This is a genomic window from Alteromonas sp. ABH4_457, assembly GCF_056160625.1.
Genome location: NZ_JBSWXN010000004.1, coordinates 154,691 through 266,818, shown reverse-complemented (window position 1 = coordinate 266,818; position 112,128 = coordinate 154,691). Strand labels below are relative to the sequence as shown.

The 112,128-nt window shown below is 44.7% G+C and carries 123 protein-coding genes and 16 tRNA genes (2 of these 139 only partly in view); 90 read left to right on the top strand and 49 right to left on the bottom strand.

What is annotated here, in order from left to right; all coding sequences use genetic code 11:
• Nucleotides 1-975, top strand: the 3' portion of a protein-coding gene (locus ACXAGR_RS11225; protein ID WP_474850227.1) for a DUF2201 family putative metallopeptidase. It extends 591 nt beyond the left edge of the window; 975 of the gene's 1,566 nt are visible here — the last part of the coding sequence; the start codon falls outside the window, past its left edge; its stop codon occupies nucleotides 973-975.
• A gap of 114 nt (nucleotides 976-1,089) precedes the next feature.
• Here the strand turns inward: ACXAGR_RS11225 and ACXAGR_RS11220 are convergent, their stop codons facing one another.
• Complete coding sequence (locus tag ACXAGR_RS11220; RefSeq protein ID WP_474850225.1) at nucleotides 1,090-1,782, bottom strand: hypothetical protein; 693 nt, start codon at nucleotides 1,780-1,782, stop codon at nucleotides 1,090-1,092.
• Nucleotides 1,783-2,322: 540 nt separating this feature from the next.
• Between ACXAGR_RS11220 and ACXAGR_RS11215 the strand changes: the two genes are divergently transcribed.
• The 3 genes from ACXAGR_RS11215 to ACXAGR_RS11205 all read left to right on the top strand — a co-directional run bounded on the left by ACXAGR_RS11215 (nucleotide 2,323) and on the right by ACXAGR_RS11205 (nucleotide 6,335).
• A complete protein-coding gene (locus ACXAGR_RS11215) occupies nucleotides 2,323-3,285 on the top strand; it encodes a hypothetical protein (RefSeq protein ID WP_474850223.1) in 963 nt (320 codons plus the stop codon).
• Between the two features lie 56 nt (nucleotides 3,286-3,341).
• Nucleotides 3,342-5,042, top strand: coding sequence for a hypothetical protein (locus tag ACXAGR_RS11210; RefSeq protein ID WP_474850221.1), 1,701 nt, complete (start codon nucleotides 3,342-3,344; stop codon nucleotides 5,040-5,042).
• Nucleotides 5,043-5,108: 66 nt separating this feature from the next.
• Nucleotides 5,109-6,335 (top strand): hypothetical protein, encoded by a 1,227-nt coding sequence (locus tag ACXAGR_RS11205; RefSeq protein ID WP_474850219.1) that lies wholly within the window; start codon nucleotides 5,109-5,111, stop codon nucleotides 6,333-6,335.
• Nucleotides 6,336-6,384: 49 nt separating this feature from the next.
• Here the strand turns inward: ACXAGR_RS11205 and ACXAGR_RS11200 are convergent, their stop codons facing one another.
• Entirely contained in the window at nucleotides 6,385-6,657 is a 273-nt protein-coding gene (locus ACXAGR_RS11200; RefSeq protein WP_474850835.1) for a glutaredoxin, read from the bottom strand.
• 103 nt (nucleotides 6,658-6,760) lie between these two features.
• Here ACXAGR_RS11200 and ACXAGR_RS11195 point away from each other — a divergent pair, with 103 nt between their 5' ends.
• From ACXAGR_RS11195 to ACXAGR_RS11180, 4 genes are all read left to right on the top strand, one after another.
• Nucleotides 6,761-7,246, top strand: a complete 486-nt coding sequence (locus ACXAGR_RS11195) for a dihydrofolate reductase (RefSeq protein ID WP_474850217.1) — start codon at nucleotides 6,761-6,763, stop codon at nucleotides 7,244-7,246.
• Between the two features lie 50 nt (nucleotides 7,247-7,296).
• Nucleotides 7,297-8,907, top strand: a complete 1,611-nt coding sequence (locus ACXAGR_RS11190; protein ID WP_474850215.1) for a hypothetical protein — start codon at nucleotides 7,297-7,299, stop codon at nucleotides 8,905-8,907.
• 101 nt (nucleotides 8,908-9,008) lie between these two features.
• Nucleotides 9,009-9,389 carry a hypothetical protein gene (locus ACXAGR_RS11185; RefSeq protein ID WP_474850213.1) on the top strand — a complete coding sequence of 127 codons (381 nt, stop codon included), beginning with the start codon at nucleotides 9,009-9,011 and terminating at the stop codon, nucleotides 9,387-9,389.
• A 149-nt stretch (nucleotides 9,390-9,538) separates the two neighbouring features.
• Nucleotides 9,539-9,883, top strand: a complete 345-nt coding sequence (locus tag ACXAGR_RS11180; RefSeq protein WP_474850212.1) for a hypothetical protein — start codon at nucleotides 9,539-9,541, stop codon at nucleotides 9,881-9,883.
• A gap of 58 nt (nucleotides 9,884-9,941) precedes the next feature.
• On the opposite strand, the gene ACXAGR_RS11175 is transcribed toward ACXAGR_RS11180, so the two are convergent.
• Entirely contained in the window at nucleotides 9,942-11,816 is a 1,875-nt protein-coding gene (locus ACXAGR_RS11175; protein ID WP_474850210.1) for a hypothetical protein, read from the bottom strand.
• 145 nt (nucleotides 11,817-11,961) lie between these two features.
• On the opposite strand from ACXAGR_RS11175, the gene ACXAGR_RS11170 reads away from it, so the two are divergent.
• The 3 genes from ACXAGR_RS11170 (at nucleotide 11,962) to ACXAGR_RS11160 (ending at nucleotide 14,530) form a co-directional block, all read left to right on the top strand.
• Nucleotides 11,962-12,909: a CNNM domain-containing protein gene (locus ACXAGR_RS11170; protein ID WP_474850208.1), complete on the top strand. Its 948-nt coding sequence runs from the start codon at nucleotides 11,962-11,964 to the stop codon at nucleotides 12,907-12,909.
• Nucleotides 12,910-12,956: 47 nt separating this feature from the next.
• Complete coding sequence (locus ACXAGR_RS11165) at nucleotides 12,957-13,298, top strand: hypothetical protein (RefSeq protein ID WP_474850206.1); 342 nt, start codon at nucleotides 12,957-12,959, stop codon at nucleotides 13,296-13,298.
• Between the two features lie 65 nt (nucleotides 13,299-13,363).
• The gene (locus ACXAGR_RS11160) at nucleotides 13,364-14,530 is read left to right on the top strand and encodes a hypothetical protein (protein ID WP_474850204.1); all 1,167 of its coding nucleotides are present in this window, start codon (nucleotides 13,364-13,366) and stop codon (nucleotides 14,528-14,530) included.
• A 35-nt stretch (nucleotides 14,531-14,565) separates the two neighbouring features.
• On the opposite strand, the gene ACXAGR_RS11155 is transcribed toward ACXAGR_RS11160, so the two are convergent.
• The 10 genes from ACXAGR_RS11155 to ACXAGR_RS11110 form a co-directional block, all read right to left on the bottom strand.
• A tRNA-Tyr gene (locus ACXAGR_RS11155) sits at nucleotides 14,566-14,650 on the bottom strand.
• 15 nt (nucleotides 14,651-14,665) lie between these two features.
• Nucleotides 14,666-14,741 (bottom strand) — tRNA-Met (locus ACXAGR_RS11150).
• A gap of 6 nt (nucleotides 14,742-14,747) precedes the next feature.
• A tRNA-Glu gene (locus tag ACXAGR_RS11145) sits at nucleotides 14,748-14,822 on the bottom strand.
• Between the two features lie 92 nt (nucleotides 14,823-14,914).
• Entirely contained in the window at nucleotides 14,915-16,576 is a 1,662-nt protein-coding gene (locus tag ACXAGR_RS11140; protein WP_474850202.1) for a nuclease/transposase family protein, read from the bottom strand.
• Nucleotides 16,577-16,607: 31 nt separating this feature from the next.
• Nucleotides 16,608-17,168, bottom strand: a complete 561-nt coding sequence (locus ACXAGR_RS11135; RefSeq protein ID WP_474850200.1) for an IS607 family transposase — start codon at nucleotides 17,166-17,168, stop codon at nucleotides 16,608-16,610.
• A gap of 130 nt (nucleotides 17,169-17,298) precedes the next feature.
• Nucleotides 17,299-17,386, bottom strand: a tRNA-Asn gene (locus tag ACXAGR_RS11130).
• Between the two features lie 6 nt (nucleotides 17,387-17,392).
• Nucleotides 17,393-17,468: transfer RNA gene (locus ACXAGR_RS11125), tRNA-Thr, on the bottom strand.
• A 15-nt stretch (nucleotides 17,469-17,483) separates the two neighbouring features.
• A tRNA-Arg gene (locus tag ACXAGR_RS11120) sits at nucleotides 17,484-17,562 on the bottom strand.
• A gap of 51 nt (nucleotides 17,563-17,613) precedes the next feature.
• Nucleotides 17,614-17,689: transfer RNA gene (locus ACXAGR_RS11115), tRNA-Ala, on the bottom strand.
• 85 nt (nucleotides 17,690-17,774) lie between these two features.
• A tRNA-Lys gene (locus ACXAGR_RS11110) sits at nucleotides 17,775-17,850 on the bottom strand.
• Nucleotides 17,851-18,097: 247 nt separating this feature from the next.
• Between ACXAGR_RS11110 and ACXAGR_RS11105 the strand changes: the two genes are divergently transcribed.
• Both ACXAGR_RS11105 and ACXAGR_RS11100 read left to right on the top strand, forming a co-directional pair.
• Nucleotides 18,098-19,651 carry a hypothetical protein gene (locus tag ACXAGR_RS11105; protein ID WP_474850198.1) on the top strand — a complete coding sequence of 518 codons (1,554 nt, stop codon included), beginning with the start codon at nucleotides 18,098-18,100 and terminating at the stop codon, nucleotides 19,649-19,651.
• Between the two features lie 4 nt (nucleotides 19,652-19,655).
• Nucleotides 19,656-20,648, top strand: a complete 993-nt coding sequence (locus tag ACXAGR_RS11100) for a DUF2989 domain-containing protein (protein ID WP_474850196.1) — start codon at nucleotides 19,656-19,658, stop codon at nucleotides 20,646-20,648.
• Nucleotides 20,649-20,652: 4 nt separating this feature from the next.
• On the opposite strand, the gene ACXAGR_RS11095 is transcribed toward ACXAGR_RS11100, so the two are convergent.
• Complete coding sequence (locus tag ACXAGR_RS11095) at nucleotides 20,653-21,081, bottom strand: hypothetical protein (RefSeq protein WP_474850194.1); 429 nt, start codon at nucleotides 21,079-21,081, stop codon at nucleotides 20,653-20,655.
• 201 nt (nucleotides 21,082-21,282) lie between these two features.
• On the opposite strand from ACXAGR_RS11095, the gene ssb reads away from it, so the two are divergent.
• From ssb to ACXAGR_RS11025, 14 genes are all read left to right on the top strand, one after another.
• Nucleotides 21,283-22,149, top strand: coding sequence for a single-stranded DNA-binding protein (gene ssb, locus ACXAGR_RS11090; protein WP_474850192.1), 867 nt, complete (start codon nucleotides 21,283-21,285; stop codon nucleotides 22,147-22,149).
• A 103-nt stretch (nucleotides 22,150-22,252) separates the two neighbouring features.
• Nucleotides 22,253-22,783 carry a disulfide bond formation protein B gene (locus ACXAGR_RS11085; RefSeq protein ID WP_474850190.1) on the top strand — a complete coding sequence of 177 codons (531 nt, stop codon included), beginning with the start codon at nucleotides 22,253-22,255 and terminating at the stop codon, nucleotides 22,781-22,783.
• Complete coding sequence (locus tag ACXAGR_RS11080; protein ID WP_474850188.1) at nucleotides 22,776-23,702, top strand: HDOD domain-containing protein; 927 nt, start codon at nucleotides 22,776-22,778, stop codon at nucleotides 23,700-23,702. The genes ACXAGR_RS11085 and ACXAGR_RS11080 overlap by 8 nt, the downstream gene beginning before the upstream one ends.
• A gap of 90 nt (nucleotides 23,703-23,792) precedes the next feature.
• Nucleotides 23,793-24,113 (top strand): HPF/RaiA family ribosome-associated protein, encoded by a 321-nt coding sequence (locus ACXAGR_RS11075; protein ID WP_474850186.1) that lies wholly within the window; start codon nucleotides 23,793-23,795, stop codon nucleotides 24,111-24,113.
• Nucleotides 24,114-24,172: 59 nt separating this feature from the next.
• On the top strand, nucleotides 24,173-25,420 hold the full coding sequence (locus tag ACXAGR_RS11070; protein WP_474850184.1) for a hypothetical protein: 1,248 nt from the start codon (nucleotides 24,173-24,175) through the stop codon (nucleotides 25,418-25,420).
• A 59-nt stretch (nucleotides 25,421-25,479) separates the two neighbouring features.
• Entirely contained in the window at nucleotides 25,480-25,794 is a 315-nt protein-coding gene (locus ACXAGR_RS11065) for a thioredoxin domain-containing protein (protein WP_474850182.1), read from the top strand.
• A gap of 111 nt (nucleotides 25,795-25,905) precedes the next feature.
• Complete coding sequence (locus tag ACXAGR_RS11060; RefSeq protein WP_474850180.1) at nucleotides 25,906-27,528, top strand: Calx-beta domain-containing protein; 1,623 nt, start codon at nucleotides 25,906-25,908, stop codon at nucleotides 27,526-27,528.
• A gap of 299 nt (nucleotides 27,529-27,827) precedes the next feature.
• Entirely contained in the window at nucleotides 27,828-28,610 is a 783-nt protein-coding gene (locus ACXAGR_RS11055; RefSeq protein ID WP_474850178.1) for a hypothetical protein, read from the top strand.
• 105 nt (nucleotides 28,611-28,715) lie between these two features.
• Nucleotides 28,716-30,143: a hypothetical protein gene (locus ACXAGR_RS11050; protein ID WP_474850176.1), complete on the top strand. Its 1,428-nt coding sequence runs from the start codon at nucleotides 28,716-28,718 to the stop codon at nucleotides 30,141-30,143.
• 63 nt (nucleotides 30,144-30,206) lie between these two features.
• The gene (locus tag ACXAGR_RS11045) at nucleotides 30,207-30,986 is read left to right on the top strand and encodes a hypothetical protein (RefSeq protein WP_474850174.1); all 780 of its coding nucleotides are present in this window, start codon (nucleotides 30,207-30,209) and stop codon (nucleotides 30,984-30,986) included.
• Nucleotides 30,987-30,997: 11 nt separating this feature from the next.
• Complete coding sequence (locus ACXAGR_RS11040; protein ID WP_474850172.1) at nucleotides 30,998-34,276, top strand: hypothetical protein; 3,279 nt, start codon at nucleotides 30,998-31,000, stop codon at nucleotides 34,274-34,276.
• A 64-nt stretch (nucleotides 34,277-34,340) separates the two neighbouring features.
• Nucleotides 34,341-34,901 carry a hypothetical protein gene (locus ACXAGR_RS11035; RefSeq protein WP_474850170.1) on the top strand — a complete coding sequence of 187 codons (561 nt, stop codon included), beginning with the start codon at nucleotides 34,341-34,343 and terminating at the stop codon, nucleotides 34,899-34,901.
• Between the two features lie 81 nt (nucleotides 34,902-34,982).
• Entirely contained in the window at nucleotides 34,983-35,600 is a 618-nt protein-coding gene (locus ACXAGR_RS11030; RefSeq protein WP_474850168.1) for a hypothetical protein, read from the top strand.
• A 36-nt stretch (nucleotides 35,601-35,636) separates the two neighbouring features.
• On the top strand, nucleotides 35,637-36,320 hold the full coding sequence (locus ACXAGR_RS11025) for a hypothetical protein (RefSeq protein WP_474850166.1): 684 nt from the start codon (nucleotides 35,637-35,639) through the stop codon (nucleotides 36,318-36,320).
• Here ACXAGR_RS11025 and ACXAGR_RS11020 read toward each other — a convergent pair whose 3' ends face one another.
• On the bottom strand, nucleotides 36,321-37,118 hold the full coding sequence (locus tag ACXAGR_RS11020) for a hypothetical protein (protein ID WP_474850164.1): 798 nt from the start codon (nucleotides 37,116-37,118) through the stop codon (nucleotides 36,321-36,323).
• 178 nt (nucleotides 37,119-37,296) lie between these two features.
• Here ACXAGR_RS11020 and nrdB point away from each other — a divergent pair, with 178 nt between their 5' ends.
• Nucleotides 37,297-38,421, top strand: coding sequence for a class Ia ribonucleoside-diphosphate reductase subunit beta (gene nrdB / locus ACXAGR_RS11015; protein WP_474850162.1), 1,125 nt, complete (start codon nucleotides 37,297-37,299; stop codon nucleotides 38,419-38,421).
• A 59-nt stretch (nucleotides 38,422-38,480) separates the two neighbouring features.
• On the opposite strand, the gene ACXAGR_RS11010 is transcribed toward nrdB, so the two are convergent.
• On the bottom strand, nucleotides 38,481-38,714 hold the full coding sequence (locus ACXAGR_RS11010) for a hypothetical protein (protein ID WP_474850160.1): 234 nt from the start codon (nucleotides 38,712-38,714) through the stop codon (nucleotides 38,481-38,483).
• A 118-nt stretch (nucleotides 38,715-38,832) separates the two neighbouring features.
• Between ACXAGR_RS11010 and ACXAGR_RS11005 the strand changes: the two genes are divergently transcribed.
• Both ACXAGR_RS11005 and ACXAGR_RS11000 read left to right on the top strand, forming a co-directional pair.
• Nucleotides 38,833-39,390 carry a hypothetical protein gene (locus ACXAGR_RS11005; RefSeq protein ID WP_474850158.1) on the top strand — a complete coding sequence of 186 codons (558 nt, stop codon included), beginning with the start codon at nucleotides 38,833-38,835 and terminating at the stop codon, nucleotides 39,388-39,390.
• Nucleotides 39,391-39,481: 91 nt separating this feature from the next.
• Nucleotides 39,482-40,258, top strand: coding sequence for a hypothetical protein (locus ACXAGR_RS11000; protein WP_474850156.1), 777 nt, complete (start codon nucleotides 39,482-39,484; stop codon nucleotides 40,256-40,258).
• Nucleotides 40,259-40,288: 30 nt separating this feature from the next.
• On the opposite strand, the gene ACXAGR_RS10995 is transcribed toward ACXAGR_RS11000, so the two are convergent.
• The 8 genes from ACXAGR_RS10995 to ACXAGR_RS10960 form a co-directional block, all read right to left on the bottom strand.
• Nucleotides 40,289-40,382: transfer RNA gene (locus ACXAGR_RS10995), tRNA-Ser, on the bottom strand.
• Nucleotides 40,383-40,387: 5 nt separating this feature from the next.
• A tRNA-Leu gene (locus ACXAGR_RS10990) sits at nucleotides 40,388-40,472 on the bottom strand.
• Nucleotides 40,473-40,477: 5 nt separating this feature from the next.
• A tRNA-Ser gene (locus ACXAGR_RS10985) sits at nucleotides 40,478-40,615 on the bottom strand.
• Between the two features lie 6 nt (nucleotides 40,616-40,621).
• Nucleotides 40,622-40,705, bottom strand: a tRNA-Leu gene (locus ACXAGR_RS10980).
• A 19-nt stretch (nucleotides 40,706-40,724) separates the two neighbouring features.
• A tRNA-His gene (locus ACXAGR_RS10975) sits at nucleotides 40,725-40,799 on the bottom strand.
• Nucleotides 40,800-40,810: 11 nt separating this feature from the next.
• Nucleotides 40,811-40,896 (bottom strand) — tRNA-Leu (locus tag ACXAGR_RS10970).
• Nucleotides 40,897-40,901: 5 nt separating this feature from the next.
• Nucleotides 40,902-40,993, bottom strand: a tRNA-Ser gene (locus ACXAGR_RS10965).
• A gap of 18 nt (nucleotides 40,994-41,011) precedes the next feature.
• Nucleotides 41,012-41,104 (bottom strand) — tRNA-Ser (locus tag ACXAGR_RS10960).
• A 599-nt stretch (nucleotides 41,105-41,703) separates the two neighbouring features.
• On the opposite strand from ACXAGR_RS10960, the gene ACXAGR_RS10955 reads away from it, so the two are divergent.
• From ACXAGR_RS10955 to ACXAGR_RS10945, 3 genes are all read left to right on the top strand, one after another.
• A complete protein-coding gene (locus ACXAGR_RS10955; RefSeq protein WP_474850154.1) occupies nucleotides 41,704-42,222 on the top strand; it encodes an HAD domain-containing protein in 519 nt (172 codons plus the stop codon).
• Nucleotides 42,223-42,254: 32 nt separating this feature from the next.
• Nucleotides 42,255-43,379, top strand: coding sequence for a hypothetical protein (locus ACXAGR_RS10950; RefSeq protein WP_474850152.1), 1,125 nt, complete (start codon nucleotides 42,255-42,257; stop codon nucleotides 43,377-43,379).
• Nucleotides 43,380-43,526: 147 nt separating this feature from the next.
• Nucleotides 43,527-43,850, top strand: a complete 324-nt coding sequence (locus ACXAGR_RS10945) for a hypothetical protein (RefSeq protein WP_474850150.1) — start codon at nucleotides 43,527-43,529, stop codon at nucleotides 43,848-43,850.
• Nucleotides 43,851-43,951: 101 nt separating this feature from the next.
• Here ACXAGR_RS10945 and ACXAGR_RS10940 read toward each other — a convergent pair whose 3' ends face one another.
• Both ACXAGR_RS10940 and ACXAGR_RS10935 read right to left on the bottom strand, forming a co-directional pair.
• Complete coding sequence (locus ACXAGR_RS10940) at nucleotides 43,952-44,455, bottom strand: hypothetical protein (protein WP_474850148.1); 504 nt, start codon at nucleotides 44,453-44,455, stop codon at nucleotides 43,952-43,954.
• Between the two features lie 127 nt (nucleotides 44,456-44,582).
• Nucleotides 44,583-45,200, bottom strand: a complete 618-nt coding sequence (locus ACXAGR_RS10935) for a hypothetical protein (protein ID WP_474850146.1) — start codon at nucleotides 45,198-45,200, stop codon at nucleotides 44,583-44,585.
• 112 nt (nucleotides 45,201-45,312) lie between these two features.
• Between ACXAGR_RS10935 and ACXAGR_RS10930 the strand changes: the two genes are divergently transcribed.
• From ACXAGR_RS10930 to ACXAGR_RS10920, 3 genes are all read left to right on the top strand, one after another.
• Nucleotides 45,313-45,894: a hypothetical protein gene (locus ACXAGR_RS10930; protein WP_474850144.1), complete on the top strand. Its 582-nt coding sequence runs from the start codon at nucleotides 45,313-45,315 to the stop codon at nucleotides 45,892-45,894.
• Between the two features lie 63 nt (nucleotides 45,895-45,957).
• Nucleotides 45,958-46,524: a hypothetical protein gene (locus tag ACXAGR_RS10925; RefSeq protein WP_474850142.1), complete on the top strand. Its 567-nt coding sequence runs from the start codon at nucleotides 45,958-45,960 to the stop codon at nucleotides 46,522-46,524.
• A gap of 8 nt (nucleotides 46,525-46,532) precedes the next feature.
• Nucleotides 46,533-47,171 carry a hypothetical protein gene (locus tag ACXAGR_RS10920; protein ID WP_474850140.1) on the top strand — a complete coding sequence of 213 codons (639 nt, stop codon included), beginning with the start codon at nucleotides 46,533-46,535 and terminating at the stop codon, nucleotides 47,169-47,171.
• Between the two features lie 6 nt (nucleotides 47,172-47,177).
• On the opposite strand, the gene ACXAGR_RS10915 is transcribed toward ACXAGR_RS10920, so the two are convergent.
• Entirely contained in the window at nucleotides 47,178-48,464 is a 1,287-nt protein-coding gene (locus tag ACXAGR_RS10915; protein WP_474850138.1) for a hypothetical protein, read from the bottom strand.
• Nucleotides 48,465-48,536: 72 nt separating this feature from the next.
• The gene (locus tag ACXAGR_RS10910; RefSeq protein WP_474850136.1) at nucleotides 48,537-49,229 is read right to left on the bottom strand and encodes a hypothetical protein; all 693 of its coding nucleotides are present in this window, start codon (nucleotides 49,227-49,229) and stop codon (nucleotides 48,537-48,539) included.
• A 134-nt stretch (nucleotides 49,230-49,363) separates the two neighbouring features.
• Here ACXAGR_RS10910 and ACXAGR_RS10905 point away from each other — a divergent pair, with 134 nt between their 5' ends.
• The 3 genes from ACXAGR_RS10905 to ACXAGR_RS10895 are packed head-to-tail and all read left to right on the top strand — an operon-like array spanning nucleotide 49,364 to nucleotide 50,290.
• Nucleotides 49,364-49,636 carry a hypothetical protein gene (locus tag ACXAGR_RS10905; protein WP_474850134.1) on the top strand — a complete coding sequence of 91 codons (273 nt, stop codon included), beginning with the start codon at nucleotides 49,364-49,366 and terminating at the stop codon, nucleotides 49,634-49,636.
• Between the two features lie 17 nt (nucleotides 49,637-49,653).
• A complete protein-coding gene (locus ACXAGR_RS10900) occupies nucleotides 49,654-50,094 on the top strand; it encodes a hypothetical protein (RefSeq protein WP_474850132.1) in 441 nt (146 codons plus the stop codon).
• Nucleotides 50,072-50,290 carry a hypothetical protein gene (locus ACXAGR_RS10895; RefSeq protein ID WP_474850131.1) on the top strand — a complete coding sequence of 73 codons (219 nt, stop codon included), beginning with the start codon at nucleotides 50,072-50,074 and terminating at the stop codon, nucleotides 50,288-50,290. Before ACXAGR_RS10900 ends, ACXAGR_RS10895 begins: the two co-directional genes overlap by 23 nt.
• On the opposite strand, the gene ACXAGR_RS10890 is transcribed toward ACXAGR_RS10895, so the two are convergent.
• Nucleotides 50,287-50,841, bottom strand: a complete 555-nt coding sequence (locus tag ACXAGR_RS10890) for an acyl-homoserine-lactone synthase (protein WP_474850129.1) — start codon at nucleotides 50,839-50,841, stop codon at nucleotides 50,287-50,289. The two genes, ACXAGR_RS10895 and ACXAGR_RS10890, sit on opposite strands and share 4 nt — an antisense overlap.
• A 443-nt stretch (nucleotides 50,842-51,284) precedes the next feature.
• Between ACXAGR_RS10890 and ACXAGR_RS10885 the strand changes: the two genes are divergently transcribed.
• From ACXAGR_RS10885 to ACXAGR_RS10865, 5 genes are read left to right on the top strand one after another with little or no spacing between them, the layout of a single operon-like run.
• Nucleotides 51,285-52,667, top strand: coding sequence for a hypothetical protein (locus ACXAGR_RS10885; protein WP_474850127.1), 1,383 nt, complete (start codon nucleotides 51,285-51,287; stop codon nucleotides 52,665-52,667).
• 44 nt (nucleotides 52,668-52,711) lie between these two features.
• Nucleotides 52,712-53,365, top strand: coding sequence for a dTMP kinase (gene tmk / locus ACXAGR_RS10880; RefSeq protein WP_474850125.1), 654 nt, complete (start codon nucleotides 52,712-52,714; stop codon nucleotides 53,363-53,365).
• Nucleotides 53,366-53,932, top strand: a complete 567-nt coding sequence (locus ACXAGR_RS10875; RefSeq protein ID WP_474850122.1) for a hypothetical protein — start codon at nucleotides 53,366-53,368, stop codon at nucleotides 53,930-53,932.
• Between the two features lie 11 nt (nucleotides 53,933-53,943).
• Complete coding sequence (locus ACXAGR_RS10870) at nucleotides 53,944-54,294, top strand: hypothetical protein (protein ID WP_474850120.1); 351 nt, start codon at nucleotides 53,944-53,946, stop codon at nucleotides 54,292-54,294.
• A gap of 4 nt (nucleotides 54,295-54,298) precedes the next feature.
• Nucleotides 54,299-54,580, top strand: a complete 282-nt coding sequence (locus ACXAGR_RS10865) for a hypothetical protein (protein WP_474850118.1) — start codon at nucleotides 54,299-54,301, stop codon at nucleotides 54,578-54,580.
• Between the two features lie 257 nt (nucleotides 54,581-54,837).
• On the opposite strand, the gene ACXAGR_RS10860 is transcribed toward ACXAGR_RS10865, so the two are convergent.
• Both ACXAGR_RS10860 and ACXAGR_RS10855 read right to left on the bottom strand, forming a co-directional pair.
• Nucleotides 54,838-55,146, bottom strand: a complete 309-nt coding sequence (locus ACXAGR_RS10860) for a hypothetical protein (RefSeq protein WP_474850116.1) — start codon at nucleotides 55,144-55,146, stop codon at nucleotides 54,838-54,840.
• A gap of 125 nt (nucleotides 55,147-55,271) precedes the next feature.
• Nucleotides 55,272-55,988 carry a hypothetical protein gene (locus tag ACXAGR_RS10855; RefSeq protein WP_474850114.1) on the bottom strand — a complete coding sequence of 239 codons (717 nt, stop codon included), beginning with the start codon at nucleotides 55,986-55,988 and terminating at the stop codon, nucleotides 55,272-55,274.
• A 293-nt stretch (nucleotides 55,989-56,281) separates the two neighbouring features.
• Here ACXAGR_RS10855 and ACXAGR_RS10850 point away from each other — a divergent pair, with 293 nt between their 5' ends.
• The gene (locus ACXAGR_RS10850; protein WP_474850112.1) at nucleotides 56,282-57,889 is read left to right on the top strand and encodes an AAA family ATPase; all 1,608 of its coding nucleotides are present in this window, start codon (nucleotides 56,282-56,284) and stop codon (nucleotides 57,887-57,889) included.
• Nucleotides 57,890-57,910: 21 nt separating this feature from the next.
• On the opposite strand, the gene ACXAGR_RS10845 is transcribed toward ACXAGR_RS10850, so the two are convergent.
• Nucleotides 57,911-58,078 (bottom strand): hypothetical protein, encoded by a 168-nt coding sequence (locus tag ACXAGR_RS10845; protein ID WP_474850110.1) that lies wholly within the window; start codon nucleotides 58,076-58,078, stop codon nucleotides 57,911-57,913.
• Between the two features lie 198 nt (nucleotides 58,079-58,276).
• On the opposite strand from ACXAGR_RS10845, the gene ACXAGR_RS10840 reads away from it, so the two are divergent.
• Complete coding sequence (locus ACXAGR_RS10840) at nucleotides 58,277-58,693, top strand: hypothetical protein (RefSeq protein WP_474850108.1); 417 nt, start codon at nucleotides 58,277-58,279, stop codon at nucleotides 58,691-58,693.
• A gap of 62 nt (nucleotides 58,694-58,755) precedes the next feature.
• Entirely contained in the window at nucleotides 58,756-59,532 is a 777-nt protein-coding gene (locus ACXAGR_RS10835; RefSeq protein ID WP_474850107.1) for a hypothetical protein, read from the top strand.
• 69 nt (nucleotides 59,533-59,601) lie between these two features.
• On the opposite strand, the gene ACXAGR_RS10830 is transcribed toward ACXAGR_RS10835, so the two are convergent.
• Both ACXAGR_RS10830 and ACXAGR_RS10825 read right to left on the bottom strand, forming a co-directional pair.
• Complete coding sequence (locus ACXAGR_RS10830; protein ID WP_474850105.1) at nucleotides 59,602-60,042, bottom strand: hypothetical protein; 441 nt, start codon at nucleotides 60,040-60,042, stop codon at nucleotides 59,602-59,604.
• A 91-nt stretch (nucleotides 60,043-60,133) separates the two neighbouring features.
• Nucleotides 60,134-60,826, bottom strand: a complete 693-nt coding sequence (locus ACXAGR_RS10825; protein ID WP_474850103.1) for a hypothetical protein — start codon at nucleotides 60,824-60,826, stop codon at nucleotides 60,134-60,136.
• Nucleotides 60,827-61,240: 414 nt separating this feature from the next.
• Between ACXAGR_RS10825 and ACXAGR_RS10820 the strand changes: the two genes are divergently transcribed.
• Nucleotides 61,241-61,507 carry a hypothetical protein gene (locus ACXAGR_RS10820; RefSeq protein ID WP_474850101.1) on the top strand — a complete coding sequence of 89 codons (267 nt, stop codon included), beginning with the start codon at nucleotides 61,241-61,243 and terminating at the stop codon, nucleotides 61,505-61,507.
• 22 nt (nucleotides 61,508-61,529) lie between these two features.
• Here ACXAGR_RS10820 and ACXAGR_RS10815 read toward each other — a convergent pair whose 3' ends face one another.
• The gene (locus ACXAGR_RS10815; RefSeq protein ID WP_474850099.1) at nucleotides 61,530-62,117 is read right to left on the bottom strand and encodes a hypothetical protein; all 588 of its coding nucleotides are present in this window, start codon (nucleotides 62,115-62,117) and stop codon (nucleotides 61,530-61,532) included.
• Nucleotides 62,118-62,122: 5 nt separating this feature from the next.
• Entirely contained in the window at nucleotides 62,123-63,886 is a 1,764-nt protein-coding gene (locus ACXAGR_RS10810; RefSeq protein WP_474850098.1) for a hypothetical protein, read from the bottom strand.
• Between the two features lie 125 nt (nucleotides 63,887-64,011).
• On the opposite strand from ACXAGR_RS10810, the gene ACXAGR_RS10805 reads away from it, so the two are divergent.
• Nucleotides 64,012-64,911: a hypothetical protein gene (locus tag ACXAGR_RS10805; RefSeq protein WP_474850096.1), complete on the top strand. Its 900-nt coding sequence runs from the start codon at nucleotides 64,012-64,014 to the stop codon at nucleotides 64,909-64,911.
• 101 nt (nucleotides 64,912-65,012) lie between these two features.
• On the opposite strand, the gene ACXAGR_RS10800 is transcribed toward ACXAGR_RS10805, so the two are convergent.
• Nucleotides 65,013-65,636: a hypothetical protein gene (locus ACXAGR_RS10800; protein ID WP_474850094.1), complete on the bottom strand. Its 624-nt coding sequence runs from the start codon at nucleotides 65,634-65,636 to the stop codon at nucleotides 65,013-65,015.
• A 204-nt stretch (nucleotides 65,637-65,840) separates the two neighbouring features.
• On the opposite strand from ACXAGR_RS10800, the gene ACXAGR_RS10795 reads away from it, so the two are divergent.
• The 8 genes from ACXAGR_RS10795 to ACXAGR_RS10760 all read left to right on the top strand — a co-directional run bounded on the left by ACXAGR_RS10795 (nucleotide 65,841) and on the right by ACXAGR_RS10760 (nucleotide 76,270).
• Complete coding sequence (locus ACXAGR_RS10795; RefSeq protein ID WP_474850092.1) at nucleotides 65,841-66,506, top strand: hypothetical protein; 666 nt, start codon at nucleotides 65,841-65,843, stop codon at nucleotides 66,504-66,506.
• A 17-nt stretch (nucleotides 66,507-66,523) separates the two neighbouring features.
• Nucleotides 66,524-66,862, top strand: a complete 339-nt coding sequence (locus ACXAGR_RS10790; RefSeq protein ID WP_474850090.1) for a hypothetical protein — start codon at nucleotides 66,524-66,526, stop codon at nucleotides 66,860-66,862.
• A gap of 3 nt (nucleotides 66,863-66,865) precedes the next feature.
• Nucleotides 66,866-68,542 (top strand): hypothetical protein, encoded by a 1,677-nt coding sequence (locus tag ACXAGR_RS10785; RefSeq protein ID WP_474850088.1) that lies wholly within the window; start codon nucleotides 66,866-66,868, stop codon nucleotides 68,540-68,542.
• 75 nt (nucleotides 68,543-68,617) lie between these two features.
• A complete protein-coding gene (locus ACXAGR_RS10780; protein WP_474850086.1) occupies nucleotides 68,618-70,333 on the top strand; it encodes a hypothetical protein in 1,716 nt (571 codons plus the stop codon).
• 64 nt (nucleotides 70,334-70,397) lie between these two features.
• Entirely contained in the window at nucleotides 70,398-72,110 is a 1,713-nt protein-coding gene (locus tag ACXAGR_RS10775; RefSeq protein WP_474850084.1) for a hypothetical protein, read from the top strand.
• A gap of 1 nt (nucleotide 72,111) precedes the next feature.
• Entirely contained in the window at nucleotides 72,112-73,803 is a 1,692-nt protein-coding gene (locus ACXAGR_RS10770) for a hypothetical protein (RefSeq protein ID WP_474850082.1), read from the top strand.
• Between the two features lie 56 nt (nucleotides 73,804-73,859).
• The gene (locus tag ACXAGR_RS10765) at nucleotides 73,860-75,281 is read left to right on the top strand and encodes a hypothetical protein (protein ID WP_474850080.1); all 1,422 of its coding nucleotides are present in this window, start codon (nucleotides 73,860-73,862) and stop codon (nucleotides 75,279-75,281) included.
• Between the two features lie 71 nt (nucleotides 75,282-75,352).
• Nucleotides 75,353-76,270: a hypothetical protein gene (locus ACXAGR_RS10760; RefSeq protein ID WP_474850079.1), complete on the top strand. Its 918-nt coding sequence runs from the start codon at nucleotides 75,353-75,355 to the stop codon at nucleotides 76,268-76,270.
• Nucleotides 76,271-76,501: 231 nt separating this feature from the next.
• Here the strand turns inward: ACXAGR_RS10760 and ACXAGR_RS10755 are convergent, their stop codons facing one another.
• A complete protein-coding gene (locus ACXAGR_RS10755; RefSeq protein WP_474850077.1) occupies nucleotides 76,502-77,314 on the bottom strand; it encodes a hypothetical protein in 813 nt (270 codons plus the stop codon).
• Nucleotides 77,315-77,482: 168 nt separating this feature from the next.
• Nucleotides 77,483-77,818: a hypothetical protein gene (locus tag ACXAGR_RS10750; protein ID WP_474850075.1), complete on the bottom strand. Its 336-nt coding sequence runs from the start codon at nucleotides 77,816-77,818 to the stop codon at nucleotides 77,483-77,485.
• Between the two features lie 452 nt (nucleotides 77,819-78,270).
• On the opposite strand from ACXAGR_RS10750, the gene ACXAGR_RS10745 reads away from it, so the two are divergent.
• The 6 genes from ACXAGR_RS10745 to ACXAGR_RS10720 all read left to right on the top strand — a co-directional run bounded on the left by ACXAGR_RS10745 (nucleotide 78,271) and on the right by ACXAGR_RS10720 (nucleotide 81,212).
• On the top strand, nucleotides 78,271-78,546 hold the full coding sequence (locus tag ACXAGR_RS10745; RefSeq protein WP_474850073.1) for a hypothetical protein: 276 nt from the start codon (nucleotides 78,271-78,273) through the stop codon (nucleotides 78,544-78,546).
• 66 nt (nucleotides 78,547-78,612) lie between these two features.
• Nucleotides 78,613-78,981 (top strand): hypothetical protein, encoded by a 369-nt coding sequence (locus ACXAGR_RS10740; protein ID WP_474850071.1) that lies wholly within the window; start codon nucleotides 78,613-78,615, stop codon nucleotides 78,979-78,981.
• Nucleotides 78,982-78,990: 9 nt separating this feature from the next.
• Nucleotides 78,991-79,452 (top strand): hypothetical protein, encoded by a 462-nt coding sequence (locus ACXAGR_RS10735; protein ID WP_474850069.1) that lies wholly within the window; start codon nucleotides 78,991-78,993, stop codon nucleotides 79,450-79,452.
• Nucleotides 79,453-79,520: 68 nt separating this feature from the next.
• Nucleotides 79,521-80,354, top strand: coding sequence for a thymidylate synthase (locus ACXAGR_RS10730; protein WP_474850067.1), 834 nt, complete (start codon nucleotides 79,521-79,523; stop codon nucleotides 80,352-80,354).
• Between the two features lie 101 nt (nucleotides 80,355-80,455).
• Complete coding sequence (locus ACXAGR_RS10725; protein ID WP_474850065.1) at nucleotides 80,456-80,710, top strand: hypothetical protein; 255 nt, start codon at nucleotides 80,456-80,458, stop codon at nucleotides 80,708-80,710.
• Nucleotide 80,711: 1 nt separating this feature from the next.
• Nucleotides 80,712-81,212: a hypothetical protein gene (locus tag ACXAGR_RS10720; protein ID WP_474850063.1), complete on the top strand. Its 501-nt coding sequence runs from the start codon at nucleotides 80,712-80,714 to the stop codon at nucleotides 81,210-81,212.
• On the opposite strand, the gene ACXAGR_RS10715 is transcribed toward ACXAGR_RS10720, so the two are convergent.
• Nucleotides 81,205-81,492 (bottom strand): DUF6471 domain-containing protein, encoded by a 288-nt coding sequence (locus ACXAGR_RS10715; RefSeq protein WP_474850061.1) that lies wholly within the window; start codon nucleotides 81,490-81,492, stop codon nucleotides 81,205-81,207. The two genes, ACXAGR_RS10720 and ACXAGR_RS10715, sit on opposite strands and share 8 nt — an antisense overlap.
• A 162-nt stretch (nucleotides 81,493-81,654) precedes the next feature.
• Between ACXAGR_RS10715 and ACXAGR_RS10710 the strand changes: the two genes are divergently transcribed.
• The 12 genes from ACXAGR_RS10710 to ACXAGR_RS10655 all read left to right on the top strand — a co-directional run bounded on the left by ACXAGR_RS10710 (nucleotide 81,655) and on the right by ACXAGR_RS10655 (nucleotide 91,129).
• On the top strand, nucleotides 81,655-82,053 hold the full coding sequence (locus ACXAGR_RS10710; protein WP_474850059.1) for a DUF2170 family protein: 399 nt from the start codon (nucleotides 81,655-81,657) through the stop codon (nucleotides 82,051-82,053).
• Between the two features lie 15 nt (nucleotides 82,054-82,068).
• Entirely contained in the window at nucleotides 82,069-82,743 is a 675-nt protein-coding gene (locus ACXAGR_RS10705; protein WP_474850057.1) for a PspA/IM30 family protein, read from the top strand.
• Nucleotides 82,744-82,763: 20 nt separating this feature from the next.
• Nucleotides 82,764-83,804 (top strand): ion channel, encoded by a 1,041-nt coding sequence (locus ACXAGR_RS10700; protein ID WP_474850055.1) that lies wholly within the window; start codon nucleotides 82,764-82,766, stop codon nucleotides 83,802-83,804.
• Nucleotides 83,805-83,807: 3 nt separating this feature from the next.
• Nucleotides 83,808-84,458 carry a YjfK family protein gene (locus ACXAGR_RS10695; protein ID WP_474850053.1) on the top strand — a complete coding sequence of 217 codons (651 nt, stop codon included), beginning with the start codon at nucleotides 83,808-83,810 and terminating at the stop codon, nucleotides 84,456-84,458.
• A 26-nt stretch (nucleotides 84,459-84,484) separates the two neighbouring features.
• Nucleotides 84,485-84,892: a DUF350 domain-containing protein gene (locus tag ACXAGR_RS10690; RefSeq protein ID WP_474850051.1), complete on the top strand. Its 408-nt coding sequence runs from the start codon at nucleotides 84,485-84,487 to the stop codon at nucleotides 84,890-84,892.
• 12 nt (nucleotides 84,893-84,904) lie between these two features.
• Complete coding sequence (locus ACXAGR_RS10685) at nucleotides 84,905-85,585, top strand: DUF1190 domain-containing protein (RefSeq protein WP_474850049.1); 681 nt, start codon at nucleotides 84,905-84,907, stop codon at nucleotides 85,583-85,585.
• A 3-nt stretch (nucleotides 85,586-85,588) separates the two neighbouring features.
• Complete coding sequence (locus ACXAGR_RS10680; RefSeq protein ID WP_474850047.1) at nucleotides 85,589-86,767, top strand: glutathionylspermidine synthase family protein; 1,179 nt, start codon at nucleotides 85,589-85,591, stop codon at nucleotides 86,765-86,767.
• Between the two features lie 82 nt (nucleotides 86,768-86,849).
• Nucleotides 86,850-87,725, top strand: coding sequence for a hypothetical protein (locus ACXAGR_RS10675; protein WP_474850045.1), 876 nt, complete (start codon nucleotides 86,850-86,852; stop codon nucleotides 87,723-87,725).
• Between the two features lie 92 nt (nucleotides 87,726-87,817).
• Nucleotides 87,818-88,492: a hypothetical protein gene (locus ACXAGR_RS10670; RefSeq protein ID WP_474850043.1), complete on the top strand. Its 675-nt coding sequence runs from the start codon at nucleotides 87,818-87,820 to the stop codon at nucleotides 88,490-88,492.
• Nucleotide 88,493: 1 nt separating this feature from the next.
• Nucleotides 88,494-89,192, top strand: a complete 699-nt coding sequence (locus ACXAGR_RS10665) for a hypothetical protein (protein ID WP_474850041.1) — start codon at nucleotides 88,494-88,496, stop codon at nucleotides 89,190-89,192.
• A gap of 258 nt (nucleotides 89,193-89,450) precedes the next feature.
• Nucleotides 89,451-90,596 (top strand): hypothetical protein, encoded by a 1,146-nt coding sequence (locus ACXAGR_RS10660; RefSeq protein ID WP_474850039.1) that lies wholly within the window; start codon nucleotides 89,451-89,453, stop codon nucleotides 90,594-90,596.
• 110 nt (nucleotides 90,597-90,706) lie between these two features.
• Nucleotides 90,707-91,129, top strand: a complete 423-nt coding sequence (locus tag ACXAGR_RS10655; protein ID WP_474850037.1) for a hypothetical protein — start codon at nucleotides 90,707-90,709, stop codon at nucleotides 91,127-91,129.
• An 868-nt stretch (nucleotides 91,130-91,997) separates the two neighbouring features.
• On the opposite strand, the gene ACXAGR_RS10650 is transcribed toward ACXAGR_RS10655, so the two are convergent.
• From ACXAGR_RS10650 to ACXAGR_RS10635, 4 genes are read right to left on the bottom strand one after another with little or no spacing between them, the layout of a single operon-like run.
• The gene (locus ACXAGR_RS10650) at nucleotides 91,998-92,831 is read right to left on the bottom strand and encodes a hypothetical protein (protein WP_474850035.1); all 834 of its coding nucleotides are present in this window, start codon (nucleotides 92,829-92,831) and stop codon (nucleotides 91,998-92,000) included.
• Nucleotides 92,832-92,840: 9 nt separating this feature from the next.
• Nucleotides 92,841-93,704: a hypothetical protein gene (locus ACXAGR_RS10645; RefSeq protein ID WP_474850033.1), complete on the bottom strand. Its 864-nt coding sequence runs from the start codon at nucleotides 93,702-93,704 to the stop codon at nucleotides 92,841-92,843.
• A 20-nt stretch (nucleotides 93,705-93,724) separates the two neighbouring features.
• Complete coding sequence (locus tag ACXAGR_RS10640) at nucleotides 93,725-94,537, bottom strand: hypothetical protein (RefSeq protein ID WP_474850031.1); 813 nt, start codon at nucleotides 94,535-94,537, stop codon at nucleotides 93,725-93,727.
• 9 nt (nucleotides 94,538-94,546) lie between these two features.
• Nucleotides 94,547-95,401, bottom strand: a complete 855-nt coding sequence (locus ACXAGR_RS10635) for a hypothetical protein (protein ID WP_474850029.1) — start codon at nucleotides 95,399-95,401, stop codon at nucleotides 94,547-94,549.
• A 201-nt stretch (nucleotides 95,402-95,602) separates the two neighbouring features.
• Between ACXAGR_RS10635 and ACXAGR_RS10630 the strand changes: the two genes are divergently transcribed.
• From ACXAGR_RS10630 to ACXAGR_RS10595, 8 genes are all read left to right on the top strand, one after another.
• Nucleotides 95,603-96,538 (top strand): hypothetical protein, encoded by a 936-nt coding sequence (locus ACXAGR_RS10630; RefSeq protein ID WP_474850027.1) that lies wholly within the window; start codon nucleotides 95,603-95,605, stop codon nucleotides 96,536-96,538.
• Between the two features lie 11 nt (nucleotides 96,539-96,549).
• Entirely contained in the window at nucleotides 96,550-97,524 is a 975-nt protein-coding gene (locus ACXAGR_RS10625) for a hypothetical protein (protein WP_474850025.1), read from the top strand.
• A gap of 84 nt (nucleotides 97,525-97,608) precedes the next feature.
• Nucleotides 97,609-97,947 carry a hypothetical protein gene (locus ACXAGR_RS10620; protein WP_474850023.1) on the top strand — a complete coding sequence of 113 codons (339 nt, stop codon included), beginning with the start codon at nucleotides 97,609-97,611 and terminating at the stop codon, nucleotides 97,945-97,947.
• Between the two features lie 80 nt (nucleotides 97,948-98,027).
• Entirely contained in the window at nucleotides 98,028-99,470 is a 1,443-nt protein-coding gene (locus ACXAGR_RS10615; protein ID WP_474850021.1) for an AcrVA2 family anti-CRISPR protein, read from the top strand.
• Nucleotides 99,471-99,704: 234 nt separating this feature from the next.
• Nucleotides 99,705-100,307: a hypothetical protein gene (locus ACXAGR_RS10610; RefSeq protein WP_474850019.1), complete on the top strand. Its 603-nt coding sequence runs from the start codon at nucleotides 99,705-99,707 to the stop codon at nucleotides 100,305-100,307.
• Between the two features lie 93 nt (nucleotides 100,308-100,400).
• Complete coding sequence (locus ACXAGR_RS10605; protein ID WP_474850017.1) at nucleotides 100,401-100,940, top strand: IS607 family transposase; 540 nt, start codon at nucleotides 100,401-100,403, stop codon at nucleotides 100,938-100,940.
• Nucleotides 100,822-102,090 carry a zinc ribbon domain-containing protein gene (locus ACXAGR_RS10600; protein ID WP_474850015.1) on the top strand — a complete coding sequence of 423 codons (1,269 nt, stop codon included), beginning with the start codon at nucleotides 100,822-100,824 and terminating at the stop codon, nucleotides 102,088-102,090. Before ACXAGR_RS10605 ends, ACXAGR_RS10600 begins: the two co-directional genes overlap by 119 nt.
• 72 nt (nucleotides 102,091-102,162) lie before the next feature.
• The gene (locus ACXAGR_RS10595; protein ID WP_474850013.1) at nucleotides 102,163-102,333 is read left to right on the top strand and encodes a hypothetical protein; all 171 of its coding nucleotides are present in this window, start codon (nucleotides 102,163-102,165) and stop codon (nucleotides 102,331-102,333) included.
• Nucleotides 102,334-102,441: 108 nt separating this feature from the next.
• Here the strand turns inward: ACXAGR_RS10595 and ACXAGR_RS10590 are convergent, their stop codons facing one another.
• The 4 genes from ACXAGR_RS10590 to ACXAGR_RS10575 form a co-directional block, all read right to left on the bottom strand.
• Nucleotides 102,442-103,119, bottom strand: coding sequence for a hypothetical protein (locus ACXAGR_RS10590; RefSeq protein ID WP_474850011.1), 678 nt, complete (start codon nucleotides 103,117-103,119; stop codon nucleotides 102,442-102,444).
• A gap of 8 nt (nucleotides 103,120-103,127) precedes the next feature.
• Nucleotides 103,128-103,484 carry a hypothetical protein gene (locus ACXAGR_RS10585; RefSeq protein WP_474850009.1) on the bottom strand — a complete coding sequence of 119 codons (357 nt, stop codon included), beginning with the start codon at nucleotides 103,482-103,484 and terminating at the stop codon, nucleotides 103,128-103,130.
• An 871-nt stretch (nucleotides 103,485-104,355) separates the two neighbouring features.
• On the bottom strand, nucleotides 104,356-104,928 hold the full coding sequence (locus ACXAGR_RS10580; protein ID WP_474850007.1) for a CBU_0592 family membrane protein: 573 nt from the start codon (nucleotides 104,926-104,928) through the stop codon (nucleotides 104,356-104,358).
• Nucleotides 104,929-105,242: 314 nt separating this feature from the next.
• On the bottom strand, nucleotides 105,243-106,109 hold the full coding sequence (locus ACXAGR_RS10575) for a hypothetical protein (protein ID WP_474850005.1): 867 nt from the start codon (nucleotides 106,107-106,109) through the stop codon (nucleotides 105,243-105,245).
• Nucleotides 106,110-106,313: 204 nt separating this feature from the next.
• On the opposite strand from ACXAGR_RS10575, the gene ACXAGR_RS10570 reads away from it, so the two are divergent.
• The 5 genes from ACXAGR_RS10570 (at nucleotide 106,314) to ACXAGR_RS10550 (ending at nucleotide 110,891) form a co-directional block, all read left to right on the top strand.
• Complete coding sequence (locus tag ACXAGR_RS10570) at nucleotides 106,314-106,604, top strand: hypothetical protein (RefSeq protein ID WP_474850003.1); 291 nt, start codon at nucleotides 106,314-106,316, stop codon at nucleotides 106,602-106,604.
• A gap of 203 nt (nucleotides 106,605-106,807) precedes the next feature.
• A complete protein-coding gene (locus ACXAGR_RS10565; protein ID WP_474850001.1) occupies nucleotides 106,808-107,302 on the top strand; it encodes a hypothetical protein in 495 nt (164 codons plus the stop codon).
• A 70-nt stretch (nucleotides 107,303-107,372) separates the two neighbouring features.
• Nucleotides 107,373-107,666: a hypothetical protein gene (locus ACXAGR_RS10560; protein WP_474849999.1), complete on the top strand. Its 294-nt coding sequence runs from the start codon at nucleotides 107,373-107,375 to the stop codon at nucleotides 107,664-107,666.
• Nucleotides 107,667-108,003: 337 nt separating this feature from the next.
• On the top strand, nucleotides 108,004-110,034 hold the full coding sequence (locus ACXAGR_RS10555) for a hypothetical protein (protein WP_474849997.1): 2,031 nt from the start codon (nucleotides 108,004-108,006) through the stop codon (nucleotides 110,032-110,034).
• A 371-nt stretch (nucleotides 110,035-110,405) separates the two neighbouring features.
• Nucleotides 110,406-110,891, top strand: coding sequence for an SsrA-binding protein (locus ACXAGR_RS10550; RefSeq protein WP_474849995.1), 486 nt, complete (start codon nucleotides 110,406-110,408; stop codon nucleotides 110,889-110,891).
• 422 nt (nucleotides 110,892-111,313) lie between these two features.
• On the opposite strand, the gene ACXAGR_RS10545 is transcribed toward ACXAGR_RS10550, so the two are convergent.
• Nucleotides 111,314-111,619 (bottom strand): hypothetical protein, encoded by a 306-nt coding sequence (locus ACXAGR_RS10545; protein WP_474849993.1) that lies wholly within the window; start codon nucleotides 111,617-111,619, stop codon nucleotides 111,314-111,316.
• 187 nt (nucleotides 111,620-111,806) lie between these two features.
• Between ACXAGR_RS10545 and ACXAGR_RS10540 the strand changes: the two genes are divergently transcribed.
• Together ACXAGR_RS10540 and ACXAGR_RS10535 are read left to right on the top strand one after the other, a co-directional pair.
• A complete protein-coding gene (locus tag ACXAGR_RS10540; protein ID WP_474849991.1) occupies nucleotides 111,807-112,094 on the top strand; it encodes a hypothetical protein in 288 nt (95 codons plus the stop codon).
• 3 nt (nucleotides 112,095-112,097) lie between these two features.
• Nucleotides 112,098-112,128: the start of a hypothetical protein gene (locus ACXAGR_RS10535; protein ID WP_474849989.1), read on the top strand. The gene runs 200 nt beyond the window's last position; the window shows 31 of its 231 coding nt (coding positions 1-31); the start codon lies at nucleotides 112,098-112,100; the stop codon falls past the right edge of the window.

Below are 112,128 nucleotides of genomic sequence, written 5' to 3'. Positions count from 1 at the left end.
GAGGGCGGCAACGCTTCTGAGGGCGGCAACGCTTCTGAGGGCGGCAACTCTTCTGAGGACGGCAACGCTTCTGAGGGCGGCAACTCTTCTGAGGGCGGCAACTCTTCTGAGGGTGGTAACTCTTCTCAAGGTGGTGACTCTTCTGAGGGTGGTGAATCATCTCAGAACGATGACTTTGAGCTTGAAGATGATGTTGATGAAGGGCTGGCGCGGGATATTGAAAAAGCGTACTACGGCGCATCCCGTGGAAGAGATATCAGCGACAGTGAGCTTGAAAAAATTAGAAAAGAAGCAGAGCAAAACTGGACAGACAACTTACAACGTGCCTATATCAGCCACAACCGTTCAGGCAAAGGCAGCCTGCCTGCATGGATGGTTACTGAAATCGAAGGGATCTTAAACCCTAAGCTGAGCTTTGATAAATTACTGAGACGTTTTTTTGGTGCATTTGGCTTTCCGGCTACCCCAAGCTTTAAGCGCCAGAATAAGCGGAATCTGTACACAGGCCGCAACTTCCTGAATCCTAAGATGATTGCGAATAAGCCTACTTTATACTTCCTGATTGACTCTTCAGGCAGTATGTGGGACAAGGAAGGTGTAAACATGGTCAGGGCCGCACTAGGTCAGATCCGTAAACTGGTACATAATTTCGGATACGGGGTTGAAATTGTCTGGGCTGACGCCGAGGTAAAGAAACACCTGACTATCGATGAGGTAATGGCTGCCGCTAAAGAAGGTCGCATTGAATCAATCGGTGGCGGCGGCTCTGACTTCTGTCCGGCTTTTGAGTACATCTGGAAGGATGCAAAAGTTAAAAACAACGGACAAGCCCCTATTATTTGTTTTACCGATGGGGCGATTGATGTACCGGATAAACCAGCCAGAATGCGTACTGAAACCGTGTGGATCACAATGCCCCATCAGAACGCACCAACAAAAGACTGGGGTGAGCATTTGGTTCTTGAGGATATTTAACAGAACTAAACCACTCACTTTGCAGAAAGTTGTATCAGTACCCACAAACTTAAAAGTCCAGCAAGTTCCTTGCTGGACTTTGATTCTTGCAAATCACATTAAGTAAATTACTTGCTATTTCGCCACATTTTTAGATTTAGAGATCTTCTTACGCTTACGACCTGCGGCTGCCAAACCTATCAGACCCATTGCAAGCAAACCTACGTTCGCAGGCTCTGAAACCTCTGACATTTTCGCAGGAGATAACGAGACGGGTTCGACATAATCAATAGCATAATCATTACCTGTGTCATACTCAATCACTCCCCCGTCCTCAAACGACAGAAATAAGAAGTCATCCAGCTGCTTAGATGTAAACAACAAAGACAAATTTTCAACATCCGTCATGTCGTAGATAAAGCCGTCATTGTAAGCTTTGTTCCACTTAAATGAGAGATCATATCCTGTCGCAGTTTTAGTCACCACATCATTAGGATCGTCTATAAGCAGAAAGTCATTCGACAGACTATCAGAATTCAAAGACACTGATGCATTACCAGATGTATTATCATTCTGCACTGAAGTGCCGTCAATAAGTACCACCAGAGACAATTCATCCATATATGATGTCAAAAACGCCACTACAGAGTTTTTCTGCTCATAGCCGGTGTTAGAGGAATAGATAACATCTCCTCCCCTGTCATAAAAATCGATCACACTCTCTTTCAGTTCCAATGCTTCGACCGACTGCCCATTACTCAGAACAAAGCCTGCATTTGCCTGACATGCAATCAGCAGAGAACACGCCAACATCCCAAACTTTTTCATATCAATAACCTTAAATTAAACTCAATTAGCCTTAAAATAGATAATTCTTATATGTGAATTATTTCACAATTCTCTGTTGTTAATTTATACTACATAAATATAATGTCAACCACTTTTGCATTGACTTCACAGCGACGACGTGTTATTATTCTCCCATGAAATTCTTCTCACGCACTAGCACTAAACACCTTTTCTTAGCCGCATGCCTGCTATCTTCATTTTGCACACTAGCCGGAGAGCAGTGCAAGGGTAACGGATGCATTAATTTCAGCAGATCGCCGGAAGGAAAGCTTCGTTTTTTTGTACGCAATAATACAAAACATCCTGAACTGGCCTGCACTGTCCGCTTTAACGGCAAACCCATCTACTTTGGCGTAACAGACCGAACTGAAGAGTTCCGACTTAAAGCTGGCTGGGACTGGCAACATGTCTCTTGGCGCTGCGTCCCTTCTGATAAAGCCACTGTAGGATATAAGGGGTGTAAAAAAAGAGACAGTCAGGCATGCTACTACAGAACTACTTACTGAGAGATACTGAGGCATGTCACTACAGAAGAACACTCCGGAGAATGAACCCTACGCAGCCTTTTGGGAAAACCTTAACACTAAGGGAATTTGGGGGTTTTCTGAAACAGATCTTGATGAGATGCTGCGAGAAATAGGAATAACACCAACAGAGGCCATTGCCTGTGAAGAACCCATATGGAGAGCATTAAGATCGGCAGCCACAGTGGCTGACAAAGGAATAGTGCCTTCAGTAATATTTAAACTTCACTACAGTAATCGCAGAGCATTCCTTGGCATCACCAGCAAAGAGCCGGATAATCTTACCAGCAACTGGCTATGGGGGGAGATAGCTCCTCTGCACCAAGGCGTCGAAGCACTCGAAGGGTGGAATATACAAGAGTTTACCGATAGCTTTTTATCCAATGAACTACTATCTATAATCCAGTCACTTGATGCAGAGCACCTGAACAGTGTGTTTTCACTACCGGAAGACGAACGCCGGACAGCTCTTACCTATACACTTTGGGCATTCATGACCTATGCGGAGTTTTTAACCCATCAAGATCCTAGTACCCGATTTATCAAGGACATTGTAGGTCACAACATATTTTCGCCTGACGAGATCCTTAACGCACTCGACTACATATTGCGCTGTGAAAAATATAGAAATTTCACCAACCTTTACGGTCATTATTACGATGCCGCAAGAATATACGACAGCCTCAATACCATTACCAGCAAAACACTGAATCGGGCTGCATCAGATTATGAAAAGCTGTCACGCAAGTCGGACAAAGAAACACTCCACTGGCTTTACCTCATCAACGTTGAAAAAAGTGACTTTATACAACATCTGAATACATCAAAAGGGAGATCAGACAAAGCATGTCTGTTAATCCTCAACCGACTCAATTTGACACCTTTTGAGATTCTGAGCACCGATGCCCACCAGCTCAACGGCCTTGGCAAAGCAAAGCTTATCGCACTAATAAATTGACTTTGAGGGCTGTCTGTGATAATATAAGCTCTCTCCAACAGTAGATGGCTAACTCTATGTCACAGGTCGAACTCATTACAAACTTCATCTCGAAAGCAATATCAGAAGGCGACGCTGAGGTTTGCAGTCACCTGTTAGATTTCGAACTAAAGAGCAATGATTACCCGCTTGATCTGGATGTCTATCGCACCCTCACTTGGGGAAAGAACTACTCAACACTGGCCCCTATCGTTAATGCCGCGTCCCGCCGCTTTAAAGTTGTCTATGAAAGCGTATGGCTTGCTGCATGCTGGAATCGAGATATCTCCCCGTTGACAACGAACTTTACAACAGAAGAGGCAAAATTAAAATCTCAACAACTATGGGGCAAACTTGATAAAAATAACATTCCGAAAGACGCGCTCGACGTTATTAACCGTATTCTCGAAAGTGGAAGCATGGAATGCTACAACCTCGCTATGCGGTACGGTATGCTCCAGCCGGTCTTTTCTGACACCTCACTCTTAGAAAGAGCCATACCTTACGGACTAGACAGTCGCGTTAACACTAAAAGAGCAATACCTACCGTTTCTCAGTTTTTAAAGGATATCCGCAAAAATAATCCTGACTTCTGTGCTTCCGGAGATAGCGGGGCTGAAGCGGCGGGACGCTTAAGCTTAATCTCAGAATCCCTGACAGAAGAAGCGGCTGGACTTGGTGTAATCAACCTCAAATCTACCCTTACGCACAACGCCAGTCTGGCATATATTGCAAAGGTAGCGGAATCCACAGGTATGAGCGTATACGAACTCTCTGCTGCAATACCCAACCCGCAGTACATGGACATGACGTCGCTAATGAGTGAGGCTTTTGCTGCTTATGTAAAAAAGATATCGGGTTATATGACGCTGGTTGAAATTTTATCTCAGATTTCATTGCCGATAACTTCTGGCAGCCGCATCGCAGAAGTAGAAGCAGAAATGATAAAAAGAGCTGGCAATTCAGATGACGCATCAGGCTTCTTTACAATGTTGCTGAACATTTCTCTTGAGCAACACTTTACCGACCCCGACTCAACACTGAGCTATCTTAAAAGCCTTGTACTCTCCTTGAGACAATCCCCTGCATATCCCTTCTACGTAGAAAATGTAAAAGGAATGCGAGACGCATTGCTCACAATGTTAACTGACTTCCACAGTTATCACAGTGCTTCAGAAGGACTCGGTATTCCACACGATAACGAAGCGCCTGAGTTTGCCTTATCAGTTTTAGAGGACTTGCTGTTTACAGAGTCAGGTAAATGGGTTGAACTCGCACAGCGCATTCTGCATGTGTCTTCTAGCAAGCATAATCTGAAAAACCGTATGCGAGTAGCACGGGTCGCATTTGAAAAATACCTTAAAGCAGAAAACCAAAAACCTTCAGGACGAAATCATTACTACCATCAGAAAGACGCTTCTCTTTCAAAACTCCTGAACACCCTGTTCAACAAATATTACGGAACAGATAAAAAGATAGGCATAGTAGATCAGATAATGACCCGCAATGAGGTCAAACAGAAAATGTCTGATCTGGGCTACCTGCTGGAAGACATTGTTTTCAACATCACAGAAGAAAGAGTGGTGGAATTTATCAATAAATCAAATCAGATAAAAGATCACGACAAGAAGCTTTCCATGATGGCTACCACACTGGACTTACAGCCCCTTGAATGGATGCATAAGACGGCCATTAATGACCAAGGGAGAGCTGCCCTAATGAGACTGATTACACAATAAAACTTTACATCGTCATTATTTTGTGTTATTATTTTCAAATCAAATAAAGAAATAAAGGCCAATCTGATGCAATCTCTAACCACTCTGATCAAGCTTGACAACAAAGACTCCAATGGATACAGCGCTGCCCCGCTGACTCGTGCGATCTTCAGCCGTCTTTGCAAAATCGCCTTCTATGATTTTGAGGGAGATAAATTCTCAAAGGACTTAGACAAGAGTGTGGCTGACTTTTCCCGCAATAATATCGAAAGCATCAAAAATGATATCGCGGAACTGTTTGCAGTATTCGACGGAGATAAGCTGAAAGCACTCTATACACTCACCCCATTTCTGCAAGAGGGTTATGCGCAATCGATAGGGATTGAAGATCTTATCATTAAGCTTCTCGATAATGAGTCAGGTGATCTTATCGACCCTTCACTTGCAGATATTGCAGCCCTTAATGATATATTCAAGGGTTCAAAGCCGTTGAGGGAAAGAGGTATTGCACTACTAGAGCGTCATTTTGCAAACCATCCGGAGAGACGCAATGTACGCAATCATGGCGAACAGTACAAAAGTCAGGCTACTCTTCTGAGTTGCATAATGAAGGGGTTAGATGTGGAAAAACATTTTGATGCTTTTTCTGAATTACTCCCTTATACGAACCTGCTTGATGGGCACGATGCCGCAGAAAACGAGTTAGATATCGCCAAAGGCTTCTTCACCAGCTTAAAAACAGCCCTCAAGGCAGCCGAATTGGGACTTATCGACCCCGAATTCAAAAACAGCAAGTACTCTGGAAGCAATACTGCTCTGGCAAATTGTATCAAAAGAATGCTAGACGGTGATAACGAACAGAGAGAAGCCTTTCAGAGCTTGATTACAGCTCCGGCCTGCAAGAATGCTCAGGAATTTGTACTCCGAGACTTCAGAAATCCTGAACTCGTTAAGGCGGAGATAGATACAGTACTGAAGGAATTATCCAGAAGCAGCTATAGCACTCAGCGATTCAAAATCGAAAAGCTTCAGGAAACACTCTGCTTCTTTGCCAAGCAATGTGACGTTGAGCAAATTTTTGCTCACAACAAAGACGATTTGCCAAAAGCGTTATTTGAACTTAGCAAAACACAGTATGGTTTGCTGTACGTGCAAGCCGTTCTGCCTCAATATTCAGCAGAAACGCTAATTCCACTTGCCAAAACGTTTCCGCAAGTAATTAATTTGACCGAATCGTATGAAGTTAACATCCATGAAGCCATGATTCTTGTTACTTCAGACAAGATACGCGGTCAATTACTTCAGCAGCTTTAAAGTGATGGAAGGCGGAGACAACCTTCGCCTTCTCCGGCCAGCCGTCAATTTAAAGATCGAAATCTTCAAATTCACTTTTTAAGTTTTCGCTTTGCTTCTCTCGGTATGCCACCAAGTCATCGTGTCCTCCCACATAGATTTCACCGATAAAGATTTGAGGAACAGTTTCTACCATGCAGCCTGTTCGCTCGAATATATCCGCGATGAAAACTTCTTTTGATACATCTTCACCCACCTTTATCAGCTGAATCTCGTAACCATCTACCTTCAGCATATCGAGCGCCTTTACGCACCAACCACACCCAGATACCTTTGAGTACATTGTGACTTTTTCCATCTTTCCGATCTCATTGTTGAATACATGGTGAATGATATTATAATAGGTCAACTATTTTATACCACTTAAAAAATAAAGGATTCTTCCAATGCTGGATATGATCGTCGCGCATGACAAAAACTTTGCAATAGGAAAAGGCAATACATTGCCATGGAAATGCCCTGCCGACATGGCGTTTTTTAGGAAAACCTCCAAAGTTTATACATACCTCATAATGGGTAGAAAGACCGTAGAGTCACTGCCCAACCAAACACTGCCCGACAGGCTGATATACACGCTTAGTCGCACCAACCCTGATTTTGACAAGACCGTAATCACTTCTATTGACGAAGCGGTTTTGCTGGCAGAAAAGCGACACTTTCTCGTAGCTGGTGGCGATTCTGTCTATCGCCTGATGTTACCATACTGCACCAACTTGTTTGTTACCGTGCTTGATATTGAGGTAAAGGGGGCTGACACCTTTTTCCCTGAAGAATACCTCAACACCTTCTCTCTTAAAGGCGTGATTGAGGAAGGAATTTCCAACGACATTCCTTATCGTATTCTACGCTACCAAAATCACGTACAAAAATAATACATGTGTTATAATGGAGACCGGTATTTTATTATTAAGGTCTTCATATTATGCGCCTGAAAGAGCAAATGGCCATTACCCATAATTTAACGGCTGATAACTTATTATTTGCTTCAGAGATGGGCGGGCTTGTATGCCCGTCCCTCGCTGTCATCAACACGATTCACGAGTATAAAAACTTCGGTGAAATTACGCTGCTGATGAACCCCAAAAAAGTGAATTTCCGCACCACCCCTGCTTATACCAGTGACACCTCAACCGCTCGCTACCCGACCTGCTACTACCAATGGAGCAGAGTAACGATGGAGCGCTTCAGTGAAAAGGTTCAATCTCTGACGGCGGATTTAAGCAACATCCACACACGGGCAGGTTATCTTGAAGATTCCGATCTAAAAAAAGGAGCCAAACACAATTCCCAGCGCTTTTATGATGATATCAGGGTAATGCTGACATTCTTTCGGGAGAGAGGCGACAATCCGCGTGTATATCGCAAGGAGCGCACGTCCGGTATCAGTATCCTTGATAACCTGAAAGATGGACGCCGCTACCTCAAGAAGCTTGCTCAGTTCGATATGCGGCAAGATCCTGATGGCAAGACGCTGGTGCCACTATTTCAGGAGGCTATGAGTCATTACTATAAAGATTTTGCCATGAAACGACTTAAGCTAAGTGAAAGCGATCTCGACAATCCTGAAAACGCAGCCTACCTGAAAGAAGAAATTGAGTACATGGAGACTCATTACACCAAAATGTACCTGCAAGAGGTGAATGGCGAAATAGCCCCTACCTTTACGGCGCTAAGGAAGGCTTCAGATTATGCATCCGGATGCAAAAAAGATCCCAAGCCTGTTGATACCATCAAAGTCAGCAAGAGCCTGCTAGGAAGGTTGAAAAAATCCCCCTCCCTAGACAGCGAATACAAAACATGGATAGACAAACAGATACAATCTGCCTTCCACACCCCCTATTTTTACGCTGAAGGTAAGAACAGTAGACGTAAAGCGGCCTATACCGCGCAAAACCTGTTAAAAGCCATGAAACATAAAGGCAACGGGGCTGAGAGCGGCCTTTTTCTGGGTGCAAATAGCGTCAGGGCGCACTGCGCGAAAAGCATGACAAGCTTACGACAGGTTTCAGAAAACATCAGCCGTCTCGTTCCTCGCGAAACCATGAAAGATATTGGCTCCAAGCTGAGCGATAAACTGTCAGACTTGCCTGACATTCTCGCGCCTTACTATTTGTATCAAACCAATTCAATGCATTATCGGGATGCTGTCTATGAAGAGATTGTAGATTACGCAAGACGATGCCGTAATGTGAATGCACTGGAGAGCTTCAAGGATATCGATAGCGATGCGCTTGAGGCGATAAACAGCCTCATGGACGCACTGGAGAATGCACCTTCCGAATATTTTGAAGTGAAGTTCAATAAGGTGGTGACACTGGACGACTTTGACGTCGCGATTGTTCCAAAGAACACCTGCAAGTCGGTACTTGATACTCTGCAAGCTCAGGGGGTTAAAATCAAAACCTACGATCCTGACAAAGAGCACTCCCGTAGCATTGCGATTAATACACAGGAAGCTCTGCTCTTCGGCGCTACAGGAAAGACTCTTTCGCTGAATCAGGATGTTCAGCCCGAATTGGAGCTGAGTATTTAGCGGCTAATTTCTTCACTTTAAAAGTAGCACTAGTAAGGCATATTAATACCGTTTATACTTCATCACGATTAATACGTGGTATATATAAACGGTATTTTAATATGAAAATTATGATGAACCATGGTGGTTACGCCTACACATCACCACACCTAGCTGGTGGCCGAGCTGCAATACGCACAACTGAACGAATATTTCCAAAAGCCTTACGGGCGATAAAACAAGACAACAACAAAGAACTAAAGCGGCTTGTTGACAAGTTGGAACTTGGCACCAAGGAACTGTCTGTACTTTTAAGCCATGCCTGCATGGGGAGGCATACATACGACATGGCAGCTATGCTACTTGAGGCTGGTGCAGATCCCACTGACTCTGACTGCCTCGCTCTGCGTTATGCACAGAGTCGCTATGATACAAAGTTGGAAACGCTACTACGACAATACAGTAGCAAACTAAGCATGCACACTATTTATGCTGTCGTTTGACATTGTGTCTATTTATTATTCACTTAAACGTAAATTATCAAAAATAACATTGAATAAACGAAGTATTATGATAGCTTTATCGTCACGGAAAGACTCTTAACCGGTAACACATTTATTTTTACGTTCAATTTTATAAGAGAGTTAAAACAATGAGCCAATCTATTATTTTCGCTAAAAAACTGTTCTCAAAAGACGCCGCGCCTAAGCTTGTTATGAGTCTGCAACGACTCGTTAAGCACATTCAGAATCAAGGCGAAAAGCACATCATAAAGGAGACTCCGCGAAGCTCAAAGATTGAGTACAAACTTCATGGTGTCACCGCTACAGTAATCACTCATTATGGTGAAAAAGAAATTCTAATCCCTGAGGCCGGACGTGCATTTTTCGATATGGGCGAACAGTCTTTCTATGATATTGATGCTGACAAGTTATTTTCACTTACGCGACAATTGGGCCTTGAAAAAGGCCAGCGGCAGACGAAACAAGCTGCATAGCTTTAAACAGAACAGAAAAAAGGGCATTTTTAAATGCCCTTTTTAATGCCTGATTAAACTAGATCACCATCTCCTGCTCGCGTTCTGGCTGCTTGTATTCAAGAACCCTTTCTGTGGCTGCACGGTAGACGTTAACGTGCTCCTGAAGATCTTTAGTCACATATTCCAGTCGCCGAGCCTTATCTTCCATTTCCTTTGCCTGCTCAGGCGTCCTTTGCGTTGACCCCCATTTCTGATAGTTTTCGAACTTCTTCGTCATTTCAGATATTTTAAGATCAGCATATTTAATAAGCGCCTGATGATCTGAGCCTGAGAAATTTGAGAACAATGGCTTTGGATGCTTCTCCAGCTTAGCCATTCTTCGCTCGTATTCTGCGCTCACGTCGCTTTTATGATCAGGCTCCACATCCTTAACGTAATCCTGCAAAAGTATGTCAGCGGCTATATCAAAGCCTAATTTTCCATTTTTAAAACGACCCCTGCCTAGCGTAGACTCGAAGACAGTTCCATCAACCACCAAGGTCTTTACATTGTCGTTAGGCGTAACTTCACTCCAACCATTGTACACAGACACCAGATAGTCTGCCGGATCGCGCTCCGTTACGCATAACCCCTCAATTACCTTTGCACGCGCCAGCATGGTATTGCTATGCGGGAACTTTTTAGCAAAAGCATCTTGTTTCTCAGGCGTAAACAACGTCTTAATATAGCCCATCGCCGGACTGGACTTCTGGTCGTGCGCAAGATAGCTTTCATGCATTGCGCTTAGCTCTTCAGAGACTACACTACCCATAATTGCTGTGTTTCTTGGGGCTGCATACTTACTTTCTTCATCCATTATCACTACGGGTTTTGACACTCCCAAGCCATCGCTTTTGAAACCTGACAGGTAAGTTGCGAGCTGTTGTGGTGTCATAGCATCCCGATCAGCTTTATCAACATATGCAAAACTGACTTTATCCATCATGCTTTTCAGTAATTCAGGCCCACTCTTGGCGAGTACGCCCGAGTAAAACATCTTATTCTCGGATGGTGGATTGATGCACCACACCTTAGCTCTGGTACTGCCCACATGGGTGCGGATCGGCCTTCCCTTCAGCCACTCGCCACGGTACTCCGCCTTCAATGCTTCATCGCCAGCCGGTGTGGTTAATGTCATCACAAATCCACGTCCTCCGTATCCGTTATCAACGGACACCTTAAATCCTTTTCCATGAACAAAGGTCAGGTTTTCGATAACGTCCCGCTTAAAGTTGCGATATTCTTCGCTCGTGAAGTCAAATGCATCACTTGCATAAACAGGATGGGTATCATACTCACTGGCCAAGGCATATTGGCGCTCAAGGTTTTTGTCCAGCTTTTCCAGCTCTGCGTATACTTTAGCCAGCACTTCCGGATCTTCTGCCTCAGAAGGCAGCCTGACCTCGATTGGCATTTCTGTCTCGTATTTATCATTCATCCCCTGCAACCGAATACTGATTCTTGCTGCCTCAGCATCCAATGCAGTTGTATCCAGTTTAGACACCCCAAGCGCAAAAGGCTCCATCGGGCGTGACTCTTTGACGTCAGGCTTCTCAATACCCTTTGCCTTTAAACGCGCTTTTAGCTGATAATCAAAAGCTGTTACATTTAGCACATCGCCGACATTCAGGGTCATATCCTCAAATGTCATATCAACTTCGTGATAGCCCTTTTCATCCAAGCGGTCGAATACGAAAAGTCTTGATTCAGCGACTGTTAACCCCTGAAGAAAAATTGCCTCATGCTTAACGTGCCTGATCTCGGTCTTGCCGGTCTCATAGTTGTCACAGTGCATTGGCAAAAAGGATTCCGCTCTTCTGACCTCGCCACCGTTTGCTTGTAATTCCTCACCCAGTCTTGAGATTGTTGCACGGTGCTGAGAATAATTTTTTATTGGAGACCGATAACTCATAAAATAACCCCTGAATAAATATACAACCTATTATAACACGATGTAATTTGAAGCCACACATGTTTTGCAAAATTCAACAAAGTATCCCATTAGCATTTTGCTTTTTCGTGTTATTATGACCCCTCACATAAGGAGTATTTTACAGATGTTTGAATTAGGTTGTTTTGTCGCAGGTCTGGTTACGTTCTCAGGCTTTATGAGTTTGTTTGAGATAAGTGTCCTGTCCTGTAATCCATTAAAGCTTAAAATCCTTGCCGAGAAGTATAAACACCTTCGGTTGTTTAACACTCGCGCAAAGGAAATTGCCAGTTCAGTAATGGTGACCAATATCGTCGTGGATGTTGCAGGCGCTTCCTACGGTGGAACCATGGCTTATAAGCTCTTTGGCAACAACATTGAGTACACTGCTTACACTGTTGCTGTGACAGTATTACTTCTGCTTTTCAGCACCCTGATCCCTAAGTTATATGCTTCCAGCAATGCTCCCAAGGTGCTTCGCATCTTTGGTATTGCGATAATTAGCATCTACTACATCACCCGCCCTGCCGTGGCACTCCTTTATCTGTTCGTCTCGCCCTTTGTGAAAGGCGAAGTTAAAGAGGTATTAACGCAATCAGAGATTAACTCCGTTATCAATCTCGCAGAGAGCAATAACATCATTTCTGACAGACAGTCTTCCCTTATTAGTAACATCCTGTCACTAACCGACAAAACGGTAGCCGATATTCTGCCGCACGGTACGCCTGTAGAAACAGTGTCGGTAAAAGATTTCGTAAGTGACTATCAGGGGATCATTGAAAACGGAAGACACAAGCGTTACGTGGTAACGCTGGAGGAAAATGACTCACATTCTCCAGTAGGAATTGTCCTGTATCGGGATATGATTAAAGCCCATATGGCAGGTCTGTCAGGAGAGACCAGAATCGTAGATATTATGCATTCAGCTCTCATTACAAACAAGAATGAGCTGGCAATTGCGCTGGTGGATAAGCTGGATAAGAACGCAGACCATATCACTGTCGTTGTAGACGACCAAAACAAGATGCTTGGCGTCCTTCAGGCTGACGACATTATCGGCCACCTTATCAGATAAAGGAGCAGGCAGCTTGCATAAAGCCCTCAAGCCGGAGAACCATTACAATGAAACAACCCGCCACTAAAGTTGATAAGGTATCCATTTACCGTGCAACAGAATCTGCGAAAAGTGTTGTCGCCAAAGCATTGGAAACAGCTGAAAAACTCAAAGCAGACTCAGAAAAAAAATTAAGACTAAAGAAAGGATTGTGCAAAGCCTGCTTTTACTTGAGATCTCCCCGATTGGGGGGTGCTTGCTTCACTACCCGTGAGTGCGGCATTTGCAAGGAGCCTCAAAATTATTCATCAACAGCCACCGACACTCTCTGCCTGCCCTGTGCTAACTTAAATCAGCTTTGTAAGCAGTGCGGCGGCGACATTGACACTAAAAACAGAAGAAGCCGCTAGTTAAGCGTTAAAACATGGTATAATAAAACCTGAATTACGATGTATTTTTATTAAGGATATCTACGATGACTGCTGCACCCGATAAATTCAGAAAACCAGTTACTATAAACTTCCGCTCTGTCGACGGAAACAGAACCGAAACGTTTGACACAGCCCAAGACTTTTTTGAAAAATGGGGGGCAGACAGAAAAGCGCCCGCTCAATGGAATAATAGCGAAGGTGACGGCATCACCATGATGGATGCTGCGGATGAGGCAAGTTTTCTTGAGCTGCAAAGAGAATGTAAGCGCCAACATCAATTCAGCTTCAACAGCATGACAATGAAATTTGCTGAAAAATACCTAAATATTGACGAGGGCTTGTTAAGCGAATTATTTGTTTCTGCACAAGAAGAATCTCCAGCCGCACCATATGCAACACAGTTCGGTAATGCCTTCTCTATCAGCACCCAAGACCCGCTGTTTAATACCCTTCAACCTGAAGTGCCAAGCAACTACAAGAACGCAGGCATCCAAAAAGGTGATTTCTATCGGGAAAACACACTTATCATGCGTGATGATGTGCATGATATAGCTATCGTTATCGATTTTTCTAGTACCGCTGAATCATTAAATGATATCGCAACCCGACGCATCAACAAAGGCACTAATGTCGGCTACTTTATGGAGGACAAGGAAGATTTTAACCACAAGCCATGGCAGTCCAGTCATATATTCGGCAATGATATTGTCATTTACTCTATCTATAAGCGCATCGAAAGAGACTTCGGGAACGACCCCTTCTTTGAGCCTGAAAGTGTCTCGTATGGCGGATTCAATAATTCCAAGCGAACTCCTGTCGCGCAAGATTTCCTTTCTTATCTTGCAGATCGAAGCCATCAGAAGCATGCTGACTACCTGCATGACCGAGCAGGAAACCGCAAAGAGGGAGATCGGCCCACGACAGCCCTTATCACTATTAAGGGTGACCTTCTGGCGGCTTCAGGCGCAACAAAAGAACTGGGCGGCATCTGGGTTGAAATAGAGAAAGGGGAAGCCCCTGTATTTCTGAAGGAAGGCACTGTCCTGATTGAGCATTATCACCCTGAGTATCTGATAGGTGATTTTGAAGATCGCGACCCGAACAAGAGCCTGCACACCTTTGAAATCCCCTCCGAACAGGAACAAAAAGAGATCCAGAAAAATATCGATAAAGGCATAGCCCTTGAAGATAAGCTAGGCCTCTGGTCTTGAACAGAAACGGCTGCAATTATGCAGCCGTTTTTATGTGGTGGAGGCGGTTGGATTTGAACCAACGAACGCTGAGCGAGCAGATTTACAGTCTGCGACCTTTAACCACTCGGATACACCTCCAAAAACACTTTTAACTGGTTGCGGGAGCCGGACTTGAACCGACGACTTTCGGGATATGAACCCGACACTCTACCAACCGAGTTATCCCGCATAAAAATGGCGCTCACGGCGGAGTTGAATCCGCGTTACCAGCTTGAAAGGCTGGTGTACTGACCAACTAGACGACATGAGCAAAACTACAAATTTGGTGGTCTCTGGTGAACTTGAATCACCGACCTCACCGTTCATAAATTACCGAACAAACCTGATCAGTAATTTTTACTCTCAGTGAGAGCTGATGCGAACAGCTACATCAGAGGATTTCAACAGATTGTCACGCACCTTCAGGCTGACGAAACCCGACTCCGAAGGGGGTCGTAACACCGCTGAAAACCCGATGAGCTTCTTCACTTTCTGCCATCGCCTGAACGGGTCGTCAGGCATACTTACAGTTGCCTGACGAGCATTCATTACGCGCTGTGCCGCTGCCTGCGGCACGCGAATGCGAATACACTCTAAAACTAAACCCAGCCCTCTGCGGGCGATGACCTGCGCTGCTGCCTGATGGCTGGTCAGCGTTCCTCGCTGATATTTCAACGCACCGATTAGGCTGGTGAAAGCAGGATTGACCGCTTTCGTTAATATTCCCTCACGCCATGCTCGGCGGGTCAGAAGTGTGAGGATTTGACTGTACGCCAGCGCTGAGAGCATCACCCGATGCCCTTTAGGTAACGCCTCTTTCAGCGCCTGTTTTTTGCGTGTGAAGTCGAGTTTCTCGTGCGCTATACCAACACCAAACCGCTTGGCGATCTCAACAACCTGTTTCGCTGAATCACCCGCTATCGCGCTGCGCTGGTGGCTGGTGAGACCTCTCTGCGAAACATCACAGGGGATGCTGGCGGTGAAAACTTTATTCCCGCTGGTATCGACAACCGTCACCGCCAGATGGTCTTGATTTACGTCCACACCCAGCGCCCCGCGCTCGAACCCCGTCACGGACTCGGGCGGCTGCTCTGCCACCGTGACCGCAACCTGCCAGCCGTATTTATGCCGACTCAAGCGCACAGTCAGTGCCTGACCGTAGCCGCTTAAAACAGCGTTTTTTGTGCCTTTTTCACCGTGGTTTTTCAGATAGGCATCCTGAAGCTCCCTGAACTTATCTGACGAACCCGCCGCAATGCGCCTGATATTCTCCGCGCAAGCCGCCAGAATAGCCTCATGGCCGTAATTAAACGTCAGATCTTGCAGCACCACTCTGCCACCGCCAATAGCGTCAGGCAGCCGCAGGGTGAGTGAAAACGTGCCGTCAGGTTTTGGTTTAAGCTGTGCGCCCTGATTGCCCATCCGCTCATCTTTCGAACCGATGACACAAAACTGGTTGCTCCGGCTCTGCCGCCACTCGTCCAGCCACGCCTGATGGTCGGAAAAGTTATTTTCAGCGAGGTGGTGCTGGGCATTAAAACGACTTTTACTGCCGAAGCACATGCGGGGAAGCTGACCGGATTCGCCTTCCAGCCTTGTCAGCTTACGCTGCTGTGCCGCAAGATATCGGGACTTTTGATGTGATTTAGAAAGTAAGCGATCTATTACTTCACGCCTGCCGCCCGTTTTGTGAAGCATGGTCGCTTTATCCCGCAGGGTTTTAATGGTGCCGGATACAGCATTAATACGCTCAGAAGTGTTCGACTGGTAAAGCTTATTCAGCTCTTTCTGACTGTCCAGCTTGCCCTGAAGTGTGATCAGGATAGCATTATACTGGCGTCCCGTGATGTTGAATTTTTTGAGAAATTCACGCTTACGCTCATTTGCGGTGAGCTTTCCAGCACACAGGCTGGCGTAAAGCTTACGCTCGACCTTACCTGACAAGGCAGCAAACGCCGCCAGTGCGTCAGAGACCGCGCTGTCCGCAGGTTTGTAGAGAGTCGTAAACGTCGAAATTTGCTTCATTCCGCCTTTATACACTGTATTTTTATACAGCTCAAGCAGCAAGCCGCTTTTTGCTCCTGTTACTCCGCTTACCATACAGTCTGGTGCTAAAAACCGTCATCAGTGTGATCACGTCTTTTACTAATTCCTGTTCAAAACTCAAAGGCTCTGACTCGTTATGGATCATCACTTTACAGCCTGACCAGCGGCATAATTGAAACACCGGTTCGTGACCGAATCTCAATAACCTGTCTTTGTGCGTCAGGTGTAACTCACCAATTTCACGGTTCAGCAGCATCGCCACCAGCTTTCGCAGGCGCGGTTTTTTGCAGTTTAATCCTGAACCTAAATCAGCCAACACGACATCACAATGCTTTGCCAGATACGCACTCTGCGTGACCAAATCCGATTTCTGATCGTGAGAACTCACCCGCGCATAGCCAATCTTAAGCTTTGCTGGCTCGGTCAGCCTGTAGCGCCTGTGACCGCCCAAAGTACGTTTTGCCGGATGCAACCTTCCCTCTCTGTCCCAGCGCCGCATCGTTGGCACTGACACCCCGCAAAACTGCGCTGCCTCACCGATACTCACTAAACCTGATTCAATAATTTGCATGACCTGTCACCTCTATGATCAGGTTTAGTCAAAGATCACGCTATAAGCAAAAACCCTTATCAGGGGTGCGCTCTACCAACTGAGCTATGAGACCTTTAACACTCGACAGGAGATATACTCTTACAAAATATGGCTGACGGAACTGGATTCGAACCAGCGATGGGCTTTCGCTCGGCGGATTAACAGTCCGCTGCCTTCGACCACTCGGCCATCCGTCATGAAAATGGTGCCGCCTGAGAGCCTCGAACTCCCGACCTCCTGATTACAAGTCAGGCGCTCTGCCAACTGAGCTAAAACGGCGAATTAATACAAAGGTGGCGTGGGTGGAGGGACTCGAACCCATCACGTCTTAGGGTTAGAAGCCCTCTGTTTTCTCCAATTAAACTACACCCACACAATGACTGTACATTTTTACAAAATGCGTTACTTTAATTTTACTGAAATTTGGTGGAGTTAGGCAGGTTCGAACTGCCGACCTCTTGAATGCAAATCAAGCGCTCTCCCGACTGAGCTATAACCCCAAATCTTTTTATCGCCTTGTGCGAAGACGCCGGATGCGTCGATTTCTTTTGGTCTCATGTACCATCTTACTCTCCCTCTAAAAATTGGTGGGTCGTGCTGGACTCGAACCAGCGACCAATTGATTAAAAGTCAACTGCTCTCCCAACTGAGCTAACAACCCGTTTAAATCAAAGCCTGTAGCAATCCTCAGATACAAAAAAGGCGACTCAATTGAGTCGCCCTTGTTATGAATCCGAAACCTTAAATCGGCTTTCGTTTTCGCAGCACAGGGCAACTCAAAGCATATTTATATGCTTTGTTCGTCTCTCTGATAATCATTGCTGCGTTCATTGGATTACTCACTTTAAATCTATTGATACGGGACTAATTTCCCTATGCTTGATGTCATTATAGCGCCAAGAATTAATATGTCAACTAATAAATTAAAAAAATTTCAACCCCACCTAAAGTTGACCGAGATGGTATTTTGTGTTAATATTAAATCATATTACGATAACATTGAAAGTAGCATGAAGAAAGGCCAGTCCGCACTTACCAAGATTATACTCGCTATGGCAGAAGGTAGTAATGAATCGCTATCAGAAATAGCCAGCTGTAGCACCAATAGCGTTCTGGTGTCGGCGCTTCAGATTGCTAAGCTTAATAAAAACCATGATGCCCAGCTTATTATAGCCTCAAACATGCAACAGAAGGACGCCAAGGAGCTATTTAAGCAGCTTGTCGGGCTTTGCAGAGATGAGCAAATCGATAGCGCAAAATTACTTCTAAAGGCCGTCTCACCTTTTTCTGCCAGCGATGCTAATGCGGTGCTGAATTTTGCCTACATGCGGAGCGCGGACTTTTGCGACAAAACTGCGACAAATCTTATTGCCTACAATACCGCGTTACGCCTGTTTGGATCATACTTAAATATTCATGTTCACAGTGATACTCCGCGCATAGCGAGTGAGTTGCTAAATAAAAGTCTAAGTGTTGCTTTTCGAATAACGCATGCGTATCCCTATTACCTTAATGTGGTTCGGGAAGGTGATTTCGATATCGTGGATTTTAGGGCGCTAACACTTGGAGCCTTACTTTCTCCGTTTGAATCTGACCTTGAAAGCTTTTGCGCTCTGGTTGCGGGGGATTTATTTCAGGATATTAAGTATAAGTCAGAGGTGTTCAAGTGCCTGTTGGAATACTGTCAGTGCAACAGGGAAGTAAGGCCACTTAAGTTCAAAAAAATAGTATCTATCATATTTACGTCGAAAGACGTCGTGCAAAAACTTTTAAATGAATTAAGCGAAATGGAGCTGATGGAGGTATTCTTTTACCTTGGCGAATGGTTAAAGCCTCACCTTCATCATATTGAAGTCAATGAACTCAGTATACCCCCTTCCCTCGTGGCCGAATCGCCAGATATCACCACACTCATGCAGTTTTGCATCTGCCACTGCTTATTATTCAAAGCAGACACACGCATTGATGCGCCATATACCTATGGCCGTACTGATAAATATAAAGTAGATACTGCGGTGAGCACCCTGTGCAACACTTTGCGTCAGCAAAAGGGCATTACCTCCCTAAAACTAATCTCTGATAAGTTGCATATCCTGAAAACCAATAGCCAAAACAGAGCTGGTGCCCCCGAAGAATCTATCGGTGCAGTCATGACCGAATCAGACATCGCGAAACTATGGGCCTCCATGGATTGGGATTTGACCGGTGCCTCTGCCGAACTAAACACACCAGTAAAAGCCCTACTGAGAAAAGCAATAAAGCATATTGGAAGCTCACCAATATTCAATCAGTCGATACTTCATAAAGCAGGCATATATTCTGTGCTTGAAATTGGCATCAATGAGGCCGAATTCGATCTCCTTGAAAGCTTCATGGATTTTTCAGATTTAAATTTCGCCTTTGTCAAAAACCCGAAGTCCGCGATGACACTGCTTGTTAAGTCAGCATCAAAAGGAGAGTAATGTTATGCCAAAGATCTTCGCTGTATCAATGAAAACTTCCTCTTTACTCCTTCTGTCTATACTTTTATCAGGATGTGAGAAAGCAAAAGAAGAAATCAGCCTAGAAGACGCCTGCAATAGTGATATCGCATTCTGCCAAGCGATTGAATCTGACAGTCGCTGCAAGCCAGAAAGAAAAGAACTGATCATTGCGCACAATATCTATACAACCATTCGCGATATGAATCACCTCTACAGAGGTTTAATTGCTGCTGAAAGTTTTGTGAAATGCTCGGAGCTGGCCAGACATGTAGAGTATATTAACCCTGACAAAAAATTTGCGACGCCCAACGAGGACGGTAACCATCTTACCGATAAAGAGTTGGCTTACAGAAAGCGATACGCAGCATCAATAGAAAAGCGAAAATCAACCAAACAGAAGAACTATAGAAATGGTCTCAAGGAGCTTCGAAAACTTGAGGAAATGTCATCCTTTAGCAGCATCCCAGAACTAGCCTACTACCACTGGTCTCGGCATCAGGACAAGGATGCGCTAAAAAGACTCCTGAAGGCGGAAAGCGAAGGAAAAATCAATAACTACTGGCTTAAATACGGAATAGCTCAGTACTACTCCACTTATGAGCCTGACAAAGCCCTTGCTGCACTCGAAGAAAGCCTGAGTATGTACCCGCCACAATTATACGAAGACAAACCTGATTCAACAAAGAAACAGCCACCCTTCTCCGACGACGGCCTGCTTCATTTTGCTATATTGAGAAGCATGGCTGGCATAAGCTTCAAAGAAGGAAATCTTGCAGCATCTTATATTTATGCAAAAGTACTGCATTTAAATAACGACAGAACAAGCAGTACAGCTATGATCCTTGAATACATGGGGAGCGCCCATGCCGAGCTGGTGGACAAACTGGATGATTTTGCTGATGCCGTAGACGAAAAGATTGAAAATGGCGAACTGACAGTCGAATATCTTAAAAAGCTCCGCAACATTGCAGCGTAACAGACTATTCGCATAAGATCTTAAGCAGCTCAGAAGGACTGGCACCGCCATCGTCTCGCAGACTCTCTTCTTTCATCAATGCTTCAAGAAAGTCTTCCTGCATGAGCAAGCTCATCATGAATAGCCACTTTGAACTAGGAATAAGCTCTAATACTTTGATGCCTGCCTGCATCCATCCAGTTTTTATGTTACCCAGTTTTTCGGACAGCCTGATGATCTGAGTTGCATTCTCAGCAGAACAGATACCATAGGCCTCAATTCCCACTAACTCTCTCTCTACTGGGGCCGTCAAGGATGACATAATCAGGCGCAATAGCAGCTTTTTTACAACCTCTGCATCTTCATCCGAATGACTACCAAGCAATCCTCCGAATAACACTTCCTGAGTATTGCCGCCCACCGCTTCTTTTAACAAACCAGAGATGTAAAGCAATGAGTACTCCTCTTTTTCTTGTTTAATGTAGCCACATTACGCGGGTTTTTTACTTAACTCAAGTATATCCGATGCCGAATACTTGTTTATTTAAACGACCTATAATAAAATAATCGGGTAACGTTGAATTTACGTTTGACATTTGAAATATATCGTGTTATTATATACACACTGAAACGAACAACTACTTAAGGGTAATTTATGGCAAATCGTGGCGTGAACAAGGTCATACTTGTAGGAAATCTTGGAAACGATCCTGAGGTGCGTTATATGCCAAACGGCAATGCTGTCGCAAACTTGAGCCTCGCGACCTCAGAAACATGGAAAGATACGAACGGTGAGATGCAGGAACGTACTGAATGGCATCGCTTAAGCATGTTCCGCAGACTTGCGGAAATTGCAGGTGAATACCTCAAAAAGGGTTCTCAAATCTACGTTGAAGGCAAGCTGCAAACCCGTAAGTGGCAAGATCAGCAGGGTCAGGATCGCTATACTACAGAGATCATAGTTGATCAGATGCAAATGCTGGGTAATGGCAACGGCAACGGTAACGGTTATCAACAGGATAACAACGGCGGCTATCAGCAGGAGAATAACGGCGGTGGTTATCAGCGCAGCAACTCACAGGGTGGCAACCAAGGCGGCGGATATCAGCGCGGCAACCAGCAGGGCGGCAACCAGCAGGGTGGCAACCAAGGCGGTGGCTATCAACGCGGTAACCAGCAGGGTGGTAATAACGGCGGCGGCAATCAAGGCGGTTATCAGCAGGGTGGTAATAACGGCGGCGGTAATCAAGGCGGCGGTAATCAAGGCGGCGGTTATCAGCAAGACAACCAGCAGGGTGGCAATAACGGCGGCGGTAATCAAGGCGGCGGTTATCAGCAAGACAACCAGCAGGGTGGCAATAACGGCGGCGGTAATCAAGGCGGTGGTTATCAGCACGGCAACCCACAAGGGGGAAATAACGGTGGCGGTAACCAAGGCGGTAATTTCCAGCAAAACACTGGGGGCAATAAGGCCGCAATGACCGAGCCAGATTTCGATTTTGACGATGATATTCCATTCTAGCTTCGGGACACAAAATGTCAATAAAAACAATAGCTTACGACACTTCTCGTAGGCTATTTTTCTAATTAAATCCTATTATTACAATTTAAATGAGGTATCATTAATGCGCTATTCATCCAGTCGAATTCTTCGCCTGAACTTTTTGTTTACTTTCCTCGCCTCCAGCGTATTTTTGCTTTTTGCATTTTTTCTTCAGCATATGGAAGGCCTTGAGCCTTGTGTCAAATGCGTAGACACGCGAGTTGCCTTGTTCGGGGTGGCCCTATTCTCCCTGATAGGTTCTGTGGGGCCGCGTATTCTCTCCAAAGGAAAAGTGCTATTGCCAATAGTCACCATGCTACTGGCATATACCCTATGGACGGTGTGGGACAATTACATGGATCTTTACCATCCCTCTGGCTTTATGACTGCTTGCTCCCTAACCCCAGCAATCGCTTCTATTATCCCTGTTGATACGCTTTTTCCTTGGGCATTCGAGCCGAAAGGTATGTGTTCTAAAACCTATTGGCAATTTGCAGGCATGAATATAGAGGTAGTATTTGCTACACTTATTGCAGTGGTTATTCTCCTCGGAATTCATATAATAGGAGTCGTGGCCACCATAATTCAGCACCTCAAGGCCAAGCATGTATAAAGAACCAGCTAATTTGATCTCTACGGCAAATTTAGCGTGTATTAATTTAGTAGCAAAAACAACAGGACGCCAGACTTTGAATCAGAGCAATCTTTTAAAGATCATCAATGCTCGACTAGAACAGGATGATCTAGTACTTCCGACTCTACCCGATGTTGCACTAGAAATACGCAAGCGGATTTCCGATGAAAGCGTTGAGATTGAAGAAATCGCCGAAATCATTAAAAAAGATCCTGCAATCACTGCAAGAATTATTAAATTTGCTAACTCCCCCTTTGTAAGGGGGGTTAATGAAGTTGATACGATTCAGAAAGCTGTGATCAGGATTGGGCTTAAGAGGCTGAAAACACTAATCCTCGGGTTTGCAATAGAACAAATATTTTTTGCCAGCAATATCTCTGTAGCCACCCAGATGGCAGGCGTTTGGCAGCAAGCCACAGATGTTACCAAAGCGACAGCTACCACTCTTGCAACACTTCACCATAACGGACGGGCAAAAAACCTTAACCCTGATGTCCTGTTCCTGATTTCCCTTGTTCACAATATCGGATTCTTGCCTGTATTAACTGAAGCAGATCGCTTAGGACGGAACTCTGAAGCATTCAAAGATGATGACTTAATCAAGGCAGCAGACTTTTCAATAGGGATGACGCTTACAAAGAGAATACTAAAGTCTTGGGGATTCTCAAAAATTGTTTATGAACCAGCTGGTGGATGGACTGAGCCGCCCACAGACCCTCACAAAGTAACTTACACCACCATTTTAAAGCTTGGCTTGGCGACTACCGGTTATGTTTGTGAAGAACTGCAAAAACAATTTACTGACGAGGCAATTGCCACTGGAATTATCAAAGACGAGAAATGGAACCAATCCGAAAAGTATAGCGCCATGGAGAACCAATTCAGTACGCTTTTTTGAATTTAATAAGACCACTTAATTATTGCAGAGAAAAATTGCAAACCACGATCATCATGGTAGACTAAGCTTGCAACATAAGGAGTATTATAAATGCAATTACAAACACAAGCTGATTTTGATATCACCAATTCAATTGAATCTAAAATCGCCGGATATGCAAAGCGATTAGAGAAGTTTGATATCCGGAAAATTGACCTTCATCTTAAGAAACAAGGTCACCTGTTTAAGGCCAGTGCCACTACTTTCTTCTCCAGCGGAAAGCAATCCATATCGCGCCACTCCGAGAGCACAAATATGTATGCGGCAATACAGGAAACATTCGAGAAAATTATCCGAGAAGTACGTCACGCTAAGAGTCATCATAAGGGTGGCGAGTCAATTAAAGAATTATCCGAGGATATCGAAACATAACTGTTTACATGGCCAATATATTGTGATATTATAAATCCTCACAATAAAGGAGCGAAAATATGGCCATTACAGCAAACCGTTTCAAAGCAAAGGCCACCGCTCCTATTACACTCCCTGATCTTTATCGAATGATTAAAGAGGATGATGTCGATATTCTGAAGCAAGCTATCTCGGAAAATGTCGACATCTTTGATTTTAATAAGCAAGGAAACTTTTTCAAAAAAGCCTGCTTAAGTGGCAAAAAGGTATTTTCTCACTACCTAAAGCATATCAATGAAACAGAATCACTGACGCTTGGCGAGTGCGTGCAAAGATCTAAAGCACTATCAGGCAGTGAAATACCTCCCGTACATGTTTTCAAGGCACTAGTTCAAAACGGTATTCAATACGGCGACATTGCCATTAATCCAATCCATTCTTATATTGCCAGTGTGATTTGCACTCTACTTACCCATGGCGTTTTTGGCGAACAAAAAGATAACAAAAAGCTGAACTGCCATACTACTGATGCTATTGCTTTTATTGTCAGCATTAAACCATCTTCCACAAAACACACTACGGAATGGATATCTCTTATTTATGACAACTTTAATATGCTCACCACCAAGGGAAGCTCAAACGAACAAGAAGATTTACTCACAGAAATCGCCTTACGCATTTTAGGCAAAATCTATACCTCTGCGGATAAGTCAACACATATAAAATTACTGTCTGACGAGAGATTAAAAGACTCCGCTGCACTACGAAGTGCCGCAACCCTTTTTTTCAACAAAAAGGTGAAGAAAGCCTCTCTTCTGGACGAAACGCTATCAATTGTCATCAATCACTACCCGACTTTCCTCAAGAAAGTGATCGCAAGAAACTTCGCAGTAAAGATCCTCAAAAGAGAGCTTAAAGATTTACCCGATACTGTTTTTAAGCTGCTAAGCACAGAGCTTATTGACGTGGGCGAACTACCTCTCAATGAAGTGCATTCTGATTTTACTAGAATCCTGAAACAGACCCCCAGTGCCGCAACTTTTTTTAAAGCCTACGTCATTCGAGAGCTTCAAAGACAGAAAGGCTGCGAGAGCATGAGCATTGCTGAGTTTGTTCAAAGCCGACCAAATCAACGGGGCGCTATAATCAAAGCAACTCTTGCCGTCGCACTTGTTGAATTGAGCGAGAATGAAACTATTGCACTTTGCTCCACAATCAGTCAAGCAGATGCCCTTGTTACACTCGGTGTGATGCCGTACACAATTATGGTCAATACAAAATATGATGCCGTCCGGACACACTGTTTAACATTGACTGCAAATACTTGAACATCATAACAACCGGAGGTACGATAACCTCATTCGAATATACGATGTATTTTTAATTTATGAGTAATGCGGCCTTATCGGACGACAGTTTAAAATCAGCAATACCCAACCTCACGGGACTAAGTATAATTCTTGCCGCTATGCCTTGGTGCAGCATGACTCCTGACGCGATAAACACAGTTATAGACTTTGATCATCCTGATATCCAAAACACCATTCTGGTGAATGCAGATGAAGACTTGGCATTTTGTGATGCCTTTCGTGTTCGAGGGACACCTGCCATATTATTTGTTAAGGATGGAGAAGTTGTGCGTCACGAAACAGGGTCGCCAAGTCCAGAACAGCTTCTTTCAATAGTTGAAGAGTATAAATAGATATACTATTGTATTAGATTTATTACCTTATCTAATTACTTTAGCTGATATAAAACTTGACGAATAGGCATCCCTGTGTTAATATATAAAAAACACTAAGGAACTCGCAAGATGAAGATGAATAAACTCGCAGCTATCTGCACTGCATTATTTTGCTCGACTCAGGCATCTGCCGCACTTGAAACAGGAAATGGATTTTCATACCCAACTGAATCTCCAACTTATAATGAGTCAGATGTAATGACTCATGAAGTTCTATTCTTCTATTCAGACGACATGCTGGACTATTTCGATAATGACGTCGAAAAAATGACCGACTGGATCAACAAGTCAGTTGAAGTGAACAACGACATCTTTGTCCGGCAGGATATTCCTCTTCGCCGCAAAGTGTCAGGTGTGATCCCCTACCCTTCAGGTGTAGGTTATGACGATTATTCAGACATAGATAATCGAATTACGCTGATCAGAGATGCCTACACCAATGCTGAATACGGTATTGGGAGCTTCTACCGTGCTTCTTATGTTGTTGGACTGAATCGCTACTATTCCGACCTCACTACCAACACAGGTAGAGCCGAACTGGGCGGGAAGTACAGCTGGGTATCTCCTAAAGATGATGTTCAGCGAACACTTGCCCATGAACTCGCTCATAATGACGGACTGGCGCACAACGTAGCCGAAATTGTTGAGTACAAAGCAAACAACCAATCCCGCTGGTTGGCGCGAGATTATGCTGCTGGATATGACTGTGGCGGTTTCGCTAGTTTGATGAGCGACACCAAGTCTATCGAACGCGACGAAATGTTTCTTTCCAATCCGGAGCTTCTAAGTCCTGCGGGGGCGGAGTGCGGAGTGGATGATGAAGCGGATTCAACCAGAGCTTATCAGGAAGTTGCTGCCGAAGATATGCGGAATCAGACTGGCATTTATGCCAACAACCGCACTCCGGACGATGCTGAGGGTTATGTTTCACTCTCAGTTTCAACAAACTCTGTCAACGAAGGAGTTGGACTGACAGCAGAGATCTACTGGGAAGGCGCATCTGTTGGCGATGCTGTTCAGGTAATTGCGAAAAAAGGTACAGCTGACACAACGGACTTTGTATCCAAAATGGCGGTTGTCTATTTTGACGGTGAAAATACAATGGACACCGTAACCTTTCCAACGACGGATGATGATGAATTTGAGGTTGATGAAACCTTTACCATTGAGCTTATTTATCCACTGTCCATCAGTATTGCTGATGGACAAGGCTCAGAAACCATCACCATTGTGTCTGATGAACAGGGGAATTCAGGCGTAGTGTCATTAGATGCTTCATCCTATTCTCTCACTGAAGGAAAATCCGGAACTGTCACTATCAACCGAACCGAGGGCACCGATGGCGAGATCACCGTATACCTGAATAGTTCAGCGGGAACCGCTGATGAGGATGATTTCACTGAGATCAACAGAGAACTGGTATTCGCAGACGGTCAGGATTCAAAGACTGTATCCATCTATGCGAGCGCAGACTCCGATTCATCCGAAGGCAGTGAAACATTCAACCTTACGCTGAGCAGCGATATGAATGTTCTGGGTAATGTTACCTCTGCAACCGTCACGATTTCTGAAGCCACCAGCAACACCGGTTCAGGCGGCTCCGGCAACTCAGGAAGCTCAGGCGGCGGTAGTTTTGGATTCGGACTTGGCCTGCTTATGGCCGCTGGAGCGTTCCTGCGTCGCTTTCGATAGTCCCGCATGGCAGGGCTTTGCGCCCTGCCATAATAACACAATTTAAAAATAGTCAGTTGCGATCAGATAATATTAATGTTATTATAAATGTCAACTGAATGGAGGACTCAAAAGGGATATTGACAGCTAACAGTAATCATTCGGTATAAATTGGGTTGAGATACAATTTATGGAACGTCTTAATGCAGGAAACTGTATAAATTATAGCCACACCCCTCGGGATAGGCTGAGTTTAGCAAGACAGAGAATGAAACATTTTAAATAGGAATGCTTCTCTGTCCAAAAGAGAGTATTTAACCATGGCACAACAGAAAAAACTGACTCCACCCAAAAAGTACGCAGCGAAAATCGAAGATCTTGAACAACGCTTTGAAGAAACCCGCACCATTGCGCGGATCAAAGACGATACACAACGAGATAATTACAAGCGCATCACTGAGCCGCTGAAGCCTCAAGAAATTTTTGCCTCCGAACCACCTGAAGTCGTTTTGTATTTCATGTTGAAGTATGACCTGCGTAGCTATTCTGACATCGCATCTCTTTGCGGCGTTTCCCGAGCGCACATCCAGAATATCATGGGGAATCATCGCAATGATATTGATTTTGACGCCTTTAAAACCAAAGTTCTGAATCATTACGATCCGGTTCAGGTTCCTGAAGACCTGAAAGACCTCCCCAAGGAAAAATGGCTTCCGCTTAAAGAAATTGACGGTTACAAGGTAAAAGAGGACGAAAACTACATCGTCAGCAATATGGGTCGCGTCGCACAGGTTATTCACGGAAAAGAGCGTGACGTAGAATACTCTTACCGTAAGCTGATTATGTATGCTCCAGATCCAGCCGGACGTATTCGCACCAGCATCAAATTCGCAGAAGGTCAGGACAAGAAGAAAAGTCACTTCTATGTAAATACGCTGGTGGCCAAACTGTTTGTACCTAATCCAGACCCCGAAACTCTGACTGTAGCCAGCCAAAAAGATGACGATTACTCTAACAACAAAGCAAGTAACCTTTTCTGGGAAACGAAATCAGAGTCGTTAGCGCGTAAGCGTGGACAGAAAGCAGTCAAGGTTTATGACTGATTCTGCTACAAAATAAATTTAATCAAGAGCTGCCAGTGGCGGCTCTTTTTATTTACATCTAAGGCGATATGTGTTATTATTAGCGCTCACACTAAGGAGTCTGATATGTCACAACAAGATGCTGCAATTAGAATTAAATCCTTAATCAACTCGGTTAAGCGAAACAAATCGCATCAGTATTTTGTTGAAGCATCAAATCCGGATATGCCTTCGCGGTCTTTCGATATCTGGAGAAAAACCCAATCCACCAATGGTAAAGACAAATATAAGCGTATAGCTGTTTTCGACAGCCTCTTGCACCTTAAACAGGCACTTGTAAAAGTTGTAGCAGAGCTTGAGCAAAAAGAGCTTGTCCAAAAAGGTGTGGATTTTAAGATCTGGTTTAACTGCCTTTCTTTCCAGAGCGAAGTCAGATGGCTGACGACAGAGGAAAGAAAAGAAATTGCTAACACTATTTTTCTGAAATTTAGTGATTTCTCAGGCCTGGACTCTATCAGATTTGCCTATCCCGACGAAAGAACTGTGTCCCTTTCAGTTGCTGAGGTATATCACGCAGAAAACCAAACCGACATTAAAATGATACCGCCCTCATTCTCCGATAATGCAAAGGAAATCATAGAGGCATTTGATGCCGCCAGAGCAGAGCTTGAAGATACTCTGAAACCACATTTTATGACTGTGTTTCATTGCATATCAAACACCTACTACCAGTCCAACGCAGTATTGGAAGAAGCGTACCGCACATGGGGAGATGATGTCTTCAAATTTGAGTTGCTGCCAATTAAGAGACACGAAGAGATCGCCGCATTTCTAATCAACCATTATTACATTTCACCGCAGACAGCACAGGGCGTAAAGCAGGCCGTGATTAATAACTTTGACGGCGCAAGGACACGCCTCGCGTTTCGCCCCACCTTGCAATTTAACAAAGACGGTACTATTCACCCAATCCGATTGGAACTGTTCCGGAATACCGCTAAACAAATAGCGCCTCGCGATATAGACAGCAGACTGGGTAACAAAGACATTGCCGATACCATTGCCGAGATTCAGATTTTTGAAAACAATTATTTCTTATCGCTGATACCAGAGTATGCAGGTTTTATTATCAATCTTGTAATGAGTCGATACCCTGACAGCCACTGGGCGCTTTTTGAAAGACTCACGGCCTACTTTGGCCGCGCCATTAGAGTACTGCTTAAAGACAAGAGTGATAACCAAGCCGGATTCAGAGAAAAACTGCTAAAAGAAGAAGACATCTCAAGACTGCTTGAGCCGTACAGCAAAGCCCCCTTTAAGCCAGAAGAAGTCGCAAATCCTGTTCGCATGATGATTCTGATGTGCAGCAACTCAGTATTGGAGAAAAATGCCATCAAACCACTTCTGAAGAAACTCTCTGCAAAAGAAATCGGCGAGGTTCTGCTCTTGAAATCCGACGCGCAAGCGGCAATTCAGGAAACGGAACTTACCCCTTATGATCTGCTTGAGTACTGTAGAGACGAGCTAAAACCTGACATCATGTCCCTCTTCTGATTATTGACAAATGGGAACATTTGTGTTATATTAAGCACATAGGTCGTCAGTTTCAGAGGTTTTATGTATTCGCTCACTACATCAATGCAGTCAAGTCAAATCCTTGGCGGGCACGGTATTGAAAAATGGAAGGCTTGGATTAATGCCTCAGCTGCACCTGATTTTACTTCCTCTGCTTCAGCGGGTGCTCTCACAAGCGAATCATGCTGCGCGTCTGAAGACATTGCCATTGAGGTATGGCGCTGCCTGCTTGAGCACTCTGTAATTTCAAACCCAGAACTAGCTGCGACAGCAATAAGCAGCAATAATCCTTTTTTGAGCACCCTGCTGCCATTGCTACCGGTTGTCTCCGGCAAACAGGAGAAGGTCGCATGGACAAAACAATTTCTCGCACACCTTAAGCCAGAGACCAACCTGCTTAAAACTGTGGGTAAAGAGGGGATTTTCATCCTGTCTCAACGAGGTATCGATCTCAACAGACCAAAGGTTAGCCTTGTTCGCAATATGCTGTCTTTGGCCTATGAAGATCCTGCCTACACCACATTCTGGAAAGAGTTGGCTGAGGCTGGATATAAGCCTAAAACTGCGCATCAGGACGTTAAGGGATTTGCCACATTCTTTAGCTTCTTAAGTGAAAAACAGCGTAGGACGGCGCTGTTGAAACACGAAAATCTGGCATCACTGTTAAAAAATGTCCGGAAGGATAAAGGGTATGCTGTTGAAAATGAGCAAATGCTGACACTGCATCTCTGTCTGAATAATTATGAGGTCTTTGACTTCATTTCAGCAGATGACACTACCGATAAAGAACGCGCATTCGCCCTGACTCAAGCATCGAAGTAATTAGGAATACCATGACTAAGATAACTACAGACAATCATACAACGCGCACTGAGCGTTTCATTGCGATGTCGATTGGCGAATACTGGGAAGCTAAAGAGTCACTTCCTGAAGTCGCTGATGCCGGACAGGCAGTTCTGGTCACTGATATTGATTATATCGACGATGCCCCCCACACAATTCATGTGCGACCTCACCCATCAAAAATCGGCCCCTTTAACCAGTCACACAAGTATCTTGTGGATAACTTCCTGAATGCGTTTATGCATACAACCCAAGAACAGGCCGGGCAGGAGCGCGAAAAGGCCGTCAAGGTAATTCAAGAACGCTTGCAAGAAGAGCAGGATGAGATGCAGAAGGCATTTACCAATACCACCCTCATGGATACCCTAATTGATAAGGAACTCCCCAGAGATGCCTCTGGAGACGCTCAGCTGCCAGTTAAGCTGGAGACATTTGGTGCTGACGTCGTTCAGGCAGTAAAAACTCAACAAGTCACTTCCTTAATGAAAACCGGCCTGACAGCCACAGGGATTGAACAAATTCGCTCTTCACTCAATGAACAAAAAACCATTGCTGAGCGACGCAGCGAGTGGATTCAACTCCGCACTAAGCGACTGGGCAAGATTGCAGAATCCATCACCCCCTTTATGGAAGAGAAGGCCGCCTTGGCCATGGCCGTTAGCCGCCGAATGGCCAAGCATGTTGACGAGCTGATGAAAGGGATTGGCAGCCTGAATCTTTATGTCCTGAAGGACGTTGAGATCGTGCAGTTAAGCGCAGGAAATTCTGCCGACGAATCTTTGCCACTGACTATCACACAACGGGTGCTCTTTATGGATGAAGAGATGGCAGTCTGGGCGGATGTTGATGAGTCTTTCGATTATGAAAAAAGAGAACGCTTTTTTGAGACACTGGGAGAAAACACCAACCTCCGTGATCAAATCTTCCCCACCGAACGTTGTGTAGTTAGCATAGCCGCTTCACGACGGCACTTCGATTACTCTGGTTACGACGTGATGACACAAGCAAGAAAAGCAAGGGAAAATAAAGTGCAATTTCTTGTCGTCAGAGATGGTGAAAATGTTTACGCTGTTCTCTCTCCAGAGCTATTTCATCAATTCTCAAGGACTTTGTTTCCAACCCGCAACGAAACCGAGTCTGTGTTCCGTGGATTTGACGGGCAAGCTATTACCTATCGCGATCTTGACTACACCGCGTCTGTTAAGAGGCATGATGCCATTGCCCTTGGCTACAAGCGTCTGCTTATTTTGCTCTGCGGCTTAGACCACAACAAGCAACTGTTCGGTAAGTTTTACGACGGCGAACCATCCATGAACTTTGTTAGCCTCGCGTTTCAGGAATCTCATTTCCGTTTCATTCATGATGTGGATGGTGATGGCGCACTGCCGTCTCACCGACCTCAAGACATGCAAAGCTGGCTGACCGAGCTTAACCGTGAAATCGATTCAGGTTCCCGTGTGCTAATCGTAGCTAGGCATATCATCTCACCCGAAACCTGTCCTTCTGCTTTTCGCAGGAGTGAATTGTGGAACGATGATCCCTACATGCAATACACACCCACCGAGGCTGCGCCTCTGACAGTCGTAAAAAAACAGGGGGATAAGCTCATCACCTCCGTGGAATTAACTGGCTTTAATAACAAGTACGAAGAGCGCACGTTTAATGCAACACTTGATTTGACGGAATATCAAAGCGGAAGAGGCGCTGGATCAGATGCCATTTGTATCGACAGATTAAATCCTGACGAAGCGCACTATTACCTGCATGACAGGAAGACAAGAACAACAAATATCAGTGGCATCAGACTGCTTAAAGTTGCTATCAAACATGCTCAAGAAGAGCGTAAGAAAGACGCTCCCGTCCGCACTAAACTGTCAGAAGCGATAGCGGCAGCCAATATCGAAATGGACAAAGCAGAAGCACAACTGAACACAGATAAGGCCATTGCTGTATGGAAGCGGGCAAATCCGCAGACTGACATCAACACGCTGTGCAATGACAGCAAAAAATTCCATGCACTGTGCGACCAGATTTTTGCATTGGCTGGCGCGGGTGACGCAAAAGCAGAGCAAATCATTACCAGAGAGCGCAAAGACGGACGCACACCTATACGGGTAAGCATCAAGCCTAACGGACAGATGATAGCCTACAGCAGTCTGCTACCCAGTGAGTGTGATGATCGCATTCTTAGTGAACATCGGGTATGTGCTACCACCTATCGCCTCTCGAAAAAAGGCATCGCCAAGACTCGCTCGGCGTTGACAACCATCAAGGCGTTTAATAACAAAGAGACAATACTTTTCGAAGCATCTGACTATGATTTTAATAATCACAGTGACGCGATGAAGATGTTTCCACACGCACACAGCAAAAGTGACTTTTTTGACGCCATTGATGATGCCGCACGCCTCACGAAAGAAGTGGCAGATATCATTCGAGAGAAGGATTCAGAAGCTGCCAAGAAGCTGTTTAGCAATCTCTGCGAGGATTACTTCACTTTTATTGATGAAGAAAGCGAAGAGCGCGTTGAGCAACCCTATTCTGTACTACCAATTAAAGCGGTAGCCGCAGACGGTGAGGCTAATACTCTTTGTCTGGAGATAAAGACCCAGCATCTTCTGCTGGAACTGCTTCATATCATTAACTCAGACACGTTGCGTGACGATTTCTTCCGCGAAGTAAGCGAACTCTACCACAGTGATTATGTGCAAAAACAATACGACAGACTGAAAGCCGCATATATCGATATCGGCAAGACCAGTATACTTTCCCGCGATATCTATTTCAGTGCTGGTCTTGATTTTGGCCTGATTGTCAGTGAAGCCTATGTTGCGAGAACACAGGCTCTGCGCTCCAAATACGCCGGATGGTCTGCCGATGCCATTATCAATGAAAAGTTTGCGCTACAACACACACCAGAGGGATTACCAGACTCCGTAGATGCTCTTCTGGGGCGTCAAAAGCCTGAAAACTTCAAACCTGTTATGGTTATCCAGCAAGGCTCCTTTGCTTCCGAAGACGTGAAATTCTATGTCTTCAATTTCACAGAAGACATGAAGGAAGACAGGTATTTTAACGGCGCATCTTACCGAGAAACGCAGGAAGGTGTTATGGAGTTGGTTAGTACCAGCTATCAACAGTCCGAAAATGGCAAAACCTATGACATTAAACTTGGCCCCGTAAAACTCCCCACAGAAGAATATCGGGGGCGCATGCCGGAGGCTGTGTACGGCAGAGAGATTATCAGCAAAATTGAGAGGAAAAATTAATAAAGTTGACAATGGCGACTTTTAGTGTTAATATTCATCCTTCTCGATTCAAGGAACAAACGCTATGAACCCACAACTTAAAGCTCATGTTGCCCGCAAAAGCAAAATTGATGCGCTGAAGGAAAATGCCCGTGCGCTGGTAGACGCTACTAATGTGATGGGTTCCGACGCATTTGTTGGCAAAGGATTGTTAAAGGTACTGGGTACAAAACAGTCGGACAGCTTTTTCTTTCTTCTGGAGCAGTCGCTGCCTTTCCTGACTGAGCGCATGAAGCGAATGGACTTAAGGACAGAAGATACCACAAAGCTGCTAAGTAGTATTGAGCCGGTTATCGATCCTGATTTTGATCAGGTTTTCGCAAAAGAGTTTGCGATGGCGCTCCTGAGCAATCATCCCACATTGGTTCAGTCCTTCTTTCGCTGTCTGAAGATGGGTCTGGCGTTTCAGGCGGGAACCGAGACACCCCCTTCTGAATCGAGTGTGGAGCGGTACAACGAATCTTATAAGCGTGCAAAACAGAGCTTTAGCGAGCTAGCACAAAGCTGTTACGCTATCTGTCCTGATAAACAGAGCCGGATAAGTCATGCTCTGGCCAATTCTGACGTCCACCTCTCGTTTATCTAAAATACCTATGGGGAGATATCACTTTCTCCCCTAATATTTTTCATGTATTATATTACCTCACTTTTACGAGGTATTTTTTCTATGACAACGACTGTAAAACACCCACAACACATTATTTGCGTACCTGCTTCAGTTTTTAATACTGACGAAACCCGTCCTGTTGGCGGCTTTGCTAAATACACATTACAACCACACGATCTGATGATCGGCCAACGCAACTGGCTGGAAACCACTGAAGACTTTCGTCAAATTCTTTCTGTAGCCGTTCTGATCAGCGAAGGGAAAATTTATGCTTATCGCCGTGGCGAAGGGATCGGTGAAGACGGTCTGGTAGGTATGGTGGCAGTGGCTGTAGGTGGCCACTTCGATATGGACGATCTTATTACGACTGACTCCGTTATCGATATCGACAAGTCTATGAATGTTGCACTTGAGCGTGAAGTTCATGAAGAAACCGAAATCAAAGCCACTATCAAAAGTCACTACGTGATGGAGAAAATGGTTTGCGCCAGCGAAACCAGCGTTGATCGCAAGCATGCTGCCATGATTACGGTCTTCGATCTCGACAGTGAGGATGTTCGCATCAAAGAGAAAGAACTGACCTCTCTCGGCTTCTGGGAACCACAAGCCCTGCTCGACTCAGGCATGCCACTGGAAACATGGACAAAGCTTATCTGCCAGCAGTTGCTGAGTAAATAAGATACACGGGGCTGGTGGATTAACCAGCCTATTTTTATGATTGAAGATATTATCCATTTTGCTACACGCTATAATATTCGAGTCCTAGCGCCTTTTATAAACGCTAAACTTCGGATCAGAACATCAACCGACACGCAAAATTACCATAATCAACACAATTACACTGAACTGGTTTATGCAGCACTCCGGTTTAACAATCCGTATTTTTTAAATGCCTTTCATGACACCGATTCAGGGTTAATATGGCGCTCTAATCCGGAGCGGTTTTTTACGCTGTACTTTATTTATTCCTGTCAGTCTTTGTATACCGGCTTACACGCTTCGCCTGACAGCGTTTTTTACGCACTTCTGAAAAAAGATCGTGAGCACACTTTAAGTTCTATCCGATATTCCATGAACAGGTTTTGTTCCACCATTCCTAATGAAAGAGAAAGCACCACCCAGTTTACTCAACTTATTTCAAGACTTATCAAGCAGGGTGAAATTTTCGATGAAGAAGCAGCATCCTTCTGGCTGCACGCCGCCGCAAAAAGCAGAAAGAAACATGTCTTCCAATCCATGCACGATTCAGGTTTGCGCATTCCTGAATCCATCCAACTTGAAATGAAAAGAGAAAAAGCCCATGAGTTTATAGGCTTTCTAATGGAAGAACAGCTGGATATCCCCTCCCTTATTCAAGAATATCCGGAATACACCGCTCTAATATTTAAGTGCCTGTAATCAAGGATTAAGCGAGTTTTCCTCGTAATTTCGACGTTTTTGCCTTACAGCTTTAACAACACCGTCTCTGGATTTTTCGAAATGTTCATTAGCAAGCCTGATAACATCTTCAAAATCAATATTGCTATGCTCTGCCATGCCCCGTGCCACAGCTTTGGACACCGAAGCCTTGCGCTCAAATACTTCCATTCTTTTACCGTCTGCACGGTTTTCCTGCAATTGCAACCGAACAAAATCAATGTGCGACACCATATCAATCAAAACACACTTTCTGGACTCCTGCACAATACTATCCACATCAAGCTCCGCCGCTATTCCCTGAATCTTCGCCCGACCAAGTAACTTACAGGATTCTTCATAATCTCTTTCAACGACTTCCATTGGCACGACGCTCTTTCTATCTGCACCATCTGCCAGTCTTGAGAGTTTTGCACCCTGCGCTCTTGCCTGACGTCCCGCACAGAAAGCCAGCAACCCCTTAGTTTTTTCACTGAACTCATGCTTGTATTCATCAATTGCTTTTGAGACCAATTTATTGAGTTTCGCTTGCTGAGATTCTTCTGTGATATTTAATTCTTTAAAAATTTTCGCTGACTCAGCGCGGTACTCAATTGCATCAATCTTCATCTCCTGAACCATGACGTTAACGTCTTTCTCATAATCAGGATCAATGGCGCGGGCAGCATCAGGCTGCTCGGACAAAAAAACCACTGATTTGTCGAGCATATGCGCTCTCGCTTCCATTTCAGCATACTGCTGGCCCAACTTTTTATCAAAGCTGCTAAAAAACCATCTCATGGCAGACCCCCGTTTAATTAAATTCAGCTAGATATTCATTATATCACGAGCTATACTTCACAAGTTATTTTTTTGACCTATTAAATATGTGGCTAGATAGCACCATATATTGTGTTATAATCAAAAATCAATACTATAAGTTGTATATATTAGGCTTTTATGCCGTTTGGAGTTATCAATGTTTCAATCCTTTAGCCCCATTTTTAATGATGGGACAACCGAATATCTGTTTTTTGGAAATCCGGTCAACGTCGCACGCTATGATCAACAGAAATACCCTGTCTTTGAGAGAGCGGCTGAGAAGCAAATTTCCTTCTTCTGGAGGCCTGAGGAGGTAAACCTATCGCTAGACTCCAAAGACTTCCAAGATCTATCGCCTGCTGAGAAGCATATTTTCACAAGCAATCTCAAATACCAGTCTCTGCTTGACAGCATTCAAGGACGCTGCCCTTCAGTGGCTTTTATGCCTATCGTTTCAGACGGCAGCATGGAGGGGTTTATAGCGTGGTGGACAGCTATGGAAAATATTCATGCTCGCTCTTATACGCATATCATTCGGAACATATATCCTAATCCCAGTGTTATCTTTGACGACATAACCTTCAATGAGGCCATAAAGAAGCGTGCCGCTGATGTTTCGCGTTACTACGATGACCTTATTCATGCAGTAAATCTTTACCATAGCGTCGGTCTGGGTGAGCACGTTATCAACGGCGAAAAGGTTGTCGTATCACTGCGCGACATTAAAAAGAAACTTTTACTGTGTATGGTTTCGGTAAACGCCCTTGAAGCTCTTCGTTTCTACGTCTCCTTCTGCTGCACCTTTGCGTTCGCGGAGAGAAAGAAGATGATCGGCAATGCCCATATTTTACGCATGATTGCGAAAGACGAAAACCTTCACAAGGCGACCACCTTTGGAGTCTTAAACCTGTGGCGGTTAGGTAAAGACGATCCTGAAATGCAGGAAATTTTTGAAGAGTGTAAAAATGAAATACTGAGCATTTACATCGCTGTCGCCGAACAAGAAAAAGAATGGTGCGACTACCTGTTTCAGGACGGTTCAATGATTGGTCTTAATGCAGGCATCCTAAAACAATACGTGGAATTTCTGACTAATCAGGCTCTCACCACAATTGGCTTTGAGCCAAGCTACCCCACGCGCACCAACCCTGTGCCATGGATCAACACGTACCTTGAGAGCGACAAAGTACAGACTGCAAACCAAGAAACTGAAGGCAACTATCTGACCGGACAAATTGACGGTAATGTTGACTTGGGCGAATTCGACGACATCTCTCTCTGACCAGAAACAAACAACAAAGCTGTTGAATTATCTGACAAAGCCCTATTTTTAGGGCTTTCTTAGTCGATAATTACGACCCTTTCAACCCTGCCTTCAATGGGTGCCTGTTCTTCAGTACCTCTCCGGCTTCCCTCTTTTAATCCCCTAAGTTTAGCCAGCATCGAATAGCAAAAGCCTAATATAGTGCCTGTTACGACAACAGCAAAAGCTGCAAATACCAACACAATAAAACCAGTCAAGGTGAGAGAAACAATAAATGCATTTCGAATCGAATTTTTGTAAGACGTCTTCACAATTAAAATACTCCTTAAATATATGCGTGAAGTATAAATGCAACACGGGCATTTAACAACATTGACAAACATGAATTATTGCGTTAATATTAAAACTCGCACAACAAGGACTCAATCAATGCAATCAACGCTTTCACTAATCGACTACATGCTAATCAAACTGACCGAAGAACTGAATGAGATGGATGTCGAAAACCAGAAATTCTGGAGTGAGAGTGGATATTTCTTACAGCAGGGAGAGTCAGCAGCTGAGCTGGGCGCAGAAATGAATGATGTGGTCGGCGTCTGGCACGTACTGAAGAGCATCAGTCCGCTCTTCACCGACACCATCGGCGATACGCCTGATGAGATGATTTCCGAAAGTATCATTGCTACAGACCTCTCAACCCGCTTAAAGGATTTACAGAAAATTTGTCACAAAGCACTGGTGTTCGGACTAAATGACATCAATCCACACACGCAACTTAGCAACTTATATATGCTCAACTTAAGCATGAGTGTATTACTTTACCGGTTCACTCAACTTGGTAACATAGTCGGTAACGATTGCCACATTCAGCCACAACGCATCAATACTAAGATACAAAAGATCACTAAGTTTGCAGAATTATCTGTGAACAACCACAGACTTAGCGCTACTGATCGTGAAGCCCTAATTAATATTCAGGCATTTTAATTTCCAAATCGTATACCATTGCCCGCTTTACTATATATATCAACTACTATAATATAGCGTACAACAATTACGGATATCTATAGCGAAACCCATGAATCTTTCTTCGATTATCGCCATCACACTTTTCTTAACGGCTTTCATCGCGGGCCTTCTCTTATGGCATCAACATAATCAAACTGTTATTGCCCGCAAGAGAGCTAGAATTTCGGCTCTTAAGAGCCAATTCAACAATGTGGAGGATGTGATCGAAGCCAGTTCACAACTACCGCTTAGTGAGGCGACACTCTTTATTCTGAACTCCAAGCAACTACAGTATGTAACCAAGCTTTGTGAGGAATTGCCGAGAGAGAAAGCGTGGAAATTACACAAAGAGCGTTTAGTTAACATATTGTCAGTGCTATCCACCGAAGACAACCCTGCTGAAGGTATACCATCATGTATTAACGATGATCATATGCTTCAGTGTGTTAGAGTGCTTAAAAACGTACACAAAATTCTTGTCCACGAACTCCATCAGGATCGCGCATATTCTTCAGTAATCTCCCGCGAAATTGCCAAAACGAGATTCTATATTTTACACCTTTCTGTCTCAGCTTTACTGAAAAGCGCAGATGAAGCTATGACCATTAATGCTCTGGGTTCTGCCAGAGAGCGCTATGAGAGCGCCCTAGTCTCACTAGGCAAGTACACCGGAGGCATTGGCGTAGCTTGGGTACACGATACTGTTAACTATTGTAAAGAGCAGCTGAGGAATATCAGCGACAATATGAGACAGTCTAATCAAAACTTTGTGCGTACCAACAAAATAGCAAATGATGAGACAGGGTTGTCCAGAATGATGGACGGTAAAAAGCATCGACTCGCATAAAAGATTTGATACAACTAACAAGTTAATAATTGGCGGCGAAAGAGGGATTCGAACCCCCGATCCCATAAGAATGGGATACCAGTTTTCGAAACTGGCGTAATCAACCTGACTCTACCATTTCGCCTTATATGGTGCGGCTGATCGGAGTCGAACCGATACGCATTGCTGCACTGGAACCTAAATCCAGCGTGTCTACCTGTTTCACCACAGCCGCAAATTTGGCGGAGAGAGAGGGATTCGAACCCTCGGAACGTTACTCAAAACACACAGTAGATCATCTAAATTACTCTATGCACTTTGAGTAACGTCCAGCTATTTTCAAGACAGCCGCATTAAACCAGACTCTGCCATCTCTCCGTATCTTGGTGCAGAAAGCGGGGGTCGAACCCGCAAGCCTAAGGCGTCGGCTTTTAAGGCCGATGTGTATACCAATTTCACCATTTCTGCATTTATTTAAATCCTCACTGGGGTGTGGCTCGGACTTGAACCGAATCCACCTGAGTCACAATCAGGGACATTACCGATTATGCTAACCACACCCCACTGAAGACTTGGTAGGCGCACCGAGACTCGAACTCGGAAGATCTTTCAATCAAAAGCCCCTCAAGCTTTCGCGTTTACCATTTCGCCATGCGCCTAAATTTGGCGGAGAGGGAGGGATTCGAACCCTCGATCCCGTTTTCACGGAATGCTAACTTTCCAAGTTAGTGCCTTCAGCCGCTCGGCCACCACTCCAATTTAAACAAAGTATTTTGGCGGAGAGGGAGGGATTCGAACCCTCGAAACAGCTATAGACTGTCTGACCCCTTAGCAGGGGGCTGGTTTCAGCCACTCACCCACCTCTCCAAATTTTATATAAAAACACCCTTTATAGTTAGAACTCTAACTATAATCAAGAGTAATCCTGCCCCTCGTATTAAGCCTTTTAAAACCGCCCTATACGAGTTCAAGTCCAACTACGCTACGTGTATATTCTTTATTACCCCCTGAGAATTACTTTATCCCTCTCATTCTTAAAAACTAACTCTCAAAACACCTGAGCAGCTAATCTCAAAACACAAAAAAGCCCCGAAGGTTGACTCTCCGGGGCTTCATTTAAAAGCATTAAGAACCGGAGGCGGTTACGCCTCCGAAACGAGACGAACCTACACGCGCAGCAGCAAACTGAGCGATAAACTCAGTGATGATGATGAATGATGCAGTGCGTTTAACATTTTTCCGATTCCTAAATTCTTAACTTACGTTGTGTAAGTGATATAACGCTACTATAGCCACGGATAAGGATAGTGTCAACAAAAAAATGCCATTTTTACGAAAAATATAGTTCTGCTCAAATTATTTAATGTCCACCCTCAGTCTTACTTGATTATTTAGACTTTACGACGGATTGTTTTTATGTTACTATTCTTAAAACAAAGAAGAACATTGCAGAATCACAAGTCTTTATGAAAATAATCTTTCTAGGCATTAGCGGCGTACTCAATTCACTTCCCTTCGATGCACATCGCCGCACCGAAAAAGGAAGAGAAAGAAGAACTCGGATTATAAAAAGGTTCTCAGATCGAAACATAGGCATCGCCATTAACCTTCTCGATGAGAAGGCTGTCAGCGTTCTTCAGGAGGCTGTAATCAAGCATGACTACAAGATTGTCCTCTCATGCATGTGGAAAGACTACTACACAGAACATGGCGAGGATTTTATCTATACGGTATTCGCGGGCACAGGATATCCCCTTCCTCCGAACACTATTCTCGGCATCACCAAGCGGAACGGGACACTGGAAGAGCAAACAAAAGACTGGTTAAGCAGGTTGGGCGATAAGTGCAAGTCAGTGATTATTCATTCAGAAGCAAACCCGAACGGGTGCCTGCCCGCTATTAAGGTTGATAAGAACAAGGGATTAACACGTTCCGACTTGGCAAATGCTGCATTTCTATTCCACAGGAAACTAACTGTGGTATAATTTACAGAGTATTAATTCCGGAGTACTATTCATTGATAACCCCTGAAACTTTAATGGCCTCTTACGAGGAAGCAAGAAAAATTGAAGACAACGAACACTTCAAGCATCTTGAAGAGACCACTCAGGTTGTTGTTCCTAAAAAAGGTCGTTCCGAGGTATGCCGAACCCGCTTCAGTCACAGCTATGAGGTGGCGACCTCAGCGATGACGATGCTGGTGTCCATTGCCATCAAACTTGGTGTACATCCTGACACCCTAGATCGCTACAAATCTCTGGAAAATGTCTGTAAAATCCACGACTTAGGTCATCCCGCTTTCGGGCATGACGGAGCAACGTATCTGGATAAAAAGTTTAAATCACTGGGTCTTGAGGAAGGGTTTTCAGACAACAATAATACGCTTCAGGTGATTCAGAAAAATCGCATGCCACTGCGTAGCTATACCGTTGCCAGTGCCATAAAATACCCTGACAAACTTTACGATTCTCAAAAAGCGGTTTTCCTTCCGCTGCTAGATCAGGCTGTTGAGGAGGATAAAAAACACCTTAAATCACACAGCATGAGCAATACATGGCTGAAACGGACTATTGCCTGCGAAATCATGGATGAGGCGGACAGGAATAGTTACACCTTTTCAGATATGTGCGACCATCTGCTTAACGATGGCAAGCTTGATCGGGATATCGTTCTAAGTCGGGCGTTAGACAAGCAGGTATCACCCCGTACTATGCAGAAACTTGAAGAGCTGGTTAATCTTGCTGAAAGCCGCGACAAATCCAGTATCAGCCTCTTTCTTAGTCAAGCTAAAGGGGAGTGCAATAAAGCCTACGAAGTGACTGAGTATGGGCTTGAAATGACGGACAGACAGCAGTTTGAATTTCGCGAATTTGTAAATAAACTCACTAAAGAGTTTTTCATCCGCCCTATCCGGAAAATGCCTGTTCATGCCTCCAATATGCAGAAGCTTGAACATGTAACAAACGCCGTCATTTCCGGTGAATTCAGGCCATCAAGAACCTATGCTTCTGCGATAGAGAACGCGACTGACAGATCAGAACAGCTTCGTGCAATGCGCGACATGGTTGCAGAATTCAGCGATTGGTACGTGATCCGCACACACGAAAAGCTTTTACGCAACGAACTATTACACAGTATCTAACGAAAGCGCCTTCTGGCGCTTTTTATTCTACATCAATTACCTCCAAAAAAGTATTGACAATATAATTTATTGTGTTATTATACACTCATAGTCTGAAACGACTGACAAACAACAGTAATGTAAACGGTATCTAAAGGTAGTCTTAATATGGCAAAGAGAAAAGTGAAACCAGTGAGAATGCGTCCTGCTTTGGATGTTTTAGATGCTCAGGATCTGCCCAATTGCAGACTGGCCCGCATTCAGGGAAGTAACATCCTCTTTGTCGTATCTGCCCATGTGCGGAAAAACAAAGAAGCCTGCCGATACTTGGAATATGTAACGCAGATTAACGGACAAAATGTCATCTCTGAGGGCAAATTGAGACCAAAATTTTGGTACTTGAACTTTTTCGACCCTAGCGACTGGCATGCCAAATTTGCAAAAATGGATGCCGTTATTGCCAGCATGAAAAAGAATACACTTGCCGCTTAGTTGCTGTGCGTCATCCATAGTAAATATGATATTTCTATGATGACAATCAACAAGGCGCAAATCATGAGTGACTTGGATACGATGTTAGTAATCTTCAGCATCTACCGCACCCAAATCATTGTTTGCGCCACATCCCCATTTGGCGAGAGAACAACTGTACAATGCTGGCCAGCTTCAATAGCAAAGATTTGCTTATCACCTGAAACCTCTGCCCCCAGTGTTGTCACTATATCTGTTTCTATTTTTGTACATTCCACTGATACTTCCTCTCCTGTGACGACAATCTCGCTAACAGAGAATGGTATCGAAACTCTAGCCTGACCGGAAGGAGCCGCTATTCTTAGCTTTTCTGCGCTCCCCTGCTCTCTGACAGCACTCCAAGAGACTGGGATGTTAATCTCACCATTCATATAAACCAGTGGTGATAGCGTCACGGGCTGACTGTCATATAGCGAAACGATGCCCTCTCCCTCAGACGGCAAGCTAAATAGTAAAGTGTGACCTGAGAGCATGTTGCAGAAAGCCGCCATGCTATAAAAAGTTTCACCATCGCCATCCGGATCTACCGAAAACACACCACTGGCCAAGTGGAGTTCCTCTGTCATTGATATTTCATGACACATCCTCCGCCCTTTCCGGTCTAAGTCAATGATCATAGAATTATAATCAAAGGCATAAGAGTGTGTGCTTAGCACAACACCTGTGAGCATCAGAAGACATCTTTTTAACATACTACCTCACCCAAATCTTATCTACCATAAACAGCCCCGAGTTCTCTTCAAGCAGCAATTCACCACCCGAAGAAGGGAGCGATAGCACTATTCTCTCAGAGCCACCGCCCTCGACCCATAACACAGTCTCTTTATCACCCTTACGATGAAGGATTCTGTTCATTTTTGCAGGAATAATTGGCACTTCTTTTAAATGCACCTCCACCTCTGTCACCCACGATGGCAACCTATGCGATATGACTGCTTGTTGCAGTCCCGCAGCAAAGAACTGTATAAAGTCGGCATCAGGCTCAATAAGAGGATCATTAAACCAGACTCGTTCCTCAAATTCCCAACCTGCTTTTGCTAATACCGAGCCGTGCGTCAGCATTTCTCCTGCAATAGCTTTCACAGGCAAAATACGCTCTCCGAAATCAGAAAACAGAGCCTGACCTGTCTCGTCATTACAGTATATCGAGCGAAAATCTCCCTCTATAATAATCTTGTAATTACCAGTCTCATCAGGGATGTCGCTTTTAATCGCTTCAGCACAAGTAAAACTGGAAACAGACTCTTTTACTTCTACATCTGCCAGCACCGAGCCAGTTGCAACGGTAAGAAAAAGTAATATTGCTTTCACACAAACCTCTCAATAAAATACTTCTTCAATATACCACCCTGTTGAAAATTGTTCCATATTTCATCAAAAATGTCCCAATTAATAGCTTGAAAATATAACTGGCGACGCTACAATGATTGCATTACGGTTACTTTATTTGACAACAATGAACAAGCATTACATTTTCTCAAAACTTGAAAAGATCTGGTACATTCAAGACGGCCATTCTAACGGCTATCGAGAAATAAGGCTGTTCAATGTTCGGGACTTACTGGTAAAGCACAAACACCTCCTAGAAGTGGACTATCTCACCGCCTCAATGATTCTGGACACCCTGCTGGTGGGCATGACACCGGATAAAACAGTATCCGTCACTTGCCTTCAAAGTAAAGAACTAAATAGCCTTACGCCCTATGAAGGTTACTTTATGCAACTAAAACTAACGGAAGATTACACCCTCGGCTTTAAATCCCTAAAACTCAGTAATCTCCTTATGTCTGACGTAAACGCCATGTCTGGACAGGCAGCCCATGCATCGCATTGTCATGCACTCGCAATAGCATTAGGCTTTTTCCGTAAAGACACAACTACGCAACACGGGTACTGGAAGTTTGCTTTTGACGAAGGGTACTCCCCTATCAATGCTGTCTCTACAAGTGGTTGTGACTTCCAGCCTCTTCTTGAGAATGAGTATTCCGACAACGCCCTGAACTGACAAATTTACAACGCCAACTTTCTGTGATATTATAAGAAGAGTTTAATAACTCAGGGTTATATCATGCAACTACAGAATAGCGCACTTCTATCTTATTCAGTTGGCAAAAAAGAAGTTAAGGGAATTGCATTTTACCAAGGTGGAAGCATTAAGGCTTACTGCGACAGTAGCTTCCTGCAAGATGAAATCAAAAGACACCTGCCTATCAGCAGTATCGATGAGATAACCAACATAACAAAACCACGAAAGCTCGATCTCTACAGAACAGATGTGTTCTTTTTCGATAGCATTCTCTACATTTTTGCGCCTCTTGTTCAGACGACTGATGAGATAGAAGAATTAGGCTTCACCGATGATAGCGGTGAGAATAATTACTACACCTACTTTACAATCACATTTCACTCTTGCGGCGTTGCTCGCACAGCGAAAATTTGCAACAGACTGAAGACGCGAACAGAGAAAACAAACTTTACCAGAAAAGTCGATAAGATGTGCTCTATTTTATGTTCTGATGAAGACAATTATGAAGTAAGAAAATCAGTAATCAGCTTATTTAAAAACAAGAGCAAAATGCTTGAGGCTAACCAGCTCCTTGAGAGCCTGCTGAATGAAAAACCAGCATTGGACTGAATAGGTAAATGAGGTATTATATTGGCGATTCTGTAAATAATGTTTTAGGTGTATTTATCATGGCATTTCCCAAATTATTTTTAAGTGCGGCTTTTTTTTCTTTAGTCAGCACCTCGTCCTCCGCTGGACAAGACGACCCCAGTAAGCGTGATTACCGTCCTTTGTCTGACAAAGGAGTTCGTATAGTTGCCACCCGAGTCGGCAAAGGAAGAGAGCTGACACAAGAATTGGTGAATAAAGTAGCAGCTATTGATGAATCTCTGCGTCGAAATATCGATTTTTTTGAAGATCTTCGGACTTGCAAAACATTCGACGATTCCATTCCAGCTTTCAGCCCTACCACAACCGTAAAAGTAGGGTATAAGTCTGGCATGATAGAAGTTGGCAAGGGAAAGCAGAAGCGCCTTTCTTGCCAACTTGAAAGTAGTCAGATATCTGAAGCGTCGGTTATGTCTGTCAGCTGTCTTGTAAACGAGCAGGAACTGAACCAGATTGCCAGTGAAGGAGTCACTTCCTTTAAGCAGGCTATCCACCGTTTCCGAACTGACGGTGTTTACAGCTTGATAAGTCCAAGCTCAACATTCTCTACACTTCAAGGTAGTGGGCGGTGCGAAGTCTCTATACGAATGCCTGAAGACACAAAATAAGATTCCTCAGGCAGCATTACCATCTTTAATGCTGCCTGACAGCAACTCGCAGAATCTCGGATGTCCCGAATACAAGGGAATCATGTCATACATATCTGCTAATCCATACCTTACTGCCAAAAGCGCAAGCTCTATTTTGACACCACCACCTGCAAAGTCGACGGAACGCAAGCTGTCGAACTGCCTAAGCGTCAACATATCTTTCGGCCCACCAGCATCCACGGTGCATTTGCCCAGAAATATTTTGGAAAATGTTCTTTTTGCCCGCGCATGATTTCTGAACTGCTCCATAAGTATCTCATCCGGTGACAGGTAAGGACAAGCCGTTAATTCTGCCACCTTATTCAGCACCTCTTCGTGAGCAGGCGTGAGGTTCGCTGAACATAAATACCCGTGTTTATAGATATTCGACACGACCTCAATACTAAACTCTCTATCCAGAATCTGTTTACGCCCCAGTTCATCAATTACACCAGAAATCAGCGCTACCTCTGAGTGGCTAATTAAGCTTGAAAACAAATCTTTAAGTATTCCAGATCTGGCGATATCATCCGCACAAACACCTGCCAGACTCGCTTCTAAAAAGCGATGCCCGTCAAATATCGATACCTTATAAGCCATGACTATCGACTCAACTAAGAGATTCATTGCTCTCTCCTGAATCATCCACCTTTCCTCTTTGCATAAAAATGCCAACAGAGAGTCCTCACCTTTAAAACTGATAATTGAACGCCCTTGGGTAGACCAGAGTAGTTTTTGAAATCCCTCATCGTTTAAAAAGCTTAAAATGTTATTCATAGCAAGAGCAGAATCACTGCAAACCATTCTTTCCAGATCACTAATCATGTTAAATCTAAACCGATATCCATTTGCAATCTTCGCCCTGTCCTCACGAGAGGAATTTACTATCAGGCTCAACGCCAGTTGCATAGCATGAGAACGATTTTCCTCTCTTGCCCAAAGCAGGTACTCAATAGCCCTCGCCCAAACAGCTTTTGCCACCCAGTGATGCTTAGACATATGCAAATCGTGCAAAAATTCATTTTCGTTGATCTTCTTTGCGTTAAAAATATCCATCACCTCCTGCTCTGACGCCCCTATAGCAGTAAATTCAGGGGCGTTTACGCTTGTACAACCGGAGGTCAGGTTAATGACCTCCAGCACGGAGTCATAAGATGTCGAATAACCCAGATTTTTTCTCCAGCGCTTCTTTAAGGTGTTTTCGAGAGCATGAAAAACGCCGCCAACCTTCAGGTATACTGAGTTGGCCATTAAATTCGATACTGTCTTCATACTTAATTTTTTCCTTTTGTAAAAAAGAGGCATAATGTCTCACGCCCCCTCTCTTCTTACTGTCAGTAATTCTTAGCGCAACCCTCTCTCTTCCTGAAAGCGCAGGATCTTCTTATACGCCAAGAAATAGGTCAGACCCAATAGAACCCAAGCCACATAAACAGAATAGAAAACCACATCAAAGAATTTCACATCTTGCAGCAAAACTAGCGGATTGGGCGCAACAAAAAGGTAAGCAGCTATCCCAACAATTGCGAACACAGGCAAAATACCCTGAAATACAAAAACTCGCTTAAACATCAAATAAATCTTTGAAAAACGGGTCGCCCGCATTCGCTTACCCTTAATCAGGACACCAACACCTTTCACAAAGGCAATGAAAGATACACCCAATCCAGCTAAACCAAATATCTCTTCACCAGTCCATCCGGCAACCCAAACAGACTTCCACTCAGTAAAGAAAAATCCCACACAAAGCGCAAGCATACCAATCAAAACATTTAACTTGCTCCAGTACAGCGCCTTCTTTAAATTCTCCGCCAACTGTAATTCTTGCGTCATTTCCCTTGCCTGAGCAAAGTCCCTCCCTTCTTTGGTAACAAATTCCTCTTCGCCGCTTGGACAGGCGATAGGCTTGCCACGCACAGGCTTCTGTGAAGGCAGTCGGGATGTAATTTTACCGGCACTGGTCGCTACACCAACACCTAGATTTGCCGCCTTCCTTCTTTGCATCAATCGCATCTTACTTTCTTTGTCCAGTGCCACGATTCACCCTCAATAATTAGTACGCCGTATATTTCGATAATACGTGAAAAACATCACCATTTTCAATATGTTTTTGAGTTTACTTTATTCGCATTATGTGTTATTATAAGGACTTCAGGTTAAGGGGTATTTAGATGCTGAAAACATTACGTTTAGCGCACTGTAAAGATATGGGTTCAGTTATTCTGATGACGTCATCTCGGAAGGATAGCTCAGCGCGTCCAAAAAATAGTCTTCACTTTATTGAGAAAGGCGATCTTTGCGAGGCAAATTTAACCGAACTGCTTCAAATCGAAGCAGAATGTGTCAGACTTCAAGAGTTAAACTTAGAAAAGTCAGAACAAGGAGTCGACTACTATCTTATACACTTTGTACAGCGCACTGATTGTGGCAGAATTGCAGCATAACAAATGTGAGAACCTTCATGCCTAGCCAACCAATGCCGGAAAAGTTAAAACTTGAAGCCATCCTTGAGCCTATCGAAAATACTCCCGTCGAGTGCGACGGATTTATGCGACTGGCCACCACACTTTTAGCGAATCACAAGATTCCCCATAAAGTATGCAAAGGATCTTTGGTTATTAATAAGGACAGCAAACTGCCTCACTTCTGGCTGGAGACCGATACGTATTGCATTGACTATACCGCAAGAATGTGGACACGCAGCAAGGAAACTCCACATGGTGTTTTTACTCCTGTAAAATCGCTTTATCAAGACCGTGAAGAAGTTGAGATAGCGCCTGTTTGCGATATGCTGTTTTTCATACTTGCAAACATGTCGTTGAATACAGCAATTGAAAAAGGCATCGCTTCACTCAATCTCATTAAAGAGGAAAAAAAGTATGTTTCTCCAAACTGTAAATAACAGCACCGAAGCTCAAGCTGTGCTTTTTAGTATAGTCAGAAAAATCTCCTCTGATTATGAAGATGCTCAACTCAATCACCCAAGAGTTCGTAAACAGATTGCTTCCAAAGCATTATCGGAAACAAAATCCAGATACCCAGAAGTCGCGCCGTCCCTGTGGGCTGAAGCCGCTTTAGCTCTTGCAGAGCAAGGCTAAGCTGCGCGGTAGCGAGAAAACTCTTCTTCAGTCATTGCTATTTCGAACAAAGAACGAGTACCGCGAAGCTCGAAGGGCTTGCTCATTCGGGTAAGCGCATAGCCTGAACGTCTGAGCGCTATTGCAAGCTTGTGCTCTACAACAATGTAAATGTTATAAATTCTCGACGAAATCAGATGCACGCAGATTGCAAAAAAAATAGCGGGCAAGTTAACAACATCACGATATTCCGGCAAAATCAGCAGTCTGGACAGCTCTTTCGTAGACGCATCAATGCAATCAATCCCATCAGCCCTCTCCGCCTTGGCTGCATAAGGCGAGAGCTTAGAAAGCACACGGAAATACCCAACCGGAGCACCCGTTTTTTTATCGACAATCAGGCAGTGTTCGGACTTTCCGTCATAGACGTCTGTCTCCATACCGTTACCTAAATCTGGCTCGTAACCCTTTTCCTGCACGAATACTTGATGCCGGAATGCCAATCCCTGATTGATCTCCTCGCGTGTTAAGCAGACCTTTACCTCGAACTTCTCGACAACTGATTTCAACATGATTTCTCTCTCATAGATACGCCGTAAAATACATCGCTAATCGGGAGAATATCAGACGAACACCCCCCAAACCAGTAATATTTACCACCTATTAATAGTTTTTTGTACGATTTGCATACTATATAGGAATGAATCCCGCTCTTCACGCAACAATACTTCGCGTCTGCTATCAATAGTTATTTAAATTAATAACTATAACAACAAGCAGAGGTTGCCTTTATAGAAAGATACATCTAACAAATTAATACTCGTTTTATATTAAATAAACAGGTAGACTTGCACTAAATTCAGGTTTGCAGGCATCTATTTCTAAGCCTTTTGAAAAGACCCAAGCCCTTGTATTTACCGACAACATTTATTAGAGCGACACTCAGGCTCCGCTTGCGGCGCATGCGTGAAATCAAAAATCCTCGCTAAGCGGGGTTCAAATGGACAGACATATAATGATAATTTCTGACTTGAACCGGACATTCATTGTTAAGAACCATAAACGGCATACTATCGAATTCTGCGACATGCTTAATGATTTGGCACACAGCCTTCCGGTTATCTTTAAACAAGAATACTTCTTTGCACAACCGGTTGCCTTATATGCGGATAAAAGCCAGAAACCATCCTATTTCGCACTAATTGAAACCGTTCAAAATGACGCCGTGAGTGGCGATATCTACCATATGAAGACGTTAGTCGCACTGGCAGACTCCCATGGCAAAATCAATCCGTCAGAAAGCGTAGAACCGCTTATCGCAAAAGCCAATTTAGACAATCGCCCTAAATTAGCCATAGCCCTCAGCTTGCATGAATCCAATAACGGCCACCGCGAATTCATAGAAAGTCGCGAGTGGAATGATGACCTCAAACTTTGGCAATATGAGTGCAATCCGGTAGTACTTAGCGATATTCTTAATGTTAAAGGCGTCAACGCTGCACTGTTTGACAACAGCACTGGCCGCGTAGCATTTGATCTACTCTTCTGGCTGGCCAGTGTCAATAAACTTGGGCTGATTAGTCAGGTCTCTCCTGATAGCGATCTTAATGAGCACCTCCTGATGGCCCGCCACCTTCAGCGAGGTTTTATTGGCACCCACAGTATTCCTGCTTTCTTGCCAAAAGTACCAGACATCACATACCAGAAAATGTCAAAAGCAAAGATCGTTGTTGAGGACAAGATGAGATACATACTGTCTCTGCCCTGCCAGAGCTTTACCGAGCATTGCGACTCCGGCTACCTACTCAACAGTGCTGTTATTCTTGGAGAAACACTATGCCCCCTTTCTCACGCAACCCGCGTTGAAATTGACAACTTAAGTGTCAATGGCATCAACATGCCAGTTACGCACATGAACGTCGGGCAGCTTTCCGCCATCATCATGATAAACCTGAGGCCCGATAGTGGGAAAATGTTTATCAAAGGAGTGGTTAATATACCACTAACTACTGCTGACGCATTTATCAGCAAGAAGCACGCAGGCTGTCTTGATATTTCGAATCTTCTGAAGACGACCAGTGACAAACTGTACCGGCACCCCATCCCATTTTATATGGATGCAGGAGAGTTACTTAAAGCCCACAACAAAACCATCGCATTCAACGACAAAACAAAAGATGTACTTGCGCGTCAGGTCATCTACCTTATGCTGGAATGCGAAGCATATCTTATCTCACAACATATAGATAATGCCTCTGCCAGAATGGAGCTTGACGGCAGCTGCCTTTCAACAAAATACTGGCGTCATTTTAATACGGTATTTATTCCCAATAATGTCGATATGCTTGAAGCTTGGAAGCTCAGGAATATTGACCATGATTCATTGATTGACAACTAGGCACTTATGTGTTACAATAAACTTAGTTAATTAGAAGAGCTTTTATGATATTTACAACTGCTGGAATTGAAGGAAGCGGTAAATCCACTGCCTCCGTAGCTATCGCTGAGGCCTGCGAAATTATGGGCCAGCCTTATATACCCGCCCGCGAGCCGGGAGGTACACCTATCGCCGAAAAGATCCGTGATTTTGTACTTAGTAATGATACCACTTCCAATCATGGCGAAGAATTTGACCCTAAAACCGAACTGCTCTTGATGTTCGCCTCTCGGAATCAACTTTGGAGAGCACTAATTCTTCCTCACCTTAAGAAAGGGTATGCTGCGATCATTGATCGTTCTCATTACTGCTCTTTTGCGATGCAAGTACGGGGAAGAGACACCATTTCGGTCAGTGATTATGATCACCTGATGTCTGTTGTAATGGCTGATATGCCTGTTTACGATCTCATCTTCCACCTTCACACTGACACTGTGGAGGAGTCTTTACGTCGCAGATGGGGTGAATCAGAACCAGATCGCTTTGAATCCAGCCCGTTATCCTATTTTGAGCGAGTGAATGACGGATATTTTGAAATTCTGGAAGGTAGACAAAACGTTGTTCGAATCAATACTTCTACTCACGATCAGGATGCCGTTCGTGATATAGTAATCCGAGAAACAACCAGAGTAATAAAGCAGGCAAAAGGAGCCGCTTAAGTGAAAAAAGCACTGAAGAAGTATTCTGCTTCACCCGTAAACCCTGAAGAGGCTACGGCTCTTAATATGGGCAGAATACCTTCTCTTACTTTTTTTAATGATGCAGCATCAATCTTATCTCTGCTTAACGCCAATATAAAAGGCGGATTTTCGCACAAAATCCTCCCAGCAATGGATGAGGACGGTGGATTCACTGTCGGGCACTACCAGCTCTATATTGAAACCAAAGATGACGTCACTGTTTTCTGGCTTACTGAGGAAAACAACACCCCAGCGAGTGAAACAAGACAAGCACCTCTGGAATACGTATACGAATCAGACGGAGTAACCTGCTGGGTACACAGCACAAAGACCGGTGAAACTGTCGGGCGATTCGGCAAAATGGGCATTGATATCCATCACCCCTTTGCAGAACAAGATGAAAAGGGTCAGTGCCTTCATTGCACGCATGAGCCAACCAATCAACAGGACTGGGATTTTTTTAGAAGCTACGCAAGCTTCCACTGGAATCTCGATATACCATCAGATAGCATGCACAGCTCCCGCTTTGAGAGCTATGCGCAGTAAGGAGTTTGACCATGAATAAAGGTCAGTACCACAGTGTAATTTCGCATAAAACCGTTGAACTCAAAAACGAAGAGGACAACATCATTAAAGTCGAGGTCATGATCTATGCAGCGAAAGCTGTCCCGTCATTCTCCGATCCTGATGGGGTAGATATTTCCCACAACGGCGTGGCTATTGTTTCCCCAGAACTGGGCGGCGTTATCGCGGACAAGCTGTTTCCCGCCGAAGGCGAACTGCTAAAGCCAACAGATGAGCAGGTAGCTTTCTTTGAGAAAATCACAGCGATTAATGAATTCTATGCCTTTGCCGATGAGGTGAACGCAGAGTCAAAGCGCCAATCCCGTAACATCATTGAGTTATAATTTAATGCTAAAGAAAATAAAAGCTGAGCATAAAGCTGCTCCATTCGGATGGCCACTTATCATTGCTGTTAGCTTATCCGGAGCGCTCGCTATTGCCATGATGCTATTAGGCATAATCCTGCACACGGAAACCGTCAGAAACTGGCTGATTGGCCATTATGATGAGTTTAAAACGCTGCACGACGCCATGGACTATCTCTATACCGCACTCAGCATATCCATTCTGGCTATGATCCTACTCTACTGGGATTATCGCTCAAGCATTAAAAAAGCTGGTGGGAAATAGCCACCAGCACAACCTTCTTTGTAGTGATGCCAATATCACTTCAATTTGCCACAACGACCCCGCGTTATCTCAATAACCTTGCTTACCAGCCAAAAATAACTTTAACTGCTTGATAGTGCGTACAAAAAAGCCGAGCGCAAGGCTCGGCAAAAGAAGGGAAACACACATCCAAATAAAAACGCTAACAAACTATAACGGCTTTCATTCAGGTCTTTATAATACTTCATCTATTTTAATAGTTCAAGTTTTTTAGCTGACTATTTGTGATGCCACCAAATACGCACTTTGTTCACAATATTCCACACAATACCAATGACCGTAATAAGTGCTGGTAGTGACTGACCATCAGATTCTGCACGGAAAAACCAAACCAAACCAATAACGATCATCAATCCAGAAATTAACGCCTGAATCTTAAGCTTCTTACTCGTTTCTTGAGTTGTATTTAACACCACCCCAGCTGAAGACACTTCTTTTAGAGCAGCTATTGGAACTCCACATTTAACACACGTTGGTGCCTTATCAGAAACACTTTGACCACATTCCTTACAGTTAATTAATGCCATTTGAATCCTCCAAACTATTTTTTTCAATAAACTCAACTCTTGCCTTACCAACAATAGATCTTTAAATTCGCAATTGAGAAAGCACGAGCCAAAGAAATTTTTACACGAATACGCAATAAGTTATTCTAAAATAACAACCCCTTCCTGATTGCTGAAAGGTTCTCCATTATCTGCTCCTGTACCACCAGACTCGCAATACCCGATTCCGACACTAACCAACTTTGGATATCATCAATCTCACGCTGCATGCTGACTACCGCCCCCTGTGTAGACAAGCCCAGCTTTAAATCAGCTGCGGTATACCATGGTGACGGTATGAAATCAGCCTTATACTCAGAGATGAGCTTCGACAACAACAGCGACTGTGAAAACACATTCCAGCGCAATACTTCGGGCACATCAAGGCCTGCCAACATAGTCAGCCTTACCCCTTTCCAGTTTTCCGCCAGAGTTTGCTCAAAATCATCACCGATACAGTAAGGCAGTACATCCTCAAGCTCATCACCTTCCTTGATAAGCCCGTTATCAACAACCACCTTACTATGCTCAGCAGCCGCCACTAACTCTCGTAGACGATGCACAAACCAGATATCACCTGCCTCGGCGAACGCAATAAGATCACCCCTGCACTGACGCACCACGTCGGCCACATGCGTTAAATCTTCAGAGAAAAATCTCACAGCGCCGTCTTCAATTCCTGATTCCGTTACAGCATCTGCAACAACAGCAGGATTACCAACAATAAGCAGCTCCCATGCCGTATGGCATTGAACTTTAATTGATAACAATGTATCAACCACACCCGCGCTTAAGGGTGTTCTCATGATTATAGATACCAACATAAATACCTCCGTAACAGGATGGAATATACCACGTTTTAATTGACCCGGCTATCTAAGTTTTTTGTTCGTCTAAATGGCTATCATTAAGTATAGCTATTAATACTTTAAATAAATTAAATGGGGTGTATGATGCCTGAACAGATTTGCTTGAGAGGCCAATCTTTGCAAATTCATTTGCAAGAACCCAACCTTTGCCGCCATTCCCTTGGCGGCATTTTTTTATCCTCAATTGTCTATTTACAATCTTTAATATTTGTGATATATTAAGCGTATTACAATTACGGAGTAGATTCATGGAATTAGCACTTAATTTAGATTATCAAGAAGATCTAAAAGGCATCTTCGAAAAGAAAGGCAATGAAGAAGCAGTCAAAGTCTTTCAACAAAAACGATGGGGTGGCCGTGAAGGCAAACCGTATACATACGAGTTTCACCGCAAGGCATGGACAACGGAAACGCTCAGTACGTTAAAAGAGTATTGTCAGGAAAAAGGCGACAGAGCCGCCGTCCGTGATATCAACATGTCAATCAAGCTGATTGAGGCGTCAAAAGGCGTAAAGATTTCCAAGCTTTCACAGCTCAAAAATGCATTCAGACAGCTTATCGAGGACAACCTCATCAAAGGATGGCTATTTCACCGGAGTACAGGACTCCCTTCACTGGTGACCTCCATTGAGTATTCGCCTAAGAGTGAGCGCTCTGATGCCTATATCAGCGTTACCTTGTTGAATCTGCATGGCGAAAACCGCTCCATTATCACTGTATACTCCCACGAAGCCATGGGTCTGGACGCTTACACCATCCTTGCCAACAAAGGATATATACCTGAAACACAGGAGCTGATTGACAGCCACACCCACGAGTGTGAGTTGTTTACTCAGTATATTCCCCTGTATTCAACACAGTTTCAGGTTACAGGCACAACAAAAGCCAGCACCGGAAAGTACAATCGGCCAACAACAATACCGGCAGGCAGAAAGCTCATTCAGGATGTTAGTGAGCCAAAATCAACTTACACAGGTTTTGACAGAGGCTACTTCTGGGCAAAAGGGGAGGATTACGACCTGAACCTCGGCGACCCTCATACAGAAGTACCCCTTCATCCGTATATCTGCTTCTTTGACTTGGAAGAGCATGAGCACATAAACCTCCTGCCGTCACAGGTAAAGATTTATGAATACAAGCCAGAGTTACGTGAGAAAATTGTACTTCCTGATATTCAAAAAGAGCTGCTGGATATTCTGGTACACGATTTTGATGTGATCCGAAGCGATATCGTGGAGGGTAAATCTGGCGGAACATTCGTGCTCTGCAAAGGCTCGGCAGGTCTTGGTAAAACACTGACCGCAGAGATCTACTCCGAGGTTATTAAAAAACCCCTTTACCGCGTACACAGTGGTCAGCTGGGCGTTGATCCTAAAGATGTCGAGAAACGCCTGAAGGAAATCCTGAAACGCATGGAAGACTGGGGTGCAATCGGCCTGCTTGACGAGTGTGACACCTATGTGCGCAGACGTGGCGACGACATTCACCAAAACGCTGTCGTTGCTGCTTTTCTTCGACAGCTGGAATATCACAACAGCATGATTTTCATGACCACTAACCGCAGTAACGATGTGGACGAAGCCATTGAAAGTCGCGCAGCAGCCATTATCTTGTACGAGAACCCTACTGATGCACAGTCAAAGCAGCTATGGGCTATTCAGGGCGAGAACTTTGGTTTTGACTTCAGTGAAGACGAGATTAAAGAGCTAATGAGAGGATTACCTCAGATAGCAGGCCGAGACATTAAAATGCTGTTGAATCTGGCTTCACGCTACCGCACTGCCAAACCGGATTTAACCAACATCGAACTTATCAAGACCTGCTCAAGCTTCCGAGGCTTGTCTTACAGCAACTAGCGATATTACGGGGCTGCTCTTTTAATCGGGCAGCTCCGTCCATCCGAAATACTCACCGAGAGTCTCAATGATATACTCGGAGTTCATGCCCACATAAACCATTAAGGCTATCAGCGCCAGTCCGGCGAGCACCTCAAATACCTTACCAAATTTGGCGACAAGTGCCCCAAAAGTGGAACGTGTCCGCATGTACATTAATAATACTCCATAAAATTTACAGGCGATTATAGAGCGATAAGTAGACATATGAAATAGTTAAAAATACTTAATGTAAATTTTCTTGCATTTAAACATTAAATTTTTCAAAAACTCCCACATTTAACTTGTGCGTTTTGCGTACAAAGATATACTTTAGTATAGTTCTAAGAAGTATATAGAGAGGCAAGTATGAACATGGAGCCGAGTTCGGTGATGCTTATTTCCGGCACAGCCTGTTTTGCCGAGCCAAATAAATCTGCCAGCACGAAAATAACGGTAACCGCTCACCTGAGAAAGGGCGAAATAACTATTATTGATGCATCCATTTACAGCTCCGAAGGCGGACTTTCAGTCGAAAAGGTAGTGCTGACACATAAAATAAACAAAATCCTCAGCGACCCTGATGCCGCTGTTCAACATATAACAGCGTTTCAAATTCATGAGATCCATAGCAAAGAAGGTAACGTTTACACCATCCTCAGGCAGCGTGAAACCGGTGTAGATGTACTTAAAAACACGCCGGACAAATCATTCAGGCATATAAGTGGCAAGGTGATAGCCAGATTTGCCCAATCAAAACTTAAGCATATATATATCGCAAATTAACATTTCGTTATTCAGCATACTGTGCTATTTTAACGATAATATTTACGACGTATTTTAATATCATGACAACAACTATCTATCTCGATCAGAGTATTATCAGTGGCTATGTGCAGGGCAGATTTAATCTGGCCACAGCGCCTGACACACAGTATGTATATTCGTGGTTCAACCTGCTTGAAATTCACAAGTCAGATACGCCTGAAAAATACCTCTATGCACTGGCAGAACTTGATGCATCTTTTATGTATATCAGCAGCAATGATGAGATAAAACTTGCAGAGGGTCTGATCCCAACAGAGGTATATGCAGCCTTTAAAGGTAACCATGGCACCATTGACACAAGACAAAATCTGAAAGCCTTCGAATTCGTGATCTACTTTATGGAAGAGATCAGTCGCTATAATGCCTCTGAAATGCGATTCAGGGAGAAAAACTACCAACCCAGCACAGAATTCGCACCTGACACAATGAGAGTCATATGGGAAAACATCGACCCCTCTATCAGAGAGGAGACCCCCGAGCGCTACTTCCAGCTGCACCACCTGACTCAGGACACACCCCGTAACAGACTGCTTGGATTCTGCTCATGCTGCCGCATTTTCGACGGGATTCGCTTTCATTCTGAACGCCCCAACCAGAAGTCTGACTATATGACTAACACACTATGTGATGCCGCGCACATCGCTATGGCCAGTTATTGTGACTCACTACTTTCTGCTGACAAAAAAATGATTTTAAGAGCTGAGGCGCTGTACCAATTTACACAACTTCAAACAGTGAGCCAATTAGCCACAGAAAAAGAAACTATCAGGGAGAAAGCGCAGCTCTATGTTGCCTAGCTGGCACTGCGGTATACCGGCAACCGCCAGCATCATTATTATCATCGATGCCAATAAATAAACCTGCGCCTATTCAGCAATCTTTACCTGAATAAAGCAACCTTCGGTTCTGCTAGCGCCAATATTGCTCACAATGTCGTTACAGAACCTTACAACAGGCGCATGAACCTCACCATCTGGGAAGTTTAGCTTTTCATATCCCATAAAAATCGACCAGTTTGCCCTTACCTCTCCCTTTTTCCGCTCTGCGCGGGCACCAACCCATATCTTCCGTTCGTCAAAACTCTCCGGCCAGTTTCGGGCGGCGTAATAAGAGAAGTCTCGGCCACTCTCGTAAACCTGCTCTTCTGACAGGGAGAATCCTTGGCAGCGCCAGCTCTCACCGCTCATCGTGACCGTATCGTCGACACACACCTTTACGACACTCTCCCCCTTGCCAGCATCAATATCAACATTACTCATTGCTGACTGAAGCGATGTATTTTTACCCATACTACTGCATCCGGTCATGCCGATTACCATACATACCAATAGGATTTTCTTCATCATTCCTCCATGCAAAAGGACTGCAAAGCAGCCCTCTTAAAAGTTTTTTGTCTTATCAGGACTCTGTTACGGTAATTTCACCAATACGGTAAAACACCACGCCTTTACCAGTATCGCCACCATAAACACTGATACCCTCACAATCTGCAACATTGCCGCTCATACTCATGGATGTCCATTGTGCGTTACTCCACTGGTCGGTATTGCGCCAGATATCAACATATCCCCCATTCTTATAGCACTGCACCACCAGCATCCCTCTGTTGCCGTATCCGTCGCTCACACCAAACTGGAGATCGACCTTCACATGACCGGTAAATGGGCGATCAGAATAGTGACTTTGGCGAATCCAGCCCTTGTTTCTTGCCTCCATTTTGCCTGAGTACGTTGACAAATTGCCGTCGAACGGTAGCTGGTACTGACTAGCGTCAGTCGTATAGTTTATCCATGAGCCGTCTTTGCCGTGCATCACGTCATAAGACCAAGAAAGCGGCTCCCGCTCTTCCTCTTCCAGATCTTCTTCCGGCGCAGTGGTTTCTGAACCAGATTCAGCGCCCGCACCTGTCTCACCGGATGATTCAGATGAACCGGTTTCAGTGCCAGAAGCACCCGAATGACTTACCATGCCTGCCGGAATAACAGGACTACCCTGCACCCCTGAAGTACGGTAAACATACTGCTGAGCAAACGCATCCGCACCAATAAACATCAGAGACGCTGCAATAACACTTAATTTTAAAATTTTCATAGAGCCTCAACATTAAATACCAGTTATGCATAAACATATAAATAATACATCGTATATTTTATTGACGCAAGCACACTACCCTGCATTTACATTCAACAATATTGACTTTCAGTAGATAATGTGTTATTTTAATTATGCACTATTAAGAGTCAATAACATCATGTGGAAACAGACGCCATTACCCGAAAACTGTAAGACCGGAGCAGATGTCCAAGCCTTTGTCTGGGCGGGGATAAATAACTCCTACAAACTTGTAGGCAAAGATCCTGTGAGTCAAAAGGCCATTGTTGTCCGACTTAACTGGTTCCAGTGGGAGCAGAAGACAAAAGATGGTACGTTGCTGAAAGACTTTCCGGTTCCGGCCCCTTTAGAGCAGACTGCCTGACCAAAAATTATTATTTTCAAGGAATTCTAATGAAATTTAAAACCGTAACCAAAGGTGAGATTACCGGAAATATCGATTTACCAATACAGGACGTGTTTCTTGCCAGCACCGACCCTGCGGGACTCTGGGTAGGAATGGCAGATAAAGGCTCTACGGCATTAAGCATTGCAAGCTATGATAAAGAGCTGATTGCACAAGCTGAGTCTGTTTTGAAAAGTGTCAATATTGACGTCAAAGATACGACTCCTGAGCAAGTAATTCATGCACTTACTGCTCAGGAATTGCTGGTGGCATAAACCACCAGCGCTGACATTCAACTCAGTCTTGCCAAGCTCGGCTGCCAAACCCTTCTTCCAAGTAATACGAATAAACCTTAAAGTACATGATCAGGCCGCAATCATAGGCCTGATCAGAATCATCCTGCTTATTTACGCCAAACCCGATATATTTACCGTCGATAGTGACGGGCCTTATGTCACGCCCTTCAGGGCAAACAGCAGGACGCTGAATAACAGCCTCCTTTTTCTTATCGTAATACCGGTACTTTATGACGAGCAAATCACCGTCCACCTTATGATCGTAGTAATCGTCAATTTTTACGCCGCGCATAAAGCCTTTAAAGGACATGATTGACCAGTACATATCCACCTTTTCAGGTGTTTCATGATACATCTCCTTAAGCCACAAATCCGGTAAATCATGCGTCGACATGTATTCAGGGTTCAACAGCGTGTCTTCGATATGCAAAGGCACTTGGTAAACCGAGGGCCATAACTTAGCAGGGATGTATGTCCAGAGAATCATAATAACAAGCACAACAAGACCCAAACCGGCTTTTGCGGCCTCGAATTTCATCTTGTCTTCTTTACTATTCCAAGCGATAAAATCATCTGAATTAAAAGGCATTTTGTTTATCCCCCAAGACTCAGCCAACAACCCATATTAACCCCACGCAACTGGCCAAGCTGTGTTGGCGCTGACAGTGAACGCATCACCAGCAGACACTTTCCTGCCTGACAGAAACCACTCTCTTTTTTCATTCTTGATAACAAGGAAGGCTTAATCGCTTCTGCGAGCGACTTCTCCAGATGATCACCTACCCGTGCTACAGGAAGCAAAGAAGCATCCGTGACAACATAGGAAGTGTAATTCATATACCGACATGAATTACTACCCGCCCAGCGTTCATCATTAAACTCAGAATCAACATGAAAGAATGCACCAGAACCCGCCTGCATAAATGCCACCATATCAAGTTCATCAGGGTAATATCCATCACTGTCCAGATACACCAACCACCCCTCTTCCGGTGTCGGCTGTTCGACCATCGCGAGTTTCAATGCCTCCATCGCGAAAATAGTCATTGAACGATAGTCGGTCTCCTGCTCCGCCAAATTATCAGGCAAGATCACCAGCAAAATCGCTCTGTCTGCCAGTTTAGTCGCCAGACGATCCCCCAGCGCCGGATCATAACCGAAATTCTCTGCCGCTTTAAAAACAAGAGACAACAGGTTAAAAACAACCGCATAGGTGGATTCGGCAACGTCCTCCACCCCGTCAAGCCCCATTACCCGATACAGGTATTCATGCCAGTGATTAATGGATTGATCAACACCGAACCCGTTTATCATCCCAAGCTCTGTTGTCAGGCTATCCCCATCGAAAAACGGAGCAATAAAGTAATCCATAAACACCCGTCTTAGTTCGGATTGTGCTTCATCGCCGAGATCCTGCCAGATTGCCGTAGTCCAAAGCCCTTTGTGCGAGGCCAGTTCGCTGAGCAACCGCTCCTGCCCTGCATCGGCCAATACTGACTCGACATGCTTGAGCATCATGCTTATTTCTACCTGACGTTCAATAAAGCTTTCGGATTCTTCCGATGTTCTCAATGCCGCATTTACGCCGCGCTCCGCTCCTGCCCGCATCCAGCGTTGTAATGCAGAAGATTTATCAGCCTTGCTTATTACCAATGGATCGAAAGATACCTTGTCTCCAACCTTAATCTCAGGTGCGTCAGACACAGATAAGTCCCACACCCCTAACGGCAACCCGAATGCATTCGCTGCATCGCTGGCATACTTACTTATCTCTGTCATTCTGCTTTTATGCGCGACAATCACCGCACCCCGTCTCTCCGTCTTGGCTAAAACCATGCGTTCCACCAGCAAGGTTCTGAAGTCAATCCCCTCTGGGGTGTTTTCAGATAAGATACAGGTGCAGCCTCCCAGCTCTTCCGGATAAAGTGTTTCCGGCAATCTCCGCGCCAAAGAGCGTTGTGAAAACAGTGAAAATTTACCCAACTTCCTTTCCCTGCCACAAAGCATTTTTGTAATTACCTCAACAGCAGCAACAGGGGAAAGCATCGGATGCCTGATCCCAAGGTATCCCCGACAAGCCCTCACTAACTGCAAGCGCAAAATATCTTCCTGAACCCGACTCATACGGTCTATAAGAACCGGTTCCTTCAGGCCATCCTGAAGCGGCCTGCCGTCCAAAATACGTCTTGACGCTACGTTCATAGATGCATCCGAGTTCCAGCCGAAGCCTTCTGCAATGCAATCTCTGATTTCATCGACAGACACTTCGCCCACCGGTGACTCACAGGCGTTTAGTGCAGCTTTGAGATTGTTTACAAAATAAAGGGTTTCCGAAGATTTCCGAGATAATACGCGCATAAATAAATCCGTAAATAATATCTCAAAATTATAATACATTGAGAATATAAATCCAACACTTAATTGTTTACTTTATACAGACAATGTGTTATTATAAACATACTGAATTCGGAGAGAGTGAACGCATGAAGAATATCCGCAAGCTTGCAAGCCCCCATCTGTTTGATGCTACTATCGAGCGTACCAAAGCCCTGCTTAACAATATGGGCTTTAGCGCATCAACCGAAAACGGGGCGCTCCCCCTTGTTCTCAATCTCAGCAAGCAGTACCACCTCTCTGCAATGTTTGCACTGCCAGAAGAGCATCTGGTAGTGAGCATTATGACGACCAGCAAAAGCTCGCCGTCAGGCGTATGGTTTCACATCAATGTATCACACTACTGTAACACTAACAGTGACACTCTGTTGCTGGATTTTGAGATTGAGGTTGCAAAGAATGACAATAACATCCTCACACTTGCCAAAATCAAAAAGGCAATGCGCGACTGCGACCACTACGAAATGCCGGAGTTGCGACTGTATCAACAAGGCGTGCTGGTACAAGTGGCTGAAGACATTGCAGCTCTTGGAGCATTCCTGTACCAGTCAGATCTGGAAGACTCTGGCATTCAATTAGGAGGCACAAAGTTCTTCAATACCTCATACCAAGGCCCAACCCTCTATACGGGGTTCGAGCTGGTACTACCCAAGGACAGCAGAGACACCCTTACGCCAGCCGAAGCAGTAGAAATCATACAGAGTTGGTACGACGATGATATTCTGGATAACAATGAATTTCATCTCTGCGCAGAGTCATTCAAGCATGAAATCAAAGGTGGCGCACTGCGCATCAGCGACGAAAACAGAGACGCCAGTGTGAAAGTTACAGACGAAGGCTTTGTGGTGTCAGTAGTGCTGTCTGAGCGATTGCCTGATGCTGGCAAAGATATCCGCATCGACGACGCACTGTATGCGCTTGTCTGCAATATCGCACAACTCAGGGATAGCGGGCTAATAACATCAGCCAGACAATTCCGGCTCTATTAGCGAAATACAAAAGAGGGCGCAACATCCTGTCGCGCCCCAAGGATGCATGGGAAGAACAATCCCAGCAGGCAAGGGGTGAATATTACCTTGCCATGATATTGTTACGCCGTCTCCAAGGAATGGTTCACATGGCGCTCCTCATAAGACAAAATACGACCTTCGTGACGATAAACGTGCTTTGCTACAGCAGAGAAAGACGGGGCGCTTGCACTTATCATGCTTCTTAACGTTCTCAGATGAACCTCAGCAATCTTGTACTGTTTTTTAGCAAGTGCAACAACCACCTCTCGGGCCAGAAACTGCGGTTCATTATACACAGTGATACGGGACTGTCTGATAGCCAACTGACGAAGCAGGATATCGCCGTCCATTTCAAGACTATGACGATCACAGCCTTTATACTCTGCGTTGTTTGTGAGATTTTCCTGATGCGTCGCCCAGAAGTTGTACTCCAGCGTAGATAGAATGCTTTTTACCTTTGCGAGCACCAGATCAGGGTAGAAGGCGTCTGTCGCCACACCGTGCGTCATGATGTACAGCAACTCTGTGGCATGTTCAATTACATAGGGGAAAACCCCTCCCCCCATCAATCTGGAGAAATCTCGGCGAATTGAAAATGGACTACCTTGGCCTTGCTTTTGAGCATATGTAATACCCATGAAGGCTGCAATTACATCGCCTTTATTGCCGGTACTGGCAGGTGATTCTGTCGTGTGTTGTGTCATGTTATAAAATCCAACTTAAAATAGATCAACTATATTAAAGTAACTTTCTCAGCCTGTCAGCCTCTCATTTTAACTTTCTTTTTTTTAGTTGACTTTTAGGTAGGTTCTGTGTTATTATAATAGCTCAGTCACGGAGATGATCTTGATATTTTCTGATATTTTCATGACCAAGGCAATTAACTCGGCTGACTTCATCTGATTTTTGTGTTATTTCAGAGAGGTTGCCACAAAGAAGAATTCAGAAGGATTGCAGTAGCCATGTCGTTATCCAAATTGTTAGCAAAAACATTCAGCAATTTCGTCGCTGCTGCCACTGATAGTGAGACTTGTCGCGAGATAGCCCCGCTTTATGAGTATTTCAAAGGCCGCGACGAAGATTTCGAAATAGACCATCTGGGTTGGGAGCTGCTAATCAATCCCGCAAAAGAAAGCCTTGGCGACCCCACTCTACACCCCATATCAATGGCGGTGAATGCGCTGATGAAGGCAGGAGCAAATCACCCTCCAGCCAGTCTTGCCAAAGAGGCGTTTATGAAGCCAGACAATGCGTATATATTCGCAGCCATGCTGGTGGGGGATAGCCGTTTTTTCATCCTGACTGACGATGAATGCCAGTGGGTTGATATCGCCTACAGCATCGCTTTTGAACCTGTTGTTCGCTTGCTTGAAGAACAGGGATTGGCATCATCATCCACCAGCACTGATCACCTGAAAGCACTACTGAACTTCAGTGCCAATCACCCAAACAGATCAGGCGATGTAACACAGGTCATTGACTACATGCTGCGTAAAGGATATTTGAGCGCAGACCAACTAAACACGACAGAATCGTGCTATTACAACCACCCATCTGCGGGGTTTAAGGCTTAATATCAGATGGGGTTAATATGAGATTTTCAGACTATCTCGACAAACAGGTAATTCACAATTCTGAGCATGCCGCGAGGAAGGATATCAGCCACCTCATCAAGCGCTGGGATAGCGTGTTTAACCCAGCGAAGCCCGTTCTTGACAGGTTGCAGGCAGAAGCGCTTGCCGTTAACTGCAAACAAGAGGCGATCAGTATCGAGAGCGATCCTCACCTGTACTCGCTAATCACCGAGGTAGCCTCAAAGCACTTGCACGGCGATACCGGCATTCTGGACGGCAAGCCAGAGTTGACACTTTCACAGGCTATTACTGATGAAATTCTTTCTTTGGTTTCAATGCATCTTCGGAGCCTGTAAGTAATGAAAAATCTGGTTGCCACTTACGACAAAGCCTTATCTTCTCTGATTAAAGACGGTTATCATGATGATGCCAAAGACATTTTGAGCAAGATATTAAGTATCATAGAGCCTGATAGTGACACGCTGTCAGCCGAAACATGGAATCTTTTGCTTCGCACTGAAGAAAGTTTACCTCTGCTTGTAGAGGCAGCAAAGCGAGGTCTTGACATGCCTTTAGACCGAGTTCGCATTCTTACCTGCTTTCCGAACTTTATCCCCCTGCTTAGACAGGAAGCCGCCTATGTACACCGCACACTAGATCGTTACCATCCAGACAGAACGCGAATCCTTCATAGCGCCCTGAATTATGACCACACAGCCTCTGCTGTCGAACTACTGGAAAGCGGGTGGTCAATATCGCCCTCTTCAACATTAACTAAAATCACGCTTGAAAAAATCGTTTTAGCTGCCACGACAGACAATAGTAACGCAGCCGACACCGCCATATGGCTGATTGAAAACGAACTTGCCGATCCTGCACTGGCACCTGACGCTGATACGCAGGATTTAACTGCACTCTTTCGATCCAACGACCCCGTAATCGTCAATTGGGTAGCAGATTACCTTCACGCTGCGTTTGGCAACCCGCAGGATTCTACAAACCCCTTAGTCCCAGCGTATTTAACCGGTAATACATTACTCATTCGCTTGCTAAAGAAAAAAGGTATTTCATTACCCACCCTGACAGCAACGACAGTTCACAGCGAAGATTTTAAAAATCATGCCAAGCGCACTCTTCCGAGCCTCGCCGATAACGAGGGCGGCTTAGACATACTCACAGAATTTACCCTGCCGGTATTCGCCGCCATGCTCCGATACCAGCTTGACGACAGCGGCAAAAGAGCGAAGTCCGAACTGGAACTAGCAAGATTCAACTGGAATATGGGTGGATTAACAAAGAACATCTTTGCTGCGTGTACTGCAAATGGGATTGGTATTTCGAGTCCCGATTTACTTCACTGTATTCATCTTCTTACATGCCTTTCGTCCGACCCCCTGTTGCGAGTCGGGACAGCCCTTGAAGTTATACAATGGACAGCACCAGACCCATCTGACTTACCTTTAATCTTCAGGGAAACACCTCTCAACCCAGAACTCAAAGTCAACGCGGAGTCACCACAGCAAATCCTGAACTGTGTGATTCAGGCCGAACTGGCAGATATCCCAAACCCAGATAAGCTCGTGGTCGCCTACGGACGCTTTATTGAGGGCAACTTTACTTGCGAAACCAGCCTTCAGCTCGCGGTAGCGGATGCACTGAAACGTGCAATAAAAGATGAGAAAAAGATGTGGCTGTTACGGCTCCTGCCTGCACTAAATCTCACCTTCCTTCGCATGCCAGCATGGAAATTTAAGACTGACAGCATTACCGAAGAGTGTTTCGACATACTGCTGGAATCTGACAAACCCGTGACCAATTGTGACAACGCATTCAAGATGATGACATACTTATCCTGTTGTCATCCTCACACACACCCTGAGATTATCCCCGCCCTATGCCGGAGGATGAGAACTACATTTAGCGCAGTGCGATTAGAAAAACTACTCCAAACATGGGATTTACAACCTTACGAGCTGATGAACCATCCTGAGTGCCCACCGCAAGCGCAGGCTGTATTAATGACAATGCATGCATAATAGTGAGTGAATATAAATTTACTTTTGGCCTATTCTGTGTTATTATGAATGCACTTTGACGCACTGATTAATAAAATGAAATCACTTAAATTGCTTCAGGATACATTTGGATTCGTCCTCGCTTCGGTGGAAAATAACGAGGACTACAGACAAATTGTACCTTTATTTCAGCATTTCCAAGCGCAGTGCGGCGAAGGTACAGGCTTCGAAATTGATCACGACAACTGGTACTTAATACTCAATCACTTCACTAAGCTCACAACCTCCTCTGATATATTCGCCCACCCTATGCCCATGGTGCTTGTGGAACTGATAAATGCCGGAGCAAACCGTCCACCAGCCACACTGACCAAAGAAGCTTTTTTAAAACCATATAACGCCTGCATGTTCTTGGCGTTGCTGGTGGCGGATAAAGAGTACTTTTTTCGCACTGACAGCGAGTGCCACTGGGTCGATGTTGCATACCAAAGTGGCAGCTTTACTGTCGTAAAAACACTGGAAGAACTTGGCCTGACCTCATCATCCGACAGCATTGAAAATCTTAAAAAGGTACTGATCTCAGGCTTCGAAAACCCCCTCTTTACCGAAAGCGCAGCACAGCTCATCTGCTATATGCTGCAAAAGGGACACCTGTCCGCTGATACCAATCCGCTGAACACAGCTGCAACAGTAAGCGAGTTCCTAGATCCCACTACCAAAAAAATTCTGGCGATCACCTCCTCTGCCACACCCGAGATTAACGAATGGCTACTGAGATGTGCTGAGCAGACAAACACACTGAGCCACCTTACTATCGCCGCCTATCTTCTCGGCAATGATTGCATGATTGAATTTCTTTACGCACGCAGCATTACCCTGCCCTGTGCTGAAGATATCCTTATGCTTCATCCCCATTTAGATTTCCCCGACCATATCCGGATGCTTGAAGACAAAGCAAAAAAAGAAGATACAGCGGAATGCACACACATTCTGAACCGGTTCAGCTTTCCTGTTATCCTGCTTATCGCACGCAGAGCACTTAACGGCGACACTCAGGAGCAAAAAAACCTCCACACTTTATTTCAATGGGCTTCGCACTGCTACCTGAACAACGCTTCGCCAGTCAAAGAGGATGTGCTCCAAACCCTCCTGCTCGCAAATCTGTCAACATTACATACTGAATCTTACAATATAAACTTTGTTACCCTGTATATGCAGGCTATTGACCACCCGAATGTCCAAAAAGCCCTGTGGCAAGCTTCCGCCTACGCCGACCCAGAAATGCCAAGCAAGACCAAGGGGTTGTTTTTACGTCATGCCCTCGCAACTGAAACTTCTGACCCTCAGCGATATGCAAAAATGCTGGTGGATACGATACTGCCTGACACTGACACCAAGCTGCACAGTGATATTTATTACAGCCTGCTGTACTGCTTCGAACTTAATCCGGATATGCCCTTGTTTTTCGCTTTTATACAAGCATTGCGGGATGGAGGGCTACAGGAGGCACATTTCCAGTATCTCACGGATACAGGCCGATACAGCATCACCAGCTCGGTAAGCCGAGTGTTAACCCAATACAGTGAGGGCAAGCTTAGCAACGCCAAGCAACAAGTTATGTTTATTGGTTTAGCACCGGAACCAATGAGAGCCACGATACTCTCTGAAGCAGGTAACACTCCTGTTTTTCATGAACAAGGGCAGGCCATTGCCAGCTACTTATGCTTACTGTGGAATGCGTCACCTTACGACCTGCTTCAGCTTCCCGAGCTGCCGGAAAACGTAACCTGCGCACTTTTATCACTCATGTAAATGTTGACATCAATATATTTTTGTGTTATTATAAAGACTATCTTAATAAGACTGCGAGTGCGTAATGAGCAAAGAAAACAAGATCCTGTGTGAAGCCTTTGAAAGCCTAGCCAAGAATGCCGATTTTGATACCGCAAAAGCGCTGCTTACGCACTTCCCTAAACAGATCCCTCTGGACTCAAATACGCTGACACTCTGCTGGTACGACGCCATTCGCAGCGAGACAGCAGATAAGATCCATTTTCTGGCAGGCTGCGGCATTGATATAGCTGACCAATCTGTATACTCGCAGGTCATTGAAGAAAATTCATTTGAAAACATGGTGGCTGTCTATGAGCACCACCCAGATTGGTTTCATCGGGGGATTAAGGTTAACCCTAACGCTAGGGAGTTGCCAAAAAGCCCTGTAGACAGAGCGATTGTGCGCAATCAACCACAAAAGGCCCGATTCCTCATTGAAAAAGGCATTGCCATGTCAGACGGCTACAGGCTCGAACTGGAGCGGGAAGCATGGCTGTCATCTGACGCATACCACAACGACAAAGCGATAGAAACCGCCCAGCTTGCTATCGAACTGCTTAACGAAAAGCCGGAAAGCTTTGTGACTGACGACGATTTCCTGCCAAAAGGATTTGCTCAGAAAGTACTTCTGAACATGCCGGAACTCAATCTCCCCCTGTTGAGGAAGTTCTGGAGCGGAGAAGGCAAAGAGTGGCTTCTTCCTATTGCGCAACTGCTCCTGCGTTCAGACATCCTTGTTGTAGCAGAAGAAAAAGGGATTACCGTCGAATCGCCTGATATCGCGAATATAGTGGAAGATTTCAAAGACTTTTCATCACTGATAAGAGTATCTAATAAAGCGTTCCAGAATCGCCCTACAGATGTCCTTGATCAGGCTCCGCACGGATATATCAATGATAACTTTCTGCACCTTTTTGATATTGCCGTCGAGACACTGAAGTCAAAGAACTGCTTTAATTACTACTATGAAGAGCTGATGCAAAATGTCATCACTTATGTCGACAAACTTAATAATCCAGACCTGATAGATGCGCTGCTGGAACGATTCCTGAGCAATATCCGAGACGGTGACGACGACAAAAACAAAAAGATGCGCGAAATTCTTTACCACGAAATGAATGACCTGATTGCCGGACTGTCAGATGCAGGAGCTGCCCTTGCGCTGGAAAAACTCTTTGAATTGTCGGATGTGCCTGAATCAGCATACACCTCGCCTGAGTTCTGCGGTCTGGTTGAGATGATTCCGCATTACAACGTCTCTGTCGCTGAATTCTCTGCGGCAATAAGATCTGGCAAAATCATGAACAAGATTGCCAACAAACGTATTGCCTCACCCAAAACGTGGGTAATGCGCTGCACAGCCAACTTCGCTACAGGAAACGCAGCGTATCGCATGAAAACCATGCCGGAGTTTGTGTCGCTCTTCGACCCTCTGACCGAAGCGCAGTGGAATGATATTAAGGAATTCTCCGGTTTTGACGGCAAGAGCATCAAGGCGATACTGGGCTATGCCCGTTCGAATTACAATGGCAACAAAAGCGCCTCCGCCATGGAGGGGCTGACTTTACTTAGCCTGTTACCTGAATCAATGCGCCCGCAGGCTATTGATGCTATTGCAGAAAAAGTACAGAATCTGGCAGCTGATTTTCCCTTTCAGTGGCTGTCCTGCGCTTGGGGAAAAACCCCTTACGACATGATGAGTGAGTATGACATCAAAGACAAAACACGCGCCCTACTTATGGCAAACATGTCTTAACATGGATAACGAATCACTTATACAGCGCCTTATCCCACTGGTTAATAATAACCAGTGGGAGTCCGTTGCCGCACTGACCACGCTTTATTCCGACCAATGTCGTGCCGTGAACTTTGGCATCCCCCTCATCGAACGCGCCATTGCTCGCGCCAATACCGATGCCCCTGAAAGACTGTATAAACTGGGTTTTCAGTTCAATCTCACAGAGATGACAGAAATACTGGCCAGTACGGAGTGCGGATTAAACATTTACTCACAAATGGTTACGCTCTATCCCTGCAAGACTCTTGCTTTCACCGACGCACTCATCCGCAGGTTGCTTGCTGATAGCAACAGGTACACTCTCTCAAGTCAGCAAAAAATCATGTTTCTGGTTGATCGTGAGTACCCATCTGAAGTGCTCAGCCCTGACATGCTTGCGCGTTTTATTGCACACTACGATGACACCAAACGCATCCTGACAGGTGCGTGCATCACGCATCTTGACAGAACACACAATTTACTTGAGATCATCAGGGAATCATCCCATTTCCGCCAGCCCTTCGAGTGGCTTAAAGCGCTCCTTTTAATCACTGGCGAACTGACTACCCCCATCTTTAACTCAACGTGGCGAGACGGCGATGAGAACCACCTGCTGGCTATCGGCCTGCTTTACTTGAGGCAAGATCTTGTTGATGCAGCGGCAGCACAATCCATAAAGCCGGATTTCAATATTACTATTGTATTCAAAACCCTTCAGTCAATAGGTGACAACCGGCTTCACCGGAAAGGTTTTACACCGCCGATTTCCATGCTCAGCCTAAATAACAGCGTAACTCGCGATAGAGACCTCTTGATCCGCAGAAAATTGCTGTCGGATTTACATGATTATTCATTCGACCCTCATATCATGAGGGTCGAAAGCCTCAACGCCTTCTGGCACCTCGGACTGCGATACGCCGCCTGCTTTAAAGATGAAAACTGGGCATATCTGGATGCATTGTGTTTTGCCAGACACCTGCCCACAGAACAACTCTCCACACGGGCAACATGGCTGTTCGCAGAATGCCTTATTCAAGAGAACAACTTACCTCCTGAGACACAATATCAGACATGCAAACAGTTCCTGCTTGCGGCTATTAAAGGATTCTATGACGCTGGCCACAGAGAGTTCCCAAAAGAATCCGGACTACCTGTTTTTGGCGATTTTTTCCATTACACGAGCTGGCAGGAGAGCTTATTTCTCCTGTCTGCACTCAATGCAATCTACCACTGGGAGTTAACCACTGCCGACGTCGCCGAGGCACTGGACTATCATAGTGACATTGAGGATGCTGCATCCGTTGCCGAACCCGCTACCGTCAGTCATATTATTAACACAGAATTCCCCACCTGCACGCCTGATAAATGGGAGTCCGCAAGGGGTGGAATTGCCCCCCGTCAGTCGATAAGAAAAATCATCAGCGTCATCAGAAGGCATTATAACAAACCCCTGCGAGCGCCCTTTGTTCGTCAGATCTTGCTAAGCATCGCCCCGCCCCAGCTACATACCGAGATACTTGACGCCTACGCGATAGGCAGTCATTACAAATTATCCAATGACTGGCCATTTGCAGCGATCATGAAGGCATGGAACCTCACACCCTATGAAGCCATGCTGACTCTTCCAGTAAAAGAAAAAACACGCACAGCACTCATGACAGCAATAATCTGAATTGACAACATCCAATTAACGTGTTAATATAGGAACTCAATCAAGGAGTTCCTTTCATGTCTTTACTGCACCTGTATCACAATATCAAAACCGGTAACGAGAACGGCGCTCTGGCGGCCTTCGGGAATATGACTGGCACGGAAGAAACCTACAACACCTTGTTGATGCTGGCAATAGATGCAGGCATGAATACGCTCGCAAAAAAGATCATTGAGCGCTCTGGTGTGATTGATGAAGATGCGATTGCACTCGAAATCCTCAGAACCGAGAGAGAGCGTGTATTAAACAGCAACATGCTCGGCCCTCTTCTGGATGAGACAACGCAACGCCACCTTTGGACACGACACTTTAACTTTGACAAAGAGATGCATGACACACTCTTGCGTGCCTGTCTGAAGGCACATCCTGACACCATTCTGGATGCTAAAATAACGCAGCGTAATGAGCTAAAGCTCGCGCCCCCTGACGTTGAATCACTCAATAATATCGTTACAGAGGGGCTGCTGAAGCCTGACAATCTCGGCGAATCCTTAATTGCGTTACAGCTTAAAATAATTACCCGCCTTCGCGATCCTGTTCTCAAGCGACAATTTGCCATCTCATTCGTTGATAAGGTCATTGCCATGCAGCACTCCGATGCATTGGTCATCAACAAATGGGCAACCCCCAACGCGAAGGCTGTTGGCATCCCCGCAAGCGAATGGGCAACCCATTGGCTGAAAAAAATCAGAACCGGAGATGACTGTCTGTCCCTTTTTATTGTCTATGATTATTTGTGCGAGAATCTTTCACTCACAGAAGATGAGCAAACCGCATGGCAATATGGCATCTTAAATGATATTAATAACGCGATTTATGTCATAGACAATCTTCCTTTCAAAAAGGATTATTATCTCTTTTTCAAAAAGACTTTTCTTGATACCAACCCTGAACTCGCAAAAAGAGCTTATAGCACTTGGGGTTTTAACTTCTGCCGTTCAACAGAAAATGACGGCAACGACGAGACCGTGGTCGACGTCCTAAATGATCTTGGCGAATTTATCAAATCTACATTCAGCCCAGAGGTTCTTGCCGGACTGAAAAAGCAAGTCACCTACAAGGTACAGGAAGAATTTGATACGAATTCACTCGCGGTGCAAAAGATGGATGACAGCCTTGCCGGACTGGAAGCCTGGGAGATGATCGCACAAATCATTGACATGCGTCTGTTCTACCTGCCCACCAAAAGAAAGTCACTGATAAAGAATCTGTACGCCTTGCATGAAACGCAAAAGCATCACAGTGCGGCCATGTATGCCATGCGTCACGAAACTACGTTTCTGGACTGCTACGAAGAGCTGGGAGGATTCAGAAATCCGGAGTGGCTGACTGAACATTTGAAAATCTACCAGATCACACCCTACGAGGCCATGGCGCTCATGCGCGAAGATGACGATGAAAGCCGTGCCTGCGCGATGGAGGCTATCGCCAGCGACTAACGCGCAGCTTGGTTGCAATAATTCTTAAAACCCGTATTCTGAAGCAGACCACCACAGCAGCAGGGCACCGCATGGCCATTACCGATGTCTCAAAATTCCACGGACTCTCTTCTCCCTATTACCGCGTTTTTAAGAGCATTGAGGGCAAACGCCATCAATTTTACACTTTTGACAAGTCACAAGCAGAGCAAAAATTTACCGAGCTTCAGGCGAAAGCAAAACCTGTAGCCTGCCTGACTGATTTTTTCAGGCACAGTACGCGACCTTTTCTTGTAAACCGGAAAAAGAAAGACAACCACATCGGCCCCGCCTTCATTACCATTGCTACAGAGTCATACGGAAAGCATAAGGATAAACACACAGTAGGTCTACTGGTGTCAGCAAACCGACAGGATGTCAGAAAACCCTATATCAAGTTATTCCCGCTGAAATACGGAATCGGACATTGCCTGAGTAACGCGGTAGAATTTGCCATCCAAGCCTATCTTGAAGTATATCCGGATAGCTTGACGGAATTTGACATCACGTCCATTCAGACATGGGCAGCGAGCGAGAAAATACAAGACATCGTGGCGAAAAAGATATGGCAGACCGTCAGTCGGGTTGATGCATCATCCCTGAGAAAATGGATGAATCGCGACAACCCCATGTGGTTGTCTCTTTCCACAAATGAAAAGAACCTGCTTTATGTTCGGTTTCCCGAAGGTGGCTCCCTCTCTCGGGTTGTAAAGGGCACGCATCACCTGACACATCTGGTCGCATCCTTTACTGCCGGACTACTTCGCCAACTAGAATCCGGACGTTCTGAACAAGAGCTTATCATCTATGAGGGAGTGATTTACTTCACACTGGTTACCACTTGGATGCCATCCATTGCTCTCAGAACTGGCGTGGACGATGTGTTTCAGCCTGTCACGCCCGCCTATTTTAATGAGCTTGTCACACGTTACCGAGCCAATATTGAAATGGAAGTGATCAGAGAAACCTGACAAAGAAGTTGCATTTTTATTTTTTTGTGTTATTATACTTTTAAATCATGCAAGGTCTGTTATCCTTTAAGTAAGCTCGGAAGGTTTCGCAAAAGGAAGTAATAACTGTAAAGCCTCCCTGAGCAATATCCCCGTATATTGGCGTGATGCTTTGGCGAGGACTCAGGGATGTCGCCAACACCATTTAAAAAGGCCGGAAATGTTTCCGGCCTTTTGCGTATCTGATGAAAATTATTGTTGCGGATGCGGTGGCGGCGAACAGGTTTCTTCATCCGAACAAGGTGGCTTTTTACCATCTTTCATGTGCTCGCCATCGAATTCGAAATGCCCCATTGATTCGGGACGCTTACCCGCTGGTGGCTTGCAGTCTTCGGGATCTTTATCCTCGCACTCTGGCGGCAAAGGCGGACGCTCACCTTTCTGCGGAGCTTGCGCAAAATCATTCAGCTGTGGCGGCGCACTATCTTTGCTTTCAATAAGCGCTGGCAAAATCTTTGGCTTGGCTTGTCTTTTGTCTTCAAAGTCAGGCAGCTGTTTCACCATTTCGTTTATCCGCACTGATCGCTGCTCCTTATTCGGGTAATTTTCCAGCGCGACCGGCGCAATAGCCACGGCAGGATCATCTGCATTGCTGACTTTAATGGAGATCTCTACCTGCTGGTGGTGAGAAGGCTTCATGTGCCCGTAATGACCCTGAGGCGGAGGCATATCACCATGATACGGGGGCGGCGGAGGCATATCACCATGATTACCATGCCCCATCAGATCATGATGACACCCGTGTCTCGGCTCACCGAGACCTTCACTGCTCTTCTTCGTCTTTGGGTGTTTTTCAAAATGCTCTTCCTTCGCAATCTTGTGATCATCAAGCGCATCCCTTTTATCTTTTGATATTACCTGACGCTCTGCGTCCACTTGCACTGGCTGCATATCCTCGCGATATTCACTGCCCTCACAAGAATCACCAACCACACACGCGCTGACAAATGACGACATGAAAGCCGTACAGATGGCCGCTGCTAAAACTGTTTTTCTCTTCAACATGTAAAATACTCCGTATAATTAAGCTGGAACCCAACTTTCCAGTCATTATTAACACAGTGATCGTGAAATGCCAGTCACGATCCCCGTCGTTTACGGTACATTTACTATCATTGAACGAAAAAAGACAGGTTTAACCCCGTCTTAACCACAAATACTGATTTTACTTGCTTAATCTATGAACGGGAAACCATCTTCCGGCGCTTTCTTGGTTTGGGATTTCATGGCTTCTTTGCGCATCATTTCTGCTGTAAGCTCTACACACTCAGCATACCCTTCAGTGTAGTTCTTCCCTAAACGAATCTCATACGCTTTTGCCCACTCTTCACAGTAGTTGACGAGGTTGGATACGGTTTTGCGCACATCAGCACGGCCATCGTAACCCTTCACCGACATACTTTGTTTTTCCGACACCGGCTTTTGCACAGGCTTTGGCTTGGCAGTTGCACATCCACCAGCAACAAGTGCAGAACCCAGAACCACCATCATCAGAAATTGTTTTTTCATTGTAAATTACACCTTATAGTCTTAATCAGGACAAAAAACATTCTACTTTGCATCTACTTTTAAGTAAACCATAAATCCTGTTGACTTAATATATTTGACGTATTATATTAAGCGTCAGATGGCCTCCGGAGGTTACTCCCCCGCCGAGAGCAATCTCTGACGATAAAGTTTTCCTTCTTTTCCTTTGAGTCAGAGGCGAATCAGCTCGGCTGGATTAAGATTGTCCGACCTGCGTAGCGCAGGAAAGTGACCCGCACAGGAGCGTCTCTATACATATAGAGAGCATAACCTCCGGTTGCCGTCTCCCTCTGATTTATCCCCATTGCCATTTAACGCCTGCGCTTATGCGTACTGTTATCGCACCTCAAACCCAATACCGGATGAAATTACTACATTGACACTAACCAAGCATTGTGTTATTATTTATCCAGCTGCTTACGAGGTATTTATTTATGTTTAATCCATTACATTTTGACGGCAATCCGTCTCTTGCACGCTTAGCTCTCCGCAATGCTCAGCGTAAATGTTTACTTAGTATGCTAACTTCAGTCACTTTACTGGCACTGAGTTTCAGATACGCAGATCTGATGCCTCTCCCCTTGATATCTTTTACGCTGGCCATCCCTTTCGGGTTACTTGCCCTGAAAGAGGCCCGAAAGGCCAAAGCTGTAAAAGTATGGCTGAAAAAGTTTTTACTCTCTGAGCAATTCAGCTTCATTACATGCTGAACAATACGGTTTAATTACCGGTTGAACTACGTATAATACAGGCATATTAACAGCAACAGAGTACTCATGATAACGTCTTGGATTTACGCATTGTCGGGATTGGCCGCATCCATTTTCTGTGTCATTGCGACAATTTTTACGACCCAGAATGTCACATCTTTGCGACTTACCCTTTTTTCATCGTTTCTGATTTGTGTAGTTAAAGCCCCTGAGATATTTAACCTGTACAAATCAAGACAGCGCTTTGCGGTATGGTTTGACAGCCTTCTGGTATCAACAACATTACTGATGATGCTGGGATTCAGTTACTACAGTGGAGGCTATAGCTTTGGTAAGAACACTGCTGTTTGCACTATCAGCACGCTTTATTGCGCAGCCAAGTTTTTTGCGCTAAGTATTCACAGTGACAATCAAACTATTTACGTCAAACAATAAGGATTAGTCATGATCTATCAGGATGAATACAACAAGCATATCCCGCTTAGCAGCACTGAGCAAAAGTTAATGGATGCGATCCTGCAATCCGGCGCTGTCCTGAAAAGAAGACACGACATCCCCAAGGCTGTCAAAAATCTACAGAGAGCGCTGACTGGCGGCGCAGCCTCCACAACACCTCTCATTTGTAGTCGCTTTGACTATGAGAAGCGCAATACGCCGGAACAACAGAGACTGCTAGCTTCTGCTGGCAAACGTGCTCTTCTGTTATTCCCCGAGAAAAAAGATCTCGAACAGTCATCAGGTTTCAACAATAAAATACTCAGCGTCAGACTGCATGAAAGATTTGTACTGGAGATCTTAGAAAAACATCCCTATTTCGCCCATCAAAACCCTGTCGAAGTACTCGAAAAGATTGACATCAAAAGGGTTGCGCGTGAAATCATTGAAACATTCTGGATTCACGCTTAGCACTGTTTTATTCACTCTCTGTGCGATATAATTGCTCAGTTATTTATTCAATATAAGGTTTATTTATTATGAAGAGTTATCAGGATTTTTTGCGTCATATTTACGAAAACGGAAATGACAAAGGTGATCGTACTGGCACAGGCACACGCTCGGTATTCGGCGGTGAAATTCGCCATAACGTTGCCAAAGATGGCTTTCCGCTTATGACACTGAAAAAAGTGCATCTGAAGTCCATTATCCATGAATTACTGTGGTTCTTCAGCGGTGATACCAACATCAAGTATCTGAAAGAGAACGGCGTCCGCATCTGGGACGAATGGGCAACTGAGGATGGTGAGCTGAACCATGGCTACGCCCAATGGGTAAACTGGAAGACCAAAGATGGCGGTTTTATCAATCAGATTGAACAGACCGTTGAGCTGCTACGTCACAATCCGAACTCACGTCGTATCCTGTACCATGGCTGGAACCCCGAAACCCTGCCGGATGAATCGAAGTCTCCACAGGAAAATGTACTGGACGGCAAGAATGCGCTGCCACCTTGTCATTTGCTGTACCAATATTATGTACATGACGGCAAGCTGAGCGCCCAGCTTTATATTCGCTCGTCTGACACCTTCCTCGGATTGCCATTTAACATAGCAAGTCTGGCGCTAAAATTGCTTATGTTTGCACAGCAGGCGAATCTGACACCGTGGGAGATCATTATCTCGTTCGGCGATGCTCATATTTACAACAATCACTTCGCGCAGGTGGAAGAGATCCTGAAGCGGGAGCCGAAAAAGCTACCGACCATGCGTCTGGCACGCAAACCGGACTCGATCTTTGACTACAAATACGATGACTTTATTCTGGAAGGGTACGATCCCCACCCTGCCATCAAGGGTAAGGTTGCCGTATAGGCAATGACACAACGCAAAAGGTCGCTCAGGCGGCCTTTTTACTTGACTTATTATTTTATTGTGTTACTATATGCACAACATCACAGCACAGAGTAATAAGCATGAAAATGTTCCTCACTACCCTGATTGTACTGACCAGCCTGACCGCTACCGCTGCGGAACCCACGCTTCGGAAAGTGGAGCGCATACCCAAGGACGTCGCCCTGAAGGCGCTGGCAGCAGAGTTAACCGGAAAGTCAGAACTTAAGCGTGTTAACGATGTGGTTCTTGTCGACGTTGCACCAGAGAAAGATTCTGATACGCAACCAACCCGTATTCCTCAGTTTATTTCAGTCACCCGTCAGGTGAGATTTTAATATGACAATGACCTCCGATGAATTTCAACTTCTTCAGGAAGTAAAGTCACTGGTCAGTGAAGGCGATCCGGCGCTACTCGAAACCCGCCTGTGTCATTTTCTGGACTCAAAGCTGAAGAATGAAGTGCAGCAGGACGTGATCCAGCTGGTGGCCCGTGTTGGTGACCAGCTTATCATGCACCCGCTTACCTGCCGTGAGGCAGATGAGGTACATTATGCTTTGAAAAAAGAGGCAGGCAGATTAAAAGCTGACTGGGCGATTGCATTGAGCCGCAATACGGGTGAGGTGCTTCACGAAGTGGGTGTGCCCAATCGTCGCGCACAGACCTTTATCGGAATTGCTAAAAAGTCCTTTGATAAAGATGGCCACCCTACTGTTGCTGTCTGGACAGACGGGATCAGTGTCGAACGGGCCGGTGTCAGTTCCGATCTTGAGCCTTTAGCACATATCCGCCTGAAAGAGGGCGCTCAGTACAAAGTCTCTGTAGAGCGCATTACGTAGCGCTCTTATCATTCTCAATAAGCAGGCTGACCTTTGTCGTGCCTGTCATGATTTCCACCAAAATAAAAAACAGTGATGCTGGCAATAGCTTGCTTGAGATCTTTCCTCGAAGGTTTGACTCCTGCAATACAATGCCACGCTCGCCCAATGCCTTTTCCAGATCGGCATAGCTGAATTTCTTTTGTACCATTAACAACCGGATATGCGTGCAGGCAGCATCCGCATAAGGGAGAAGCGATTGTTTATTGTCTTCTGATATCTGTTGATGTGACTTGGCCACTAGAGTACTCCGTAATTATTTTACTTCTATAGTCTGCCACAGGCATGACACAACTGCAATTAATAGATTATCTATGTTAGACATTTCTCACTAAAGTGTTGATTTATGTTTTTTTGTCATTATAATACATCATGTATTTAAGGTGAATTTTAAGGAACCGATATGGAAAACACCATCGCTACATCCCCTCTGTCCGTGCTGAAAGGCCATGCTGACTGGCAGGTAACCGAAACTGAAGGTGCCCTGTGCATCGCCAATGACGAAGGGATTGAAGCCTTTGCTGTGACTACCAGCAGCCAGATCCTCGTTGAAGCCCTGCTGTTCCCAGCTTCTGAGCTGGTGGAAGGCGCTACTGCCAAGTTAGACGACCTGCTGTTAAGCTTCCATCGCTTGCTCCCCCTGACTGCCGTCAGCAAAAAGCAAATCGGTGATGAAACCTACTATTGCGCGTTCGGCTCACTGTCTCTGGACAGCAAGCCGGAAGTGCTGGTGGAAGAAGTGGAAACACTTTTTGCGAATGTCCCTGAGCTGCTGTCTGCCTGCTCAGAATTTTTGAAGTAACTGAGGTATTATATTATGGGTATTTTTTCCAAACTGATCACTGCTGTTAAAGGCGGCGCAAACGAAGCCGGTCAGGCCATCGTTGATTCTCAAAGCATCCGCATTCTGGAACAGGAGATCCGCGAAGCAAAAGAAGAGCTTCGCCAAGCAGAGCAGGCTCGCACCACCATCAAAGGTAAAGCCAAGCTGGCAACCAGTAAAGTCGACAGCCTGAAGTCAGAAATTGCCAGCTACGAAGCCAATGCGCGTAAGTACGTCGAAACTGATCGCCAACTGGCACTGGACTGCGCCGCGAAGGTGCAGGAGCTGAAAGGCCAGCTGGCTACAGAAACCGAAATCATGGAAACCTACGCGGCCAATGACGCCACACTGAAAAAACAAATCAGTGATGGCAAGTCCAACGTGCGTCGTCTGGAGCAACAGGTGGACATGGTTAAGGCCACTGAGCAGGTGCAAAAAGCACAGGTTGCCACCTCACAGTCTTTCCAGAGCGGCAACGCGAAGATGAAAACGGCGACTGACTCACTGCAACGCATCAAAGAAAAGCAGGAGCTGCGCAAAGCGGAACTGGAAGCGGCGAATGAAATCGCTAACGAAGAATCCGGTGCCAGCCTGACTGCGCGGCTGAAGGCGGCTGATGAGCCTGACAGCGCTGAAGATGCGCTGGCAGCCATCCTGAGCAAAGGCTAAACCAACACGGAGTATTTGCCGTGGTAATCAGAAAGGTACTGCGCCGTGTGGCGGCGCAGTTTTTAGATATCAGCGGGTGGCGTATTGCCGCCTACTCTTTCGGTCTTATTTTGCTGACCGAACTGGTGTACTACCTCTTGGGCGAGACGCAAATCTCCGACCCCGCCCACTTCTTTTACTGGATAGTGGAAGTAGGCAGTACCGTGGGCTTCGGCTCCACCGACATCAATACAACAGCAGGGAAACTCTTTACCGCATACTGGACTATCCCCTATACCATCTCGTTGGCAGCTATCTTGCTGACAAAACTGGGGGTTACCGTAGCCGATATCCTGCACCGACAAAAACGAGGACGATGGATGCTCGACTTACAAAATCATATTGTTGTGATTGGCTGGAACGACAAGCGCACTATCCACTTGCTGGAACTGCTCTTCTGCGAAGCCAATGGCGATATGCCCGATATTGTGCTGGTGGTAAACCAAGAGATGGACAAACCTGAATCTGAGGTACTGAACCGCTCTAACTTCCACTTTGTGCAAGCTGAGCGCTATACCGATGAGGCAACAATGGCCCGCGCCTGTCTGCCTAAAGCAAAGTCCATTCTGATTGATATCGAGTGTGACAACGAAACCCTGACTACCGCGCTGTACTGCAACAAAGTCAGTCCGCACAGCCGTAAATCTGCTTATTTCAAAGACGATGCCATTGCGGAACTGGCGAAAGATCAGTGCAACCTGACCTGCACCCCTTCCATCAGCGTGGAAATGCTGGCAAAGGCCAGTACCGACCCCGGCTCTGAGCGCCTTATCCGCCAGCTGCTGGACACCCGCTATGGCCAGAATCAGTTCGGCGTGACGGTTGAAGACAGCTCTACCGTGCGCTACGGCAGTTTATTCCAGCGCTTTAAAGAGCAATATGACGCCACCATTATCGGCGTGCGCTGGAAAGGCGAAGAAAAAATTACACTGAATGCGAGTATGCAGGATGTGGTGTCTACAGGCGATACGGTGTATTACATCGCTAAATCGCGAATTAAAACCCCCTCTTTTAAGGCGTAATCTATGTTTGGCTGGCTTAAGAAAAAAGAAACTCCGATTGAGAAACCCGCAATCCCCGATCTCGGTCTGGAAATTGGCAGTTCTCTGGAAATCGAAACTCTGAACTTCAAAATCCTGATGGATAAACTGACCATCGAAGGTATTGATGAGTCATTTATCATTAAAAACGCAGGCAAAGTCGAACTGGACGGCACCACACTGTATCGCTTCTATATGCAAGAGACAGACGCTTGGATACAAGTCGTTTGCGAAGGCGAACCCAAAGAGGAAAACATCAAGGATGTTGTGCTGTTCTACTATTACGACACGCATAACATTGTCAATCAGGCTGCGTGGGATAAGCTGCTGAACGAGCAAATCGGCAACCCAACCTACCGCATTGATGACAAAGAATTCAATATCGTATGGGGCAGCACAGGCGAATACTCACCCCCTGTCCATATGCATGAAACCTGCTATGACCATACTGACGAGCCGTCTGAGACCGATCAGTTTGGTATGTTATTCGAGCGCGTGGTCGATGAAGACTCCGGCCTGAACGAGCTGTTATTCCTGTCGGCGGAAGAAGTCGTCAATGATAGCGGCAATCTGGAACGTTGCTTTGTCCTGAGCACCGGTATTCCTCTTAACCCTGCTCAGCTGAAACTGAGCTAACAATTAAATTTACGGAGTATTTTACAATGAACGAATTTTTCACTTCGGTACTGCACTTTGGCATGTATTTCGGCGTCGGCCTTATTGGTCTGGTACTGTTTAAGTTTATCTACAGCGCAGTAACCCCGCAAAACGAGTGGTCGCTGATCAAAGACGACAAAAACACTACGGCGGCACTGGGCTTCGGATCTGCGGTTGTCGGTTTTGCACTGGCGCTGGCCAGCGCAGCATCCAACTCGGTCAGCCTGCTTGATTTTGCCATGTGGAGCGGCGTTGCGCTGGTGGCCCAGCTGATCTCTTTCTTTCTGGTACGCGCCATCTTTATGCCTAAGATTGTTGAGCGCATCCAGAATAACGAACTGTCTGCGGGTCTGATGCTGGCAGCTACCAATATTGCCATCGGCCTGCTGAACGCAGCCTGCATGACTTACTAAGGGGGCATTCCCATGAAGAAGTCTTCTCAAATTAATTTCGGCAACATGCGTAAGCAGGTACGCCGCTTCGCGCTGGCTCCACTGGGTCTGGCGGTACTGGCAGGCTGCTCTGAAGCACCACAGCCTGAGACGCGCATTGTGTACGTGTCATCTGTCGACGAGTGTAAGGGTCAGGATATTCCGGTTGCAACTTGTGAGGCGGCCTACCGCCGCGCTGAAGCCAGCGCCGCAACTGAACGCCCACGCTTTACCTCAGTAGCCGACTGTGAAGCCATGTACGGTCAGGGCGAATGTACCCGACCCCAGAGCGCCAACAGCAATAACGGTTCGGACATGTCTGACATCTTTGTGCCGCTGGCAGCAGCCTACATTGCAGGCGAGATGATTGATGAGCTGGGTGATGCTTACGAAACCAAGCAACGCTACAAGTACCACCCGAATGCGGTCTACGTGGCCCCGTCAACGCGCTACAACAGCAACTCCGGTTACTCTACAAACCGTCCGCTGACTACGCCAGACACGTACACGACGACCACCCGTTCAACGTACACGCCGCCGAAAAAAGAGGTCTCCAAGCCTGTTGTTGAACGCAAGCCCGTTACCACTACAACACAAACCCGTAGCGGCTTCGGCTCTACTGCAAAAGCAAAATCAAGCTGGAGCAGTAGTCGTAGCGGCGGCTGGGGAGGTTAATTAATGCTCCGAGTTCCTACACCTGAACGCGCCCACTGGACAGCACTGGCTGATGAGTTTGGCTTTAAATTTCACACCATGTACGGTGACAAGTACTGGGATGAATCCGCTTTCTATCAGTTCACGCTGAGTCAGATTGAAAACGGCATTGAAGATCCGACTGAAGAGATCCACCAGATGTGTCTGGCCGTGGTCGATGCAGTGGTGAAAAGCGATGATTTGATGCGCAAATTCGCCATCCCAGAACACCAGTGGACATTCGTGCGTCAGAGCTGGGAACGCGGAGAAAACTCTCTCTACTCACGCCTTGACTTCGCCTTTGACGGGCGGGGTCAGGCGAAACTGTACGAAAACAACGCCGACACCCCGACCAGTATCTATGAAACCGGATTCTGGCAATGGATGTGGCTGCAACAGAAGGTAGACAGCCGAGAGGTGAATCCTACCGCTGATCAATTTAACTCTCTTCAGGAAAAACTGGTAAACCGTTTTCGCGAACTGAAAGTCCTGACGCCTGAGCGTGTCCTGCACTTTTCCTGCTGTAAAGATACAGTGGAAGATCGCGGCACCGTGCAATACCTTGAAGACTGCGCCAAAGAAGCCGGTATTGAAACCAAGTTTGTGTATATCGAAGACATCGGTATCGATGCCGAGAAAAACTTTACGGATTTGGACGATCAGATCATCGACTGGATGTTCAAACTCTACCCATGGGAGTTTATGTTCCAAGAGGAGTTCGGCCAACATCTGGGCCAGCAGGATATCGTATGGCTTGAACCACCTTGGAAAGCTATTTTATCCAACAAATGTCTGCTGCCTATGTTGTGGAAGATGTTTCCCAACCATCCCAACCTGCTGCCTGCCTTCTTTGAAGATGAACTGGCACTGGTGCCGGAAGGCATGCCACTGGTGAAAAAGCCTATCTTCAGCCGCGAGGGTGCCAATATCACCTTTACCGACTGCCGAGGCAATCCGGAAGGAGACTGCGAGACCGAAGGCGCGTATGGCGAGGAAGGGTATATTTACCAGATGCGCCACACCCTGCCCCAGTTTGAGGATAACTTCACACTGATCGGCAGCTGGCTAGTGGATGACCAACCTGCGGGCATTTCCATTCGCGAGGACAGCACTGCGATCACGCAGGACATGAGCCGCTATCTGCCTCACGTTATTATCAACTGACAACCAGCCGCAGCATTAACGCTGCGGCTAATTGTTTTCAACAATAACCACTGCTTATTAGCTACCCCTTACGGCGTATTTTATGACATACATTAAAGGTCTCACCACATACACACTCATGCGGATTATGATTTCCTACGGTGTTTTTATTCTCTGTTTCTTATCTTTATGCCTTACATCTCCATCACTCAACTCGAATGTGGTGTTCGGCGATTTCGATAACATCATTACCGGAAGATCTGTACTGAACAACTTTCAATCTGTCAAAGTTGTTGGGACAATTTGGCTTTTCTTAGCCGCATGGGTCGGCTATAAATTCCCTAAGTGGCGAGTAAGAGGTTTTATCATACTTTCCCTGATCGCCACCTGCTTCTGCCACCTTTTGTTATCGAAAGCCAGTTTCGACAGCAATACCGGCGCAATTAAACCCGCCCTGTCAGGCTTTGAATTGCGTGCTGACAATTCTCTTCGCGACTTTCCTTTTATCTCCTATGATTCAGATTTGTATGTCGCGCCTGAACTGAAGTCATACAACTACACTTCCAACATCATGTCGTTTAAGATGAAATTAGATAATAAAGAAATACGATCCGATGCAAAGGAGACCTCAGTTGCCTTCATGCCTGTTTCGCACAAGCCGTTTATGATCAGAACGACTATACCCACCAGTGAGGATGATATCGACAATGCCTTTGGCCGCATACTAAGCCATTACGCTGCTCAATATGGCGAGCCACACAGCTTGCTGCTTCAAGGCTACCTCTGGAAAGATAAGAACGGCTTGGAGCTTTACTTAATCAAAGACAGGTATCGGATTACTGTCACTTTAACCGACAATACGCTCGCCACTCGCTATAAAAAAGAATACCAAAAAGCAGAGGGGAATAAGCGCAGACTAAGCGAAGAAAGAAGCGACAATAAAATAGCTAAGACAATCAATATTCTTGAGCAACCCTAGCCTATGTCGCTTTATAAATCAGATATGACAACACACTAATCATCATTTTTTAAGCCACAGAAAGCCTCTGCGGCAATTTTGGACTATAAATCATGCAAGCACTCATTAACTTCCTGAAAACACCATTCCGTGCCTCTGAGGCGACAGAAACCGAACCCAGTCCTTTTGAGGCCAGCATTAGAAAGCAAGTCAAAAGCATTGAAGAACTGTTAAACTCTGACGATCCTACCATCAGGATAAGTGAGAAAACGTGGTCTATTTGCGAAGCCTGCATGAGCTGTCAAATTGCCGACAAAGAAGACCAACCTTCTCAGGAAGCCTTTTTCATGATGGCCAAGGTGTTCGGCAAACTCATCTACAATAACGACCTGAATGAAAGCGCCAAAAGCCACTTATTGAATGTGCTGTCAGACACCTTTGCTGACTACAAAATTGGCGATAATAATTTTCGGGAAGCGCTGTTGCGCACACTAGATCCCAGCACCATTGCTAAGATTATCGAAGAGAGCATTTTCTATGTTGTTTCCAACCAACGTTACTCTATCTACGAGCGTTCCAGACAGATAAAACGCACATCTGAATGCTTGTACCGGTGTGATGTAGACATGGAGACAAAACACTTTGATTTGCTACCAATGCAGTTCGATTGCTCCAGAGCATATGCGTGGGCGATTGAGAACGATAATAACCTCTTACTCTGCCAGTTAAGAGAGAGTATGTTCGGGGGAGACCCTGCTGAATCCAAGAAGACCGAGAGAGCGCAATAACATGTTAATAGAAAAAGAACTTCCCAGATACCTCAAGGGGATTGCAGACTCCATTATCGGCAAGCCTTCTGAAGATCATACACCTTGCTCAAACAGCGAGGTGACGCTCGACAATGTGTTTACTGAAGCTGAAAAGGCCGCACTCCGTGGCGCAACAACCACCGAGCATACACGACTAATCATGTTTGCCATTACCAATACAAAAAAATCTGTTGCAGTTAAATTTGAGGATATCACAGAACTCACACTACAGTGTGTTGAAAGACATCCCGAAAAAATGCCGCCGCAAGAATTTCTGCGAGCGCTGGCATCACTATGTAACAAAACATTAGAAAACAACCCATTTAGCCAAAGACTGCAAGATGAGCTTTTCAATCCTATAATGGCTATATTTTTCGCCAAACCAACATCACTAAAGCACCGCTACAACAGTGACGCCATGCTGAATGGCTTTCTCAAAAACCTGAATCAAACCACAGTACAATACTTCGCCAGAATACTGATTGAAAGTGTTGTGCGAGACAAATACCACCCCATTACCAAACGTGCTGACTACATCCACAGTATTTACATGAGACTGAAGGAGATAGGGATTACCGAGCCAAACAAAGTCTACTGTCCTTTCGCGTATCGGTATGCAAAAGACAACAAGATCAACCTTATCCTGAGTCAGCTCAGAGAGTGTGAGTTTCCCGAGTAATAGAATTTACGCTCTATCAAAATCCCTCTTAAGCCCTGCATGTCAGGGCTTTGTTTACATAAAAACAATTTACGTTATTATACCTATTGCTATTGATTTTTTATTCTCTTTGCGCAAACGTATAGTATGTATTAATTCAAGTGCGGTTTCGGCTTCGATTTTATATTACAGGTTAACTTATACCTATAGATTAATCAGAGCATTTTTAATGCGCGCTTCTATATGTAATTTAAATAAATTCGAGAAATAGGACTAAAAATGAAAAAAAATAATACAAATCCAGTTAACTACGACGTGGAAAGTGAAATAAAAGTAGCAATAAGCAAAATTAAAAGAAAAGGAAAAAATACAATTGGCTACGAAAAAGGATATTCTATGGCCATAGAAAATATTTTTCTTTTACTTAAAGCAAATAAATGCGAAGAAAATCGTGCTGTAGCTACCATCAGAAAAGTCATAGCACTTAATTATTTTCGTGACAATCTCAACGAAACACATATAAGAAAACAAATAGAACATGAACTAGAAAATAATGACCAGAAAGTGAAAACATCTCTTGTCTTAGAATTAAAAAACAAAGAATTTTCCATGATAGAACAAAGGATTATTTTTTCAGATTTCACTATGGAAATATCGAAAAAATCTTTTGCTTTTATTAAACCCCCTGCTGTCGTACTCGCCGTAGAAAGCTTCGAATGTTATACATACCTATCAATAGAGACTAACAACAAAAACTCCTATGAAGGAGAATTAGTAACCGTAAATGCAGCTAACTCATTCTTAGGTATATATCTAATGCTGAACTTTAGACATACTTCTTCTATTAACAGCGAACTTATAGTTACTCACCACAAAAGTCCTATCTTAGTTAATGATTACAAGATATTTATCAACGGGGAACATGTCAATAAATACCGCTATAACACAGACAAAGGTTCTGAAGATAAAATTATTTACTCAAAAGATCCCAACAATATTAGAACAGGACTTGAGGAAATAGGATTCGATAACTTAATCAATCTTTTGAAGGCAGACGAGATTGGTAAAGAATTTTTAAATATATTTTCTGACATAGCAGTTTATATGGACAAAGATGATTTAAATACTAAAATATCAGGTTTATGGAAAATAATAGAGACTCTTCTAGGGGGATATAGAGTCAGTTATCTTACAGAAACTTTAAGCAGTATTTTAAAAAACCAAGCGGATACTGTAACTAGACTTGAAATACTCAAAAAAGAAAGAAATGATTTTACTCACAACTCTATTAATTATAAAAGAAAAGAGACACAATTAGAATCTTTATTAGATATTGTCGATAAAGTTCTTAAAGAATATTACCTAATCTGGCTCAATCACGATTTTAAAAGTATTGATGAAATACAAAAATCTCTTAGAACTTAAGTAAATATTTTTAAGCTCAGTACAATCCCACATCCAAATAGCTTGACATAATTTAACTTTTGCGTTACTATTCGCTTCCTTATTCAAGAATAAACAAAGGAAACAACCACATGACCCAAGTCACCTCCCTCGCCAATATCATGGATGAATACCTCGGTGACATCGATCCTGCTTGCCACCAAGGTAATGGTATGGGGCAATATCCTTTCGGACTTCGAGTGGGATGTGTAAAAATGGCTGCCCCCCGAGATCCCCGCTTCGACTTCATCCGAGAACTCGGCGCAAGCGAGATTGGAAAGGTCTTTTATCAGGAAGAACTAGAAGGCGGCGTACTCACCTTTGTGTTCCCAGAGCGACATATGAGCGTCCATGAGCAACAAGCTTTCATGAGCGCTATGACGAAGCACCCAGACGTCAAAGGCATCACTCAAGTGGATATTCTAACATCCTCACCACTGATCATCGGAAGCTTCCAAAGAGAGAGCATCCGCATCCTCACTTGGGAGAACGATATGCTCTATTGTGGGCGATAAATAATCTCACCCTCTCTGAACTTATTTTTCGACCACCTTGTGAATTCACCAGCATTAACAAAGTGGCCTATCGTCAATACAGAGTCTCTACTTAAAACAGGATTGGAGTAGCTTCTTAAATCAGTCAATACCTCATTTAATCTACCTATCAAGTGCCTACTCCCTTCATTATCCATGGCTAAATTTCCAGCCCATGCCAGTATTATTCCTTTTGAAATTTTGATTTCTGCATCTTGTTTATTTATCAAACCTTCTTCATAAAGGTACGCAACTCGCTTCGACTTAATTCAAGATCTAGGCGAAAACTACATCGGAAAGGTCTTTCATCAGGAAGAACTTAAGGCTGGCGTGCTCACTTTTGTATTTCCTGAGCGCCATATGAGCATCCTTACTTGGGACAATGATATGCTTTACTGAGGGCATTAGTTAATCAAAATCAAGACTGATGTATGCAACCAAGCTCTACATTTAGCCTCGTCATATCCTTAGTAATTATAGGATTTTTTTCGGGACTCGTAAAAACTAAAAAATATACACCACTTATTAAAATTTTTTCTCATTTAAAGAAAATCTTTTATAATAAAAACTAAAAACATAATAAGCATCCCCCAACCTAAAGTAAACATGACCAATCCCGTGATTTTCGATAACAAGGAAGACTCCCTCCTCAACTCACCCCCCATCGAAACTGATGCTATTATTGCCAATATCGAAATAACCCACTCGTACCAAAGCATTCTTTTACCTCAAAGAATTTTTTAACTTAACCAATTTTTCTTTTCAACAGATTGTTACGTACCTTCAGGTTGTCAAAACTCGCTTTTTCAAAAAGCCCGCGTAAACGGGCTTTGGGTATTTAAAAATAACTTTAAGGACGATATAGAGCCATCTCCGCCAACCTTGCTGTTTTGGTGTGAGAACTAACCGATGGGACGTACTGAAGACTACTGTCTTTCAGTCTAATTGAAATATCTTCCCAAGCGGAGATACCCGTGTCTATCTCAAGCTCTACATTACCATGCCAGCGGGTTTCCTCACCAAGACTACCTCCTTGATATTTTTGATCCCAAATACCTATGGTTTCCTCAACGATATCGTCGATCACCTCATCATTGCCTTCAAAATCAAAATCTACTCTGATGTACGTCACCATCTCTTCTACCGGATTGTAGTAAATATTATAGGTCACTTCAGGCTTAGATATATCTTTGGCAATAAACACAGGCGACCTTGTATCTCTTTCTCTGTACTCAACCGAATCAAAGCCCAGAGTCTTCAGCGCCTCTACACTGGTCGGCTGATAGAGGTAGATGCCGTTAATGTTCGTTATGGGCAATTTCGTCTGCCCTGAACTCAGGGCAGCATTCACAAACAACGCTGCACCTGAAAAGGAAATAAGCAAAAGATATGGGTAGAACCCCTGAAACTTTCGCTTGATGAATGCTTTGTAAAAACTGAGTGAAAACTTCGCTTCCTTTTCCTCCAGTTCACCGGAAGGTTCAGAAATACACACCACCATCCAGCAAGCCAGCATTATATAAAGAACCGCCCAGAAGTACTGTGCCTTGTAAAAGTCAGCAAAAGGGATGCAAAGCAAAGCTATAACAATTGGCAAAACGGGCATTGATATGCGAATTTTCGGATTCAACGCCATATAGTAGGCATTCATATTATTGTAAAGTGTATCTTTCGTATTCGACATGACGACTCCTTAATTACCAAACATTTTATTAATTTTTACTGAACCAGCCTGCTTCAGTAGCTCTTCATCGCTTAGACCTCTCTCCAGAACAGGGTCTGTAATTCGCAGAGCGTAGTCGTTGTTGTTGCAGCGTACAATGTGTCGGCCATCCCATTCCACCTTACTAAAAATACCAGAGTCACTGCCTACCCAGTAATTAAACCCGCTCACACCCTCATCAAGGCTTTCGCATACTATTCGGTAAGGTACTGTGCCATCGCCAATCTCTCTCAGCCAGCCGACTGACGTTATCTGTCCGCTTGAATTAAACATCACCTCAATGTTGGCATAGTCAAACTTATTAACACTCGCAGAATAGGGCGCATTCTCATCCCAATTGTCTGGTTGACCCTTAGGCTTCAACCGCCAAAGTGCATAGTTTTTATCGACAGCTTCTTCTTTTAAAATTTGTATTATCTCGTGATCTTCGAACACCTCTGACCACTTCTTCATATTTGCTTCAGTGTACTGACCACCGAGGGGGATATTAAAGAGCCGTGCATACTTAGTGGTCTCAGCAAGACCATGAGAACCAATAGCAGTCATAAACAATGAAAACCAGAAAATAAATACTAAATCACCCGCTTCCGAAACGCCTTTTTTCCATCGCAAAAAAGTAATACACAGAGTCACGAGAACAGGGAACAGACAAATAAACCCAAGGGGATCAAAAATGTCTACTGGCACAGAAAAAGCGTACACAAGCTCTGCCACCAGCATCACTGCCATATACAGCCAAAGCCCCATGCCTAACCAGCGCCAAATACCGTTTTTAGGCTTTTCAGGCTTGGTGTCGCCATCAGCCACGGCCACATTTTCCAATTTATCATTCATACTTAAAATACTCCGTAAATTTAAATGTTGTTGCCATATGCTGCCATGCTTGAAACTTTTTCGCTAGCAGCTTCTTCACGCGCTTCAATCAGCTCTCTTACGCCCGCCTTTTCCAGCTTGATTTTTACAACATGTTCGCTTGCATCAGGGTAGGCAAAAATTGACACGTCATCATAATAGCGCTTACGCAACCCCTGATTAGCACCGCCGTATTTTGCATCCCAGATATCCAGTGTCATCGCAAAAAGCGCGTTGACGTTATCATTGTTCGACAGCTGCATTGTCAGATCAACCGCATACACTAAGCCCGTACTTGGATCTTTCTCTACTTCATAAGTGACTTCAGGACGGGACGCATCTTTAATCGTATAGCCGTTACCGTCCGCCTCCAGCTCAAATCCTCTCTCCAGCAAGTCAGCGACGTCCAATTTTTCGTTTAAGTAAATCCCGTCGATATTGGTAATAGGCATAGCAGTATCACCGCCCGCATTGGCGGCAAGGATCATGACAGGCAACGTAGCAAGCAGCACTATTGAGAGAAACCCATTCGGCTTTTCAAAAACAGTCAAATCCGCCTTCATCTCCTCCCTTTTTTCTTCATCTTTTGTAAGCCATAGACTGATTTTCGCTATGAGATAAAGGAGGATAAACGCATACGCAACCAAAGCCATCAAGCCACTGACAATATCCCATACAAAGAAAGACTTCTCAGGAATGAGCGACACCCACAATACTGATGACACCAAAGGCATCGCTACTGCAAGTTTTGACAACAAAGTACTGGACTGACAACGAGAATCCCACGCCTTCCATAATGATTTTAATACTTTCATGAGACCCCCTTAGTTTCCAAACATCTTATTCAGTTTTGTTTCGCCAGCCTGTCGTTCTTTTTCATACTCTCCATAAGGCTTTGTAGCATCGTCCACCAGCCACAAGCGCCACACTTTTTCATACGAGGTGCCGACGCCTCTGTCTAATACATGCTTGCCGTCCCAGTATGCGTAGAACTTTTCTTCGCTACTACTGCGCACTCCTGCATCCCAGAAAGATAAACCCAACTGGTCTTCAATGCCGTAATAATCGCCACTCATAAGTGGGCTTTCCCACTCCACCATGGTCACCACAGCATAATCATTTATCACTAGCTTCAGATCGACCCTCGAAGACCAATCTTCACCACTTAGCAAAGAGGATACACGATCAGGCTGCGACTCAGGAATTAAGGAAAAGGCAACAATCTCCCCAGACCATCTTTCCTCGTAATTGGCGATTCGATACCCCTCAAACACCCCGACCCATTCTTCAAGGTTCGCTTTCGAGTAAACCTCACCCACAGGAATATTAAATAGACGCTCTACCTTTACAGAAGACGGAGACAGCATGACAGAGGCAAATAACACTGAGAGAAAAGTGAAACCTGAAAGAATGAAAGACCATCTTGTACGAAAAGCCCCCCACAGAAAGGTAGATAAAAGCATGAGCATCATATTCATAAAAATCACTGCGTCAACCATTTCTGACTTACGATCTTCAACACCATATGGTGAATCCGGCGCAGTGGCACAGACCCAAATAAGTAACGCAAACATCATGACATTGACTAGCAATACTATGCCCGTGGACTTTTTTATATTAGATTTTTGCGGCTCCGGTGAGCCTTCCTGCGGCGTGGCCGAGGGGGAGTGATTATCCATAGATACACCTTACATGTTGTTGTCTTACAGCTTCGGACGCATATACGGGTCACAATGCCATTCAGGCGTATTATAATACACCATAAAAATAAATTTACAACTCCTGCCCTTCATGTTTTTTTCAAAAATAGTTGCCTGAACACGTAAATAATGTAATATAAACGCCATATTAAATGACACAACAACATTCCGGCGTATTCTATGACTACAGTACCTACCCAACCTTCACCCTTTGTAAAAGTACTTGTTTGTATTCTGGTCTATATGGCAGGCGTCTGCTCACTATCCCTTATCCTCCCTGACTTCACCCCCTCTCTGAGGTTCTGGAGAGATTCTGGCAAAATCGTCAGCGGCATTAACGACCCCAATCTCGTCACTTTTACAATTCTGACTATCACTATACTGCCTTGCATTTCAACTGTAGTGGCAATAGTTATCTCATGCATAAAAGACCCTGAATTCGCTAATAGAGGGATATTAAAAACATATAGCCTAAAGCGAATTCTGCTTAGCATTATTGCGCCTGCATTTATCATCACTCACAGCAGTTACTTCATTATAGGCAATCCCACGCCGGTTGAAAGCATCAAGCCATCCCTCGCAGGTCTCACTCTTGGCACCAAGATAGAAGATTCAGCAAACGAAGAGTGGGTGTACAACGTGAACTTTGGTGGCATCAATTACCAGTACACAGGGGATTACACTGACCTTAAGACCACCCTTGGCAAGCCTGAGTACGGCCTGTCATTCGAGCCACTGACTCAAGGTGATATCAGAATGGAAACTTTTGTCGCCTCCCTGCCAGAATCGCATGAAGTATTTATGATTGAGACTCAATTTGCGGGCACAGAGACCGAGATAGACGCCTTACTCGATGAAACTATTAGCAACTATACCGCTCTGTATGGTGAACCCTTGCACTCCTTGCTCGCCCACTACTACTGGACAGATAAAAACGGCCTGATCCTGAGAGTCAGCAATACCAACTCAACACTTGATGTCACGCTGATAGACGAATCCAAATCCGAATCCTTTTCAGAAATCACCGCGCAGCTAAAGGCAGCCGAATCATCGTCATCGCAGTCTGCTGCATCAGAGAGCGCACTCCGCATGGTCGACATCCTAAACAAACCTTGAGAGAACAGAAAGTGACAATTATTCGCGATATTACAAACCACCCTTTCTTCACCAGAAGTCTGCTTCTTTTTATTGTGCTCGCAACTGCCTCTATCCAATGCATGTCCCTCGCAAGGTATGACACAGGCCTGTCCATCTTGTCGGTGACTGAGACAGAAGAGTATGTTTCGCTCTTCGCCTTCCTTCTGACCTTCGCGAGCATTGTAATAGTGACTTTTGGCATTACTGCCAGACAGGATTTTGTCCAATCCAAGGATAAAGGTCAGCAGGCGCATTGCCTGTCTGACAAATATATTGTGACATCGCTGTGGATTTTTGTGCCTTTGATTGCTCTTCAATTATCCGTTATGAGCCGTATCGTTGCGCCGACGCATACGCCGATCAAACCATCTCTTTCAGGGATTACATTAGGGAAGGCCATCGAAGGGATGAACCTGAAAAAAGAGGAGGAGTTTGTCTTGCTAGGAAACCAGTTAAGCTTCAGACATAACTCACTGAATAACAATCAGGCAGGCATTAAATTCACCACCACTGATGAGGATGCCAATCCCAAAACCACAACACTCGCAGGGATCATGCCGACCTCAAAAAAGGTGTTTGCCATCACAACGATTGCTTACAAAAGCAGTGATGGTGACAATCCGCCCCTCTTCAACGCCGTGGTGGATAGTTTCTCCAAGTTGTACGGAAACCCTCTCTTGGAAGTGAGTCTCCCACTGGGAGTTACTAACCTCTATATCTCCGCTAAGACTGAACTTGATTCCAAAAGCTGGCGAAGTAAAGATGGTAGGTTTTTGAGAGTAACCGACCACCGCGATTATGTAAAGATCAGCCTTTCCGATTCTGCACTGACAGAGGAATATTACAGTGAAAAAGCGGCTATTGAGCACCAGCAGGCGCTCGCGTTAGAAGCAGAGAAAGAGTCAAAGAGCGAAAGCGCCAGCAGCTACAATAACGAGATCATCGGCACAATCAATATGCCCTGATACACATTCCGGAAGACAGGCTTTCCACAGCCTATTTACTTTAGGCATGTTTTGTGTTAATATACAAAAGAATAAGGAGTTCCTATGTGCAACAAAGACTGCTCAACCACATCCTGTCCTTTTGCGTTTACCGATGAGTCTGAGAACATCCAGAGCTTAGGCTGCCTGCCATCCCCATTTGAGATTGTTGGTATGCGCCTGATCCATGGCAAAACGTGGGCCTGTCATTCCGATGTCACGAAACCATGCAAAGGCGCATTGAATGACATGCGCAGCATGAATATCGACTGTCGCGTTATCGACAGGGAGCTAGTGGATGAGAAAAACCTGAAGCCGGAGCATATGAACTACACACAATCACAGTCAGAGCAAATTCGTGCCGCTATGACTGCCTATCTGCAAGATTCCGAAAAAGTCGCCTGAGAGACGCCCTGTAGCTCAGGCTGAGGCTTTATGCTAGCATCTTCCGGTTAACAGCAACACGAACAGGGAACCGCAGTATAATGTCCATCTCGATAGAACCTTACATGGCCGAAATTGAACGCCCGTCAAAGTTACTAAGGGAACACATTCACCCTGAGTACTTCGAGATGATCAAGGAAGCAGCCAACTCCTTCCGCAAAGATCCTGAACACTGGGACAGGCTCATGAGCCTTGAGGGCAAAGAGATGTTTCGGGTAGATCATTACCACCTCTCCCTGCCCCGTAGAAAGCGCCTGATTGGAGAACTCCCCATCCTGTTTGAAATGGGCAGCCGACCCTTGCCACCAAAAGACATCGAGCAATTCATGCTGGCATTGGCTGATATTGATGTTTCACTGAACATGCTTTCCGTGGGAATGTCGCTGAACTCCAATATCAAGAAAGCACTTGAAGCGGCGTCAGCCATACATCCTACAGGCGGCACCAACTTAGGCATTCACTCGCACTTTTATTTCTCTCATCGTTTTGAAATGCTTGGTGCGCCTTTCTTCTCGCTGGACGATCAGCTGTACCTCGAACTTTGCCAGACTGATATCGGCAGTCAGATTGACTGCGCCTTTCTTCAGCCGCCCGCGCCTTTTATTTATCTGGAACTGGGCAGTAAGCGCCACGAAAACACCCCGCTTATCTGGCATCAGGAAAGTCACTGGCACCACCTTGAAGGCGCATACATCAGCACCTACTCTATGTCTGTGAAAGACGCGATAAAAAGCTTCTATCAGGATGACGAGGAAGACGATCCACTGTGGCGTGAAATGATGACGAAAGAGAACTTCCTCTGGCACGCCCTAGAAAATGGCTTCATCACTTCAGAAGGCGGCGACATCACCATGATGGATATTCTTCTGACAGGTTCTCCTGTTGGCAAAAGCCACCTGCTGGATGACTGCACTGCAACCATCTCCTTTGCCTTTCAGGAAGACACCAGCTCAGTACAGGAGCTGATCGATTTTTATATCTCCTACAGCTCAGGGGAAATGCAATCCAGAAAGGACGCGGGCGAATCCGAGTTCGACAAAATTTTTAAAATTAACACCTCCACCACCCTTGAAGACGAGGAACGACACTTTATACCGGATGCAATAAAAACCCTTGCTAAAGCTCTACTCTATATCAACTCAGAAAATTGTATCCAAAATCAGATCAGAGAGCGCACCGAATATAAAAAATCCCTTAAGCGCACACTAAACAAAGCGAAGATCCGCAAACTGAAACGAAGCGGCGCATCTTCCTGCGACTATATTAAAATCTCACTCCCCAGAGAAGAAGCCATCATGCTCACAACAGTCAATGATGGAGATCTCCCTAAAAACACGAAGTCGACACACTGGCGACGCGCACACTTCAACACTTACTGGACAGGCAAAGGAAGGACAGAGAAACGCATCAAGCGCATCCCGCGAAAGTTGGTTAATCCGGTTAAAGGCTTAGTGAAGCCGAAGGAGTATAAGGTCAAAGTTTAACCTTACAGATTATGCTGTGAAATAATTATATCAATAAAGCAAATTAATACTAAAGTACGGGTTAAAAGTCTGTTAAGAAAATTATATTATTTTTCTTAGGGAATTCATCTAGTTAATGACCTATATTGTATAAACAGAGGACGTTTACATTCTGCGGGTTTTTGAATATTAATTCACAGGAATATTTCGGCCAGTTACAGCAGCATATTATCCTGATTTTGTTCTGAGGTTGTTATGAATGGATACATACCGCCGAGCTACGCACATTTTTCTATTGTTGAAGACACCCCCACCGGTTTCTATGGCGATGCTCCTCAGCACGCCTTTCGCTATCATCAGCACACGATTGAGGCTCGCCACAGCAAAGGTACAATCAACGGCGACTTCATCAATGTTGGCCACTGCCAGCTGGCCATTCTCTCGCCCACCGTCCTGAAAGAGTCCTCGGTTGCGGTAAATGAATATTTCACCAACCACTCTGCGGACATGCTTCATTTGTTCACAACGTGTCAGACTCATCTCAATCTTTCTCAGCTCGCCCAGACCCATCACATAGTCATTATCCAGAAGATCTACATAAAGCCCCAATACCGTGGCATTGGCATGCTCAGTAATTACCTTAAAAGCCTTGAAAGCTTTCTGGAAGGACAGTACCAGCGGGCCATGGTATTCACGCAAACCAACCTCACCTTTTCCGAACTCAGGAGCGAGGAAGTAAATGACAATATGCTACTTACCTACAACCTCAAACTGGCAACACTGCTCCGCAAATCCGGCTTCAAACATATTCCTGACACACAAGACGTGCTCTACAAAACCGTATCTTCATACGGTTAAATAAAAACGCAACGAACGCAACAAATACGTGAAATTATATGCTATATTAATTTGACAAACCCTCAGTTAACTGTATAAATTAACAGGTGTAATATGGCGTGGATGTCCACTACTCAACTTGCTAAAAAACATGGTGTTTCTTCTCAAACCATCCGGCGTAATGTCGAAGCGGGTGTGTATGAAAAAGTTGAAAAATTGCCGAGTGGTCATTACCGGATTTTCGTTCCTGAAGGTGTAGTTATTGGTTATGTCAGAGTCAGCAGTGCAAAGCAAAAAAGCAGCCTTGCCACGCAGGAAGCGATCATCAGAAGCGCTTACCCTGACGCTGCGATCATCAGCGATATTGCCAGCAGCTTTAACTTCCACCGGAAAGGACTCCAGCACCTACTGGAACGCGCAGTGCGCGGTGATGTCATCCATGTTGTGGTTGCCTCACAAGACCGTCTTGCCCGCTCAGGCTTCGAACTTATCAAGCACCTTATCGAACTATCAGGCGGACAGGTCACAACACTGGATGACGCGACTGACCCCGCTGAGCCGTTCGACACAAACACCCTTGTCGGTTTTATTACCAGCTTCTGCAACAGCTATTACGGCAAGCGAAGCGCAAAACGGCGTCGTAAAAGCCACTAAGAAAATACGTTTTTTCCCGCACGATGAGGAGAAGTATAAGCAAGCACTTTTCTTGTACCGCCGCGCCTATAACCTCGCCGCAGAACGCTATCGAGAAGGCACACATCGCGATGAAAAAGGTGAGTTAATCAACCTCCGCCCGTGGGTGAAATCCATCTGCGAACCCGAACAGAAAGGCGCGGGGCGGGTTTACAACTCGCTGATCTGTGACAACGCAGTACGCGAAGCGGCGAAAACCTTTATCGCGGTTTGTAAAAACAACAAGCAGTTGAGCAAAGGAATATCACCCGCTCAAATGCGTTTTAAGACCCGCCGAGGTGACGTGCATTCCTTCAGAATGTGCCGCCTGCCAGCGGGGCTAAACCCCGCCGTAAAGGCGCTGGGAAGAATATCGCTGACTGAATCCGTACCGCCCGAAGCGGTCGATCAGTCCGTGACTGTCACCTGCAACAAAGGCCGCTGGTTCATCAATGTTCAGCAGCACATGACGCTTAAATCCGAGAAACAAGGTCAGGCTAAGTGTGTGAGCATCGATCAGGGTGTGCGAACCTTCGCCACCTGCTACAGCCCGAGCGAAGTCATTGCCTCAGGCGACAACATAGCGAAAGAAAAGTTATTTCCGCTGATGAAAAAGGTGGATGCTCTGCTTTCGCAGCGGCAGCGAATACTGAATCAGTGTAAAGGCCTTAAATTCCCTGATATGCCGCAGTGGGCAAGGGATAGGCTGACTTACATTGATAAAACGATTCGCCATATGAAGTGCAAAAAGGAAGATATTGTCAGGGATCTGCACCAGCGTCTGGCGCACTACCTGACCGAAGAATACGATGTGATTTTTCTGCCGCACTTTCAGACCCGAGGCATGGTGAAGCGCACCAAAGGCCGCGTCCTTCGCCGCAACACCTGCCGCCAGATGCTGAGTCTTGAGCATTACGCCTTCAAGCTACGCCTGAAATGGCTGGCGAAAAAGAAAGGAAAGTTAGTTTTCGACACTAATGAAAGCCATACCTCAAAAACAGTATCTCACACGGGTCGGGTCATTGAAAACTTAGGCGGCAGAAAGATAATACACGATGAAAACAAACGCATAGATCGCGATATTAACGGCGCTCGCGGCATTTTCATCAAAACACTTTCACAGGCAACTTGAGCCTTAATCATAACAACGAACCCCGCATATTGTGGCGTTCGTTGCGATTTTAATCAAGGGCACCCTGAAAGAATGAAAGAGAATCTAACACTTGAGACGTTAAGCCAAAACCTCAGAGCCTACCATGCAGAAGAAATCAAAGGGCACCGGTATTTCATTATCCGCCATGCCTTTCACGCCTCTCTGTATATCGATCCAACCGGCTTTACTGCTTATACCGAGAGGTACGAGTACTACAGCTAAGCACTGGCTATATTAGCCTTGGAAGAACTTAAACTGTCAGGAGAACTCAAGTACTGGCATAAACACCATTTCAAGAGTTAAAAAATGCCTTTCCTTACACGTCAGACATTACACCTTAATCCTGCCTGCAAGAATGCGCTGTTCCACAGAATCTACAGCGGTGCCGCGATTATAACCACAGGAGGCGGCTGACTGACATAACGTACTCATATCCAGCATAGTCACCGGACTGGCGTCATCATAATGCCCTTTTAGCAAGCGGTACAATTTGACCACCAGCACCTTGTCGACACGAGGTACGCCTGTACGCTGGTGGCGGGTGTGATGAATTGTATTGACGAGATCAGTGCGGTTATTAAGCAGGTATTCGCGCAATAATTTCTCACGACGCTCATTAATATCTATTGTATACAGCAACCCCTTTGTTATTTTGGCTGCAATATAGGCTGTCAGCATCATACCCAGCAAAACAGGATGCCATGCTGTCACGGTATCGATAAATATCCAGTACAGGCAGGCGACAACAGTACTGTCCATGTATAGCCACGGGATACCATCTGAGACCTGACAAAAGGCACTGTATTTCCGGTACTGTATTATACGGCAGCGGATTTCGTCAAAGCCCATATCGGCGTATACCGCCGCATCGACGATGGACTTTACCTCTTCGTAATTTAACACCTGATGACCAACTATTTCTTTCTCAAAGTCACCCCCAAAATACCTTTCTGCCATCTCATACTCTGACAGACAGGCGCGGGAAAATACCAACCTTTCTTCACTCACGACACCACCTACGACAACATGTCAACGAAAGCGAACATCAGTGAAGTGATCAAGACAGCACTCCCGCTAAAAAACAACAGGATGTTGGCACCTGATTCAACATCAGTTAAAACATCCTTAGAGAGCGGTGCTTCCATGCGCTTCAGCAGTCTGTGGAGCATATTATCACCATCCCCTTTAAGTCCGGCATACAGCATGACCGAAAACAGCACCAGCGACATAATAAATGCATCCAGATACTTGCCTGTCAGAGACAGATAAGCACCCCAACAAGGAATTGCAACAAGAACAAAAGAAGGGAAGAGACACATGAAAACAAACTGCTTTTTTCCCACTTCGGCGTATAAGCCTGATAAGGTTTTCATAATAAAATACTCCGTAAATACGGAGTAAATGATACCGGATGATTGTTTTGCGGACAACCGGCAGAGGCCTCCTGCCGATACAAAAAAGCGACCTCACAGACCGCTTTTTCGTAGAAATCACTTATAAGGCCAGAGGGTAACCCTGAACCTCAAAGATATTGGCATGATAGGCAGTATACGCATCCAAAGCTGACGCAAGCAGGCCTCCATTTGCAAAATACATTCTTAGCTTTAACAGCCGGAACCACCACAACAGACATCACTATCAAAGTCAGTAACGACTTGCTTAAACCAAACATTGCATTTTCCTCATATATACCTGCGGGTTACATCCAAAAACCTTATTGAGATAAATATACAATGTATTAAAAGCCTGAGGAATCCCCAAAATATCAAATAAAAAAGCGGCAAGAGAAGAATACAGTAAATTCTATGTAATTTACTGACTGGCTGACTGAAAGCTCCTTGGATACTGCATTCTTGGGGCTTTTTAGTTATTACACATATTACACACTACACTATAGGTACGCCTATATTTTAAGCAAAAAATAACCCCCTTGACAGCATACGGGTGGCATCTCAGGTGCCAAAACCACGAAAAGTCCCTAGAAGTTTTCTGGGGATTTTTATTACAAAACTCAAAAGTCGATCCTTGATTAAATGGTGTCACATTTAACACGACGTTATTGGCGATAGCAACAGTAACCCCGACGTATAATCTCCTGCTCCAGAAATTACAATTAATAATGACATAAATATAAAGTGAGATTTTTTCACAAAAACGATTTGAATATGTTTTTGCAAAATGATAGAAAGCAGAATGCCACCAATTAACCAGGTTTTTGACTTAATTATAATAAATTGATTGCTTTTAACAGGCTGTCATCTGGAGGGTTTTTCTTATTCTGTATAGAGCATAAAATTCCAACGCCAATCCGAACGTCTCATCCCATAATTTAGGATAATTGTTATCGAAGAGCAATATTGGCAGGAAAATAAAGCCAGCAATCATGTTGATTTTAATGTAACTATAATCTTCAATTTGTTTTGATAAAACCATTATGTATGCCGAAATCAGCATATAAACGCCAACAAAACCCATAACAGAAAATATAAGCTCAAGAGTAGCGCTTTGTAAGTTTAAAAACACTGACAAAGGTATTGATAATAAAAGTCCTATTTTATATATAGGGTAAAGTGCAAGTTTAATTGACGGGAACTTTCCAATTGCGGCAAAGAAGGATAGCGGCAAACACATTAAACTGTATGCAATAGATTCTTTGGAATCAAGATAAATTGAGGAAGTCATTATCATGATGCTTCCTACCATATTTAAAAACGGATAGGTTTTTGACTTTCCTTCAATATATCCAAGTGTCAGAGCTGTATAGCTTAGCGTTAGAATAGCAGCCCCAATAAAACCCAATACTAAAAATAGATTCATTACCTGACCTTTTTATTTCTTTCCTCGTCAATCGCGAGAATAAAACATAGATCTGACAGAGTTATATATTCATCAGTATTAGCCTCCCCTCTAAGCTGCATCTCTTGAAGCTTTTCTGTAAGCATCTCTAATGTAAATTCAGAATTATTTATCATAAACTGACCTCTTTCTATAAGGTTCGTTTTCTCAATATGTAAACAGCAGATGACACCTCTGATGCCACCTGCTTGCCCTTGACAGGAGGTTATTATCAGAATTACACAGTTTTATGTACTATATAGAACCAATGGCCGCCTTCAGTTATTAATGCTTCATTATTCAGCAGGGAATGCCTGCAATTCTACGAAGTCCACATAGAAGGTGTCTGCCGATGATGGCTGTAAGTATAGTCGCACGCTATTGCAAGTACTTGAATACAAGCCATATGATGCTGACAGATCATTCACCGATCCTGAAGGCACTGACAGACTACCACCTCCAAGCGTCTCCACACCCTCTTCACTATTGCCATCACAAGTCAGGATATAGAAGATACTCTGATCTGACTCAGAGTCACTCCACACATTAAATTCGATATAAAGACTGTCATCTACGAAGGTAGGTGCCACATCAGGCCACAGTTCAATGTAATCTTCCTGAGTACCACCTTCGCCGTTCATCATCTGAATAGCAAAAGCACCCGCAGTGCTGTCAAAATCATCATCCCACGCACGAGAGAAGTCAGTTACAGCCGAATCGTTAAACGTTCCGTTCGCTGTTGTAATTACCGGAGAATAAGTCCATGAAACATAAGATACCGTCTCCTCGCCAGAACCTAAATTATCGCAGTAGTTGCGGATCGCAAAGGCGAAAAATCCGATATCCTCACCCGTCTGATGCCGTTGCACATCAGCCGCATACTGCTCAGGGTACTCATGACCAACCGGACACCCAAAATCATCTGTCAACTCCTCTTCAGAGTCAGCCTCAGGTAGAGACACCTCACCCAGCCCCGGCAAAAACGGAGATTCTGTCACTTCTTCAACAACTTCCTCAGCGGTTTCAATCGCTGACGCAAGAAGATTCGTGCCGGAATAATCTACCGGATGACGAAATACGTTTTGCTGCGCCTCTGCTACAGGTGCCAATACACTCACAGACATCGCTGCCGCCAGTAATGCTTTTCTCATCAGAAATTTCACGTTTTAACCCTCATAAATACCAACATAAATACTATATTTTAAATATACAACGTATTAATTAAATGAACAACCTCGCTTCCGATAAATGTTAATGTTTCCACGATTTGGCAGTTATACTTTCGTTCAATAATAAACTGACACGTATTTACCTATAGCATTATTTGTGTTATTATCTAGCAATAATCGAAAGGGAAAAATATCACTATGACAGGCACTGATAAGAAAGTTTTAGTTGTTGGCAATGCAGTTGCTGCTGGCAGAGTCGCGCATCATTTAGCCAGCCATAACATCCGCAATGTCGCTGTTGTGGAAGGTGACGTACCGCCTTCAAAGGCTGACTTCTTAGACTGCTGCCCGCATAATATCAATATCACCCTGAGAGAAGACCTGCCTCACACCTTTGCCGAGCAGGATGTCAGCGGCAGCATATCCTCGCGACCCCATGGCTGGTATCGCATGTTTGATAACAATCCTCTTTATCGACGTGGCCGGTAGTACTTCGCAAGCGATTAAATTTTTATTTTCACTAACCCTGTTGGTGGAGATTATATCGTTTACACCAGAGATTTTTCACAAGCGATTCCACAACAGAGGCTATTGCGCATTTTAAAAATAAAAAGAGACTTTAAGCGCAAACTAACTTTACTTATCAGTTATTTTGTGATATTATCATTTCATCAACTGAGAGGATAATCCACATGCAGAAAGACTTTATTCTTCGTACCGCATTTACCCAACATTGCCTTATCAATGCGTTAAACAGTATCCTTGGCGAACACGGGATCGGCGTTCCCGTAACACATGTAGATATCAGCAGTCATGAAAGTGCTGCGAAAGTGCAATTCGCCTGCGGAAAGTCAGGTTACGCTATTTTCAGCTTTCCTCAGGAAACCGTTTGTCAGGTTAAAGCCCTTTGCATTGTCCGCAAACCAAGCGCCGAATTGTCATTTTATGCCAGCGGCAAAATCGATAAAGGTCGAAGCGCAGTCAAGGAAGTTATCACCGATGAAGAACGGGACTTCTACCAATTTTGTGTAAGCACCCAGCAATACCGTCGTTATTTAGCAACAGTAGACGCTTATAAATATAAGCCGGAAGAAGATAGATTACGATTAATAGAAGATCGTATCGCTAATGAGGCCCGCGTGAACCGTTTAATTGCCAGTGAAATCAAGGTCTGTAAGGCTGCTTAGCAATTTCTTTACACTCTCAGGCATAGTATTTGAATCTCTCCTGTGTAAAAAAACCACAGAAGGATGAACTATGGCAGCTTTTACACATATCGATGTATCTGACGGTGAAATTGTTTCAGTTAAAGAAGTAAACTACGCCAAGCCCGACTTTCCGCTGGCTGACGTTACTGACTTAATCGATACACTTAATGCAATTGGAGCAGGGCGTGATGACAAACTGTGCATTCAGCAGACAAAGGATAACGTACTCCTCTTTCTTGAATCACCGGAGAGACTGCATTCCATTGGCGTAAACAGCGATCATAATAAGGCGTTAAGTGAGCTTATCATCGCTATCAGCGATATGGATTTTGATAACCTCTGACATTCACTTCCGCCAGAAACCCAAAGCCTCTCAAGCAATTTTCCTTGGTTGAGAGGTTTTTACATAAAAACTTGTTATAACAGAAGGTTGCACCTAATGTCGTAGCCCTGAAAATAGATTTCAACAATAAATCTCTTGCCTTGAAAGCTTGAAAATAAAATATAATAATTAAGCAGCGTCTGGAAATTCCGGATAAATAATTAATTTTTATTTAAATTGCATTAAAAACAATAATATATTGGAAAGCTTGGTGTACATAATTGCAATTACAATAGTATACTTTTCATTGTATTAATATTAGGGTGTCTCAACCTGCCGGACATAAGGAACAAGCGTTTTGGCATTTCATCAGAATATTTCAAGCCTGAGACAAAGCATCTTAAGCAGGCATTATCATTTTTCTCACTTTAGATCTGTTTTTGACAGCAAAATATTTGCGATCCTCATGTCCCGCCATGCGGCTATTCGTGATGAGTTTAACCGACCCGGCCACGCAAGAAATATAGACAATCTGAAGGAAAGATTATTTGCACCATTTCTGGAGAAGATGAAGCAATTTGTCACCCTTACTCCTGAAAGACTAACTTCCTCTGTTCCCTATTCTTACCTCAGATCGCTCCAGTCACTCAATATATTGGAAGCTGATGACCATATCTATAAAGACGATATTATATGGCTGCCCGATGGACAGTTCTTACATACAGCGAGAGTAAGTAAGGACTGGGACGGAAAACCAAGCATTGAAAAAGAAGAGCTTTTCCTGACCAGTACGATATCCATTCTTAATACGACTCTGGCGCATGCTGAAGAGGCAGCGCGGGTAACAGAAACTCAGCTGGCCTTTGCCATGCTCAAAGGCTATGACGCTGAAACCAATACAATCGAGGAAAGCTGGCTGATGCACATCGATACAATGAAAACCATGCAAGCAGAAAGGAACGAGAAGTGGCACGCTGAATTCCTTAAGCTCTTCGAAGCCCGTCATCTATCCAAAGCGCTAAGAGAACAGCCTCTCAATATGGACAGCCTGACTTACAAAAACAATGTGCCTATTTATGATTACAAACAAAAACTCACCTTTCCCAAGTTCAAGCACCTGCTACGAAGATGGTCTCACACGTTTGTTCTTTCACTTACAGGGGAAAAGAAAATAAGCCAGCGTGACGCCGCCATAAAGCTTTTAAGCGTGGTGTCGAAATCGAAACAGGAACACTCAATAATACAGGGTCAGGTCGAGATGCTGGTGGAGTTACTGTCACGCTTCGGAAAACCCGTACCTTTCCGGACGGAAAATCTAACGCAATTAATATTCGACGCTATCGGAATTGGCGTGACGTCACATGCTACCATCCTCACAGCGCCTTTCTACCGCTCCGCAAAAGCTGCAACGACACAGATGATCAAGCGGGGAAAGATAGACAAAAGCCTTGCATCGCTTGTTACTGAGACACTCGCTACTGAGCAAGTTTTATCAGAATTCACCAAGGCAAAACTTAACGTCAGTGCGAAAGCAATCGCCGGTATGCTTCAGGCGGCGAATGTTTCGCCGCATGCTTTTGAAAACGCCCTCACCTTCGCCTATGGCAACAAAAATGGAATTTTGAGCGCCATCCGCATGTTTGATACCCCCAGCAGCTTTCAGGATATCAACAAGCAACGCCGCCTGAACCAAAACCGTTTTACGCTTCCCAAGCATCAGAGTAATGAGTTTCAAAGGCTCACTATTGCAACAGGCAGTGCGCCTCCGGACAAAATCGCAAGCGCATTTAGCAAGCTTGAAGCAGCGATAGACAAGGGAGAGACACTCGATGTAATTAATAACAGCACGAGATATCTTATTTTCGGTATAGCAGCACAATGGGGAACTGACTCAGAAATACTTTCCCGCTATATCGGACTGACCGCCGATCCCTTTGACTACGTTGTTCCTGCTGAGATTGCTGGCTTACCTGATTCCTTGTCAGCGGGAAAGATCTCAGCTGACATCATCACACAACTCTTAGCGCAAGACGCATTAACTCAGATCATAAGATATCTTGAAATTGGCACCTGCCTTTCAGGCGCTGACCCGACTTTACCTGAAAGTCTTTCAGCACGACTGAAAGAAGCCAATCTTGCTTCTTTTGCTTTGATCCAGTTAGACCTGTTTCGGGCTGACACACCTGACTTTGAAGGAATGATCGTGCCAACTCCGGACAACCTGCCTCAGTTTCTGGATGCCATAGCACAGGGCGATCCTGTCCTTGTCGACAAACGACTTTATGCCTTGGCCAAGTTTACTGAGCAGCAGGGCATAGATGTTGTCGATTTACTCACTCATTGCCCAATTACACTTACGGCAAAAATAATGCAATTAATTGCCAACTAGGTATTGACATTTCCACGATATTTGTTATTATACAACCTGAGCTGGTTGATGTGACGCAGCGTATCGAGACACCTCGGGTTCGAGTCCCGAGTAGCTCCACCATATAGGCATTTTTAAAGTGTCTATATTTATGGGGCTAAAATGGTATCGACCTTGATGCAAAACGAAACGGACAGCTTGTGAGGCAGATGCTCACCGATAGTACGCTATCGAAAAAGCTACCTAAACTTAAATGCAAACGATAACCGTTATGCTGTAGCGGCCTAGCCGCTACCGAGTCTCGACACTAGGCTTGTCACCCAACTCTGTGTCACTACAGCCGCCTTCGGGCGGCTGCTTAGTCTTTGTTTGTCACGCTATGCGAGGGATGTATGAGTCAGTCAAATAAAAACAAAAAGACCGTGGTCTCTGTGCGTAAAGTGAATCACGAATATACTGTGGAAGATACCCTTGAGGCTGGCGTAAAGCTGGCTGGCTGGCAGGTGTCTGCTATCCGCGCAGGGCGTATCTCCGCCATAGGTGTTCCCTATGTCACCTTTGGTAGCGACAACATCCCCGTTGCAAACGGCTTCAATGTCACCCCGATGCCCAATACTGATCCTCTGACGCTTCGCAATGCCTCACCAGAAGCCCCCATTAAGCTGCTGCTGACGAAAAAGCAGATCAGCCGACTGCTGGCATCAAGAGAACGCGAAGGCTACACACTGGTCATCAGAGAGCTTTATTTTAGCGGTTCTTTCCTGAAGGCCGAATTATGTACGGTGAAGGGCAAGAAGCAATATGACAAGCGTCAGGCCATCAAGGCGCGTGATGATGCCCGTCATGCTGACCGCGCAATAAAGCAGGCAAGGTTATAAACTGAGAATACCTGAACAGCCCGACCCGCCCGCTAACTACCACAAAGTGTCAGAAGAAGACATAGCCAAGTCAGGTGAGCTGTAACTCCCACCACTTGCATTTTTAGCTGCACCTGTCGTTGAGTATTAATTTTATTTTCTCGAAAAGATATTATATTTGATTCCGGAACTAGCCAAAGGCCGCATTTATTCGCCTCAAGACGATGATTGCCCTCGACTTTCCCACACCCGATACAATATCCGCTAACACCAGCATTCTCAAGATGTTGATCTTCCATGGAAGCAAAGGAAGCGATTTCGGAGTTTTGATATGTATGTTTCTATATCACCCGCCCCGCTAAAAAAATGAATTGTTCCGTATATACTAGGTCGTACTCACTAGAACACTCCCATTCCTTGTGCGTTGCGAAGAAACTAAAAAATTAGTGTTTATTGAAAAATACCATTAGTTTACCCATAGCTACACGACAAGTAGTGAAAATATCTTTAGCTACGAGTGAGATTACGGCAAAACTTGCAATGCTTAGCGCTAAAATCACCATTCCAAATCCAGTATACATCCATTTCTCGGTTTCGTCGTTACATACAGCACCTAGTAGCGGCTGGGATGAACACCCGTTATTAAATGATGCAATCACAAGCCCGATTGCCATTACCAAGACTGATACAGAAATGGTTAATTCGCGCCAGTCGCTTGAAGCGGTATGTAAATTCTTACATTTGGTCATGCTATCTCCGTTTAGTTAACGATTCTGACTTATATCAGGAAGTGAATATTCCTAATAGTTAATTATATTATCAATAAAAAAGAGAAAGTAAATAAAAAGGCGTAAAATCTACTGCCGAGCGAGCACATAATTGACAAGACATAGTTATTGTGATATTATTAATTTCATCAACTGACAGAGAGAGTTTATGAGATATATTAGTTCTTTTGTTTTTGCCGTTATGTTTTTAGGCTCGTTTGCAGCACTGTCCAGTGCTGGCGAGGACGATATTAAGGGATTCAGCGATCCGGCATTTCTCTCAGCAAAGACAATGCTTACCAGCTTGGCACCTGAGGCCAGCAGTTATTGTGTGAACGGTGCTGCGTTTGTTCTGTCCGGCCAGCCTCGGTATGCCGAGCAGTACAGGCAAGATTTCGGTGTATGTATGAATGTACTGGTTAAGCGCCACAGACAACACTTCGGAATTGAGGACTAATACATGCTTATACGCACCCCGCACATCATCACCA

Excerpts from the sequence above, each read along its gene's own strand:
- ACXAGR_RS11220 (WP_474850225.1), bottom strand. The coding sequence starts at position 1,782 with ATGAAAAAGTTTGGGATGTTGGCGTGTTCTCTGCTGATTGCATGTCAG.
- ACXAGR_RS11215 (WP_474850223.1), top strand. The coding sequence starts at position 2,323 with ATGTCACTACAGAAGAACACTCCGGAGAATGAACCCTACGCAGCCTTT.
- ACXAGR_RS11210 (WP_474850221.1), top strand. The coding sequence starts at position 3,342 with ATGTCACAGGTCGAACTCATTACAAACTTCATCTCGAAAGCAATATCA.
- ACXAGR_RS11205 (WP_474850219.1), top strand. The coding sequence starts at position 5,109 with ATGCAATCTCTAACCACTCTGATCAAGCTTGACAACAAAGACTCCAAT.
- ACXAGR_RS11200 (WP_474850835.1), bottom strand. The coding sequence starts at position 6,657 with ATGTACTCAAAGGTATCTGGGTGTGGTTGGTGCGTAAAGGCGCTCGAT.
- ACXAGR_RS11195 (WP_474850217.1), top strand. The coding sequence starts at position 6,761 with ATGCTGGATATGATCGTCGCGCATGACAAAAACTTTGCAATAGGAAAA.
- ACXAGR_RS11190 (WP_474850215.1), top strand. The coding sequence starts at position 7,297 with ATGCGCCTGAAAGAGCAAATGGCCATTACCCATAATTTAACGGCTGAT.
- ACXAGR_RS11185 (WP_474850213.1), top strand. The coding sequence starts at position 9,009 with ATGAAAATTATGATGAACCATGGTGGTTACGCCTACACATCACCACAC.
- ACXAGR_RS11180 (WP_474850212.1), top strand. The coding sequence starts at position 9,539 with ATGAGCCAATCTATTATTTTCGCTAAAAAACTGTTCTCAAAAGACGCC.
- ACXAGR_RS11175 (WP_474850210.1), bottom strand. The coding sequence starts at position 11,816 with ATGAGTTATCGGTCTCCAATAAAAAATTATTCTCAGCACCGTGCAACA.
- ACXAGR_RS11170 (WP_474850208.1), top strand. The coding sequence starts at position 11,962 with ATGTTTGAATTAGGTTGTTTTGTCGCAGGTCTGGTTACGTTCTCAGGC.
- ACXAGR_RS11165 (WP_474850206.1), top strand. The coding sequence starts at position 12,957 with ATGAAACAACCCGCCACTAAAGTTGATAAGGTATCCATTTACCGTGCA.
- ACXAGR_RS11160 (WP_474850204.1), top strand. The coding sequence starts at position 13,364 with ATGACTGCTGCACCCGATAAATTCAGAAAACCAGTTACTATAAACTTC.
- ACXAGR_RS11140 (WP_474850202.1), bottom strand. The coding sequence starts at position 16,576 with ATGAAGCAAATTTCGACGTTTACGACTCTCTACAAACCTGCGGACAGC.
- ACXAGR_RS11135 (WP_474850200.1), bottom strand. The coding sequence starts at position 17,168 with ATGCAAATTATTGAATCAGGTTTAGTGAGTATCGGTGAGGCAGCGCAG.
- ACXAGR_RS11105 (WP_474850198.1), top strand. The coding sequence starts at position 18,098 with ATGTCAACTAATAAATTAAAAAAATTTCAACCCCACCTAAAGTTGACC.
- ACXAGR_RS11100 (WP_474850196.1), top strand. The coding sequence starts at position 19,656 with ATGCCAAAGATCTTCGCTGTATCAATGAAAACTTCCTCTTTACTCCTT.
- ssb (WP_474850192.1), top strand. The coding sequence starts at position 21,283 with ATGGCAAATCGTGGCGTGAACAAGGTCATACTTGTAGGAAATCTTGGA.
- ACXAGR_RS11085 (WP_474850190.1), top strand. The coding sequence starts at position 22,253 with ATGCGCTATTCATCCAGTCGAATTCTTCGCCTGAACTTTTTGTTTACT.
- ACXAGR_RS11080 (WP_474850188.1), top strand. The coding sequence starts at position 22,776 with ATGTATAAAGAACCAGCTAATTTGATCTCTACGGCAAATTTAGCGTGT.
- ACXAGR_RS11075 (WP_474850186.1), top strand. The coding sequence starts at position 23,793 with ATGCAATTACAAACACAAGCTGATTTTGATATCACCAATTCAATTGAA.
- ACXAGR_RS11070 (WP_474850184.1), top strand. The coding sequence starts at position 24,173 with ATGGCCATTACAGCAAACCGTTTCAAAGCAAAGGCCACCGCTCCTATT.
- ACXAGR_RS11065 (WP_474850182.1), top strand. The coding sequence starts at position 25,480 with ATGAGTAATGCGGCCTTATCGGACGACAGTTTAAAATCAGCAATACCC.
- ACXAGR_RS11060 (WP_474850180.1), top strand. The coding sequence starts at position 25,906 with ATGAAGATGAATAAACTCGCAGCTATCTGCACTGCATTATTTTGCTCG.
- ACXAGR_RS11055 (WP_474850178.1), top strand. The coding sequence starts at position 27,828 with ATGGCACAACAGAAAAAACTGACTCCACCCAAAAAGTACGCAGCGAAA.
- ACXAGR_RS11050 (WP_474850176.1), top strand. The coding sequence starts at position 28,716 with ATGTCACAACAAGATGCTGCAATTAGAATTAAATCCTTAATCAACTCG.
- ACXAGR_RS11045 (WP_474850174.1), top strand. The coding sequence starts at position 30,207 with ATGTATTCGCTCACTACATCAATGCAGTCAAGTCAAATCCTTGGCGGG.
- ACXAGR_RS11040 (WP_474850172.1), top strand. The coding sequence starts at position 30,998 with ATGACTAAGATAACTACAGACAATCATACAACGCGCACTGAGCGTTTC.
- ACXAGR_RS11035 (WP_474850170.1), top strand. The coding sequence starts at position 34,341 with ATGAACCCACAACTTAAAGCTCATGTTGCCCGCAAAAGCAAAATTGAT.
- ACXAGR_RS11030 (WP_474850168.1), top strand. The coding sequence starts at position 34,983 with ATGACAACGACTGTAAAACACCCACAACACATTATTTGCGTACCTGCT.
- ACXAGR_RS11025 (WP_474850166.1), top strand. The coding sequence starts at position 35,637 with ATGATTGAAGATATTATCCATTTTGCTACACGCTATAATATTCGAGTC.
- ACXAGR_RS11020 (WP_474850164.1), bottom strand. The coding sequence starts at position 37,118 with ATGAGATGGTTTTTTAGCAGCTTTGATAAAAAGTTGGGCCAGCAGTAT.
- nrdB (WP_474850162.1), top strand. The coding sequence starts at position 37,297 with ATGTTTCAATCCTTTAGCCCCATTTTTAATGATGGGACAACCGAATAT.
- ACXAGR_RS11005 (WP_474850158.1), top strand. The coding sequence starts at position 38,833 with ATGCAATCAACGCTTTCACTAATCGACTACATGCTAATCAAACTGACC.
- ACXAGR_RS11000 (WP_474850156.1), top strand. The coding sequence starts at position 39,482 with ATGAATCTTTCTTCGATTATCGCCATCACACTTTTCTTAACGGCTTTC.
- ACXAGR_RS10955 (WP_474850154.1), top strand. The coding sequence starts at position 41,704 with ATGAAAATAATCTTTCTAGGCATTAGCGGCGTACTCAATTCACTTCCC.
- ACXAGR_RS10945 (WP_474850150.1), top strand. The coding sequence starts at position 43,527 with ATGGCAAAGAGAAAAGTGAAACCAGTGAGAATGCGTCCTGCTTTGGAT.
- ACXAGR_RS10940 (WP_474850148.1), bottom strand. The coding sequence starts at position 44,455 with ATGACAGAGGAACTCCACTTGGCCAGTGGTGTGTTTTCGGTAGATCCG.
- ACXAGR_RS10930 (WP_474850144.1), top strand. The coding sequence starts at position 45,313 with ATGATTGCATTACGGTTACTTTATTTGACAACAATGAACAAGCATTAC.
- ACXAGR_RS10925 (WP_474850142.1), top strand. The coding sequence starts at position 45,958 with ATGCAACTACAGAATAGCGCACTTCTATCTTATTCAGTTGGCAAAAAA.
- ACXAGR_RS10920 (WP_474850140.1), top strand. The coding sequence starts at position 46,533 with ATGAGGTATTATATTGGCGATTCTGTAAATAATGTTTTAGGTGTATTT.
- ACXAGR_RS10915 (WP_474850138.1), bottom strand. The coding sequence starts at position 48,464 with ATGAAGACAGTATCGAATTTAATGGCCAACTCAGTATACCTGAAGGTT.
- ACXAGR_RS10905 (WP_474850134.1), top strand. The coding sequence starts at position 49,364 with ATGCTGAAAACATTACGTTTAGCGCACTGTAAAGATATGGGTTCAGTT.
- ACXAGR_RS10900 (WP_474850132.1), top strand. The coding sequence starts at position 49,654 with ATGCCTAGCCAACCAATGCCGGAAAAGTTAAAACTTGAAGCCATCCTT.
- ACXAGR_RS10895 (WP_474850131.1), top strand. The coding sequence starts at position 50,072 with ATGTTTCTCCAAACTGTAAATAACAGCACCGAAGCTCAAGCTGTGCTT.
- ACXAGR_RS10890 (WP_474850129.1), bottom strand. The coding sequence starts at position 50,841 with ATGTTGAAATCAGTTGTCGAGAAGTTCGAGGTAAAGGTCTGCTTAACA.
- ACXAGR_RS10885 (WP_474850127.1), top strand. The coding sequence starts at position 51,285 with ATGATAATTTCTGACTTGAACCGGACATTCATTGTTAAGAACCATAAA.
- tmk (WP_474850125.1), top strand. The coding sequence starts at position 52,712 with ATGATATTTACAACTGCTGGAATTGAAGGAAGCGGTAAATCCACTGCC.
- ACXAGR_RS10870 (WP_474850120.1), top strand. The coding sequence starts at position 53,944 with ATGAATAAAGGTCAGTACCACAGTGTAATTTCGCATAAAACCGTTGAA.
- ACXAGR_RS10865 (WP_474850118.1), top strand. The coding sequence starts at position 54,299 with ATGCTAAAGAAAATAAAAGCTGAGCATAAAGCTGCTCCATTCGGATGG.
- ACXAGR_RS10860 (WP_474850116.1), bottom strand. The coding sequence starts at position 55,146 with ATGGCATTAATTAACTGTAAGGAATGTGGTCAAAGTGTTTCTGATAAG.
- ACXAGR_RS10855 (WP_474850114.1), bottom strand. The coding sequence starts at position 55,988 with ATGTTGGTATCTATAATCATGAGAACACCCTTAAGCGCGGGTGTGGTT.
- ACXAGR_RS10850 (WP_474850112.1), top strand. The coding sequence starts at position 56,282 with ATGGAATTAGCACTTAATTTAGATTATCAAGAAGATCTAAAAGGCATC.
- ACXAGR_RS10845 (WP_474850110.1), bottom strand. The coding sequence starts at position 58,078 with ATGCGGACACGTTCCACTTTTGGGGCACTTGTCGCCAAATTTGGTAAG.
- ACXAGR_RS10840 (WP_474850108.1), top strand. The coding sequence starts at position 58,277 with ATGAACATGGAGCCGAGTTCGGTGATGCTTATTTCCGGCACAGCCTGT.
- ACXAGR_RS10835 (WP_474850107.1), top strand. The coding sequence starts at position 58,756 with ATGACAACAACTATCTATCTCGATCAGAGTATTATCAGTGGCTATGTG.
- ACXAGR_RS10830 (WP_474850105.1), bottom strand. The coding sequence starts at position 60,042 with ATGACCGGATGCAGTAGTATGGGTAAAAATACATCGCTTCAGTCAGCA.
- ACXAGR_RS10825 (WP_474850103.1), bottom strand. The coding sequence starts at position 60,826 with ATGAAAATTTTAAAATTAAGTGTTATTGCAGCGTCTCTGATGTTTATT.
- ACXAGR_RS10820 (WP_474850101.1), top strand. The coding sequence starts at position 61,241 with ATGAAATTTAAAACCGTAACCAAAGGTGAGATTACCGGAAATATCGAT.
- ACXAGR_RS10815 (WP_474850099.1), bottom strand. The coding sequence starts at position 62,117 with ATGCCTTTTAATTCAGATGATTTTATCGCTTGGAATAGTAAAGAAGAC.
- ACXAGR_RS10810 (WP_474850098.1), bottom strand. The coding sequence starts at position 63,886 with ATGCGCGTATTATCTCGGAAATCTTCGGAAACCCTTTATTTTGTAAAC.
- ACXAGR_RS10805 (WP_474850096.1), top strand. The coding sequence starts at position 64,012 with ATGAAGAATATCCGCAAGCTTGCAAGCCCCCATCTGTTTGATGCTACT.
- ACXAGR_RS10800 (WP_474850094.1), bottom strand. The coding sequence starts at position 65,636 with ATGACACAACACACGACAGAATCACCTGCCAGTACCGGCAATAAAGGC.
- ACXAGR_RS10790 (WP_474850090.1), top strand. The coding sequence starts at position 66,524 with ATGAGATTTTCAGACTATCTCGACAAACAGGTAATTCACAATTCTGAG.
- ACXAGR_RS10785 (WP_474850088.1), top strand. The coding sequence starts at position 66,866 with ATGAAAAATCTGGTTGCCACTTACGACAAAGCCTTATCTTCTCTGATT.
- ACXAGR_RS10780 (WP_474850086.1), top strand. The coding sequence starts at position 68,618 with ATGAAATCACTTAAATTGCTTCAGGATACATTTGGATTCGTCCTCGCT.
- ACXAGR_RS10775 (WP_474850084.1), top strand. The coding sequence starts at position 70,398 with ATGAGCAAAGAAAACAAGATCCTGTGTGAAGCCTTTGAAAGCCTAGCC.
- ACXAGR_RS10770 (WP_474850082.1), top strand. The coding sequence starts at position 72,112 with ATGGATAACGAATCACTTATACAGCGCCTTATCCCACTGGTTAATAAT.
- ACXAGR_RS10765 (WP_474850080.1), top strand. The coding sequence starts at position 73,860 with ATGTCTTTACTGCACCTGTATCACAATATCAAAACCGGTAACGAGAAC.
- ACXAGR_RS10760 (WP_474850079.1), top strand. The coding sequence starts at position 75,353 with ATGGCCATTACCGATGTCTCAAAATTCCACGGACTCTCTTCTCCCTAT.
- ACXAGR_RS10755 (WP_474850077.1), bottom strand. The coding sequence starts at position 77,314 with ATGTTGAAGAGAAAAACAGTTTTAGCAGCGGCCATCTGTACGGCTTTC.
- ACXAGR_RS10750 (WP_474850075.1), bottom strand. The coding sequence starts at position 77,818 with ATGAAAAAACAATTTCTGATGATGGTGGTTCTGGGTTCTGCACTTGTT.
- ACXAGR_RS10745 (WP_474850073.1), top strand. The coding sequence starts at position 78,271 with ATGTTTAATCCATTACATTTTGACGGCAATCCGTCTCTTGCACGCTTA.
- ACXAGR_RS10740 (WP_474850071.1), top strand. The coding sequence starts at position 78,613 with ATGATAACGTCTTGGATTTACGCATTGTCGGGATTGGCCGCATCCATT.
- ACXAGR_RS10735 (WP_474850069.1), top strand. The coding sequence starts at position 78,991 with ATGATCTATCAGGATGAATACAACAAGCATATCCCGCTTAGCAGCACT.
- ACXAGR_RS10730 (WP_474850067.1), top strand. The coding sequence starts at position 79,521 with ATGAAGAGTTATCAGGATTTTTTGCGTCATATTTACGAAAACGGAAAT.
- ACXAGR_RS10725 (WP_474850065.1), top strand. The coding sequence starts at position 80,456 with ATGAAAATGTTCCTCACTACCCTGATTGTACTGACCAGCCTGACCGCT.
- ACXAGR_RS10720 (WP_474850063.1), top strand. The coding sequence starts at position 80,712 with ATGACAATGACCTCCGATGAATTTCAACTTCTTCAGGAAGTAAAGTCA.
- ACXAGR_RS10710 (WP_474850059.1), top strand. The coding sequence starts at position 81,655 with ATGGAAAACACCATCGCTACATCCCCTCTGTCCGTGCTGAAAGGCCAT.
- ACXAGR_RS10705 (WP_474850057.1), top strand. The coding sequence starts at position 82,069 with ATGGGTATTTTTTCCAAACTGATCACTGCTGTTAAAGGCGGCGCAAAC.
- ACXAGR_RS10695 (WP_474850053.1), top strand. The coding sequence starts at position 83,808 with ATGTTTGGCTGGCTTAAGAAAAAAGAAACTCCGATTGAGAAACCCGCA.
- ACXAGR_RS10690 (WP_474850051.1), top strand. The coding sequence starts at position 84,485 with ATGAACGAATTTTTCACTTCGGTACTGCACTTTGGCATGTATTTCGGC.
- ACXAGR_RS10685 (WP_474850049.1), top strand. The coding sequence starts at position 84,905 with ATGAAGAAGTCTTCTCAAATTAATTTCGGCAACATGCGTAAGCAGGTA.
- ACXAGR_RS10680 (WP_474850047.1), top strand. The coding sequence starts at position 85,589 with ATGCTCCGAGTTCCTACACCTGAACGCGCCCACTGGACAGCACTGGCT.
- ACXAGR_RS10675 (WP_474850045.1), top strand. The coding sequence starts at position 86,850 with ATGACATACATTAAAGGTCTCACCACATACACACTCATGCGGATTATG.
- ACXAGR_RS10670 (WP_474850043.1), top strand. The coding sequence starts at position 87,818 with ATGCAAGCACTCATTAACTTCCTGAAAACACCATTCCGTGCCTCTGAG.
- ACXAGR_RS10665 (WP_474850041.1), top strand. The coding sequence starts at position 88,494 with ATGTTAATAGAAAAAGAACTTCCCAGATACCTCAAGGGGATTGCAGAC.
- ACXAGR_RS10660 (WP_474850039.1), top strand. The coding sequence starts at position 89,451 with ATGAAAAAAAATAATACAAATCCAGTTAACTACGACGTGGAAAGTGAA.
- ACXAGR_RS10655 (WP_474850037.1), top strand. The coding sequence starts at position 90,707 with ATGACCCAAGTCACCTCCCTCGCCAATATCATGGATGAATACCTCGGT.
- ACXAGR_RS10650 (WP_474850035.1), bottom strand. The coding sequence starts at position 92,831 with ATGTCGAATACGAAAGATACACTTTACAATAATATGAATGCCTACTAT.
- ACXAGR_RS10645 (WP_474850033.1), bottom strand. The coding sequence starts at position 93,704 with ATGAATGATAAATTGGAAAATGTGGCCGTGGCTGATGGCGACACCAAG.
- ACXAGR_RS10640 (WP_474850031.1), bottom strand. The coding sequence starts at position 94,537 with ATGAAAGTATTAAAATCATTATGGAAGGCGTGGGATTCTCGTTGTCAG.
- ACXAGR_RS10635 (WP_474850029.1), bottom strand. The coding sequence starts at position 95,401 with ATGGATAATCACTCCCCCTCGGCCACGCCGCAGGAAGGCTCACCGGAG.
- ACXAGR_RS10630 (WP_474850027.1), top strand. The coding sequence starts at position 95,603 with ATGACTACAGTACCTACCCAACCTTCACCCTTTGTAAAAGTACTTGTT.
- ACXAGR_RS10620 (WP_474850023.1), top strand. The coding sequence starts at position 97,609 with ATGTGCAACAAAGACTGCTCAACCACATCCTGTCCTTTTGCGTTTACC.
- ACXAGR_RS10615 (WP_474850021.1), top strand. The coding sequence starts at position 98,028 with ATGTCCATCTCGATAGAACCTTACATGGCCGAAATTGAACGCCCGTCA.
- ACXAGR_RS10610 (WP_474850019.1), top strand. The coding sequence starts at position 99,705 with ATGAATGGATACATACCGCCGAGCTACGCACATTTTTCTATTGTTGAA.
- ACXAGR_RS10605 (WP_474850017.1), top strand. The coding sequence starts at position 100,401 with ATGGCGTGGATGTCCACTACTCAACTTGCTAAAAAACATGGTGTTTCT.
- ACXAGR_RS10600 (WP_474850015.1), top strand. The coding sequence starts at position 100,822 with ATGACGCGACTGACCCCGCTGAGCCGTTCGACACAAACACCCTTGTCG.
- ACXAGR_RS10595 (WP_474850013.1), top strand. The coding sequence starts at position 102,163 with ATGAAAGAGAATCTAACACTTGAGACGTTAAGCCAAAACCTCAGAGCC.
- ACXAGR_RS10585 (WP_474850009.1), bottom strand. The coding sequence starts at position 103,484 with ATGAAAACCTTATCAGGCTTATACGCCGAAGTGGGAAAAAAGCAGTTT.
- ACXAGR_RS10580 (WP_474850007.1), bottom strand. The coding sequence starts at position 104,928 with ATGAATCTATTTTTAGTATTGGGTTTTATTGGGGCTGCTATTCTAACG.
- ACXAGR_RS10570 (WP_474850003.1), top strand. The coding sequence starts at position 106,314 with ATGACAGGCACTGATAAGAAAGTTTTAGTTGTTGGCAATGCAGTTGCT.
- ACXAGR_RS10565 (WP_474850001.1), top strand. The coding sequence starts at position 106,808 with ATGCAGAAAGACTTTATTCTTCGTACCGCATTTACCCAACATTGCCTT.
- ACXAGR_RS10560 (WP_474849999.1), top strand. The coding sequence starts at position 107,373 with ATGGCAGCTTTTACACATATCGATGTATCTGACGGTGAAATTGTTTCA.
- ACXAGR_RS10550 (WP_474849995.1), top strand. The coding sequence starts at position 110,406 with ATGAGTCAGTCAAATAAAAACAAAAAGACCGTGGTCTCTGTGCGTAAA.
- ACXAGR_RS10545 (WP_474849993.1), bottom strand. The coding sequence starts at position 111,619 with ATGACCAAATGTAAGAATTTACATACCGCTTCAAGCGACTGGCGCGAA.
- ACXAGR_RS10540 (WP_474849991.1), top strand. The coding sequence starts at position 111,807 with ATGAGATATATTAGTTCTTTTGTTTTTGCCGTTATGTTTTTAGGCTCG.